Source organism: Hyphomicrobium sp., assembly GCF_035687085.1.
In the GTDB taxonomy this organism is placed as follows: Bacteria; Pseudomonadota; Alphaproteobacteria; order Rhizobiales; family Hyphomicrobiaceae; genus Hyphomicrobium_B.
Map to the genome: position 1 here is coordinate 1 of NZ_DASRYS010000006.1, position 112469 is coordinate 112469.

General features: G+C 61.3%; 111 protein-coding genes (1 of these 111 running past the window's edge). 56 read left to right on the forward strand and 55 right to left on the reverse strand.

Annotated features, from left to right (window positions below; genetic code table 11):
* The 5 genes from VFG26_RS05150 to sucC all read right to left on the reverse strand — a co-directional run.
* On the reverse strand, positions 1-186 hold a 186-nt coding region (locus VFG26_RS05150), incomplete at its 3' end, for an FAD-dependent oxidoreductase (protein ID WP_325022918.1).
* A 267-nt stretch (positions 187-453) separates the two neighbouring features.
* On the reverse strand, positions 454-1782 hold the full coding sequence (gene odhB / locus VFG26_RS05155; RefSeq protein ID WP_325022920.1) for a 2-oxoglutarate dehydrogenase complex dihydrolipoyllysine-residue succinyltransferase: 1329 nt from the start codon (positions 1780-1782) through the stop codon (positions 454-456).
* A 20-nt stretch (positions 1783-1802) separates the two neighbouring features.
* Positions 1803-4766, reverse strand: a complete 2964-nt coding sequence (locus tag VFG26_RS05160) for a 2-oxoglutarate dehydrogenase E1 component (protein ID WP_325022921.1) — start codon at positions 4764-4766, stop codon at positions 1803-1805.
* A gap of 109 nt (positions 4767-4875) precedes the next feature.
* The gene (gene sucD / locus VFG26_RS05165) at positions 4876-5775 is read right to left on the reverse strand and encodes a succinate--CoA ligase subunit alpha (RefSeq protein WP_325022923.1); all 900 of its coding nucleotides are present in this window, start codon (positions 5773-5775) and stop codon (positions 4876-4878) included.
* 115 nt (positions 5776-5890) lie between these two features.
* Positions 5891-7090, reverse strand: a complete 1200-nt coding sequence (sucC, locus tag VFG26_RS05170) for an ADP-forming succinate--CoA ligase subunit beta (protein ID WP_325022925.1) — start codon at positions 7088-7090, stop codon at positions 5891-5893.
* Between the two features lie 185 nt (positions 7091-7275).
* Here sucC and VFG26_RS05175 point away from each other — a divergent pair, with 185 nt between their 5' ends.
* The gene (locus VFG26_RS05175; RefSeq protein ID WP_325022927.1) at positions 7276-7914 is read left to right on the forward strand and encodes a 2OG-Fe(II) oxygenase; all 639 of its coding nucleotides are present in this window, start codon (positions 7276-7278) and stop codon (positions 7912-7914) included.
* Positions 7915-7973: 59 nt separating this feature from the next.
* Here the strand turns inward: VFG26_RS05175 and mdh are convergent, their stop codons facing one another.
* Together mdh and zapE are read right to left on the reverse strand one after the other, a co-directional pair.
* Positions 7974-8945, reverse strand: coding sequence for a malate dehydrogenase (mdh, locus tag VFG26_RS05180; protein WP_325022929.1), 972 nt, complete (start codon positions 8943-8945; stop codon positions 7974-7976).
* Between the two features lie 175 nt (positions 8946-9120).
* On the reverse strand, positions 9121-10224 hold the full coding sequence (gene zapE / locus VFG26_RS05185; RefSeq protein WP_325022931.1) for a cell division protein ZapE: 1104 nt from the start codon (positions 10222-10224) through the stop codon (positions 9121-9123).
* A 262-nt stretch (positions 10225-10486) separates the two neighbouring features.
* Between zapE and VFG26_RS05190 the strand changes: the two genes are divergently transcribed.
* Positions 10487-11083, forward strand: a complete 597-nt coding sequence (locus VFG26_RS05190; RefSeq protein WP_325022933.1) for a GNAT family N-acetyltransferase — start codon at positions 10487-10489, stop codon at positions 11081-11083.
* Positions 11084-11357: 274 nt separating this feature from the next.
* Positions 11358-11501, forward strand: a complete 144-nt coding sequence (locus VFG26_RS05195; protein ID WP_325022935.1) for a hypothetical protein — start codon at positions 11358-11360, stop codon at positions 11499-11501.
* 267 nt (positions 11502-11768) lie between these two features.
* Here the strand turns inward: VFG26_RS05195 and VFG26_RS05200 are convergent, their stop codons facing one another.
* Entirely contained in the window at positions 11769-12335 is a 567-nt protein-coding gene (locus tag VFG26_RS05200; protein ID WP_325022937.1) for a hypothetical protein, read from the reverse strand.
* Positions 12336-12663: 328 nt separating this feature from the next.
* Between VFG26_RS05200 and VFG26_RS05205 the strand changes: the two genes are divergently transcribed.
* Together VFG26_RS05205 and VFG26_RS05210 are read left to right on the forward strand one after the other, a co-directional pair.
* Positions 12664-13689, forward strand: a complete 1026-nt coding sequence (locus tag VFG26_RS05205; protein ID WP_325022939.1) for an aldo/keto reductase — start codon at positions 12664-12666, stop codon at positions 13687-13689.
* Positions 13690-13858: 169 nt separating this feature from the next.
* Positions 13859-15196, forward strand: coding sequence for a sorbosone dehydrogenase family protein (locus VFG26_RS05210; RefSeq protein ID WP_325022941.1), 1338 nt, complete (start codon positions 13859-13861; stop codon positions 15194-15196).
* A gap of 10 nt (positions 15197-15206) precedes the next feature.
* On the opposite strand, the gene VFG26_RS05215 is transcribed toward VFG26_RS05210, so the two are convergent.
* Positions 15207-16145, reverse strand: coding sequence for a hypothetical protein (locus VFG26_RS05215; RefSeq protein WP_325022943.1), 939 nt, complete (start codon positions 16143-16145; stop codon positions 15207-15209).
* A gap of 131 nt (positions 16146-16276) precedes the next feature.
* The gene (locus tag VFG26_RS05220; RefSeq protein WP_325022945.1) at positions 16277-16957 is read right to left on the reverse strand and encodes a YggS family pyridoxal phosphate-dependent enzyme; all 681 of its coding nucleotides are present in this window, start codon (positions 16955-16957) and stop codon (positions 16277-16279) included.
* A 175-nt stretch (positions 16958-17132) separates the two neighbouring features.
* Between VFG26_RS05220 and VFG26_RS05225 the strand changes: the two genes are divergently transcribed.
* The 6 genes from VFG26_RS05225 (at position 17133) to VFG26_RS05250 (ending at position 23672) form a co-directional block, all read left to right on the forward strand.
* A complete protein-coding gene (locus VFG26_RS05225) occupies positions 17133-17537 on the forward strand; it encodes a heme-binding protein (protein WP_325022946.1) in 405 nt (134 codons plus the stop codon).
* A 316-nt stretch (positions 17538-17853) separates the two neighbouring features.
* Positions 17854-20478 carry a leucine--tRNA ligase gene (gene leuS, locus VFG26_RS05230; protein ID WP_325022948.1) on the forward strand — a complete coding sequence of 875 codons (2625 nt, stop codon included), beginning with the start codon at positions 17854-17856 and terminating at the stop codon, positions 20476-20478.
* Positions 20465-21037, forward strand: a complete 573-nt coding sequence (locus VFG26_RS05235; RefSeq protein WP_325022950.1) for a hypothetical protein — start codon at positions 20465-20467, stop codon at positions 21035-21037. The genes leuS and VFG26_RS05235 overlap by 14 nt, the downstream gene beginning before the upstream one ends.
* Before the next feature lie 40 nt (positions 21038-21077).
* A complete protein-coding gene (gene holA, locus VFG26_RS05240) occupies positions 21078-22124 on the forward strand; it encodes a DNA polymerase III subunit delta (RefSeq protein ID WP_325022952.1) in 1047 nt (348 codons plus the stop codon).
* 63 nt (positions 22125-22187) lie between these two features.
* Entirely contained in the window at positions 22188-23186 is a 999-nt protein-coding gene (locus VFG26_RS05245) for an adenosine kinase (RefSeq protein WP_325022954.1), read from the forward strand.
* Between the two features lie 195 nt (positions 23187-23381).
* Positions 23382-23672: a hypothetical protein gene (locus VFG26_RS05250; protein WP_325022956.1), complete on the forward strand. Its 291-nt coding sequence runs from the start codon at positions 23382-23384 to the stop codon at positions 23670-23672.
* A gap of 120 nt (positions 23673-23792) precedes the next feature.
* Here the strand turns inward: VFG26_RS05250 and coaA are convergent, their stop codons facing one another.
* The 7 genes from coaA to mnmE form a co-directional block, all read right to left on the reverse strand.
* Positions 23793-24764, reverse strand: coding sequence for a type I pantothenate kinase (gene coaA / locus VFG26_RS05255; protein WP_325023484.1), 972 nt, complete (start codon positions 24762-24764; stop codon positions 23793-23795).
* A 38-nt stretch (positions 24765-24802) separates the two neighbouring features.
* Positions 24803-25132: a phosphoribosyl-ATP diphosphatase gene (locus tag VFG26_RS05260; RefSeq protein ID WP_325022958.1), complete on the reverse strand. Its 330-nt coding sequence runs from the start codon at positions 25130-25132 to the stop codon at positions 24803-24805.
* Positions 25133-25247: 115 nt separating this feature from the next.
* A complete protein-coding gene (locus VFG26_RS05265) occupies positions 25248-26126 on the reverse strand; it encodes a ParB/RepB/Spo0J family partition protein (RefSeq protein ID WP_325022960.1) in 879 nt (292 codons plus the stop codon).
* 64 nt (positions 26127-26190) lie between these two features.
* Positions 26191-27036, reverse strand: a complete 846-nt coding sequence (locus tag VFG26_RS05270; RefSeq protein ID WP_325022962.1) for a ParA family protein — start codon at positions 27034-27036, stop codon at positions 26191-26193.
* A 4-nt stretch (positions 27037-27040) separates the two neighbouring features.
* A complete protein-coding gene (rsmG, locus tag VFG26_RS05275) occupies positions 27041-27697 on the reverse strand; it encodes a 16S rRNA (guanine(527)-N(7))-methyltransferase RsmG (RefSeq protein WP_325022964.1) in 657 nt (218 codons plus the stop codon).
* Positions 27697-29712, reverse strand: a complete 2016-nt coding sequence (mnmG, locus tag VFG26_RS05280; RefSeq protein ID WP_325022966.1) for a tRNA uridine-5-carboxymethylaminomethyl(34) synthesis enzyme MnmG — start codon at positions 29710-29712, stop codon at positions 27697-27699. Before mnmG ends, rsmG begins: the two co-directional genes overlap by 1 nt.
* Positions 29713-29849: 137 nt before the next feature.
* The gene (mnmE, locus tag VFG26_RS05285; protein ID WP_325022967.1) at positions 29850-31163 is read right to left on the reverse strand and encodes a tRNA uridine-5-carboxymethylaminomethyl(34) synthesis GTPase MnmE; all 1314 of its coding nucleotides are present in this window, start codon (positions 31161-31163) and stop codon (positions 29850-29852) included.
* Between the two features lie 76 nt (positions 31164-31239).
* On the opposite strand from mnmE, the gene VFG26_RS05290 reads away from it, so the two are divergent.
* From VFG26_RS05290 to bla, 3 genes are all read left to right on the forward strand, one after another.
* Positions 31240-33279 carry a thioredoxin domain-containing protein gene (locus VFG26_RS05290; protein WP_325022969.1) on the forward strand — a complete coding sequence of 680 codons (2040 nt, stop codon included), beginning with the start codon at positions 31240-31242 and terminating at the stop codon, positions 33277-33279.
* A 92-nt stretch (positions 33280-33371) separates the two neighbouring features.
* Entirely contained in the window at positions 33372-34343 is a 972-nt protein-coding gene (locus VFG26_RS05295; protein ID WP_325022971.1) for a sterol desaturase family protein, read from the forward strand.
* Between the two features lie 152 nt (positions 34344-34495).
* Positions 34496-35350, forward strand: a complete 855-nt coding sequence (gene bla / locus VFG26_RS05300; protein ID WP_325022973.1) for a class A beta-lactamase — start codon at positions 34496-34498, stop codon at positions 35348-35350.
* 97 nt (positions 35351-35447) lie between these two features.
* Here the strand turns inward: bla and rho are convergent, their stop codons facing one another.
* From rho to hemE, 3 genes are all read right to left on the reverse strand, one after another.
* Positions 35448-36713, reverse strand: coding sequence for a transcription termination factor Rho (rho, locus tag VFG26_RS05305; protein ID WP_325022975.1), 1266 nt, complete (start codon positions 36711-36713; stop codon positions 35448-35450).
* 203 nt (positions 36714-36916) lie between these two features.
* Positions 36917-37456 (reverse strand): protoporphyrinogen oxidase HemJ, encoded by a 540-nt coding sequence (hemJ, locus tag VFG26_RS05310; RefSeq protein ID WP_325022977.1) that lies wholly within the window; start codon positions 37454-37456, stop codon positions 36917-36919.
* 2 nt (positions 37457-37458) lie between these two features.
* On the reverse strand, positions 37459-38514 hold the full coding sequence (hemE, locus tag VFG26_RS05315) for a uroporphyrinogen decarboxylase (RefSeq protein ID WP_325022979.1): 1056 nt from the start codon (positions 38512-38514) through the stop codon (positions 37459-37461).
* Positions 38515-38966: 452 nt separating this feature from the next.
* Between hemE and VFG26_RS05320 the strand changes: the two genes are divergently transcribed.
* Genes VFG26_RS05320 through dnaQ form a run of 5 tightly spaced genes read left to right on the forward strand, consistent with a single transcriptional unit; the run spans position 38967 to position 42612 of the window.
* Complete coding sequence (locus VFG26_RS05320; protein WP_325022981.1) at positions 38967-39818, forward strand: pyruvate, water dikinase regulatory protein; 852 nt, start codon at positions 38967-38969, stop codon at positions 39816-39818.
* Positions 39811-40422 carry a Maf family nucleotide pyrophosphatase gene (locus tag VFG26_RS05325; RefSeq protein WP_325022983.1) on the forward strand — a complete coding sequence of 204 codons (612 nt, stop codon included), beginning with the start codon at positions 39811-39813 and terminating at the stop codon, positions 40420-40422. The genes VFG26_RS05320 and VFG26_RS05325 overlap by 8 nt, the downstream gene beginning before the upstream one ends.
* Entirely contained in the window at positions 40419-41249 is an 831-nt protein-coding gene (locus VFG26_RS05330; RefSeq protein WP_325022985.1) for a shikimate dehydrogenase, read from the forward strand. The genes VFG26_RS05325 and VFG26_RS05330 overlap by 4 nt, the downstream gene beginning before the upstream one ends.
* Positions 41250-41864 (forward strand): dephospho-CoA kinase, encoded by a 615-nt coding sequence (gene coaE, locus VFG26_RS05335; RefSeq protein ID WP_325022987.1) that lies wholly within the window; start codon positions 41250-41252, stop codon positions 41862-41864.
* A 28-nt stretch (positions 41865-41892) separates the two neighbouring features.
* Positions 41893-42612 carry a DNA polymerase III subunit epsilon gene (gene dnaQ / locus VFG26_RS05340; protein ID WP_325022989.1) on the forward strand — a complete coding sequence of 240 codons (720 nt, stop codon included), beginning with the start codon at positions 41893-41895 and terminating at the stop codon, positions 42610-42612.
* 40 nt (positions 42613-42652) lie between these two features.
* Here dnaQ and secB read toward each other — a convergent pair whose 3' ends face one another.
* Both secB and VFG26_RS05350 read right to left on the reverse strand, forming a co-directional pair.
* Positions 42653-43159 (reverse strand): protein-export chaperone SecB, encoded by a 507-nt coding sequence (gene secB, locus VFG26_RS05345; protein WP_325022991.1) that lies wholly within the window; start codon positions 43157-43159, stop codon positions 42653-42655.
* 109 nt (positions 43160-43268) lie between these two features.
* Entirely contained in the window at positions 43269-43799 is a 531-nt protein-coding gene (locus VFG26_RS05350; protein WP_325022993.1) for an FxsA family protein, read from the reverse strand.
* Between the two features lie 279 nt (positions 43800-44078).
* Here VFG26_RS05350 and VFG26_RS05355 point away from each other — a divergent pair, with 279 nt between their 5' ends.
* The 3 genes from VFG26_RS05355 (at position 44079) to VFG26_RS05365 (ending at position 46829) form a co-directional block, all read left to right on the forward strand.
* Positions 44079-44834 carry a Tim44/TimA family putative adaptor protein gene (locus VFG26_RS05355; RefSeq protein WP_325022995.1) on the forward strand — a complete coding sequence of 252 codons (756 nt, stop codon included), beginning with the start codon at positions 44079-44081 and terminating at the stop codon, positions 44832-44834.
* A gap of 214 nt (positions 44835-45048) precedes the next feature.
* Positions 45049-46185: a murein transglycosylase A gene (locus tag VFG26_RS05360; RefSeq protein ID WP_325022997.1), complete on the forward strand. Its 1137-nt coding sequence runs from the start codon at positions 45049-45051 to the stop codon at positions 46183-46185.
* Positions 46182-46829, forward strand: coding sequence for a Smr/MutS family protein (locus VFG26_RS05365; protein WP_325022999.1), 648 nt, complete (start codon positions 46182-46184; stop codon positions 46827-46829). Before VFG26_RS05360 ends, VFG26_RS05365 begins: the two co-directional genes overlap by 4 nt.
* Positions 46830-46840: 11 nt before the next feature.
* Here VFG26_RS05365 and VFG26_RS05370 read toward each other — a convergent pair whose 3' ends face one another.
* Both VFG26_RS05370 and VFG26_RS05375 read right to left on the reverse strand, forming a co-directional pair.
* A complete protein-coding gene (locus VFG26_RS05370) occupies positions 46841-47362 on the reverse strand; it encodes an invasion associated locus B family protein (RefSeq protein ID WP_325023001.1) in 522 nt (173 codons plus the stop codon).
* Complete coding sequence (locus tag VFG26_RS05375) at positions 47362-47868, reverse strand: RNA methyltransferase (protein WP_325023003.1); 507 nt, start codon at positions 47866-47868, stop codon at positions 47362-47364. Before VFG26_RS05375 ends, VFG26_RS05370 begins: the two co-directional genes overlap by 1 nt.
* A 53-nt stretch (positions 47869-47921) precedes the next feature.
* On the opposite strand from VFG26_RS05375, the gene VFG26_RS05380 reads away from it, so the two are divergent.
* Positions 47922-48896 (forward strand): NADPH:quinone oxidoreductase family protein, encoded by a 975-nt coding sequence (locus VFG26_RS05380; RefSeq protein WP_325023005.1) that lies wholly within the window; start codon positions 47922-47924, stop codon positions 48894-48896.
* A gap of 14 nt (positions 48897-48910) precedes the next feature.
* Here the strand turns inward: VFG26_RS05380 and thpR are convergent, their stop codons facing one another.
* On the reverse strand, positions 48911-49483 hold the full coding sequence (gene thpR / locus VFG26_RS05385) for an RNA 2',3'-cyclic phosphodiesterase (protein ID WP_325023007.1): 573 nt from the start codon (positions 49481-49483) through the stop codon (positions 48911-48913).
* A gap of 53 nt (positions 49484-49536) precedes the next feature.
* Positions 49537-50157 (reverse strand): arylesterase, encoded by a 621-nt coding sequence (locus tag VFG26_RS05390; protein ID WP_414653264.1) that lies wholly within the window; start codon positions 50155-50157, stop codon positions 49537-49539.
* 167 nt (positions 50158-50324) lie between these two features.
* On the opposite strand from VFG26_RS05390, the gene VFG26_RS05395 reads away from it, so the two are divergent.
* The 3 genes from VFG26_RS05395 (at position 50325) to VFG26_RS05405 (ending at position 54473) form a co-directional block, all read left to right on the forward strand.
* On the forward strand, positions 50325-51035 hold the full coding sequence (locus VFG26_RS05395) for an ABC transporter ATP-binding protein (RefSeq protein WP_325023011.1): 711 nt from the start codon (positions 50325-50327) through the stop codon (positions 51033-51035).
* Positions 51032-53608: an ABC transporter permease gene (locus VFG26_RS05400; protein WP_325023013.1), complete on the forward strand. Its 2577-nt coding sequence runs from the start codon at positions 51032-51034 to the stop codon at positions 53606-53608. The genes VFG26_RS05395 and VFG26_RS05400 overlap by 4 nt, the downstream gene beginning before the upstream one ends.
* Positions 53609-53711: 103 nt before the next feature.
* Positions 53712-54473 carry a Bax inhibitor-1/YccA family protein gene (locus tag VFG26_RS05405; protein WP_325023015.1) on the forward strand — a complete coding sequence of 254 codons (762 nt, stop codon included), beginning with the start codon at positions 53712-53714 and terminating at the stop codon, positions 54471-54473.
* A gap of 188 nt (positions 54474-54661) precedes the next feature.
* On the opposite strand, the gene VFG26_RS05410 is transcribed toward VFG26_RS05405, so the two are convergent.
* Positions 54662-55039: a DUF2794 domain-containing protein gene (locus VFG26_RS05410; RefSeq protein ID WP_325023017.1), complete on the reverse strand. Its 378-nt coding sequence runs from the start codon at positions 55037-55039 to the stop codon at positions 54662-54664.
* Between the two features lie 461 nt (positions 55040-55500).
* On the opposite strand from VFG26_RS05410, the gene VFG26_RS05415 reads away from it, so the two are divergent.
* Positions 55501-57582, forward strand: a complete 2082-nt coding sequence (locus VFG26_RS05415; RefSeq protein ID WP_325023019.1) for a M3 family metallopeptidase — start codon at positions 55501-55503, stop codon at positions 57580-57582.
* A 19-nt stretch (positions 57583-57601) separates the two neighbouring features.
* Here VFG26_RS05415 and VFG26_RS05420 read toward each other — a convergent pair whose 3' ends face one another.
* Positions 57602-58363, reverse strand: a complete 762-nt coding sequence (locus VFG26_RS05420; protein WP_325023021.1) for a DUF1223 domain-containing protein — start codon at positions 58361-58363, stop codon at positions 57602-57604.
* Positions 58364-58615: 252 nt separating this feature from the next.
* On the opposite strand from VFG26_RS05420, the gene VFG26_RS05425 reads away from it, so the two are divergent.
* Positions 58616-59191 (forward strand): tyrosine-protein phosphatase, encoded by a 576-nt coding sequence (locus VFG26_RS05425; RefSeq protein ID WP_325023023.1) that lies wholly within the window; start codon positions 58616-58618, stop codon positions 59189-59191.
* Between the two features lie 56 nt (positions 59192-59247).
* Here the strand turns inward: VFG26_RS05425 and acnA are convergent, their stop codons facing one another.
* A complete protein-coding gene (gene acnA, locus VFG26_RS05430; RefSeq protein ID WP_325023025.1) occupies positions 59248-61962 on the reverse strand; it encodes an aconitate hydratase AcnA in 2715 nt (904 codons plus the stop codon).
* Positions 61963-62198: 236 nt separating this feature from the next.
* Here acnA and ccmA point away from each other — a divergent pair, with 236 nt between their 5' ends.
* From ccmA to VFG26_RS05455, 5 genes are read left to right on the forward strand one after another with little or no spacing between them, the layout of a single operon-like run.
* On the forward strand, positions 62199-62822 hold the full coding sequence (gene ccmA / locus VFG26_RS05435) for a heme ABC exporter ATP-binding protein CcmA (RefSeq protein ID WP_325023027.1): 624 nt from the start codon (positions 62199-62201) through the stop codon (positions 62820-62822).
* Positions 62819-63484 (forward strand): heme exporter protein CcmB, encoded by a 666-nt coding sequence (gene ccmB, locus VFG26_RS05440; protein WP_325023029.1) that lies wholly within the window; start codon positions 62819-62821, stop codon positions 63482-63484. The genes ccmA and ccmB overlap by 4 nt, the downstream gene beginning before the upstream one ends.
* Positions 63485-63541: 57 nt before the next feature.
* A complete protein-coding gene (locus tag VFG26_RS05445) occupies positions 63542-64309 on the forward strand; it encodes a heme ABC transporter permease (protein ID WP_325023031.1) in 768 nt (255 codons plus the stop codon).
* A gap of 3 nt (positions 64310-64312) precedes the next feature.
* Positions 64313-64486 carry a heme exporter protein CcmD gene (gene ccmD, locus VFG26_RS05450; protein WP_325023033.1) on the forward strand — a complete coding sequence of 58 codons (174 nt, stop codon included), beginning with the start codon at positions 64313-64315 and terminating at the stop codon, positions 64484-64486.
* A 1-nt stretch (position 64487) separates the two neighbouring features.
* Complete coding sequence (locus VFG26_RS05455) at positions 64488-65075, forward strand: DsbE family thiol:disulfide interchange protein (RefSeq protein ID WP_325023035.1); 588 nt, start codon at positions 64488-64490, stop codon at positions 65073-65075.
* A gap of 29 nt (positions 65076-65104) precedes the next feature.
* On the opposite strand, the gene VFG26_RS05460 is transcribed toward VFG26_RS05455, so the two are convergent.
* The 3 genes from VFG26_RS05460 to VFG26_RS05470 form a co-directional block, all read right to left on the reverse strand.
* Positions 65105-65743, reverse strand: coding sequence for a carbonic anhydrase (locus VFG26_RS05460; RefSeq protein WP_325023037.1), 639 nt, complete (start codon positions 65741-65743; stop codon positions 65105-65107).
* On the reverse strand, positions 65740-66930 hold the full coding sequence (nhaA, locus tag VFG26_RS05465) for a Na+/H+ antiporter NhaA (RefSeq protein ID WP_325023039.1): 1191 nt from the start codon (positions 66928-66930) through the stop codon (positions 65740-65742). Before nhaA ends, VFG26_RS05460 begins: the two co-directional genes overlap by 4 nt.
* Positions 66931-67023: 93 nt before the next feature.
* Complete coding sequence (locus VFG26_RS05470) at positions 67024-67848, reverse strand: pyridoxal kinase (protein ID WP_325023041.1); 825 nt, start codon at positions 67846-67848, stop codon at positions 67024-67026.
* Between the two features lie 161 nt (positions 67849-68009).
* On the opposite strand from VFG26_RS05470, the gene VFG26_RS05475 reads away from it, so the two are divergent.
* From VFG26_RS05475 to VFG26_RS05515, 9 genes are all read left to right on the forward strand, one after another.
* A complete protein-coding gene (locus VFG26_RS05475) occupies positions 68010-68909 on the forward strand; it encodes a CoA ester lyase (protein ID WP_325023043.1) in 900 nt (299 codons plus the stop codon).
* 143 nt (positions 68910-69052) lie between these two features.
* The gene (locus VFG26_RS05480; RefSeq protein ID WP_325023045.1) at positions 69053-70117 is read left to right on the forward strand and encodes a MaoC family dehydratase; all 1065 of its coding nucleotides are present in this window, start codon (positions 69053-69055) and stop codon (positions 70115-70117) included.
* Positions 70118-70186: 69 nt separating this feature from the next.
* The gene (locus VFG26_RS05485; protein WP_325023047.1) at positions 70187-70714 is read left to right on the forward strand and encodes a superoxide dismutase family protein; all 528 of its coding nucleotides are present in this window, start codon (positions 70187-70189) and stop codon (positions 70712-70714) included.
* Positions 70715-70920: 206 nt separating this feature from the next.
* The gene (gene sdhC, locus VFG26_RS05490; protein ID WP_325023049.1) at positions 70921-71331 is read left to right on the forward strand and encodes a succinate dehydrogenase, cytochrome b556 subunit; all 411 of its coding nucleotides are present in this window, start codon (positions 70921-70923) and stop codon (positions 71329-71331) included.
* A complete protein-coding gene (gene sdhD / locus VFG26_RS05495) occupies positions 71332-71715 on the forward strand; it encodes a succinate dehydrogenase, hydrophobic membrane anchor protein (RefSeq protein WP_325023051.1) in 384 nt (127 codons plus the stop codon).
* 6 nt (positions 71716-71721) lie between these two features.
* Positions 71722-73569 carry a succinate dehydrogenase flavoprotein subunit gene (gene sdhA, locus VFG26_RS05500; protein ID WP_325023053.1) on the forward strand — a complete coding sequence of 616 codons (1848 nt, stop codon included), beginning with the start codon at positions 71722-71724 and terminating at the stop codon, positions 73567-73569.
* 85 nt (positions 73570-73654) lie between these two features.
* Positions 73655-74254, forward strand: a complete 600-nt coding sequence (locus VFG26_RS05505; protein WP_325023055.1) for a hypothetical protein — start codon at positions 73655-73657, stop codon at positions 74252-74254.
* Between the two features lie 102 nt (positions 74255-74356).
* Positions 74357-75136: a succinate dehydrogenase iron-sulfur subunit gene (locus VFG26_RS05510; protein WP_325023057.1), complete on the forward strand. Its 780-nt coding sequence runs from the start codon at positions 74357-74359 to the stop codon at positions 75134-75136.
* Between the two features lie 47 nt (positions 75137-75183).
* The gene (locus VFG26_RS05515) at positions 75184-75576 is read left to right on the forward strand and encodes a VOC family protein (protein ID WP_325023059.1); all 393 of its coding nucleotides are present in this window, start codon (positions 75184-75186) and stop codon (positions 75574-75576) included.
* A gap of 13 nt (positions 75577-75589) precedes the next feature.
* Here the strand turns inward: VFG26_RS05515 and VFG26_RS05520 are convergent, their stop codons facing one another.
* Positions 75590-76618, reverse strand: a complete 1029-nt coding sequence (locus VFG26_RS05520) for an MBL fold metallo-hydrolase (RefSeq protein ID WP_325023061.1) — start codon at positions 76616-76618, stop codon at positions 75590-75592.
* A gap of 95 nt (positions 76619-76713) precedes the next feature.
* On the opposite strand from VFG26_RS05520, the gene VFG26_RS05525 reads away from it, so the two are divergent.
* From VFG26_RS05525 to VFG26_RS05540, 4 genes are all read left to right on the forward strand, one after another.
* Positions 76714-77493, forward strand: a complete 780-nt coding sequence (locus tag VFG26_RS05525; protein WP_325023063.1) for a helix-turn-helix transcriptional regulator — start codon at positions 76714-76716, stop codon at positions 77491-77493.
* 70 nt (positions 77494-77563) lie between these two features.
* Positions 77564-78775: an aminotransferase class I/II-fold pyridoxal phosphate-dependent enzyme gene (locus tag VFG26_RS05530; protein WP_325023065.1), complete on the forward strand. Its 1212-nt coding sequence runs from the start codon at positions 77564-77566 to the stop codon at positions 78773-78775.
* Between the two features lie 17 nt (positions 78776-78792).
* Positions 78793-81552, forward strand: a complete 2760-nt coding sequence (locus VFG26_RS05535) for an FtsK/SpoIIIE family DNA translocase (RefSeq protein WP_325023068.1) — start codon at positions 78793-78795, stop codon at positions 81550-81552.
* A 201-nt stretch (positions 81553-81753) separates the two neighbouring features.
* The gene (locus VFG26_RS05540; protein ID WP_325023070.1) at positions 81754-82497 is read left to right on the forward strand and encodes a LolA family protein; all 744 of its coding nucleotides are present in this window, start codon (positions 81754-81756) and stop codon (positions 82495-82497) included.
* A gap of 366 nt (positions 82498-82863) precedes the next feature.
* Here the strand turns inward: VFG26_RS05540 and VFG26_RS05545 are convergent, their stop codons facing one another.
* Positions 82864-83388 carry a cyclic nucleotide-binding domain-containing protein gene (locus tag VFG26_RS05545; RefSeq protein ID WP_325023072.1) on the reverse strand — a complete coding sequence of 175 codons (525 nt, stop codon included), beginning with the start codon at positions 83386-83388 and terminating at the stop codon, positions 82864-82866.
* Positions 83389-83596: 208 nt separating this feature from the next.
* Complete coding sequence (locus tag VFG26_RS05550; RefSeq protein ID WP_325023074.1) at positions 83597-84283, reverse strand: response regulator transcription factor; 687 nt, start codon at positions 84281-84283, stop codon at positions 83597-83599.
* A gap of 108 nt (positions 84284-84391) precedes the next feature.
* Between VFG26_RS05550 and VFG26_RS05555 the strand changes: the two genes are divergently transcribed.
* Positions 84392-84937 carry a L,D-transpeptidase family protein gene (locus VFG26_RS05555; protein ID WP_325023076.1) on the forward strand — a complete coding sequence of 182 codons (546 nt, stop codon included), beginning with the start codon at positions 84392-84394 and terminating at the stop codon, positions 84935-84937.
* A gap of 120 nt (positions 84938-85057) precedes the next feature.
* On the opposite strand, the gene VFG26_RS05560 is transcribed toward VFG26_RS05555, so the two are convergent.
* The 3 genes from VFG26_RS05560 to tesB all read right to left on the reverse strand — a co-directional run bounded on the left by VFG26_RS05560 (position 85058) and on the right by tesB (position 88075).
* Positions 85058-86566 carry an ammonium transporter gene (locus VFG26_RS05560; protein WP_325023078.1) on the reverse strand — a complete coding sequence of 503 codons (1509 nt, stop codon included), beginning with the start codon at positions 86564-86566 and terminating at the stop codon, positions 85058-85060.
* A gap of 44 nt (positions 86567-86610) precedes the next feature.
* Positions 86611-86949: a P-II family nitrogen regulator gene (locus tag VFG26_RS05565; RefSeq protein WP_013950212.1), complete on the reverse strand. Its 339-nt coding sequence runs from the start codon at positions 86947-86949 to the stop codon at positions 86611-86613.
* Between the two features lie 229 nt (positions 86950-87178).
* A complete protein-coding gene (gene tesB, locus VFG26_RS05570) occupies positions 87179-88075 on the reverse strand; it encodes an acyl-CoA thioesterase II (protein ID WP_325023082.1) in 897 nt (298 codons plus the stop codon).
* 112 nt (positions 88076-88187) lie between these two features.
* Between tesB and VFG26_RS05575 the strand changes: the two genes are divergently transcribed.
* Positions 88188-89426, forward strand: a complete 1239-nt coding sequence (locus tag VFG26_RS05575; protein ID WP_325023084.1) for an FAD-dependent monooxygenase — start codon at positions 88188-88190, stop codon at positions 89424-89426.
* Here VFG26_RS05575 and rimM read toward each other — a convergent pair.
* From rimM to VFG26_RS05600, 5 genes are all read right to left on the reverse strand, one after another.
* The gene (rimM, locus tag VFG26_RS05580; RefSeq protein ID WP_325023086.1) at positions 89423-90019 is read right to left on the reverse strand and encodes a ribosome maturation factor RimM; all 597 of its coding nucleotides are present in this window, start codon (positions 90017-90019) and stop codon (positions 89423-89425) included. The genes VFG26_RS05575 and rimM overlap by 4 nt on opposite strands.
* Before the next feature lie 87 nt (positions 90020-90106).
* The gene (locus tag VFG26_RS05585; RefSeq protein ID WP_325023088.1) at positions 90107-90487 is read right to left on the reverse strand and encodes a hypothetical protein; all 381 of its coding nucleotides are present in this window, start codon (positions 90485-90487) and stop codon (positions 90107-90109) included.
* 134 nt (positions 90488-90621) lie between these two features.
* Positions 90622-90999: a 30S ribosomal protein S16 gene (gene rpsP, locus VFG26_RS05590; RefSeq protein ID WP_325023090.1), complete on the reverse strand. Its 378-nt coding sequence runs from the start codon at positions 90997-90999 to the stop codon at positions 90622-90624.
* A gap of 51 nt (positions 91000-91050) precedes the next feature.
* Positions 91051-92643, reverse strand: a complete 1593-nt coding sequence (ffh, locus tag VFG26_RS05595; protein ID WP_325023093.1) for a signal recognition particle protein — start codon at positions 92641-92643, stop codon at positions 91051-91053.
* Between the two features lie 362 nt (positions 92644-93005).
* Positions 93006-93563, reverse strand: a complete 558-nt coding sequence (locus VFG26_RS05600; protein WP_325023095.1) for an acyloxyacyl hydrolase — start codon at positions 93561-93563, stop codon at positions 93006-93008.
* A 507-nt stretch (positions 93564-94070) separates the two neighbouring features.
* Here VFG26_RS05600 and dapF point away from each other — a divergent pair.
* From dapF to VFG26_RS05630, 6 genes are all read left to right on the forward strand, one after another.
* On the forward strand, positions 94071-94940 hold the full coding sequence (gene dapF, locus VFG26_RS05605; protein WP_325023097.1) for a diaminopimelate epimerase: 870 nt from the start codon (positions 94071-94073) through the stop codon (positions 94938-94940).
* A gap of 73 nt (positions 94941-95013) precedes the next feature.
* Complete coding sequence (mtaB, locus tag VFG26_RS05610) at positions 95014-96276, forward strand: tRNA (N(6)-L-threonylcarbamoyladenosine(37)-C(2))-methylthiotransferase MtaB (RefSeq protein ID WP_325023099.1); 1263 nt, start codon at positions 95014-95016, stop codon at positions 96274-96276.
* Positions 96273-97427 carry a signal recognition particle-docking protein FtsY gene (gene ftsY, locus VFG26_RS05615; RefSeq protein ID WP_325023101.1) on the forward strand — a complete coding sequence of 385 codons (1155 nt, stop codon included), beginning with the start codon at positions 96273-96275 and terminating at the stop codon, positions 97425-97427. Before mtaB ends, ftsY begins: the two co-directional genes overlap by 4 nt.
* Positions 97428-97485: 58 nt before the next feature.
* Entirely contained in the window at positions 97486-98118 is a 633-nt protein-coding gene (locus VFG26_RS05620; protein WP_325023103.1) for an inner membrane-spanning protein YciB, read from the forward strand.
* Positions 98119-98123: 5 nt separating this feature from the next.
* A complete protein-coding gene (locus VFG26_RS05625) occupies positions 98124-98735 on the forward strand; it encodes a septation protein A (RefSeq protein ID WP_325023105.1) in 612 nt (203 codons plus the stop codon).
* Positions 98736-98945: 210 nt separating this feature from the next.
* Positions 98946-99455 (forward strand): MarR family transcriptional regulator, encoded by a 510-nt coding sequence (locus VFG26_RS05630; protein ID WP_325023107.1) that lies wholly within the window; start codon positions 98946-98948, stop codon positions 99453-99455.
* On the opposite strand, the gene VFG26_RS05635 is transcribed toward VFG26_RS05630, so the two are convergent.
* Positions 99452-100480: an aspartate-semialdehyde dehydrogenase gene (locus VFG26_RS05635; protein WP_325023109.1), complete on the reverse strand. Its 1029-nt coding sequence runs from the start codon at positions 100478-100480 to the stop codon at positions 99452-99454. The genes VFG26_RS05630 and VFG26_RS05635 overlap by 4 nt on opposite strands.
* A 273-nt stretch (positions 100481-100753) precedes the next feature.
* Here VFG26_RS05635 and VFG26_RS05640 point away from each other — a divergent pair, with 273 nt between their 5' ends.
* On the forward strand, positions 100754-101197 hold the full coding sequence (locus tag VFG26_RS05640) for a hypothetical protein (RefSeq protein WP_325023111.1): 444 nt from the start codon (positions 100754-100756) through the stop codon (positions 101195-101197).
* 169 nt (positions 101198-101366) lie between these two features.
* Here the strand turns inward: VFG26_RS05640 and leuB are convergent, their stop codons facing one another.
* On the reverse strand, positions 101367-102482 hold the full coding sequence (gene leuB / locus VFG26_RS05645; protein ID WP_325023114.1) for a 3-isopropylmalate dehydrogenase: 1116 nt from the start codon (positions 102480-102482) through the stop codon (positions 101367-101369).
* Positions 102483-102602: 120 nt separating this feature from the next.
* Here leuB and VFG26_RS05650 point away from each other — a divergent pair, with 120 nt between their 5' ends.
* Positions 102603-103643, forward strand: coding sequence for a M23 family metallopeptidase (locus tag VFG26_RS05650; RefSeq protein WP_325023116.1), 1041 nt, complete (start codon positions 102603-102605; stop codon positions 103641-103643).
* Here VFG26_RS05650 and VFG26_RS05655 read toward each other — a convergent pair.
* The 10 genes from VFG26_RS05655 to VFG26_RS05700 form a co-directional block, all read right to left on the reverse strand.
* Positions 103623-104240 carry a DUF4337 domain-containing protein gene (locus VFG26_RS05655; RefSeq protein ID WP_325023118.1) on the reverse strand — a complete coding sequence of 206 codons (618 nt, stop codon included), beginning with the start codon at positions 104238-104240 and terminating at the stop codon, positions 103623-103625. The two genes, VFG26_RS05650 and VFG26_RS05655, sit on opposite strands and share 21 nt — an antisense overlap.
* 27 nt (positions 104241-104267) lie before the next feature.
* Positions 104268-104930: a 2,3-bisphosphoglycerate-dependent phosphoglycerate mutase gene (locus VFG26_RS05660; RefSeq protein ID WP_325023486.1), complete on the reverse strand. Its 663-nt coding sequence runs from the start codon at positions 104928-104930 to the stop codon at positions 104268-104270.
* Between the two features lie 56 nt (positions 104931-104986).
* Positions 104987-105784, reverse strand: a complete 798-nt coding sequence (gene dapB / locus VFG26_RS05665) for a 4-hydroxy-tetrahydrodipicolinate reductase (protein WP_325023120.1) — start codon at positions 105782-105784, stop codon at positions 104987-104989.
* A gap of 199 nt (positions 105785-105983) precedes the next feature.
* Complete coding sequence (gene ppa, locus VFG26_RS05670; protein ID WP_325023122.1) at positions 105984-106517, reverse strand: inorganic diphosphatase; 534 nt, start codon at positions 106515-106517, stop codon at positions 105984-105986.
* Between the two features lie 161 nt (positions 106518-106678).
* Positions 106679-107185 carry a GNAT family N-acetyltransferase gene (locus tag VFG26_RS05675; RefSeq protein WP_325023488.1) on the reverse strand — a complete coding sequence of 169 codons (507 nt, stop codon included), beginning with the start codon at positions 107183-107185 and terminating at the stop codon, positions 106679-106681.
* Positions 107186-107334: 149 nt separating this feature from the next.
* On the reverse strand, positions 107335-107811 hold the full coding sequence (locus VFG26_RS05680) for a phasin family protein (RefSeq protein ID WP_290994006.1): 477 nt from the start codon (positions 107809-107811) through the stop codon (positions 107335-107337).
* 267 nt (positions 107812-108078) lie between these two features.
* On the reverse strand, positions 108079-109374 hold the full coding sequence (locus VFG26_RS05685) for a PIF1 family ATP-dependent DNA helicase (RefSeq protein WP_325023126.1): 1296 nt from the start codon (positions 109372-109374) through the stop codon (positions 108079-108081).
* Positions 109375-109624: 250 nt separating this feature from the next.
* Entirely contained in the window at positions 109625-109882 is a 258-nt protein-coding gene (locus VFG26_RS05690) for a PepSY domain-containing protein (RefSeq protein ID WP_325023128.1), read from the reverse strand.
* A 97-nt stretch (positions 109883-109979) separates the two neighbouring features.
* A complete protein-coding gene (gene typA, locus VFG26_RS05695; protein ID WP_325023130.1) occupies positions 109980-111818 on the reverse strand; it encodes a translational GTPase TypA in 1839 nt (612 codons plus the stop codon).
* Positions 111819-112083: 265 nt separating this feature from the next.
* Positions 112084-112469, reverse strand: the 3' portion of a protein-coding gene (locus VFG26_RS05700) for a site-2 protease family protein (RefSeq protein WP_325023132.1). It continues 340 nt past the right edge of the window; only the last 386 of its 726 coding nucleotides appear in the window; the start codon falls outside the window, past its right edge; its stop codon occupies positions 112084-112086.

Here is a 112469-nt window from a genome sequence, read left to right on the forward strand (position 1 = left end):
GTCAAACGCATGCGAGGCGTGAAGCAGCGCTTTTGAGGGAATGCAGCCGACGTTCAGACAGGTCCCGCCGAATGTCGATCTCTTTTCGACCACCGCCACCTTCATGCCGAGCTGCGCGGCGCGGATAGCGCAGACGTAGCCTCCAGGGCCTGTGCCGATGACGATCAGATCGTAGGGTCCTGTCATCGATATTGTCCTCGCATGGTGGCGTTCGCAGGCTCGACGGAGGCACTTGTGCGCTGGCCGTTGAGCGCTCGCATTCCCCTCCCCTCAGGGGAGGGGTTGGGGTGGGGGAAAGTCTTGGTGGAAGAGATGCTGTCACATGCAGGCGCCACGACAAAGCCCAATAATTAGTACGGGTGCCTCTCCCCACCCCCGGCCCCTCCCCGCTGGGGAGGGGGAGACGATGGCCTTGCGCGACCAACGATCCACACGCCAAAACTCGGCCATGCCTTAAAGTTCCAGGATGAAGCGCTGCGGATCTTCAAGGCATTCCTTGACGCGGACGAGGAAGGTGACAGCCTCTTTGCCATCGACGATGCGGTGATCGTAGGAGAGCGCCAGATACATCATCGGCCGCACGACGATCTGGCCGGCGCGTACGACGGGGCGTTCCTCGATGCGGTGCATGCCGAGAATGCCGGACTGCGGCGCGTTCAAGATCGGCGTGGACATGAGCGAGCCGTAAACACCGCCGTTCGAGATGGTGAAGGTGCCGCCCTGCATGTCTTCGATCGACAATTTGCCATCGCGCGCGCGGCGGCCAAAATCGTTGATGCGCTGCTCGATCTCGGCAAGGCTCAGGCGATCGGCGTCGCGCACGACCGGAACGACGAGACCCTTATCGGTGCCGACGGCCACGCCGATGTGGTAGTAGTTTTTGTAGATCAGATCGTCGCCATCGATCTCGGCATTGACGGCGGGAACGTCGCGCAGCGCCTGGATGCAGGCTTTGACGAACAGTCCCATGAAGCCGAGCTTCACGCCGTGGCGCTTCTCAAAAATGTCTTTGTATTGCGCGCGCAGCGCCATCACTGCGCTCATGTCGACGTCGTTGAACGTCGTCAGCATTGCCGCGGTGTTCTGCGCGTCCTTCAAGCGGCGGGCGATCGTCTGGCGCAGCCTCGTCATCTTGACGCGTTCTTCGCGCGTCGCATCGTGGCCGGGTGAGGGCAGGCGGGCCTCTTGCGGCGGAACTGCCTTGAGCGACGGCGCTGTCTGAATGGCGACAACATTCGTTGGGGGCGGCGCGCTTGCCGCCTCGTGCACGGGCGGCGCTGCAGCAGGACGCGGCGCAGAAGCGACCGCACTCAGGACATCCTCTTTGAGGATTTGTCCGCGCCGTCCTGAGCCTTGAATTTCGGTGGGCTCGAGACCCGCTTCGGTCATCGCCTTCTGAGCTGCGGGAGGCGGCGGGGGTGCAGCGGTTGCGCCTGCTGGAGCGCTTGGCGCTGCTTGCGGTGCAGGACGCTCAGGAGCGCGCTCAGGGGCGGGCTGCGCAGGCTGCGGCTTCGGTTCGGATTTCGCCGGCTGTGCCTTGCCCCCACCATCTCGCAAGGCTGCGAGTACCGACCCCACAGCGACGGTTGCGCCGGATTCAACGAGGATTTCGCCAAGCACGCCCGCTGAAGGAGCTGGGACTTCGACCGTCACCTTATCGGTTTCGAGTTCGACGAGCGGTTCATCGGCATTGACGGCATCGCCCGCCTTCTTGAACCATTTGCCTACGGTCGCTTCCGTAACGCTTTCTCCGAGCGCGGGAACGCGGATCTCGATCGACATCTGTGCCTCTCAACCTTGCCTCATGTTCCGAGCGCGTCGGCGACGAGCGCGGTCTGCTCCTTGATATGCTGCGAAAGCAGCCCCGTCGCGGTCGACGCGGATGCCGCCCTTCCTGCGTAACGCGGACGGCGATGGATATATCCGAGGTGGTTCAGCACCCACTCGATGTTCGCATCCATGAAGTACCAGGCGCCCATGTTTTTGGGCTCTTCCTGGCACCAGACGATTTCCGCGAACTTGAAGCGGCCGAGTTCCTGGATCAAGGCGCGGGCGGGGAACGGGTAAAGCTGCTCGACACGCAGCAGGTAAATGTCGTCACGGCCTTGCGCATCGCGCGCTTCGAGAAGGTCGTAGTAGACTTTGCCGGTGCAGATAACGACGCGCTTGATCTCGTTGTCGGGTTTGAGCGTGATCGTGGACGAGCCGCGCTCAGCGTCGTCCCAGAGCAGACGATGGAAGCTGGCGTTAGGCCCGAAGTCCTCGAGTTTCGAGACGACGCGCTTGTGGCGCAGCAGCGACTTCGGCGTCATCAGGATCAGCGGCTTGCGGAAGTTGCGATGCAATTGCCGCCGCAGAATATGGAAGTAGTTCGCGGGCGTCGTGCAGTTCGCAACCTGCCAATTGTCTTCAGCCGACAATTGCAGATAGCGCTCGAGACGAGCCGATGAGTGCTCCGGCCCCTGGCCTTCGTAGCCATGCGGCAGCAGGCAGACCAGTCCCGACATGCGCAGCCATTTGCGCTCGCCGGACGAAAGGAACTGATCGAAGATCACCTGCGCGCCGTTGGCGAAGTCGCCGAACTGGGCTTCCCATAGCGTCAGCGCATTGGGCTCGGCGAGCGAGTAGCCGTATTCGAAACCGAGGACGGCTTCTTCCGAGAGCATCGAGTTGACGATCTCGAAACGCGCCTGGTTGGGCGAGAGGTGCTTCAGCGGCGCGAAGCGGCGCTCGTTTTCCTGATCGATGAAAACGGCGTGGCGCTGCGAGAAGGTTCCGCGCTCGCAATCCTGGCCCGAGAGACGGACGCGGAAGCCCTCCATTAGAAGGGACGCGAACGCCATGTGTTCGGCCATTGCCCAGTCGATGCCCTGGCCGGTCTCGATCATTTCGCGGCGGCGCTCGATGAGCTTGCCGACCGTCTTATGGATATGAAAATCGTTCGGCAGCGTGGTGATGCGCTGACCGATGGTCTTCAGCATATCTATGGCAACGCCCGTGTTGCCGCGCCAATCATCGCTGTCGGGTCGCGTGATACCGGACCAGCGCCCGTCGAGCCAGTCGGCCTTGTTGGGCTTGTAACCGTCGGAGAAGCTGAATTCCTTGTCGAGGTTGGCGCGCACGGTCGCCTTCATCTCGTTGAATTCGGCGGGCGTCATCACGCCTTCGTCGATCAGCTCTTTCGAATAAATGTCGACGACGGTCGGATGCGATTTGATGCGCTTGTACATCGCCGGCTGCGTGAACATCGGCTCGTCGGTCTCGTTGTGACCGTGCCGGCGGTAGCAGAACATGTCGATGACGACGGGCTTCTGGAAGCGCTGACGGAACTCGGTCGCGATCTTGGCGACGTGAACGACGGCTTCAGGGCTGTCGCCGTTGACGTGGAAGATCGGCGCTTCGATCATCAGGGCGACGTCGGAGCAATAAGGCGACGACCGCGAGTGATGCGGCGCCGTCGTAAAGCCGATCTGGTTGTTGATAATGAAGTGGATCGAGCCGCCGGTGCGATGGCCGCGCAGTCCGGAAAGACCGAAGCATTCAGCGACCACGCCTTGGCCTGCGAATGCCGCGTCGCCATGGATGAGCAGCGGCATGACCGGCGTGCGATCATTGCTAGCGCAGTTGGCCTGGTCCTGCTTGGCGCGGACCTTACCCAGCACCACCGGATCTACGATTTCGAGATGCGAAGGGTTGGCCGTCAACGAGAGGTGGACGGTGTTGCCGTCGAACATGCGATCGGATGAGGCGCCGAGGTGATACTTCACGTCGCCTGAGCCTTCGACGTCGTCGGGCTTGAAGGAGCCGCCTTTGAATTCCTTGAAAATGGCGCGCAGCGGCTTCGACATGACGTTGGCGAGCACGTTGAGGCGGCCGCGATGAGCCATACCCATCGCGATCTCGCGCACGCCCAACTGGCCGCCGCGCTTGATGATCTGTTCGAGGGCGGGAATGATCGATTCCGCGCCATCGAGGCCGAAGCGCTTGGTGCCGGTGTATTTGAGGTCGCAGAACTTCTCGAAGGTTTCGGTTTCGATCAGCTTGCGGAGGATCGCTTTGCGGCCTTCGACGGTAAAGCTGATGTCCTTTTCGGCGCCTTCGATGCGCTCCTGAATCCAACCTTTTTGCGCGGGATCGGTGATGTGGGTGAACTGCACGCCGATCTTGCGGCAGTACGTGCGGCGCAGGATCGTCAGGATCTGGCGCATCGTTGCCGTCTCTAAACCCATGACGCGATCGATGAAGATCGGACGGTCGAGGTCGGCTTCGGTAAAGCCATAGGTCTCGGGCATCAGCTCGCGATGGACCCGGCGGTCGGCGAGGCCCAAGGGATCGAGGTCGGCGGCGAGATGGCCGATCACGCGATAGGCGCGGATCAACATCAACGCGCGGATGGAATCCTGCGTGGCGCGAAGCGAGGCCGCGGGCGTCAGCTCGAAACCTGAGATGTGCGCACGGCGCTCGATTTTATCGCGAATGCTGCGCTCAGCTTCGCCGTAGTCGCCGGTCAGCGCGCCGATGAGATCGCGGTCGGTCGTGTTTTCTTCGAGAAGGGCTGAGAGCGGCGGGGCCCAAGCGGGGCCGTTTGAATATGCGGGGAGGGAGGATGGTGCTTCTTTGATGCTTTCGAAAAACCGGCGCCACTCGTCGCTGACGGCGCCGGGGTTTCGTTCGTACTCGGCCTGCATATCCTCGATGTAGGGTGCGTTGGCCGCGCTTAAGAAAGAGGTGCGCAGGAACGCTTCGTTCTGGGCATTTCTTGCCATCGAATCCGTCCTTAATTCATACCCCGGGGGCCTCGCCGCGAGGCTCCCGGTTACGCGGACATGACCGGTGATAGTGCCGCCGGCCGCCGGCTATCCCTGCCTCGCGAAGTTACGCCCGCAAGACCTCCACGAGCGTCTGGCCCAGCGCTGCGGGGCTTGGCGCAATGGCGATACCGGCGGCTTTCATGGCGGCGAGTTTGTCCTCCGCCTTGCCTTTGCCGCCGGAAATGATTGCGCCCGCATGGCCCATGCGCCGCCCGGGAGGCGCGGTCACACCTGCGATGAAGCCGGCCATGGGCTTTTTGCGGCCCTTTTTGGCTTCGCGCATCAGGAACTCCGCGGCGTCTTCCTCAGCGGAGCCACCGATTTCGCCAATCATGATGATCGACTGGGTTTCGTCGTCGGAGAGGAACATGTCGAGGACATCGATGAATTCGGTGCCCTTCACGGGATCGCCACCGATGCCGACGGCGGTGGTTTGCCCGAGTCCCACGTCTGTTGTCTGTTTCACCGCCTCATATGTGAGTGTTCCCGAGCGCGATACAATGCCGACGGAGCCCTTCTTGAAGATGCTGCCGGGCATGATGCCGATTTTGCATTGTCCGGGGGTCAGCAGACCGGGGCAGTTCGGGCCAACGAGGCGTGACTTGGAGCCATCGAGAGCGCGCTTCACGCGGACCATGTCCATCACTGGAATGCCTTCAGTGATGCAGACGATGAGCGGGAGTTCCGCGTCGATGGCCTCGAGGATCGCGTCGGCCGCGAACGGCGGCGGAACATAGATCGACGTTGCGGTGGCGCCCGTCTTCGCGACGGCCTCGCCGACGCTGTCGAAAAGCGGCACGTCGGCCAATTCGGGATCAGGGTGCTTGGAGCCGCCCTTACCGGGCGTTACGCCGCCTACGATCTTGGTGCCGTAGGCCTTCGCCTGCTTCGTGTGAAAAGTGCCCTGGCTGCCCGTGACGCCCTGGCAAATGACCTTGGTATGCTGGTCGATAAGAATGGACATTCCAACCCCGTGTGAGGCGTGTCTCAACGCCTAAATGTTGCGCATTTTTTGCAGTGCAGCAAGTAGAACCCGCTGACTGATGATTAAGATTTGATCTATCGAAGGCCCGGCATCATCACGCCGCGCTCTTCAGTTGATCGGTGATCTTCTTGGCTGCGTCGGCGAGGTCATCGGCCGGGATGATCTTCAGGCCGGATTCGGCGAGAATCTTTTTGCCGAGTTCGACGTTCGTGCCTTCGAGGCGTACGACGAGCGGAACCGTGATTTCCATCTCGCGGGCGGCGGCAACGACGCCCTCGGCGATGATATCACAGCGCATGATGCCCCCGAAAATGTTGACCAGGATGCCTTTGACGGACTCGTCTGCCAGGATGATCTTGAACGCCGCCTGAACCTTCTCCTTCGAAGCGCCACCACCGACGTCGAGGAAGTTTGCGGGTTCCGCCCCGTAGAGCTTGATGATGTCCATCGTCGCCATGGCGAGACCGGCGCCGTTGACGAGGCAGCCGATATTGCCGTCGAGCTTGACGAAGGCGAGATCGTGCTTGGAGGCTTCGATTTCGGTCGGATCTTCTTCGCCGAGGTCGCGCAGCACGACGATTTCCGGGTGCCGGTAGAGGGCGTTTGAATCGAAGTCCATCTTGCCGTCTAGGCAGATGAGCTTGCCGTCCTTCGTCACCACGAGCGGATTGATCTCGAGCAGGCTCATGTCCTTCTCGACGACCATGCGATAGAGGTTTTCAACAAGGTTTCCACAGGCTTTCAACTGGTCGCCCTTGAGGCCCAGCGCGAAGCCGACCTTGCGGCCGTGGAACGGCTGATAGCCCGTCGCCGGATCGATCGTCAGCGTGTGGATCTTCTCGGGCGTGTCGTGGGCGACATCCTCGATGTTCATGCCGCCGGCTTGGCTGACGATGAAGGCGACGCGCGACGTTTCGCGGTCGACGAGGGCCGAGAGATAAAGCTCGCGCTCAATGGCGGAGCCGTCTTCTACGTAGAGCCTGTTGACGACGCGGCCTGCGGGGCCCGTCTGAACGGTGACGAGCGTTTTGCCCAGCATTTCCTTGGCGAACGTCTCGACTTCTTCGAGCGACTTGGCGAGACGAACGCCACCTTTGTCTCCGGCCGAGGGTTCTTTGAACTTGCCCTTGCCGCGTCCGCCAGCGTGGATTTGAGCTTTGACAACCCAGACTGGTCCGGGAAGTTTTTTCGCGGCTTCGACTGCCTCTTCGACCGAGAAAGCGGGAAAGCCGTTTGGCGTCGGGACGCCGTACTGGCGGTAGAGTTCTTTAGCCTGGTATTCGTGGATATTCATTTTCCTGCCCCAACTGAACAATTCTTCGTCATATTGCGCATCGCCGCTTTTTGTCCAAATTCGCAGCCGTAAGGTCGCCTCTCACCGGCTTTTGCCGGGGTGCGCCTTGTCCGCCTCTTGAGTCGGTCTCGCGCGCACCGTAAATCGTTGTTCCATATTCGCTTAGTCAATAACGGGGAACGTTTATGACCTTTGCATGCATCAACATCGAGGGATTGAAGGCCGCGCGTACTGGCCGGGACCCCTTCAACTTTCTCGTCGGCGAGAACTTCATCCAATCGCCCGCCGTCGAGCCGTTGAAGAAGGACTTCCCCGATCTCAAAGAGCCGGGCTTCCTCACCGAGACGGATATCGGAGCTGGCATCCACGGCGCCTTCGAGAAGCTGCTCGCGGATCTGAAGAGCCCTGAGGTTTCCAAGATCGTGTCGGAAAAGCTCGACATCGATCTCGTCGGCAAGCCGAAGATGATCACCATTCGCAAGCTTTCGGCTGCGAAGGACGGACGCATCCACACGGACGGCGAAGCCAAGATCGCGACGATGCTCACCTATCTTAATGACAAGTGGGATGGCACAGGCGCCGGCTGCCTTCGCGTCTTGCGCAACGATCACGACTTCGAGGACTACGTCGAGCAGATCAGCCCGCTGACCGGTACGGTCTTCGCCTTCCGGCGTTCGGACTCGTCCTGGCATGGCCACACGCCGTTCGTTGGCGAGCGCCGGGTCGTTCAAATGACGTGGCTCAGAAGCGAAGCCGACGTCGCGCGCAAGGAGAAGCGCGGCGCGCTCTCGCACAATCTCAAGAAAATGTTCAAGTTCGGCTGAGACCGAACTTCTCATATGATCTTCCTGAGAGTGGCGTTCCCGCACGGTGCGCCACTCTTTCAGTTTGCAAGGGTCGGATTGATTTTCTTGCAGGCCTCGATGAGGCCCTGCACGGAGGCGACGGATTTGTCGAACATCGCCTTTTCCGACTCGTCGAGCGACAGCTCCACGACCTTTTCAATTCCGCCGGCGCCGATGATGGCCGGCACGCCGACGTAGGTATCTTTGAGGCCGTATTCGCCCGTCAGATAGGCGGCGCAGGGCAGCATGCGCTTCTTATCTTTCAGGTAGCTTTCGGCCATCGCGATGGCTGAAGCTGCGGGCGCGTAGAAGGCAGAGCCCGTTCCCAGGAGGCCAACGATTTCGCCGCCGCCGCCGCGCGTACGCTTGATCATGGCGTCGAGGCTCTCCTGGCTGAAGAAGCCGAGCTTCACGCAGTCGGGAAGCGGCACGCCGCCGATCGTCGAGTAACGGACCATCGGGACCATGTCATCGCCGTGGCCGCCGAGCGTCAGCGCGCGGACATCCTCGATCGAGACGCCCGCCGCTTCTGCCAGGAAGCAGGAGAAGCGGGAGCTGTCGAGCACGCCGGCCATGCCGACGACCTTGTTGGTGGGAAGGCCGGAGAACTTCTGAAGTGCCCAGACCATGGCATCGAGCGGGTTGGTGATGCAGATCACGAAGGCATCGGGCGCATGCGTTTTGATGGCGGCGCCGACCTGCTCCATGACTTTCAGGTTGATGCCGAGGAGATCATCGCGGCTCATCCCCGGCTTGCGAGGAACGCCTGCGGTGACGATGCAAACGTCGGCTCCGGCAATCGCAGCGTAGCCTTCGGGGCCGGCGCCGGTCAGCTTGGCATTATATCCTTCGACGGCTGCAGTCTGCGCCAGGTCGAGGGCTTTGCCCTTCGCGACACCTTCGATGATGTCGGTCATGACAATGTCGCCGAGTTCCTTCAGGCCCGCAAGCAGGGCGAGCGTGCCACCAATCTGTCCCGATCCGATCAGTGCGATTTTGGTGCGCGCCATGGTGCTCCCCCGAAGGTCACTAATACTATAGTCGCGGATTACGAACCGCGTTGGTGTTGCTGCCTAATCAAATTCCTCAGGGCGTCAAGCACAAGCCACAACTTTCTGCTGAAAGCCCGGCGGGGATGCGATGAATCGACTTCGAAGCGAGGCTTCCAGGGTTCGGGACTACCCATCAGTGGCGGGTGCGGCCGCCCGAATGGCCAGCCAGGTAGGCCTCCGAGCGCATTTCGGTCAGCCTAGATGCTGTTCGCTGAAAAAGGTCCGCTCCATCACCCTTGGCATACAGTGCGGCGGGCTCGGCGGCCGCGGAGGCGATGAGGCAAATGCGGGCATCATAAAGAGCATCAACAAGATTGATGAAGCGGCGGGCCACGTCGCGCCGTTCGGGCGAAAGGATCGGAATGTTATCAATAATGACGGTATGGAAGGCGTGCGCGATGTGCACGTAGTCGGCCGCGCCCAACGGCTGATCGCAAAGATCGGCGAAGTCGAAACGGGCAACGCCCATCGACGCCAACGGCACGCGCAGCTGGCGGCCTTTGACATCAAGCGTCTGCGGTTTGCCCAGGTGGTTTCCTGTCAGCCGCTTCCAATGCGCATCGAGCGCGGACTTCGCCGTTTGATCGACCGGATGAAAGTATAGCTGCGCGCCGGACAGCTTATCGAGACGGAAGTCTTTCTTTGAGCCGAGCTCGATCACTTCGACGTGGCTCTCGAGCACAGATATAAATGGCACGAAAAGCTGGCGATTGAGCCCATTCTTATAGAGATCGGCGGGCTTCGCGTTCGATGTTGCCACGACGACGGTGCCTGCCGCGAAAAGCGCCTCAAACAGCCGGCCAAGGATCATCGCATCGGCGATGTCGGTGACGTGAAGCTCATCGAAGCACAAAAGACGCGCCTCTTTCGCGATGCCTTCGGCTACATGGGGTATCGGATCGCCATCAACCGTCTTGCGCGCGGCGCCGATGCGATCGTGCACGTCCGCCATGAACTCATGAAAATGCGCACGGCGTTTTGGCTCGAAGGCGGTCTCTTCATAGAAGAGATCCATCAGCATTGTCTTGCCGCGTCCGACGGAGCCCCAGATATAAAGACCCTTCGGAGGCTCGGGTGCCTTGCCGAAGACCTTCGCAAGCATGCCGGACTTTGGACGATAGGCTGCAAGTTCGACTTCGAGTTCGTCGAGACGCTGGGCCAATGCGGCCTGGGCAGCATCGGGCTCGATCTCGCCTGCGGCGAGCCGCGCATTATATCCGTCGATGATCGTCGCCATCGGGCCCCCAGTGAATGACCTCTCTCGGTAGTCGGCCGCGACTGCGAGATGCAACAGAGATCGGCGCGGCGAATTGGAGAGGCTTCATGCAGGGCCTCGCTTAAACCCACCAAAGACGCGCATTTTAGCGATCCGCCGGCCTAAAAACGCATTGCTGCTCTGCAGCATTTCCTCTCGCTTTGCAGCAATCAATTCCCATTTTGGAGGCAGTTGCAAATGGTTAGCGCATGCAAGCGTCGAACCAAGACGAAGGAGGCCGAACATGGGCAGAGATGGCCGGGAGCCAAGCGGAGATCAACTCGGTTTCGTTCGCCGATTGCTGACAAGCGAAACGTATTTGCTCGACGAGCATTTGCATCGCCTGGATCCCGAAGCGCGCCATCGCCGTTTCGGTCATGACGTTTCAGATGAGTTCATTACGCGATACGCGTCTCACGCCGGCGATTTCGGCAACGTGACGTTCGGATATTTCGTCGAAGGCGAATTGCGCGCCGTTGCCGAATTGCGTCCCGACGATCTCCTGCATCCGTCGGCCGCTGAGGTTGCGTTCTCTGTTGAGAAGCCCTTCGTCAACCGCGGGATCGCAACGCAGCTGATGGGCCGCGTCATCCGAACCGCGCGCAACCGTGGACTACGCCACCTCATCCTCGTGTGCTTGCGCGACAATGCAAAGATGCAAGCGATTGCTCGTCATTATGGAGCTGACATCAAGATCGAGGATGGCTCTGTCATCGCCGACATCGTTCCCAGCGATGCCGACTACGCGTCCTGGGCGGGCGAACTTTTGGATGAGCGCATGACGTACTTGCACTCTGCACTCGATTTGCGGAAACGTCTCCGAGGACGCGCAGAATTGTAATTGCGAGAGTCAGAGGAACGGAGAATTGGGCAATTCAAATTGATTCAATCGCGGTGCGAGAAGTGGATTGCAGTGCCGCAATCGGCTTCTCCGAGTCGGCTCAAAGACCAATAGGCGTCGAAAAATAAGAAAAATTGAGTCATTCCCGCAACAGTTTGCGTTAATAAACTCCTTTTTGCCCGCGATTTCAAACTTCTCCGTCTACAAAGCTCTCGAATTTGCTCATGTTTGCGTAGTTCGAGCTGATTCGAACCCTAGAGGGAGAACTAAGACTATGGCTAAGGCAGCAGCAAAGAAGGCAACGAAGGCAGCCAAGACGACCGCAGCGAAGCGCAAGAAGCCGGTCGCTAAGAAGGCCGTTGCGAAGAAGACCGTCAAGAAGGCCGCCAAGAAGGCGACGAAGAAGAAGGCCGCCTAATTCCATTTTCGCCGTTCCGAAGTGCTGGACTGGGCACCCAACCTTCGGACGCGCAAATGCACATGGCGATCGGGCGCTCGCGCGGCGCCCCTTTCTTTCCAAATGGCCGGGCGACAGCGATAAGCGTCACCGGCCATATCTTTTTGTAAGTACCGGTACCGGCTTGGAATTCGGTCGCGGTATTTCAAAAGCGGGCCATGCGCCAGCGGCCTGGATCAGGCATTCGCGGGAATGGCAGGCCGATTGCTCGACCTGCCCATAACGACCTCAGCCAGCGCGGAACACGGCCCCGGCGACCGACCTTGGCCGCTCGCGCACAGCGTTTCCGTCGTTGCCGGATTTCACGATCCACTGCCCATTGGCAGCGCGACCCGTGATCATGCCGACGTGATGGGGCCAGACCACCACAGCACCGACGTGCGGCCCGCTCGGACGGCCATAGCGCTTCCAGTTGGCGGCGAGGTTGAATTCGGGACCTCCGCCGAGCTGTGTACGCATCCACCAACCGCACCATGCGCGCGGACGGCCACCGACGCCGCGGCTCGCAGAGGCGTATTTACGGCCGCTGCTGTAGGAGCGGTGCTGAGCGTAATGACGACGGCCGCTGCCGCTCTTGGCATAATGGCGGCGAGCTCGCGAGCCGTAGGCGTAGCCTGACTTCCGGTGTGAGTACTGACGGTGGACAGAGCGACTGCGCGATGCGTAGCGGGCGGAATGCTTATGGGAACGCTCGTAACGATCACCCTTGTGACCGTGATGGGGGCGTGCCTCTGCCGACGTGATCGCGGCCATCCAAGCTAGGCACATCGACACTGCGATTAAACTCAATCGCATACTAACTCTCCTTCACTTGTCTTCACAAACGGGGCGCACGAAGCGTCGTAATTGGGCAAAAACAAGGGAGGATTCGACGCGCGGCATATCGTCTTGAAATGACACAACCGGCAAGCGTGACCGAATTTTCTGCGGTTTATTAAAATGTTACAAGAAATGCAGGTTTTGCTGCAAAGGCGCGCTCGCTACTTTTGGGCGAGTGAATTGTGAACTTTGCGTACGGAACAGCGCGAGATGTGATCAAAATCTCACGCTCGAATATGCCGTTCTCGTAGCATCAGGTGCGGCAATGGTCCGCACGAGTCCCTCAATAAAACGGAGAAACAGGATGGAATATCGCCGACTCGGTGCATCGGGCTTGTCCGTACCGCTTTTGAGTTTCGGAGCCGCGACGTTCGGGGGCGCGGGCGAATTCTTCGGCGCGTGGGGTTCAACTGACGTCAAAGAAGCGCGCCGCATGGTCGATCTCTGCCTCGATGCGGGCGTAACGCTCTTCGATACGGCGGACATTTATTCGAACGGCAATTCCGAGACGGTGCTCGGCGAAGCATTGAAGGGGCGGCGCGACAAGGTTCTCATTTCGACGAAGGCGACTTTCCGTTTCGGCGATGGGCCAAACAATGTCGGATCTTCGCGCTTCCATCTTTTGAAAACGTGCGAGCAAGCGCTGAAGCGTTTGCAGACCGATCACATCGATATTTTTCAGCTGCACGGCTTCGACGCACTGACGCCGCCGGAAGAAGTGCTCTCCACGCTCGACCAACTCGTTCGCGAAGGCAAGATCCGCTACGTCGGCGTGTCGAATTTCTCGGGCTGGCATTTGATGAAGTCGCTCGCGGTCGCGGATCGCTATGGCTATCCGCGCTATGTCGCGAACCAGACCTACTATTCACTCGTTGGCCGCGATTACGAATGGGAACTGATGCCGCTCGGGCTCGATCAAGGCATCGGCGCATTGGTATGGAGCCCGCTCGGTTGGGGTCGCCTGACGGGTAAGATCCGGCGCGGGCAGCCGCTGCCGGAAACAAGCCGGCTTCATAAGACGGCCGAGCAGGGACCACCCGTTCCAAACGAGCACGTATTCAATGTCGTCGATGCTCTCGATGAGATCGCGAGGGAAACGGGCAAGAGCATTCCGCAGATCGCGCTCAACTGGCTCTTCCACCGACCGACCGTATCGAGCGTGATCATCGGCGCGCGCAACGAGCAGCAGCTGAAGGACAATCTCGGATCGATCGGCTGGAATCTGACGCCTGAGCAGATCAAGAAGCTCGACGCTGCGAGCGAGGTCGCCAAGGCTTACCCCTATTGGCATCAATCGGGCTTTGCCGAACGCAATCCACCGCCGGTTTAGATAGGCTGCATGCACGAGCGGCGCTGATGCTGGAGCGCGTGCATAATCACACACTATAATAAGAGCATAATAAGAGCCGCCGCACGCCGGCGGCTTCTTCATTTCGGAACTTTCTCGTTCGCAAAACGTACGACCCGGTCAGGCCACACGCAGCCGATCAGGAGGGCCGATGCTTTTGCGCTCGCTCATATTCATTGCAGGCACGGGTTTGTTGGGCGTTTCGCTCATCTCTGCTTTCGCCGCGGACGCGATGCCTCCGGGCTTCGGTCCCAATCCGGATCTTCCGGCACCGCAATCCAATCTCCTTCCAACGATCAAGGTGGCTCCAGCCGTGGGCTGGCCAAAGGGCGAGAAGCCTTCGACTCCGGCTGATCTTGCTGCGACTGCCTATGCGACAGATCTCCAGCATCCGCGCTGGCTCTACGTTCTGCCGAACGGAGATGTGCTTGTAGCGGAGACGAACGGACCAAAGCGCCCCGAAGACAGCAAAGGCATCAAAGCCTGGTTCCAAAAGCTTTTCCAGAAACGGGCAGGCGCGAAGGCTCCGAGCGCGGATCGCATTACTTTGCTGCGCGGCTTGAAGCCGGACGGATCGGCGGAAGAAAAGTCAGTCTTCCTGGAAAATTTGCATTCGCCGTTCGGCATGGCGCTGGCCGGCAATGACTTGTATGTCGCCGACACCGACAAGCTGTTGAAGTTTCCCTATCAGTCTGGCGACACGACAATCACGGCGGCGCCCGTGAAGGTCGCGGATCTTCCGGGCGGCGCCCTCAATCATCACTGGACGAAGAATGTCATCGCCGGCCCCGATGGCTCGAAGCTTTATGTGACGGTTGGCTCCAATAGCAATGCCGGCGAGAATGGCCTCGACAAGGAAGAGGATCGCGCGCGCATTCTGGAGATCGATCCGAAGTCCGGAACAACCCGGCCGTTTGCGACGGGCCTGCGCAATCCCAACGGCATGGCGTGGGAGCCGACATCAAATACGCTTTGGACCGTCGTCAATGAGCGCGATGAACTGGGCGACGATCTCGTTCCCGATTATCTGACATCGGTTCGCGACGGCGGATTTTATGGTTGGCCCTATAGCTACTTCGGGCAGCACCTCGATCCGCGCATAAAGGACGAAGACCCCGAGAAAGTCGAAAAAGCGATCATGCCGGATTACGCACTCGGTGCGCACACAGCGTCACTTGGGCTTACGTTCTCATCCGACAAATCGCTGCCGTCGCGGTTCGCGCAAGGCGCGTTCGTCGGTCAGCACGGTTCCTGGAACCGCAGCGCGCCCAGCGGCTACAAAGTGATTTTCATCCCGTTTGCGAATGGCAAACCTTCCGGGCCGCCGGAAGATGTGCTGACAGGTTTTCTTGATAGCGATGGCCAGGCTCGCGGCCGTCCGGTCGGCGTTGCCATCGGCAACGATGGCGCGCTGCTCGTTGCCGATGATGTGGGCAACACCATCTGGCGGGTGTCAGCCTCTGGGCGGACGGCTGAGCGCGCGGAATGAAAATTTTGCGTCAGCGAACGCGGCGCGGATTCATATAGAGGTCGGATTCCTGGCGCTGAATGCCGGGCTTCAACCGCCCGGCACGAATATCGCCGGCCAATTTTTTGACGTGGCGGCGGGCTTCGCCGTTGAATGCGATCATGCCGGTGAAAAGCTTCATCACCATCAGCAGGCGCGGATCGGCGTGGTCGCCGCGAATTTTGCACCGCCATCTGCCGCCGATTGTCAGGATGGCGCCATCGATGTGGCCGACACGTTCGCCGCGCTGGTCGATCAAGGTGTAATCGCCGCCGAGATTGATGAAATCACGCCGGAAGCGATAGAATTTCGGCTCGCCGCTATCCATCAAGAAGAACGAGAAATTCTCCGGCATGAGCGGCCACTTGTTCGCCGAGCGTTCAACGTAGACGATGAAATCGTCGGGGCTTGTGTTGACGGAATAGGACATTACCGGCAGGCCACGGGCGCCGAGCGTTTGCTGAACGGACCGCGCGAGCATCATGTCCATGCTCGCCTTCCAGTTCAGCGTTTCGGAGAACAGCTTGAGGACGAGACGCTTGTCCATTCCGGTCGCGTCTTTCCAGAGTTCCTTGCGATAGCCGAGCACGCCCGTGCGCTCGCCGTTCTCGGTGATCTCGGCAAAAACATCCATGTCGGTCGTGAACTGACGCGACTTGCCGCGATTGCGATCTCTCTTCCAGAAGCCGAACTCGATGGAATTGAACGGCGTCAGCCAAACATCGACGTTGAAGGCGTGCCAGGTTTTGCGCGCCGCATTTGTTGCGTCCGCTTTGCCCTTCTCGAGCTTCGTCACTGCGGCCTTGGCCTTGGAGGTTTCTTCCTTGTTCGCCTGCTCCAGCACTTCTGCGCGTGCAACGGCCGCTGCTTCCGCAGCAGCTGCGTTGGCTTCAGCTTCGGCCGGATCTTTCTTCTGAGCAGATGCAGTCATCGGGTGGGCTACCTCGCGCGCGTCAACGCTCACGCCTCAAGGACCTATCCTCAGGCGAATCACTTCTGGGACCCTAGCACCGGGTTCGCGCAGCACTGCGGTGGCGAGCAAAATTGCCGTGGAAAGATCGATCAGCGGCCGCCGAAAATGGCGGAGCCGACGCGCACGTGTGTTGCGCCCAGTGCGATCGCCGCTTCGTAGTCGCTGCTCATGCCCATGCTGAGACCTTGAAGGCCCAGTTCGCGCGCGAGCTTGGCGAGGAAGGCGAAATGCACCGCCGGCTCTTCATCAACCGGAGGGATACACATGAGGCCTTTGATATCGAGCTTCAGATCCTCACGGCAGAACGTGACGAAGGCAGGAGCTTCGCGCGGCATGATGCCGGCCTTTTGGGGCTCCTCGCCGGTGTTGACCTGAACAAAGAGATCGAGCTTGCGGCCTTGCTTCGCCATTTCATCGGCGATGGCGCGCGCGATCTTTTCCCGGTCGATGCTGTGAATGGCATCGAAAAAGCCGACGGCTTCCTTGGCCTTGTTCGATTGCAGCGGACCGATGAGATGCAATTTGACGTCGGGGAATTCTGCGCGCAGCGCGGGCCACTTGCGTTCGGCTTCCTGCACGCGGTTTTCACCGAACACGCGCTGGCCCGCAACGATGACCGGCCGGATGGCATCGGCGTCGAAGGTCTTAGAGACTGCTATGAGTTCAATCTCATCCGCGTCACGGCCTGCGGCTTTCGCAGCCGCAACAATTTCTTCGTTTACGCGTTTTAACCTGTCAACCGCGGTTTCCTGGTATTCGTTCTCTTGCACGCGCGTTCCTCTGTGGCGTTGACCGCTTCCATAGACACTCCCCCCACAAAGGGACAAGCGTCGCAATTTCGCACGGGCTCTCTATATAGAAGCGCCAACGAATTGCCTGGCCTCGCTAACGTCCGCATATTTAGCTCGCCCCATCACTCAATCAGAAACGTCAGGAGCATCCCCCATGCTGAAACTCGCCGACGCACGCCGCATCATCGACGCTGCAGAAAAGAAAGCCAAAGAAATCGGCCAGCCCATGAACATCGCCGTGGTGGACGAAGGCGCAAACTTGATTTCGCACATCCGCATGGACGGTGCCTGGCTCGGATCAATCAACATCGCGATCAACAAGGCGTTCACGTCGCGGGCCTTCAACATCTCGACGAAGGAACTGGCCGAGAACAGCCAGCCGGGAGATCAGTTCTTTGGCATTCACGTTTCGAACCATGACCGCGTCATGATCTTTGCCGGCGGCATTCCGCTGAAGGACTCGAAGGGCGAAGTGATCGGCGCCATTGGCGTTTCCGGCGGCAGCGGCGTCCAGGATCAAACCGTGGCAGAGGCCGGTGCCAGCGCGCACACCTGCTGACACAGACGTCAATACGGATCGCGCGCTCTGCCGGGGCGCGCGATCCACTATTCTCCCCGAGCTTCGGCTCCTTTTGTTTTTAAGCGAAGTCGTTTCGCTGCGGCCCAAAGGCCGGCTTTTGCCTGCCGCGACCCGGGCGCAGCCCTCAGGTTGCTGCCGCAATCTTGACGCGGCTTTCCGTTGTGTGCCCGATGGGAGGCGCCGGGAACCCCCTGGCCCCCGCCGCCGGGCTAATGTTCGGCCGACGACTTGACCGGCTTTACCATTCGGGCTCTTTACGCCTTTCCACGAATTCTTGAACGAGATCCAAGGGCCCATGGCCACTGAACGTTACAACGCGGCCGAGCGTGAAAAATACTGGCAGACCGTCTGGGATAAGGCCGAGATCTTCCGCGCCTCGGAAGATCCCAGCCGCCCCAAGGCCTACGTGCTCGAGATGTTCCCGTACCCGTCGGGCCGCATCCACATGGGTCACGTTCGCAACTACGCGATGGGCGATGTCGTCGCGCGCTTCAAGCGCGCCCGTGGCTTCAACGTGCTGCATCCCATGGGCTGGGACGCGTTCGGCATGCCGGCGGAAAACGCCGCGATGGAGCGCAAAGTCCATCCCGGCACCTGGACTTACGCCAACATCGACACGATGCGCGGGCAGCTCAAGTCGATGGGTCTGTCGCTCGACTGGTCGCGCGAGATCGCGACGTGCTCGCCATCCTACTACAAGCATCAGCAGAAGCTGTTTCTCGATTTCCTGAAAAAGGGGATCGCGTACCGGAAGTCGTCCAAGGTCAATTGGGACCCCGTCGACCAGACAGTGCTTGCCAACGAGCAGGTGATCGAGGGCCGCGGCTGGCGTTCCGGCGCGCTCGTCGAGCAGCGCGAACTCACGCAGTGGTTCTTCAAGATCACCGATTACGCGGAAGAGCTGCTGCAGGATCTCGATACTCTCGTCAATTGGCCGGAGAAGGTGCGCCTGATGCAGGCGAACTGGATCGGCCGCTCGGAAGGCCTGCTCGTCCGCTGGGCGCTGAACAAGACCACAGCGCCGGGCGCCTTCGAAGAACTGGAAGTCTATACGACACGTCCCGACACGCTGTTCGGTGCATCTTTCCTTGCCGTCGCGGCGGACCATCCGCTGGCGAAAGCGGCAGCTGAGAAAGACCCCAAGCTCGCGGAATTCTGCGAGGAATGCCGGCGCATGGGCACGTCCGTTGCCGATATCGAAGCGGCTGAAAAGCGCGGCTACGATACGGGTATTCGCGCCGTGCACCCGTTTGACGACAGCTGGGAGCTGCCGGTTTACGTCGCCAATTTCGTGCTGATGGAGTACGGCACGGGCGCGATCTTCGGCTGCCCCTCCGGCGACCAGCGCGATATGGACTTCGCGCGCCGCTACGATCTTCCCGTGGTGCCCGTCATCCTGCCGCCCGGCGAAAATGCCGAGACGTTTGAGCTGACGAACAAGGCCTATGTGGACGACGGCACGCTGATCAATTCGCGTTTCCTCGACGGGCTTTCGACCTCGGCTGCCTTCGAGGAAGCGGCAAAGCGCCTCGAAAAGCAGACGCTCGGCTCGCGGCCGCAGGGCGCTAGAAAAGTCAATTATCGCTTGCGGGATTGGGGTATTTCGCGGCAGCGCTATTGGGGCTGCCCGATCCCGATCATTCACTGCAAGACGCACGGGCCGGTGCCGGTGCCCGAGAAGGATCTTCCGATCGAGCTGCCGGAAGACGCAACGTTTGACAAGCCCGGCAATCCGCTCGACCGGCATCCGACGTGGAAGCACGTCAACTGCCCGGTCTGCGGTGAGCCCGCCGTTCGCGAAACCGACACGATGGACACGTTCGTCGACTCGTCGTGGTACTTCGTTCGCTTCACGGCGCCCGAGGCCAAGACGCCGGTCGATCAAAACGCGGCTCATTACTGGCTGCCCGTCGATCAATATATCGGCGGCATCGAGCACGCGATTTTGCACCTGCTCTATTCGCGCTTCTTCGTGCGCGCGATGTGCGATACGGGGCACTTGTCATTCGCGACGAACACGCGGGAGCCCTTCGCTGCGCTCTTCACGCAGGGCATGGTCACCCATGAGACCTACAAGTCTCAGGATGGGGTGTGGCTGCTGCCCAGCGACGTGCGCTTCGAGGGCGAAGGCGGCAATCGCCAAGCTATCGAGATCGCGACGGGCAAGCCCGCCGTCATCGGCAGCATCGAGAAGATGTCGAAGTCCAAGAAGAACCTGGTGGACCCGGACGACATCATTTCCCATTACGGCGCCGATTGCGCGCGCTGGTTCATGCTGTCCGACAGCCCGCCCGAACGGGACGTCATCTGGACGGAAGCGGGGGTGGCCGGCGCGGGCCGCTTCATCCAGCGCGTCTGGCGGATTGTCGAGGAAATTGCCGAGGCTCACCCGGGCGAAAAAGGTCCGAAACCCGCTTCCTTCGGGCCCGAGGCCCTGGAGGTTCGCAAGGCCGCGCACCGGGCGCTCGATGCGGTCGGCCGGGCCATCGAAGCGTTGCGCTTCAACGTGGCCGTGGCCAACATCCACGAATTCTCCAATGTTCTTCAATCGGCTCTGCCGAAACGCGGTCCGGACGTCGCCTGGGCGGTTCGGGAGGCCGGTGAACTGCTGATTTTGATGATCGGCCCGATGATGCCGCATTTGGCTGAAGAATGCTGGGCGCGGCTCGGATACAACACGCTGGTCGCTAATGAACCTTGGCCAGCGCCGGAAGCCGACCTGCTCGTTGACGATCAAGTCACCATTGCCGTACAGGTGAATGGTAAGCGACGGGACGAACTCGTGATTTCGCGCAGTGCGAAGCCCGAGGAAGTTGAAGCGGCGGCTTTGCAGCTTGGATCGGTGGTGCGTGCGCTGGACGGACGGACACCGAAAAAAGTGATCGTCGTTCCGCAGAGGATCGTGAATGTCGTTGGTTGAGGGGCGGTTCGGGGGACAGCGCAAGTGCAGCCTGAGGGTTGCGCGTGGCCTCCTTGCGACCTCAGCCTTCCTTGCCCTTTCCGCTCTGGCCGGGTGTGGTGACGGTGGCTTTCGCCCCGTCTACGGTTCGGCCATGTTCGGTGGCAATGACGTCTCCGAGCGGCTGGCAACGGTCGATATCGCTCCCATTCCGGGCCGCGTCGGTCAGCGCATTCGCAACGAGCTGATCTACCAGACGACCGGCGGCGGCGCTCAGAAGAAGCCGGAGTATCGTTTGGACATCGCGATCCGCGAGTCGGTCACGTCGATGCTCGTTGCCGAGAACGCCAACGCCGGTACCCAGATCTTCGGCATCGATGCCACCTACAGCCTCATCCGGCTCTCCGACAAAAAGGTCGTTGCGCACGGCACGAGCTACGGCCGCGCCTCGTTTGACCGCGTTTCCTCCATCTTCGCCAACGTTTCGGCTCGCCAGAACGCCGAGAACCGCGCCGCCGAGACTGTCGGCCGGGAGATCCAGACGCGGCTCCTCGCAGTTTTGTCCACCGGGAACGCCTAGCTCTGATATCTAGGGCCCCGAGCCCTGGAAGAGCACTTCGATGGTCGCGATCAAGCCACAACAAGCCCCAGCCTTCCTGAAGGCGCCGCCTGCCGATCTTGCGGCCGTGCTGTTTCACGGGTCGGATCCGGGCCTCGTGAGCGAACGCGCGGCGGTGATCGCCAAGAAGCTGGCCGAGCGGGAAAACCCGCCCGGTGAGGTCCTGAAGCTCGATGACTCCGAACTCGATGAGGATCCGGGCCGACTCGAGACTGAGTTGCAGACGCGGCCGATGTTTTCCGGCCGGCGGGTCGTGCGCGCCGTTGCGAGCCGGAAGGTTTCAGCGACCCTGCTGAAGCCGCTTCTGACATCGGGTCCGCTCGAGGGCTTGCTGGTCGTCGAAGCCGGCAATCTCAAAGCCGACGACAGCCTTCGCTCACTGTTTGAGTCGCAGGCCCATTGCTACGCCGTTGCCTGCTATCCCGACAGCGCCGCCGACATCGACACGCTCATTTCGGAAGTGCTTTCGTCCTTCTCATTGAAGATCGAGGGTGACGCGCGCGCCTTGCTGCAGAGCCGGCTCGGCGCCGATCGCGCCCTGTCGCGAGCGGAGATCGAGAAGCTTGCGCTGTTCTGCCTCGGCCGTCCGACCATCACGCACGAGGATGTCGAGAACCTCGTCGGCGACGCGGCTGGGCTGGCGCTCGAACGCATTGCGGAAGCCGTAGCGGAAGGGCGCACGAAGGACGCGATCAGCGACTTCGGCCGGGCTTTGGGTTCGGGCGAGAATGCGCAGGTGATCATCCTCATCGTGCAGCGATACTTCCTCAAGCTGCATCGGGTCAGAAGCGACGTCGATGCGGGCATGCGGCTCGACGATGCGCTGAAGTACATGCGCCCGCCGTTGTTCTTCAAACAGAAGGACAGCTTCTCGCGTCAGGTTCGCAGCTGGCCGCGCGGAAAGCTCGACCAGGCGCTGCGGCGCATCGGAGAGGCAGCGAAGGCCGCCCGTCTTTCGTCCAACCTGGAGGATGTCATCGCGGAACGCTTGATTTTAGCGCTCGCATCGATGGCAGCGATGTCGTCGGCTGCGGCCGGGGGCCGCTAGCACCCAGCTTGCGAGCGCGTCTTGCGCCCCTATAGTGCCTCGCAAATTGGCAAGGGGGACGACATGACTGAGACGCGTTACGACGTCATCGGAATCGGAAACGCGATCGTCGATATCATCGGCCGATGTGACGATCCCTATCTCACCGGCCACGGCCTCGCGAAGGGCAGCATGCGCCTCGTCAACGCCGCTGAAGTCGAGAAGATTTATTCGACGATGGGCCCGGCGACCGAGATCTCGGGAGGATCGGCAGCGAATACGATTGCCGGCATCGCCTCGTTCGGCGGTCGCGCGGCATTCATTGGCACTGTCGCCAACGATGATTTCGGAAAGGTCTTTTCGCACGACATTCGCTCGATTGGCGTGGCGTTCAATGCGCCTGCCGTTGCGGATGGGGCGCCGACGTCCCGCTGCCTCATTCTCGTGACGCCTGATGGCGAGCGCACCATGAATACGTTCCTCGGCGTCTCAACGAGCCTCGGTGAAACGCAGCTCGATTTGGAAATGATACGCGCTGCGTCCATTCTTTATCTCGAAGGATATTTGTTCGACGAGCCGCAGGCAAAAGCTGCATTCCGGACGGCATTGAAAGCTGCAAAGGACGCTGGACGCAAAACTGCGCTTACACTTTCGGACGGCTTTTGCGTCGATCGCCATCGCGAAGAATTCCTCGAACTTATTCGCTCGGGCATCGATATTCTTTTCGCCAATGAAGCCGAAATTAAATCTCTCTATCAGACGGATTCATTCGAAACTGCTGCGGAAAACGCGCGGAAAGATGCCAAGCTCGCGGTGCTGACACGCAGTGGCAAAGGCTCCGAGATTCACTGCGGAGATAAGACGATTTCGATACCGGCATATCCCGTAGAAAAGGTCGTCGATACGACGGGGGCGGGCGATCTATATGCAGCTGGATTTCTATTTGGATATGCGCGGGGATTGGATCTCGAAATCGCCGGGAAACTCGCAAGCCTCGCGGCTTCGGAAATCATCAGCCACATAGGCGCCCGGCCTTCGGTTTCGCTAGCCGAATTCGCAAAGCAACACGGGCTCATTACCTGAGCCCGTTCCAACGTTGCAGCGGCTCATTCGAAAAGAATTGGAAATACCCGAACTGACTGAATGGTGTTCTTAGGGAGAATGAATAGGGGGTGAAACGAGTCCAATTCGCATTCCAATTTATTCTCCCTGGAATTGGCGAATGTATTCCCCCAATCTCGAATTCAACGAATCGCTTCGTTTCGAGGTTCGCTCACCATGCACCACACTCCCGTCCGCCGCGGCCGCCCGAAAGGTACCGGCATTGATGATAGCGATCGTATCGCGCGGCTGGACGAGTTGCTGAGGGTACACCCCGAATTGAGACCGACGACCGCAATCCGGTTGATGGGTTTTTCAAACCCATCGGCGATCCGCCGCCTGCGCGACAAGTACAAGGTCTTCACGACCAAGACGCGCATTGAGCTTACGACAGAGCTTCGAGGGGCCGCACCCACTGCGACGCGTCCCTCCGAGCAGACGCCTCAGGCGATGCAGCCCGGCCGCTAAGGCCTTTTCAAAAGAGCAGGCCTATTCGGGCCCATTCGCCTTTCAACTTTCCTGTGATCACTCAAGAGGGCCGCTTTCCCCAGGCGGTCCTTTTTTTGCGCCCTACTCCGACGCAAGCAATTACAGCTTGCGGAGGGAGGCTGCCTCGACCCGATGGCTTTCGCCCTTCTGCAGGATCAGCTGAGCGCGGCGGCGGGTCGGCAGAATGTTTTCTTCCAGGTTCTTGAGGTTGATCTCGCGCCATAGCTTCAGCGCGATGCGGCGCGCCTCGTCCGGAGCAAGCGCTGCGTACTTGTGGAAGTAGGCGCCAGGATCGCGAAACGCCGTGCTTCGCAGACGCATGAAGCGCGTCAGATACCAGTTCTCGATGACGGCCGGATCGGCATCGATATAGATCGAGAAATCGATGAAGTCGGACACGAACGGAATCGTGCCGCCGTCTTTGGGCATCTCGGCCGGCTGCAGAATGTTCAGGCCTTCGATGATGAGGATGTCGGGCTGCTCGACATACACCTCCTGACCGGGAAGAATGTCATATTGGAAGTGCGAGTAGACGGGCGCCGATACGCGCGCGACGCCGGATTTGACGTCTCCCAAGAAGCGCAGAAGGCGCTCAGTATCGAAACTTTCGGGAAAGCCTTTGCGCTCCATCAAGGCCCGGCGTTCGAGTTCCGCATTCGGATAGAGGAAGCCGTCGGTCGTCATCAGGTCTACACGCGGGTGGTCCGGCCACCGCGCCAGTAGCGCGCGCAGCACACGTGCCGTCGTGCTTTTGCCGACAGCGACCGATCCGGCGACGCCGATAATGAAGGGCACTTTGGTGTCTTTGCGCCCAAGAAATTCCGAGCTGACGGAATGCAGCTTCTGTGCGGCTGCGACGTAGAGATTGAGAAGACGCGACAGCGGCAGATAGATCTGCTCGACCTCGTCGACCGACAGCTCTTCGATGATGCCGGAGAGTTGCTCGAGTTCGTGAGACTTCAGCGTCATCGGCGTGTCGGCGCGCAGCCTCGCCCACTCCTCACGCGTGAAGACGCGGTATGGAGAGAAGGGCACGCCCTCTAGCCGGCGCGGTGCATCACCCGCCTGCATGTGCGCCTTGGTTTTTCGCCGGCGCGTGGGGCGTGTTTTCACGATTGCTGAGTCCTTGAGGCTTTTTCTTCGAGGCCCGACGTGCCCATCCGTCCTTCTAGTACCTTCAGCACGTCCTGCAGGGAGACGTTGCGGGACTCGAGCAGCACGAGAAGATGATAGAGCACGTCGGCTGCTTCTGCTTTCAGCGCGGCCTCGTCCTGCCCTATTGCGGCGATGACGGCCTCCACGGCTTCTTCGCCGAACTTCTTGGCGCAGCGTTCGGGCCCGGCGGTCAGTAACTGGGTTGTATAGGACTTGCCGCTCGTGTCGTTGCGCCGCGAGTGGACGAGCGCGGCCAGGCGCTCCAGCGTATTTGCTTCAGACATCTTCGTTTCTCGTGCGATTGGGCTCGAGCGCCCGAGCCTTACGGCGCGCACAGCAGCAAGCCGCCGCGAGAGGGTCAAGCGGCGGCTTCAAAACTGCGATAGAAACCTTAAAAACTCAACCGCCGCCAAGACGTTGGCGGATGTAGTCCAGCTGGTCGAAATTACCGTAGCGGATGGAGAGGGTGCCGGTTTCGCCCGAGCCGCGGCGAACTTCGACCTTCAGCCCCAACAGATCCGTCAGTTCCTTCTCGAACGCCTTAGTGTCGGCATCCTTGTCGCGGGCGCGGCGATTACCGCCTGTCGGGCCCTCTTCGCCGAAGGTCTGCTGGACGAGCGCTTCGACGTCGCGGACGTTCAAGCTGTCATCGATGATCTTCTGGGCCAGCTGCTCGGCATCGGCGCGGCCGATCAGAGCGCGGGCGTGGCCGGCTGTGAGCTGGCCCTGCTGCACCATCGACTGCACACCTGCCGGCAGCTTCAAAAGGCGGAGCGTGTTGGCGACGTGGCTGCGGCTCTTGCCGATGATTTCGGAGAGCTGCTCCTGGCTGTAATCGAAGCGCTCGACGAGCTCGCGATAGCCCGAGGCCTCTTCGATGGCGTTCAGGTCCTGACGCTGGACGTTCTCGATGATCGCCAGTTCGAGGAGTTCGCGATCGCTCAACTCCCGGATGATCACGGGGATGGTGTGCAGCCCGGCCTTCTGGGCCGCGCGCCACCGGCGTTCGCCAGCGACGATTTCATAGCCACCAGCCATGCCGTCGGGACGAACGACGATCGGCTGGACGAGACCTTTGGTACGGATCGACTCCGCCAGCTCAGCGAGTTCGTCGTCGCGGAAGTCCTTGCGCGGGTTGAGCGGGCTCGACTTGACCTCGGCGATCGAGACCATGCGCTGCTCGCCGTCCGCGGGAACGCGATGTCCGAGAGGTGCCGGATCTCCCATCAGAGAGGCAAGGCCACGTCCCAGGCGGCTCTTCGGCACTACGGAATTCATCTTCTTCTTCGTCCCCTGCTAGTCAGTTTATAGCTGCAAAATCTCAGTCAATTTGCGGGCGCGATCAGGCGGCCTTGAAGCGCCGTTCGCGTTCCATGATTTCGGTCGCGAGGCGGATGTAGGCTTGGCTGCCCGCGCAATCGTAATCGTAGAGAAGGATGGGCTTGCCGTGCGAGGGCGCCTCGGCAATGCGCGTGTTGCGCGGGATGACGGTGTCGTAGACCTTGTTGCCGAAGAAGGCGCGGACGTTTTGCGCGACTTCGCGCGAGAGCGACGTGCGCTGGTCATGCATCGTCAGCACGACGCCCTGGATCTCGAGGCTCGGATTGAGCGTCGCGCGGATCTGCTCGATCGACTCCTTCAACTGCGAGATACCTTCGAGCGCGAAGAATTCGCACTGCACCGGAACGATGACCGCATGCGCCGCCGACATCGCGTTCAGCGTCAGCAGATTGAGCGACGGCGGGCAATCGATCAGCACATATGTGAACTGCTGGCTCGGATCGCGCGCGCGCTGATGGCCGATCATGGCGGTGATCGCGTCGCGGAGTTTGAAAGGCTTGTTCTGGTCGTTGGCGAGTTCGGCGTCGATGCCGACGAGATCACTGTTCGCGGGGACGACGAAAAGGTTTGGGACCGCCGTCTTCAGGACGGTGTCGACGATCGCGGCGTTGCCGATCAGAATGTCGAATGTCGTCTTGAAGCGCTGCTCGATATCGATGCCGAGGCCGGTCGAAGCGTTGCCCTGCGAGTCGAGATCGAGAATGAGAACGCGCTCGCCGACGGCCGCGAGCGCCGTGCCAAGATTGATCGCGGTGGTCGTCTTGCCGACGCCGCCTTTCTGATTGGAGACAGCAACGATACGCGGCCCAGCGTACGTGCCGCCCGTGCCTGATACGTAGCCGGCCACGGGTTTAACCCTCCATCCTTGGCTTCAACGCTTTGAGCAACACAACACGGCCCGCCTCTTCCGTAACGCTTGGAATCAGCTCAAAGGCAAATTGCCAGTCTTGAGCTGCGTTCTCGACCTCGGCCGCCACATCGCGGCCTTTCAAGAACATGCCAAGCGTAGAAGACGCAAAATAAGGTGCCGCGATCTCGACCAGCCGGGAGAGTGGAGCAAGAGCGCGCGCAGTCACGCAGTCGGCCTTGCCTACCTTAGCGTGAGTCTCGGCATTTTCGATCCTCATGCACATGATGTCCACAGCAACGCGGGTCTCGCGGGCGACCTCGCGCAGGAATGCGGCCTTCCGGCTGTCGCTCTCGACCAGTATGTGCCGCGTCCCGCCGGTTTCGGAAGCCATGATGGCGAGGACGAGGCCCGGGAAGCCGGCGCCAGAGCCGAGATCGAGCCAGGTCCGGGCGTTCTCCGGCCGGTACTTCCAGAGCTGGGCGCTGTCGGCGAAATGGCGATGCCAGACCTCGTCCAGCGTGCTTGGCGCGACGAGGTTGATGGTTTTCTGCCAGCGTTTCAGGAGGCTGGCGTAGGTTTCCAGCTTGGCGCGGACTTCGTCGGAAATCGCAAAGCGGCGCTGAAACTCTTCCGGGGTGTCGATGCGGGCCGGAGCCATTAGGCGCTCTTACGGTCGCTTTTGCCGCTTTTGGCGGTCTTGATCCGGGCGAGCAGGGTCAGGAGCGCGGCAGGCGTCATCCCTTCGATCCGGCCGGCCTGGGCGATGGTCGCCGGGCGGTGGCGGGCGAGCTTCTGCCGGATTTCGGCCGAGAGGCTCGGGACGGTCGCGTAATCGAAGTCGGCCGGGATGCTGACAGCCTCGTCCCGCTTCAGCTGGGCCACGTCCTCGTCCTGACGGCGGAGGTAGGCGGTATAGCGGGCATCGACTTCCAGCTGTGAGGCGATGCGGGGCTCGATGTTGCCGATCTCGGGCCAGACAGATTTCAGCCGATCCAGCGAGATTTCCGGGAACGCCAACAGGTCAAAGGCGCTGCGCCGACGGCCATCACGATTGACGGTGATGCCGTGGCGGGCGGCCTCCGTTGGGGTCAGGGAGAGCTGGTTGAGGAGATCCATGCCTTCGGCGAGCGCTTTGGCTTTGGCCTCGAATTTCCGGCGGCGCTCGGGGCCAACGCAGCCAAGGGCGATGCCCTCCGGCGTCAGGCGCTGATCGGCGTTGTCGGCGCGGAGCTTCAGGCGGAATTCGGCGCGGGAGGTGAACATACGGTAGGGCTCGGATACGCCGCGGGTAATGAGGTCATCGACCATGACGCCGAGATAGCCGCTGGTGCGCGAAACCGCGTACGTTTCACGTGAATCCTGTTCGTAAACCCCTGCTGTTTCACGTGAATCCGTTCCTAACGCCTTGACACGAGCTGCGCTCGTTTCACGTGAATCCGTTTCATGTGAATCCATTTCACGTGAATCACTCAAGGTTGAATCGCGAGGGCTCCGGCTTGCGGTCAGGGCGGCGTTGATGCCGGCGAGAAGACCCTGGGCGCCAGCCTCTTCGTAGCCGGTCGTGCCGTTGATCTGACCGGCCAGGAAAAGGCCGGGAAGGCGTTTGACTTCGAGACCTGGGGTCAGCTCGCGCGGGTCGACGTAGTCATATTCGATGGCGTAGCCCGGGCGCTTGATGATGACATTGGCCAGGCCCGGCATGGTTTTCAGGAAGGCTTCCTGGACTTCCACGGGCAACGATGTCGAGACGCCGTTGGGGTAGACCGTGTCGTCATCGAGGCCTTCGGGCTCGAGGAAAATCTGGTGGGCAGCCCGGTCGGCGAAGCGCACGACCTTGTCCTCGATCGAAGGGCAGTAGCGCGGGCCGATGCTTTCGATCTGGCCGGAATACATGGGCGAACGGGCAAGGTTGGCCCGGATGATCTCGTGCGTCGCTTCGTTCGTATAGGTGATCCCACAGGCGATCTGCGGGGTCGTGACGGCTTCGGTCAGAAAGGAAAACGGCACCGGATCGTCGTCGGCCTGCTGCATCTCGAGGCCGGACCAATCGATCGATTTGCCGTCGAGGCGCGCGGGGGTGCCCGTTTTCAGGCGGCCGAGCTTCAGGCCCAGGCGATAGAGGCGGTCGGACAGCTTCAGGGCAGGAGCCTCACCGGCGCGGCCGGCCGGGATCTTCTGCTCGCCCATATGGATGAGGCCGTTGAGGAAGGTGCCGGTCGTCAGGATGACGGCGCCTGCCCGGATTGCGCGGCCGTCGGCAGCGATTACGCCCTGAACCCGGCCGTTGTTAACGATCAGATCCTCGACCCCGCCCTCGATGACGTCCAGGTTCGGGGTTGCCCGGATTTCGGCCTGGATGGCCTGGCGGTAAAGCTTGCGGTCGGCCTGGGTGCGAGGGCCGTGGACAGCAGGGCCTTTCGAGCGGTTCAGAAGCCGGAACTGGATGCCTGCGGCGTCCGCAGCCCGGCCCATCAGACCGTCGAATGCGTCGATTTCGCGGACCAGATGGCCCTTGCCAAGGCCGCCAATGGCGGGATTGCACGACATTTCGCCGACGGTGGCGAAGGCATGGGTGACAAGCCCTGTGCGCGCGCCCATGCGCGCTGCCGCGGCCGCTGCCTCGGTTCCGGCGTGTCCGCCGCCCACTACAATGACGTCATACGTGCTGTTCATGGCATTGCTCATGGGCCCACGACCTAGCGCATCCGGGGGTCGCGCAAAAGGCGGTATGTCGCCAGACGTTGCCCACAGGAGTCTCGAAATTGGGGGCTTGCGAATCCGGGAATCATTTCACGTGAAACTTTTTGGACTCACTTGCCGATGCAGAATCTACTGAAAATTTGGTCAAGAACGTCCTCCACGTCGACCCGGCCGGTGATGCGGCCCAGGGCCTGAGCGGCCCGGCGGACGTCCTCGGCCCGCAGCTCGATTGGCTCCGGGGGCCCGTTAAGGAATTCACCAATATCGTTAACCGCGTTTTCCAGGGCTTGCCGGTGCCGGGCACGGGTGAGGGCTGGTTCGTTGCCCGACCCCACAGCTTCGCTGGCGCGCTTGGCGATCTCGGCGATCAGCTGATCCAGACCTGCCCCGGTCTTGGCGGAGATGGAAAGGCCGTCAAACGTGGAATCGGGCGCTAGATCCTGCTTCGACCGGATTTCGAGGCTCAATTCACGTGAAAGGCTAGGGGGCAGAGCCGATTCCGGGCTTTCCGCGAGCCACAGCACCAAGTCCGCCTCGCGGGCGGCAGCGAGGCTGCGCCGGATGCCTTCGCGCTCGATGTCGCTCGATGCTTCGCGAATTCCGGCCGTGTCGGAGACGATGACGGGGAGGCCAGCGAGGTCGAGGTGAACTTCGATGACGTCGCGGGTCGTGCCGGCTTCCGCCGAGACGATCGCGGCATCCCGCCGGGCGAGTGCGTTGAGCAGGCTCGACTTCCCGGCATTGGGTGCGCCGAGAAGAGCGACGCGGAAGCCTTCGCGGAGAATCTCGCCGCGATGCCCGTCATCGAGATGTTTGCTGATTTCCTTTTGCAGGACTTCGCCGCGTTTGCGCGCTTCGTTGAAGGCCGACGCCGAGACATCGCCTTCGTCGGAGAAGTCGATGGCCGCTTCGACTAGTCCGGCGATCTCGATGAGCCGAGAGCGCCAACCATCGTAGAGTTTCGATAGCGAGCCTGAGGTCTGAGCGAGAGCCTGGCGGCGCTGGGCCTCCGTTTCGGCATCGATGAGGTCGGCCAGGCCTTCGATTTTCGCGAGGTCGAGCTTGCCGTTTTCGAAGGCGCGGCGGGCGAATTCGCCGGGTTCCGCGAGGCGGCACCCCGCAATCTCTCCGAGGCTTGAGAGGACGCCGGTGATGACGGCGCGGCTGCCGTGGACCTGGAACTCGACGACATCTTCGCCTGTTTCACTTTTCGGTGCCGCGAACCATACGACGACGGCTCGATCGAGCGCCTCGCCGGTCTTGGGGTGCTTGATTGTTCGGTAGGCAGCGAAACGGGGTTTCGGCGCTGGTCCCGTCATCATCTCGAGAGCTGTCAGAGCAGCAGGGCCCGATACACGAATGACGGCGACGCCGGCGCGTCCCGGAGCGCTCGAAAGCGCGAAGATTGTTGAAGTCTCGTTCATTGCCTTCGCGTACTCGTTGACGAGGCCTGCCGCAACTCGATCCAGAAAACCCTCCTAACGAAATCAAGTGTGCCCATTGAGCGAAAATCGCCTGAAGTTCGAAACCAGCCCCTACCTTCTGCAGCACAAGGACAACCCGGTTCATTGGTGGGCGTGGGGCCCGGAGGCGCTGGCGGAAGCACGGCGAACGGGAAAGCCGATCCTGCTCTCGGTCGGCTATGCGGCATGCCACTGGTGCCACGTGATGGCGCACGAAAGTTTTGAGGATCCCGGCACTGCGGAGGTGATGAACAACCTCTTCATCAACATCAAAGTCGATCGCGAAGAGCGTCCTGATATCGACGCCATCTACATGGGCGCGCTGCATCGGCTTGGCGAACAGGGCGGCTGGCCGCTCACGATGTTTCTCGACAGCGAGGCGAAACCGTTCTGGGGCGGCACCTACTTTCCACGTGAATCACGATACGGCCGTCCGGCGTTCGTGACCGTGCTTCTCCGCATCTCGGAGGCCTATCAAAATCAGCCCGACAACGTGCGCAAGAATACCGAAGCGCTCATCACGTCGCTGAAGGATGATCATGCTGCGGGTGGTGTGAACGCGCCGGCGGTAGACGTTCGCGATCTCGTGCAGCGCATCGCGAATGCGGTCGATCGCGAGCATGGCGGTCTCTCCGGCGCACCGAAGTTTCCGCAATGGAATATCTTCTGGCTCTTGTGGCGCGGTGCCATTGCTTTCGATGAAGGTGGTGCGAAGGACGCTGTCGTCACGACGCTTCGGAATATCGCGCAGGGCGGAATCTACGATCATCTCGGCGGTGGCTTCGCGCGGTATTCAGTCGATGAGCTTTGGCTCGTCCCGCACTTCGAAAAGATGCTCTACGACAATGCGCTGCTGATCGATCTGATGACAGAGGTCTGGCGCGAGACGCAGGATCCTCTTTTCAAGATCCGCATCGCCGAGACGGTAGAATGGCTCGAGCGCGAGATGATCGGGGAGGCCGGTGGTTTCGCTGCATCTCTCGATGCGGACAGCGAAGGCGAAGAAGGCAAGTTCTACGTCTGGAGCGCGGACGAAATTGCGGAGGTTCTCGGCGCGGACGATGCTGCGTTTTTCTCGCGCGTCTATGGCGTGACGCGCGATGGGAACTTCGAAGGCCATACGATCCTCAATCGTCTCGACTCGATGGCGTTGCTTGGAGAGGAAGAGGAAGCGCGTCTCGCACAACTGCGTGCGAAGCTTCTAGAGCGGCGGGCATCACGCGTGCGTCCCGGCTGGGATGACAAGATCCTCGCCGACTGGAATGGATTGATGATCGCCGCGCTCGCTCGCGCCGCGGTCGTGTTCGAAAAGCCGGAATGGCTCGGACTGGCGGAGCGGGCTTTCACGTGTATCACGACGAAGCTTTCCGCCGGTGGCGATCGTCTCTTTCATTCGTATCGCGCAGGTCTCGCGAAGGCGCCGGCCACCGCGTCCGATTACGCGAATATGATCTGGGCGGCGCTTCGGTTGTTCAGCGCAACGCAGTCTACAAAGTATCTGGCGCAAGCGCAGCGCTGGGCGGACGTGCTCGATCAGCATTATTGGGATGGCAAAGGCGGCGGCTATTTCACGGCGGCCGATGATACGACCGATGTCGTCGTGCGCCTCAAAAGCGCGTCGGACGATGCGGTCCCCAGCGCCAACACCATCCAGCTTTCGAACCTCATCGTGTTGGCGGCCGTCACCGGCGAAACGCGCTACGACGATCGGGCTAGGCTACTTGTCGAAGCGTTCGCGGGAGCTGTCGCGCGGAGCCCCACCGGCCATTGCGGATTCCTCGCAGCGGAACTTGACTTGGATCGGTTGGTTCAAGTGTCGGTGATTGGCAGCGACCGGAGCTTCGCGAAAGCGTTGCACCAGCTGTCGGTGCCGGGCGACGTGGAGTTCATCTCCGAAACGGCGCCTGATCTTGGAGCCCAGTCCCCTCTCGCGGGGAAGGCTTCGATCGGCGGCAAACCCACCGCTTACGTCTGCGTCGGCCCTACGTGCAGCGCACCTATGCAGGAACTCGATGAATTTGCTGCGCGATTACGTGCTTCAAGAAGGGCTGCAACGCGTGAGGGTGCAGCTTTTTGATGTCTCTTTACCGCGTTGAAACGTCTCACAGCCCAAACGCTTGGCTGGATCAGCCTCTCGGCGATATACAAGCTCGGTAGAAAGGCCGCCGCATGAAATACCTTCGTGAAGTCGTCCGTTACGGCTACGCTCCATTCATGATGCTCGGGCTCACGTTCGCCGCCTATTGGGTGGTCAGTGAACTCGTTGTGGCTCGCGGAAATTCCTGGGGCTATCTGTGGCTCCTGCCGCTGCTGGCCACAGCCTATGCAACTTCATTCGCAGCCGAAAAGATCGCGCCATTCTTCCCCGAATGGAATGACCACGAAAGCCACGGCGATCTCGGCACCAACACCGCGCACATCGCCGCTTACGAACTCTCGGCGATGAATGGCGTGTTCCTCATCCCGGTCATCTGCTGGCTTTTTCCCTTCCAGGGAATTTGGCCGACGCACTGGCCGATGTGGATCCAGGTGCTGATCGCGTTCCTCGTCGCCGACTTCGCTTTCATGATGATGCATTACCTCAGCCACCGGTACGCGCCGCTGTGGAGGCTGCATGCGGTCCATCATGGTGTCGGCCGGCTCTATGGATACAACGGCGTCATTCGCCATCCGATCCATCAGGTCATCGATATGGTCGTCGGCAATATGCCGCTCGTCATCATCGGCATGCCGGTGCCGGTCGCGGTTGTGCTGGGCTTCCTCATTTCGGTGACGCTCATCGTGCAGCATTCGAATGTCGATGCGCGGCTTGGACCGCTGCAGGGACATCTCTCCATTGGCCGCCTGCATCACATGCATCACGTCAACTGGGGCACCGAAGGCGACTGCAACTTCGGCCTGCTTCTGACGATCTGGGACAAGATGCTGGGTACCTTCAGCGACAAGCCGAAGCGCGAGATCACGTCCAAGGACATGGGCGTCGACGAGTTGCCGAACTTCCCCAAGAGCTTCACCGAGCAGATGATGCTGCCGTTCTATTACGAACCCGGCAAGGGCGAGCCCGAGCGGTATAAGAAGCTCGCCGCCAAGACGAAGACGCCGGCGCAGGAAGCGCGCGATCAGATCATCGCGGCGGAGTAGGCTTCAGCTTCTCTCGACAACACCAAAGGCCGCTCGATTGGGCGGCCTTTTTCATTTCACGTGAATCATCTGCGCGCTCGGAAATCTCGCCATCTTTTGGCGATGGAATTGCTCCACTGCCTGCCTCCAAGATACTGCAGCCGGAGGCATTCTTGGATCGTCGAACTTTCTTCTTTGGCGCCGTCGCACTTACAGCCGGCACTCCGCTACGCGCGAACGGCATGACGTTTGACGCTCTTGAAGCAGCGCATGGCGGGCGGCTCGGGGTGGCGGCTCTCGACACCGCCAACGGCGAGCAAATAGCTTACAGAGAAAATGAGCGTTTTCCTCTGTGCAGCACGTTCAAGCTGCTGGCAGCCGCGGCCGTTCTCAAGCGCGTGGATCTGGGTGAAGACCAACTCGATCGGGTGATTGCTTACAGCCAGTCCGACCTTCTCGAATATGCGCCGGTCACGCGCGCAAACGTCGGCAAGGGCGGCATGCCGGTCGGCGACCTATGCGACGCCGCCATGACGCTCAGCGATAATACGGCCGGCAATCTTTTGCTGGACCAGCTTGGCGGCCCTGCCGGACTTACACGTTACGTCCGCAGCCTCGGCGATACCGTCACGCGACTGGATCGCAATGAGCCAACGCTTAACACGGCTTTGCCGGATGATCCGCGCGATACGACTTCGCCGGCCGCGATGGTCTCGAACCTCAAGCGTTTACTGATCGAGGATGAACTCTCGAAAAACTCGCGCGCTACCCTTCTGGCGTGGATGCGAAACTGCAGAACGGCGGCCAAGCGCATTCCAGCTGGACTACCGCCTGGCTGGAAGAGCGGTGACAAGACCGGAAGCGGGGATCGGGGGACGGCCAACGACGTTGCGATTATCGAACGGCCTGGCGCTGCCCCCATCTTGGTCGCGGCGTACTACACCGGATCGCCGGCATCCGCACCGGAACGAGACAGCGTCCTCGCGGACGTTGGCAGGATCGTCTGCAGCCGATTCAGGAGTGCGTAAAAGCGCGGGGCCGGCCGGGTGTCCAGGTTTCGTCAGAGCAAACAAAAAAGGCCACTCGGGAGAGCGGCCTTTTTCACGTGAATCTTTTTTCTGTGGATTAGGTGTTCATCGACTGGAAGAACTCGCCGTTGGTCTTCGTGGACCGCAGCTTGTCGATGAGGAACTCGATACCGTCCATCGTACCCATCGGGTTGAGGATGCGGCGGAGCACGTAGACCTTCTTGAGCTGATCCTTCGGCACCAGCAGGTCTTCTTTGCGCGTGCCCGAGCGCGAAACGTCGATCGCGGGGAAAACGCGCTTGTCGGAGACCTTGCGGTCCAGAATGATTTCCGAGTTGCCGGTACCCTTGAACTCTTCGAAGATCACTTCGTCCATGCGCGAGCCGGTATCGATGAGGGCCGTCGCGATGATGGTCAGCGAGCCGCCTTCTTCAATGTTACGGGCGGCACCGAAGAAGCGCTTCGGGCGCTGCAGGGCGTTGGAGTCGACGCCGCCGGTCAGGACCTTACCGGAAGACGGCACGACTGTGTTGTAGGCGCGGCCCAAGCGGGTGATCGAGTCGAGCAGGATGACGACATCCCGCTTATGCTCAACGAGACGCTTAGCCTTCTCGATGACCATTTCCGACACCTGCACGTGGCGTGAGGGCGGCTCGTCGAATGTCGAGGAGATGACCTCGCCTTTGACGTTGCGCTGCATGTCGGTGACTTCTTCCGGCCGCTCATCGATCAGAAGAACGATCAGGTAGCATTCCGGATGGTTGGCCGTGATCGAGTGGGCGATGTTCTGCAGCAGCACGGTTTTGCCGGTGCGCGGCGGGGCGACGATCAGGGCGCGCTGGCCTTTGCCGAGCGGCGAGACGATGTCGATCACGCGAGACGACAGGTCCTTGATGGTCGGGTCTTCGATTTCGAGCTTCAGCCACTTCGTCGGGTAGAGCGGCGTGAGGTTGTCGAAGTGGCTCTTGTGCTTGGCCTTCTCGGGGTCTTCGAAGTTGATGTTCGAGACCTTCAGAAGGGCGAAATAGCGTTCGCCGTCCTTGGGCGAGCGGATCTGGCCTTCGACGGTGTCGCCGGTGCGGAGGGCAAAGCGGCGGATCTGCGAGGGCGAGACGTAGATGTCATCGGGGCCGGGCAGGTAGTTGGCGTCCGGCGACCTCAAAAAGCCGAAGCCGTCCTGGAGGACTTCGACGACGCCGGTTGCAGTAATTTCGGTTTCCTGGGTCGCGAGCTGCTTGAGCGTCGCGAACATCAATTCCTGCTTACGCAGGGTCGAGGCGTTCTCGACACCAGCCTCTTCGGCAAAGGTGACGAGCTCGGCGGGGGATTTCCGCTTCAAATCCTCGAGCTTCATTTGCTTCATTGAAAAAGAACTCCACGGAGCGCCGCATCTGAGCGGAAACGGGGTGGTGAGGTGGGATGAATGAGCCTGGCATGACGGCGTCGAGGCGGGCGCCTCTTCATGAACCGGCGTGCGTTGACGCATCAAAACGTCGAAACGTGCCGTCTGCCAAAATCCTATGAGGACTGTTTATTCATAGCAGATCGACGCAGGTCTGGAAAGTCTCAAAATGGCTTTACAATCACCAGGATGACAATGCCGATCATGAGAAGCGCCGGCACCTCATTGATAATGCGCCAATGCCGCGCCGGTTTCGTGTTGCGATCTTCACGAAAAGCCCGGGCCGCTGCTGATAGATAGCCATGCAACCCGGAAAGCAAAAGAACCAGCGCGATTTTTGCGTGCAACCACGGGGCGGCCCAGAAACGGCCTTCGGTCGCAAGCCATAGGCCGAGCACCCAGGTGATGATCATGGCGGGCGTCGCGATGATCGTCAGAAGCCGCCGCTCCATCACTTTGAACGTTTCTGCCTGAGCGGAGCCGGCCGGCGCCTCGGCGTGGTAGACGAAAAGCCGCGGCAGATAGAGCATGGCCGCCATCCACGCGATGATCGCGATGACGTGGAAGGATTTCATCCAGAGATAGGCGCTGGCGGGGAAGAGAAGGACGAGCGCCGCGGCCAGTGCGACGGTCACGCCCAGCGCAATTGCAGCGCGGCGGCCCGGCGAGCCGGCTGTCTCAGGAACGGAGGGCGCGTCCGACATTTTCAGGCTCCCGTTTTGCGGATCCGATCGACGAGCCGGGCCACGTTGTCCGGCGGGGTCTGAGGCACGATGCCATGCCCGAGGTTGAAGACGAAGGGCAAGCCGGCCATGGCCTGGCGGATCGCGTCGGTCCGGGCGTCGAGTGCCTCGCCGCCGGCGACGACGAGCAGGGGATCGAGATTACCCTGCACGACCTTGCCGGTTTTCGCGATCGTTTGCATGACGCTCAACGGGCAGGATGTATCACAACTCACGCCGTCGACATTGGTGCCATCAATGTACTTCTGGAGGAGGGCTGCGGCTCCGCGCGGGAAACCGATGATCGGGACTTTCGGGTGGCGGCGGCGGATTTCGGTGACGATGCGGGCCGTCGGGGCAATCACCCAGCGCTCGAATTCGTCTTCGGCGAGGCTACCCGCCCAGCTGTCGAAAATCTGCAGCGCGTTGGCGCCCGCGTCCACCTGGTTCGAAAGATACACAATCGAGGCTTCGACCAGGAGATCGATGAGCTGTGAAAAGCCCTGCCGGTCTCGATAGGCCCAGCTGCGCGCTGCGGCTTGGTCGGTCGATCCGCGGCCTTCGGCCATGTACGTCGCAACGGTCCAAGGTGCCCCACAAAATCCAATCAACGCCGTCTCGCGCGGCAGCTCTCGGCTCAGCAGCGCGACGGTCTCGCAAACTTTTGCGAACTTGTAGTGGGTGTTCGATAGTTCGAGTCGGCGCAGATCATCAACCGACTTTATCGGGTCGAGCCGCGGGCCTTCGCCTTCGGCAAAGCGAACGCTTTGGCCAAGGGCATCCGGCACGACGAGGATATCGGAAAACAGGATCGCAGCATCGAAGCCGTAGCGGCGGATCGGCTGCAGCGTCACTTCGGCAGCGAGCTTGGGCGAGTAGCACAGGTCGAGGAAGCTGCCGGCCTCGGCGCGGACCTTGCGGTATTCGGGGAGGTAACGCCCGGCTTGGCGCATGAGCCAGACGGGAGGTGGTGCGACCGACTTGCCTGAAAACGGCGTCAGGAAGTGCTTCGTGGGTCCTTGGGTTTTCAGGTCAGGCAACGTCGTTCTTCCCTTCACTTCAAATCAGATAAGATTTCTTGAAGCTTATTTTTTTGACTCTTAGGGCGGCGAGGATTGGGGATCCTGGAATGGTCCACAGTCCGTCCACAAGGTTTCAAGCGGCCCGCCCGTGTAGCACGAGCGTTAGTGTCTGTGGGGCGCGGCGCGCAATAGACGTCCAGGGCTCCGATTAATCAATGGCTTGCAAACGACCTGCAACGGCAACCCGGAGGAAGAGCTTGTTGACAACCGCCGGAGAGGGGCTGGAGGGGGACAGATGTCCCATAGGATGGTCGGCGGTCGAACAACATCTTTCCCTTTTGCCTCAATGTGGGTATCGCGGTGGGTGAGCCGGCAGTTGTTCTCTCAACCCAGGAATGGCCCACCGGGTCCGTGGATAACGTTGGTGTTTTGAACAGGCGGCCGCCGGGCGATCGCCAGAGATCGATGTCATGACGCTGCCTAGCCTGTTCCATATGCACCTTGTTTCGGACGCGACAGGGGAGACGCTGGCTGCGATCGCGAAAGCGGCCATCGTGCAGTATCAAAATATTCGCGCGATCGAGCATGTGCATCCGCTCGTGCGAACGCAGCGGCAGTTGAAGCGGGTTCTCGCCGACATCGAGGCTGAGCCCGGCATCGTTCTCTATACCGTCGTCAATCCGGTGCTCGCGGCCGAGCTCGAGGAGCATTGCCAGCGGCTCAAAATTCCTTGCCTCGCGGTGCTGCGACCGATCATGCAGGTTTTCGAGAGTTATCTCGGCGCGCCGCAGACGCCGACGGTCGCCGGGCAGCACGTGCTCGATGCCGATTACTTCCGCCGCATCGATGCGATGAACTTCACGATGGCGCATGATGACGGGCGTTTGCCGGACAATCTGAGCGATGCCGATATTGTCCTGCTCGGCATCTCGCGCACCTCGAAGACGCCGACCTCGCTCTATCTTGCGCAGCGCGGCTACAAGACGGCCAATCTGCCGCTCGTGCCGCAGGTGGCTTTGCCGGAGCAGCTCTTCCGCCAGCACTCGGCATTTGTCGTATGTTTGATTGCAAATGTCGATCGAATCGCCGACGTGCGGCGCAACCGCGCGATCCTGATGGCCGACCGCGATCTCGAAACGTATGTCGATCGTGATACGATCTCGGCTGAAATCGCCTACACGCGGAAGATCGCGGCGCAGTATGGTTGGCCGATTATCGACGTGACGCGGCGCTCCATCGAAGAATCGGCAACGATGATCTTGAAGCTGCTGCATGATCGCAAGGCGGGGTCGAAGCCGGAAACGGACTCTGCCAATGCCTGATGCCAGCCGATTGATCCTCGCTTCCGGGAGTGCCGCGCGCCGCGCGTTGCTCGAAGCGGCAGGTCTCGAATTCGAGATCATTCCCGCGGATATCGACGAAGCCGCCGTCCGCGATGCCATCTTAGAGAAAACCTCAGGTGCGGAAGCGTCCGATGTTGCGAGCGTGCTGGCATCGGAAAAGGCGCGGGTCGTTTCGGTCGCGCATCCCGATGCGCTCGTCATCGGCGCCGATCAGGTCCTAGCGCTGGGCGGCAAAATTTTTGCGAAAGCGGGAAGCCTGGCGGAGGCTCGCGAGCATCTCGTGATGCTGCGGGGGCGGACGCACGACCTGGTCTCAGCCGTTGCGCTGGCGCAAGGTGGCAACGTGCATTGGCAAACGACGGCCACCGCCGGCATGACGATGCGCGATTATTCCGATGAATTCATCGGCGCTTATCTCGAACGGGTGGGAGAGCGCATTCTGGGAAGCGTCGGCTGCTATGAACTGGAGGGTCTCGGCGTGCAGCTCTTCGAGCGGATCGACGGCGATTATTTTACGATCCTTGGCATTCCATTGCTGCCGCTCCTGGCGCGTCTTCGCGATGAAGAGATGATCACAGCATGAAACGTGCCTGCGTTATCGGCTGGCCGATTGCGCATTCGCGCTCGCCGCTCATCCATCAATACTGGCTGAAAAAGTACGGCATCGAGGGGACGTACACCAAAGAAGCGGTGCAGCCCGAGGAGCTGAAATCGTTTCTCGGATCGCTCAAGGCGCGCGGGTTTGCAGGCTGCAACGTGACCGTGCCCCATAAGGAAGCGGCATTCTCGATTGCCGAAATCAGAAGTCCGTCTGCGATTGCGGTCGGTGCTGCGAATACGCTTTGGTTCGAGGGCGATTCCCTGGCGTGCGCGAATACCGACTCCTACGGCTTCATGGCCAATCTCGATCAGTCGGCGCCGCAATGGCGGAAGACGCCCGGTCCCATCATGATCTTGGGAGCGGGCGGTTCGGCACGCGCCGTCATTCATGGTTTTCTAGAAGCCGGCCGGGGCGACATTCGCCTCTACAACCGGACAATTGAGCGGGCAGAGGAGACTGCGCGTCACTTCGGCGCGCGCGTTACCGCTTGGCCGTGGGACACTCGTAATGATCATACTGCGGAGGTTTCGGTCATCGTCAACACGACGACGCTCGGAATGAACGGCACGGGGGATGTGGGCATCGATTTCTCGGCAGCCCGCAAAGAGGTGGTGGTAACAGATCTCGTTTATGTGCCGCTCGAGACTTCGTTGCTGGCTGCGGCGCGCCGGCATGGGCTCGCCGGGGTGGACGGGCTCGGCATGCTGCTGCACCAAGCGGTGCCGGGATTTGAGAAGTGGTTTGGAGTCCGGCCGGAAGTGACGCCCGAACTCTACAGTCTTATTGCAGAGAATATTCGAGGGGCCTGAATGCTTGTTGTTGGTTTGACGGGGTCGATCGGCATGGGCAAGTCGACCGCCGCGGCGCGCTTTCGTGAGCGCGGAATTCCCGTTTTTGATGCGGACGCGGAGGTTCATCGCCTTTATGCGGGGCCGCTCAACGACGAGATCGAGCGGGCTTTTCCCGGATCGGTCACGGGGCAAACGGTCGACCGCAGCAAGCTTGCCGAACAACTTCTCGCCAATCCATCGCGCTTCAAGGATCTGGAAGCCATCGTGCATCCCCGCGTGGAAGAGGCCGAGCGCCGCTTTCTGCAAGACGAGAAGGCCCACGACGCTGCCATGGCGGTTCTCGAAATTCCACTCCTTCTCGAGCGTGACCGCGACGAGTATGTTGATGCGATCGTCGTCGTCACGGCCTCGCCTGAGGTTCAGCGGGCGCGGGTTCTGTCACGGCCAGGGATGACGGAAGCGAAGTTCGAAGCGGTGGTCTCCCGGCAGCTTCCCGAAGCGGAAAAGCAATCGCGCGCGGACTTCGTTGTGGACACGAACGGTTCGATCGAAAACTGCAACAGCCAAATCGATCGCATTATCTCTAAGCTCCTGCCCCTCAGCGCCACGGCTTACGACGAATTCTGGCGGTAAACCGGCGGCACCAGGGGGAAAGAGCTCAATGCGCGAAATCGTACTCGATACCGAAACGACGGGTCTTGATCCCAAGAAGGGTCACCGCCTGATCGAAGTCGGCGGCATCGAAATGATCAACCGCATTCCGACGGGCAAAGAGTTTCACAAATTCATCAACCCGCAGCGCGACGTTCCTCGCGAGGCGCAAGAGATCCATGGGATTTCGACAGAGTTCCTGTTCGACAAGCCGCTGTTCCGCGACGTCTTCAAGGAATTCCTGGATTTCATCGGCGATGATGTTCTGGTTATTCACAATGCCCAGTTCGACATCATGTTCTTGAACTATGAGCTGGGGCTCGTGGGCGAGAAGCCGCTGAGCTTCGATCGTGTGGTCGATACGCTCGCCATTGCGCGGCGGCGGCATCCAGCCGGTCCCAACACGCTGGACGCACTCTGCAAACGCTACTCGATCGACAATTCCCAGCGCACGAAGCACGGCGCGCTCGTCGACAGTTTGCTGCTGGCGGAAGTCTATGTCGAGCTGCTCGGAGAACGGCAGGCCACGTTCGGTCTGCAGTCATCGAGTGCCAGTGCATCAGCTGCTCAGCGTAGCGGCGCTGGCCGCACCGCAGCGATGGTCCGGCCGGAGCCGTTGGCGCCGCGCATCGGGCAAGCGGATATCGAAGCGCATCGCTCGTTCATCGAAAAGATGAAGATGCCCGGACTGTGGTTGCGCTTCTGGGATGAAACGCCAGCGAACTCGTGATCGCTGGCGCTAAGCTTCAATCGACAATCGGATCGGGAGTTTAGGCGAGGGCTTTGCCCGATGCCTGCGCCTGCTGCTGCTGGCGGCGAACATAGAGCTGTCCGAAATCGATGGGATCGAGGAGCAGCGGCGGGAATCCACCTTCGCGTGTGACGTCGGCGACGAGGCGGCGCAGGAACGGGAAGATCATCGCCGGGCCGGAAATGAGCAGGAACGGCTCGAGCGCGCCTTCCGGCATTTTTTCGATCTTCAAGAGACCAGCATAGACAGTTTCGAGCACGTAGATCGTGCCGATGTTGTTCGTCGCGGTCGCCTTGAGTTCGATTGCGGACTCGTAGAGATCATTTTCGAGCTTGCGCGCACCGACGTTGACCTCGACCTTCAGGCTCGGCTGGTCGCCAATGCCTGCCACCAGTTTGTGGACGTTCGGATTTTCGAACGAGAGGTCCTTGATGTACTGGTTGACGATCTTGGCCTGAATGGGATTTTGGCCCAGCTGCTCTGCCGCTGCGCCGGCGCCATTTCCATTCGTTCCCTGATCGGCCATCGTGCCCTCTTGAAGCTATGTATGTTCGCGAAATTGAAGGGCGGTCGCTAGCACGGCGCTCAGGGCCGCGCAATGGAGAGAGACTGCACTCTTTCGTGCACGTTCTTCCTCAGGAGCGCGATCGTCTCGGCTGCACCGCTTTGGATTGATGCAAGGGCCGTTCGCTGACCCGCTCATATTCGCCTTCGATGACAATACCATCATCCCCGGCCGGAGTTTCCGCCGTTCCGGCGCGGAAGGTCTCGCGGCTGACCTCGGCCTGATAGTGGAAGAGCGTGACGAGCTTCAGGAGCCCGGTCTGTATGACGAGGCGCCGGAGTTGAGGAACGAGCAGGAGCAGGCCGAGCAGGTCCGAGATCACGCCGGGAAAAATCAGGAGCAGGCCGGCGAGAACCTGCAAAAATCCATCGAAGAGCGGTGGGAAGCCTTCACGTTCGGTGTTTAATCGCGACAGGGCGCGCTCGAATACCGAGATGCCGACCTGGCGGATGACGTACGTTCCAAGGGCGGCGGTGCCGATAACGATAACTGCGAGCCACCAAATGCCGATCACCTGTCCGAGACGGATCAGCAGCCCGATTTCGAGCAACGGCAGGGCCGCAAATGCTAATATGACCGCGATTTTCAAAGGTTGAGACATAACGGCTCGCAAAACTGTTGCGGCACCTTAGCGCGGATGGGCCCTCGCGGCCAACGCCATCGGGAAGCAGCCCCCTTTGGATCAACGATATTCACATGACGCCCTAAAACCACGCATTTGGCCCGGTCGCGACGGCGGCAGACGGCGATGCCGTTAGGTGCTATGAAGATTTCGTCTTCAAATAGCCCATCCGCGACCTTAGATAGGGTGCTACGGTGGCGCCAATCATGCAAAAGCCTTTCTGGCAATCCCGTCTACCCGGAGGCTGTGACCTTAAGAATGAACGGTCAATTCGATCTTATTACCCTGATTGCGATCATCGTAGCTGTTGCGGCGATCATAAAACTGCGTAGCGTTCTTGGACATCGTACCGACGACGACGAGCAGCGCGTGGAACGCCTGAAGACGCGGGAGCGGGAAGCCGCGCAGCGCACAGCCACCGAGACAGCCTCGGCCGACGTCATTACGCTGCCGCGCCGTGACCGGGAGCCGATGGCACCTGCGCCCGCACCCGAGACTGCGGCGGCCAATGCAGAAGCGCGCATTCGCGCCTATCCGGTGTCGGATCCGGCCATCACGCAAGGTTTTCTCGATATCGCCAAGACGGATCCGACGTTCGATCCGGACTCCTTCCTGGCCGGTGCCGGCCGCGCTTACGAGATGATCGTGTCGGCCTTTGCGGAGGGCAATCGCAAGGCTTTGAAAGATCTCTTGAGCAAAGACGTCTATGAGGGCTTCACCGCTGCTATCGCCGAACGCGAAGCGCGCGGCGAAACCGTCGAACAGCAGTTCGTGGGCATTCGCCGGGCCGAGATCCTGGAAGCCGATCTCAAGAACGGCGTCGCTTCGGTGACGGTACGCTTTGCGAGCGAGCTGATCTCGGCGACGCGCGACCGCGCCGGCGAGGTGATCGCAGGCGACGCGCAGAAGATCACGGATGTCACCGACATTTGGACCTTCAGCCGCGATATTTCGACGGCCAAGGCGCGTAGCAACCTGAACTGGCGATTGGTTGCAACTCAGGCGCCGAATTAACAAGACGTTAACAGAGACGATGTGACCGTGTGGGCGGGTATGCCGCTTCACACGGATGTTCGTCATGTGTGCGTCAGGCGTACTGTGGGCTTTTGAGCCCAAATCCTCCAGCTCAGTTCGGTTGTCAGCTCTGGCCTTCTGTCTCGCGGGGATGCAGACTGTTGCCATTCCCGCGTTCGCCACAGATTCCTCCGAGAGCAAAGCTTCGCCTGCAATGCCGAGCTCGGTATCCTTCGAACCCGTATCCTTCGACGAGCTTCCCGGATGGCGTGATGACGATCATCTGGCCGCGTGGAAGGCGTTTCTCGTTTCGTGCGGACCAACGCTGAAGGCTGGGCCCAAGGCAGCGAAACCCGGCAGTGCGGGTCAGCCGCAGAAGCTTCTCGACATTTGCGCACGCGCCTTGGCAATCGACCAATCCGGCGACGCGCAAACACGCGATGGTGCGCGCGCGTTTTTCGAAACGTACTTCCGGCCGAACCGTATCGCCGGCAGCGACAACGGGGGTCTGCTCACGGGATACTTCGAACCTGAAATCAAGGGATCGAGAACGCCGGACGAAACCTACAAGGTGCCGATCTACCGGCGGCCGCCCGACCTCGTGAATATCGTTTCGGAGAGCGAGCGCGGCGCCCGGTCGTCAAAGCTCACGCACCGGCGGAAAACGGAAAAGGGGCTCGTGCCCTACCTCACGCGCAAGCAGATCGAGGAAGGCGGCCTTTCGAGCCTTGGCCTGGAGATCCTCTATCTCAAAGATCAGGTCGATGCCTTCTTCATGCAGGTCCAGGGGTCGGGCCGCATAGAGCTTCCGAACGGCGAGAAAGTCCGGATTACGTACGACGGGAAAAACGGTTATCCCTATACGTCGATCGGACGACTCCTGATCGAGGCGGGGCACGTGGCGGCGGACGAGATGTCGTTGAAGACTTTGAAGAAATGGCTAAAGGCCGACGAAGCCCGGGCAAAGCCCGTGATGCGGAAGAACCGGTCGTATGTCTTCTTCAAAGAGCTGACGGGCGAACAAGCCAGCGCGCCGGTCGGCGTCTACAGCATTCCACTACAGCCTCTGAGAAGCCTTGCCATCGACACTTCATACTATGCTATCGGCACGCCGATCTATGTGGATGCGCCCCAGATCAAGCACGCGACGCCCACGGGGGCTTTTCGCCGGCTGATGATTGCGCATGACGTCGGCTCAGCGATCAAGGGGTCGGAGCGCGGCGACATTTTCTTCGGGACGGGCGACAAGGCCGGACGGCTCGCCGGCGTCACGAAGGAGCCCGGGCACTTCTACGCACTTCTGCCGCTTGCCGGCACGCAAGCGCCCGCGACTGCGAGCGGCGGCCCGTGAAAAAGCAGCCCGGCCACGGTGGGGGCAAGGGCCGGCGCCCGAGCGAAGACCACGATCTCGACCATGAAATCTGGCGGCACACGGCGGCGACGATCGAGCCGTTGAAACGCGCCAAGCCGCGCTTTCATCCCGCGAGCGATGCGGTCAAGGCTGGCGTTCCACGGCCAAGGCCTACAGCGGAAGCAGAAAAGCCCGCCGCCAAAGGACGCCCAGCGCATGTGCCGGAGAAGGCGCATCCGCAGGCCCGGCCGCGGCCCGCTTCGAAAACGCCGGATCTTCAGCTCTTCGACCGCAACAGCATGCGCAAGCTGCGCGGCGGCCGCGCAGAGATTGAGGCGCGAGTCGATCTTCACGGTATGCGTCAGGACGAGGCTCACGCGGCGCTGCGCAGCTTCCTGTTCAGCTGTCACAGGCGCGGCTTGCGGTTCGTTCTTGTTATTACGGGCAAGGGAAAGACGATAAGCAGATCGCCTTCAGATGAGGGCTATGGCGAGCGCGAGCGAGGTATTCTGAAGCGCAACGTTCCGCGCTGGCTTGATGAGCCCGAACTGCGCGCCGTCGTCGTCAGCTTTACGGTCGCCGCCATTCAGCACGGCGGCGAAGGCGCGATTTACGTTCATCTGCGGTCGAAGAACCGGCTCTGAGCCCCGGCCGCTTAGAAGCAAGTTTCCTGGAGTTTTTGCAGCGCTTGGCCGATGCCGTTCAGCGAGTAGGTATCGACGACGTTGACGCCGCGGTCGGAAGCGATCGCGACGCTCATCGTGGCCCCCTTCCGCATTGCTTCGACGAGCTTCAATTCCTGCGTGGAATCGCTGACGTAGGCGCGCTCGCTGGCGCCGAAGAGCTTGAAGCCAGACGGGCTCACCGTGGCTGTGCCTTGGGCATTCTTCTTGACGCGAAAGCCCATGAGGAAGCTGATTTCGGCGCGAATGCCATTCTGGGGCCAGGCTGAGATATAGGCGCGCGGCGCTTCGCGCGGTACGTTCTGTGGCTCGCTCGTTTTGGGTTCGCTCGTCACGAAACAGAAGCGATGCGGGTCCTCGGCGTCCGCCATCAGCGACCAGTCGCCATGCGTGCTGACGACGGTAACAGGATCAGCAGAGGCCGCCGGGCTCAATCCGGCGATAACAAGAACGGCAGTCGCAGAAAAAACGCGGCGAACGTTTGCCTTCCCCATCAAGGTCCCCCTTCGCGGATCGGACGATCGGCGAATCGCGCCAAGCTTTTCATGCGATCATACATGACGATCGCGCCGGCCATGGCGACGTTGACGCAAAACGAAGTGGGAATCTTGATGACGTAATCGCAGCGCTCGATCAGCGGCTCCGACAGCGAGCCAAGCTCGGGTCCGAGCACATAGGCCGCCCGCAGCGGGTGGCGAAAGCTCGGCAGGTCGATCGCATCGTCGAGAAGTTCGATGCCCACAAGCTTGCAGCCGCCGGGAAGTGCCATATCGTCGAGCGTAGACCAATTGTAGTGCGGCAGATGCAGCTGACTTTTGGACGTGTCGGCGTGGGCCTCCGTCGCCTTATAGGTCGCGCCTACGGTAAAGGTGAAGCTCGCGCCGAAAGCGTGGGCAGAGCGCATCAGATTGCCGAGGTTGAGCGACTTCGACATCCGCTCGGCGCCGATAGCGAAATAGCCCTTCGGGTGCGGCGGCCAGGTGGTCGCTTTTCTTGACATTGGGTTCTGCTCGTGTGTGTCAGAGGGGTCATCCAGCGAGTGGGACGTCACACATGAAGGCAGCTCTTTGCAAGAGCCTTGAGGGCGCAAAAGGTCTCGTCGTCGAGACGATAGCGGAGCCCCTCGCGGGTCCCGGCCAGGCGATCGTCCGGGTGGCAGCCGTCGGGCTCAATTTCGCCGATACGCTGATCACGCGCGGCAAATACCAATTCAAGCCGGAACTGCCGTTCTCGCCCGGCGCGGAAATTGCGGGCACAGTGGAAAGCATCGGCGAGGGTGTTTCCGGCGTCGAGCCGGGGCAGGCCGTCATGGCGTACGTCAACTGGGGCGGCGCGGCTGAAAAGATCGCGGTCGACGCCGAAAAGCTCATCCCCATTCCGGCCGACGTGCCGATGGAGGTCGCGGCGGGGCTGACGGTGACTTATGGCACCGCCATGCATGGGCTTGCCGATCGCGGCAGCCTGAAGGCCGGGGAAACGCTCGTCGTGACGGGCGCCGCGGGCGGCGCTGGGCAGGCGGCCGTCGAGATCGGGAAGCTGATGGGCGCCCGCGTGATCGCGGTCGTATCTTCGGAGGAAAAGGGTGCCGTCGCCAAGGCGGCCGGCGCCGATGAGCTGATCCTGTTTCCCGGTTGCGATCTGAAAGCCGAAGTTAGGGCGCGAACCAACGGCGACGGCGCCGACGTTGTTTATGACTGCATCGGCGGTGAAGCAGCGGAGCCGCTCGTTCGCGCGCTCAACTGGGAGGGGCGGTTTCTGGTCGTTGGGTTTGCGGCGGGCGAAATTCCGAAGATCTCGATCAATCTGCTTTTGCTGAGGGGCGCTGAGATGGCCGGCGTGTTCTGGGGCGAAGCCGTACGGCGTGATCCGGCCGGGCACCGGCGCAACATGCTGCAGGTTCTCGCGTGGGTTCGCGAAGGACGGCTGCAGCCGCGCACGCATGACGTCTATCCGCTCGAGCGCATCGTCGACGCGCTGGGTGTTTTGGAGCGGCGTGAGGCGACGGGAAAAGTCGTTCTGACGATTTGAACGCTTAGGCGTTGCTACCAGCTCGCCTCGTTATCGTCGGCGAGGAATCCTAGCCCTCGCATCGGAAAGCTGTCTTCGATGCCATAGGGACCGCCGCCGACGCCGGGACGGGAAGACATCAGCACTGTGCGCGTGACGTAGAAAGGCTCGGAACGATAGCCGCTGTAGCGCGTGAGAAACGTCGCGACCTCGGTGGCACTCGAATGCTTCAGCCGTGCGAGCGTCACGTGCGGCTTGAATGCGCGCGTATCGGGTCCAAGGCCGGCATTGCGCGCGGCCTTTTCGTGCGCGCGCGCCAAGTCTTCCAGCTGCTGTGACGGCGCGACGGCGGCGTAGATCGCGCGGGGATCATCGCCGCCGAAAGCGCCGAGCCCTGACAGCCGTAGCTCAAATCCATCGGGTTCAATCAGTGACAGGTTTGCAATGAATTCGCGCGCTTGCGCGTTGTCAATGTCGCCGCCGAACCGCAAAGTGATGTGATAGCTCTCCGGCAGCATCCATCGCACACCCGGCAGCGGCACGCGGAGGGTGTATAGCTCTTCGCGAATATCGTCGGGCAGTTCGATGGCGGTGAACAATCGGGGCATCGCGATGTCCTTGCTCAACCGAGGCCTTAGCCTAGCGAGATCATGGGTGCCGGTCAGTTACCGGACTGTTGCTTGTGCTCAACGCTTTGAACGAGCGTTTCGACGTGGGGCAGGATGCGTTTTACAACCTCAGCGACTCCGGCCGAAGTCGGATGCAGTCCATCGGACTGCGTGTAGCTTCGATCCAGCGCCACGCCTTCAAGAAAAAATGGATAGAGCGGAACGCCATATTTGGCGGCTAGGTCGGGGAAAATCGCATCGAAATCGCGGGCATAATCAGGTCCCCAGTTGTTGGGCGCCCGCGCGCCCGCCAGAAGAACGGGAATGCCTTTCTCCTTCAGAGACGCCAGCATCTTGTCGAGGTTTGCGCGGGGGACTTTCGGGTCGACGCCGCGAAGCGCATCGTTGGCTCCGAGCTCCAGGATCACGGCATCGGGCTTGGGCTCGAGCGTCCAATCGAGGCGCGCAAGGCCGCCGGAGGTCGTATCGCCGGAAACACCCGCATTGATGATGTTGACCTTGTGCCCCTTCGCTTGAAGCGCCATCTGAAGCTGCGCGGGGAACGATTCATCGGCTTTGAGACCGTAGCCGGCCGTCAGACTATCCCCGAAAGCGAGAATTGTTGCCGGCCGTGTTTCGGCGGCGGCCGACCCAATCGTGTGCGGAGGAGCCATGTAGACGAAAGCCATTGTGAGGCAGAGTACCGCTTTCGCAAACCAATCGCGCGCGCGGGACAATTCAACGTTCATTTTTCGGCCCCACACGTTTTGCATTTGATTAAGCGACGTAGAGACTGCGCACTATCGGTACAACCCCCCAGACAACGCAAGGCACCATAACCTTGAGCGATCCCATCATCAAACTCGACAATGTGCATCTGTCACTGACGAGCCGCGCAGGCTCTGTTCATATTTTGCGCGGCGTGTCGCTCGCAATTCCGCGCGGGCAGACGGCGGCGATCGTGGGGCCATCCGGATCGGGCAAAACTTCACTGCTCATGACGATGGCAGGTCTGGAACGCGCGACAAGCGGCGAGATCGTGGTCTCGGGGCGGAGAATTGGACCGCTGTCGGAGGACGAGCTTGCGGCGCTCCGCGGCGCCGAGATGGGCATCGTATTCCAGTCGTTCCATCTCGTGCCGACGATGACGGCGCTCGAGAACGTCGCGTTGCCGATGGAGCTTGCGGGCGACGATCGCGCGTTCGAGACGGCGCGCGGCCTTCTGGACGAAGTTGGACTTGCGGCCCGCGTCGATCATTTTCCGGCGGAGCTTTCGGGTGGCGAGCAGCAGCGTGTTGCGCTGGCGCGCGCACTCTGCCGTTCGCCGGAGATCATTTTTGCGGATGAGCCGACGGGCAATCTCGATGGACGCACGGGGCGGCAGATCATCGACCTTTTGTTCGGGCTGCGTCAGCGGCGCAAGGCGACGCTCGTGATCGTCACGCACGACGACAAGCTCGCGGCGATGGCCGATCGCGTCATTCGCATGGCGGACGGGTCGATCGTTTCGGATGAGAGTACGGCCGCGGTCCTCCAGGCGGTATCGTCATGACGGTATCGGCGTTGGATGCTGCCCTCCCGCAGCGCCGTGCGGGACCTTGGACGATCGTTCGTCTGGGCCTGCGCGAGCTTCGCAACGGTTTCGATGGGTTCCGGATCTTCATCGCGTGCCTGGCGCTGGGCGTCATGGTGATTGCGGCCGTCGGGGCGCTGGCCGATGCGCTGCGCGCGGGCCTCGTGACGCAAGGAGAAGTGATCCTCGGCGGCGACGTGATGTTTGCGCGCGCGCACGTTCGCGCCACACCGGCCGAGCGCGAGGTTTTCGAACGCCTCGGGCAAGTGAGCGAAACGGCGACGTTGCGGACGATGGCGCGCCGCGTTGATGGGTCTGATCAGGCGCTCGCCGAACTCAAGGGCGCAGACAGCGCCTATCCGCTCGCGGGCGAGGTGACGTTGAAGAGCAGCGGCTCCTTCGCGCAGGCGATTGCGGGCGACGGCGCCGTGGCCGACGCGATGCTTCTCGAACGGCTCGGCCTCAAGGTCGGCGACAAGATGCGCATCGGCGAAACAGAGGTGACGGTCGGCGGCATTCTCGACTCGGAGCCCGATGCGGTGGCGGACCGGATGACGTATGGGCCGCGCATTTTCGTTTCGCTTGCGACACTAGAGAAGACCGGACTCGACAAGCCCGGCACGCTGATCCGCTGGCGTTATGTGGTCGATCTTCCCGATACGGCGGCATCCAGCAAGCAGGCGCTTGCCGATTTGCGGGCGCAGGTCGCACGCGAGTTGCCGGACGGCGGCTTTTCGAGCGGCGACCGTTTCGATCCGTCGCCGCAGATCACGAGAGTTTTGGAGAGGCTGCGGCAGTTTCTGATCCTGATCGGGCTCGCCTCGCTTCTCGTCGGTGGCGTTGGCATCGCGAACGCGGTTTCGACCTTCATCGACAAGCGCATGAAGGTGATCGCGACGCTCAGGAGCGTGGGCGCGTCCGGTTCGCAGATCATGGGCATCTTTCTCGTTCAGCTCGCCGTCATGACGGCTATCGGCATTGCGATCGGCTTGGCGCTGGGCGTCGCCGCTCCGTCGCTCATCGATGCGCTTTACGGCGATCTCTTGCCAGTTCGCGTCGACATCGAGGTGTCGCCGCAGAGCTTGGGGATCGCTGCGCTCTATGGTGCGCTCATTTCCTTGCTGTTTGCGCTGTGGCCGCTGGGCCGGGCGGAGAACGTGAAGGCCAGCGTGCTCTTTCGCGACTCCGTCAATTCGCCGGGCGGCAGGCCGCGGCCGATGCTGATTGGGATCATGGCAGCGCTTGCCGCGCTTCTGGTGGGCGTGGCGGTGGCGACTTCCGAGCCGCGCTCGATTGCGCTCTGGGTCATCGCCGGTCTCGTCGTGATGCTCGCCGTTTTTGGATGGCTGGGCGGCTACCTCTCGCGTCTGGCCGGGCGGCTGCCGCGGCCCAAGCGGCCCGGCTTGGCGCTTGCCTTGCGCAACATCGCTTCGCCCGATGGGCTGACACGATCGGTTCTTTTGTCGCTCGGTACGGGATTGTCGCTGCTCGTGGCTGTCGGGCTCGCCAATTCGTCGCTCGTCGCCGACCTGCAGGAGCGGCTGCCGGAGGAGGCGCCCGATTACTTCCTGCTCGATATTCCGCCGGCCGATTTCGATGGTCTGAAAGATCGCATGTTGCAGCACGTGCCCGGGGCGAGCCTGGTCGAAGCGCCTATGCTCCGGGGCCGCATCGTCGCGCTCAAAGGCAAGCCGGTCGAAGAGATGACGTTCACGCCCGACACGCAGTGGGTGATGAACAGCGATCGCGGGCTCACGTATTCGGAAACCGTGCCTGAGGGTTCGACCGTCTCGGCCGGGACGTGGTGGGCGAAAGACTACAACGGGCCGCCGCTCGTCTCGTTCGAGGGTGAAATCGCCAAGAAGCTCGGGCTCGGCTTGGGCGACAGCCTCACCGTCAATGTGCTCGGCCGCAACATCGAGGCGAAGGTTGCGAGCCTGCGTGACGTGAAGTGGGAGAGCATCGCCCTGAACTTCATCATGGTGTTCTCGCCCAATACGCTGAAGGCTGCTCCGCACAATCTTCTGGCAACGGTGCGCTTGCCGCCGGGCCGGGCGTCAGGAGCCGAGTCGGAGATGGTGCGGGATCTCGGCCGCGTTTATCCGAGCGTCAGCGCGATCCGGGTCCGCGATGCGATCGACCAGTTCAGCAAAATTTTCGCGAAGGTCATGGTGGCCGTGCAGGTGGCGGGCAGCGTCACGCTGACGGCTGGGGCGCTGGTTTTGGCTGGTGCGCTGGTAACGGCCCAGCGCCGCCGCATTCTCGAAGCCGTGATCCTGAAGACGATCGGCGCGCGGAGGCGGCAAATCCTCGAGGTCCATGCCTGGGAATATGCGCTACTGGCCTTGATTGCCGCCCTGGTGGCCATCGTTTTGGGCAGCGCGGTGGCCTGGGTGGCCGTCACCCGGGTCATGGAGCTCGAATATGTCTTCTCGTTGAGGTCCGTCGGGTTTAGTTTGGGTGTCGCCGCTGCGATGATTGCCGTGTTCGGAGGCTGCGGCACCTGGGCCATTCTTCGGGCCCGGCCCGCGCCTTATCTCCGATCTGAATAAAAGAGTAATTCTTTTATTTCTAGGGTCTTGAAAGGCCTTAGCGGGAATCACACTTATACAGCAAGACCGGGTTCGCCCGGACAAACACGAGGATACGAGGACAATGGCTGAAGTTTTTACGCGCCCAAATAGCCCGTACGGCGGCGCACGGACATCTGGCGCTATCGACCAGGGGTTGCGCTCGTTCATGCTCGGCACCTACAACTATATGGCGCTCGGCGTTGCCGGCACCGCGGTTGTGGTCATGCTTCTTATGGCAAACCCGCAGGTAATGGCGGCTATCGCGCTGGGCCCGATGAAGTGGGTCTTGTTCGCGGCTGTGCTCGGCCTCGGCTGGTTTGCTCCGCGCCTTTTCTATAGCAACAGCGATGCGCTCGCGCACGGCGCCTTCTGGCTCTATTGCGCGCTCTGGGGCGCGTTGATCGCTCCCATGGTGTCGCTGTACGTCGGCATGGGCTTGGCTGGCATCGTCGGTCAGGCGTTCTTCATCGCCGCTGCGACCTTCGCGGCCACGAGCCTCATCGGCTACACGACCAAGAAGGACATGACCGGCTGGAGCGGCTTCCTGTCGATGGCATCGATCGGTCTGATCGTCGTCATGCTGGGCAGCTTCTTCTTCATCAACGATGCCGGCACCAGCAAGATGGTCAGCATGGGCATCTCGGCTGTCGTCGTGCTGCTCTTCTCGGTCATCACCGCGTTCGAGACGCAGGCGATCAAGTCGATGTACATCGAGCAGGCTGCCTACGGCAACGAAGCCCAGCTGAAGCGTTCGTCGATCTTCGGCGCCTTCATGCTCTACGGCTCGTTCATCACGCTGTTCATCCACATCCTGAACCTCTTGGGATTGGCGAACCGCGAGTAAGCGCCAGGACGACATTCGAAATTAGAAAGGCCCCGAGTTTTCGGGGCCTTTTTTGTTGGATTTTTCAGTCTTCCGACTCCCGTTTCGGGAGCCGGCCGAAAGCGGTGCTTTTTGTTTGGCGCTTCCGACTCTCGTTCCGAGAGCCGGCCGGAAGCGCCAGTGGCGCCCGGAAATGCTGCCGCCTAAGCTCAGACGACGCCGGGGCGGTCTTCAAGCACGCTCAGGACGCGCTTCAGATCCTGGCCGCGCTTCATGATGAGCCCGCCCGCCGCGATGACGCTGTAGGCACCCTGCTTGCGGGCAAGCCGCACGTCCTTCTCGATGCGATAAAGCGGATACTCAGTGGATTTCCGGTAGACCGAGAAGACGGCCTTGTCGCGCAGCAGGTCGATGGCGTAGTCGCGCCAAGCGCCGGACGCGACCTTGCGGCCATAGAGGTCCAAAATCGCCGTCAGCTCGTATCGGTCGAAAGTGGTGCGCCGGCTTGGTTCCGAGGCGTGGTCGGAAGCTCCGGGCTTGCCCGCCGGACGCGGGCGAAAAACTATCGGGTCGCTGGTTTCGCTCAAATGGTCTTGTCCATTGTTGGCCCTTAAAGATCGCGCCAACGACCGCGGATTGCAAGAGAGCATGGTTCATATTGTTATGAACGGATGTTGTCGGACGTACACGGAAAGACCCAGAGACCGACAAATTCAGGACTCGGGCGGGGCCACAAACAGCCGTAATAAATAGCAATAAAGATAACCGTTGCCGGAGCGTCGAGCTTCAAAGGACCGGCTCTGGACTCATAGCCCCCCAGCCCCCCGGGGCCATAGTTTCGAGGCGAGATTCTCAGGCAACTCCTCTTCTACAGCTTGGTCCCCCCGTCCAAGCTTCTCTCTTCCCCGATTGTCAGAAGACTAGCGAAGAACCAGCCGGAAACGCTGGTTCTTCGTCTTTGTGCATTGCAACTGTTTCATTAGTGGTCGCCGGGTTTTGTGCGTATATAATGTTACAAAACCCGGGGCAGCTTAGAGACCGATCGAGGATGAAAGCAGCAAAGCGTAAGGTGGCTTCGAAGCCCAAATCCAAGCCCACTATCAACCCGCTCATGGGCAAATGGAACGGCCCGTTCGGGATGCCGCCGTTCGGGAAGATCGAAGCGCGCCACTTCAAGCCGGCGCTCGAGGCGGCCTTTCGCGAGCATAAAGCCGAGATCGAGCGGATCGCTAAGAACCCCGCCAAGCCCACGTTCGCAAACACCATCGTGGCATTAGAGAAGAGCGGGGCTCAGCTGTCGCGTGTCGCGTCCGTTTTCTGGAATCTCGAAGGTTCGGATTCGACGCCCGAGTTTCAAGAGATCGCGCGTGAGATGGCGCCGCGGTTCGCTGCGCACGAAACGCAGATCCTGCTCGACAAGCGTCTCTTCAAACGCATCGACGATCTCTATGAGCGGCGGAACGCGCTGAAGCTCAACGAGGAAGATCTGCGCGTTCTCGAGCGGCATCATCTCGAATTCGTTCGCGCGGGCGCGCGGCTGTCGGCGGCGGACAAATCGCGCGTGAAGGAAATCAATGCGCGGCTCGCAACGCTCGTCACACAATTCATGCAGAACGTGCTGAAAGACGAGCAGTCGTGGCGGCTCATCCTCGAAGGTGAGAACGATATTGCCGGGCTTCCCGATACGCTGAAGGAAAGCGCCGAACGCGCCGCTGCGGATGCGGGTTTCCCGGGCAAGGCGATGATCACGCTCGCGCGGTCGAGCGTCGAAGGCTTTCTCACCTACTCGAGCCGGCGCGATTTGCGCGAGCAGGCGTTCCATGCCTGGACGCGGCGCGGCGCCCATGAGGGCGACACCGATAACCGGCAGATCGTCGCCGAAGCCGTAGCGCTTCGCGGTGAGTACGCACGGCTGATGGGATTCAAATCGTTCGCCGAATTCAGTCTGCAGGACACGATGGCGAAAACGCCAGAAGCAGTGGACGAGCTTCTGCGCGCCGTCTGGGACAAGGCTGTCGAACGGGCCAGGGAAGAGCGCGATGCGCTCGCGGCCGAGGCGCAGAATTCCGGCGACAATGCCCCGATCATGCCGTGGGACTGGCGGTATTACTCGGAGAAGGTGCGCAAGGCGAAGTACGACTTCGACGAGGCGAAGCTTCAGCCGTATCTCGAACTCGATCACATGATCGCGGCGGCCTTCGACACCGCGACGCGTCTCTTCGGTTTGAAGTTCGAGGAGCGGGAGGACCTGCCGCGCTACCATCCTGAAGTTCGTGTCTGGGAGGTCCTGGATAAGAAGGGCGCGCATGTCGGCATTTTCATGGGCGATTATTTCGCGCGGCCAACGAAGCGTTCCGGCGCGTGGATGTCGGCGTTCCGTTCTCAGCATAAGCTTGGCAAAGGGCAGAGCCCGATCATCGTCAACGTGTTGAACTTCACGAAAGGCGCTGAGGGTGAGCCGGCGCTGCTGTCTTTCGACGATGCGCGCACGCTCTTTCACGAGTTCGGGCATGGCCTGCACGGGCTGTTGTCGAACGTGACCTATCCGTCGATTTCGGGAACGTCGGTATCGCGCGATTTCGTGGAACTGCCGTCGCAGCTTTACGAGCACTGGCTGTCGACGCCGGAAGTTCTGGAGAAGCATGCCCTGCATCACAAGACCGGCAAGCCGATGCCGAAGGTCTTGCGGCAGCGGTTGGCCGCGGCGCGCAATTTCAACCAGGGCTTCGCGACGGTGGAATATACGTCGTCCGCCCTCGTCGACATGGCCCTTTATTCCGCGGAACCCTCCGTGGTCGGCGATGTCGAAGGGTTCGAGCGCGTGACGCTCAGCGAAATCGACATGCCGAACGAAATCGTGATGCGCCACCGCCTGCCGCACTTCATGCACATCATGTCCGGCTATGCAGCGGGCTATTACAGCTATCTGTGGTCGGAAGTGATGGATGCCGATGCGTTCGCGGCCTTCGAGGAAACCGGAAACGTGTTTCATCCGGCGACGGCGAAGAAGCTTCACGAGTTCATCTATTCGGCCGGCAACCGCCGCGATCCGCATGCGGCCTACGTGGCGTTTCGAGGACGGCCGCCGAAGATCGATGGTCTCTTGAAGAAGCGCGGACTCGCGGCCTGAGGCTGCGGCGGCAGGCCCTTTACCAGAGGCCTGCCATCGTCGCGCCAATGATGGGGCCGCTGCGGCCTTCCTGCAGAAGCACGACGATCTTTTGTACGTCTGCTTGCATCATCGCGGCGCGCGGCAGCTGCACGCGGAGCGGCATGCCCTTCCAGATGCCGATCGGCGTCAGCTCGCGGACGATGTTGGTGTAGGTGAGCGTCTTACCGGCGTTCTCACCTTCCTTGATCGGAACGGACCCGGTCATCTGGACAACGCCGAGCCAGACCGTTGCCTCACGCGGGGTGCGGCCCGGCGGATCGCCCGCCAATGCGAAGTTCAGCGTATTGCGTTCCTGCCAGAAGCTGATGGGGACCTGAGCGGGTCCGCCGCCCTTCCGCGTATCCTCGATGGCGGCTTCAATCGCAGCCTTGGACCCGCCGTTGACGGGGGTCACGCCGTTGACGATGGCCTGCGGCGTGAAAATCGCGCCGTCGCCGCGGTTGCGTGCGTAATTGCGCTGACGTTCGGAATTGCGCGGCGAGCCGAAGGTGTCTTTCCAGCCGAGATAGTTCCAGTAATCGACGGGCAGAGAGAGTGCGATGATCGATGGATCGTCCGCAAACGTCTTGAGAAGTGCGTCGGCGGGCGGGCACGAGGCACACCCCTGACTGGTGAAGAGTTCGATCACGCCTTTGATGGGTTTGTCGGCGGACGGATCGATGCGGACCTCCTGCGCCCACGCGGGCAGGGCGCCGATGGCGGCCACAAATACAGCAAGCAGAAATTCGCGATAACGCATTCGATTTACCCGATGCCGCCTCGATCAGCAGTCCAATCTGTTTCAACTTATTGTAGCTCTTGGATAAAGTGAAACGCAGGTAAGTAATCTCACGAACCTGTGACACTGGGGGAGAACTGCGGGGAACGGTTCGATGCGCGGGCGCCCGCCTGGTGCGTTGCACATCGCGCGGGTACAGCTTCCCCAATTCGACAAGAGGCTTTAAAAGCCACCCACCTCACTTCCTCGGCTACGCGCAACGCCCGGTCACATATGCCAAAAAGATCCCTCTCCTTCGCTCGCGGTATTCTGGTGGTGCTGGGGGTCTTTGTTGCGACGGCAGCCGCGTACGCCGGTGTGCAGTTCGGGCGAGGCAATTTCCACGAGGTCGTTGCGGGAGAACTCTACCGGTCCGGCCAGCCGCGTGGGGGCGACATCGATCGCTATGTGCACGACTACGGCATCAAGTCCGTACTCAATCTGCGCGGCGCAAATCCCGATAAGCGCTGGTACCGGGACGAGATGGCCGCGATCTCGCGCAACGGATTGGCGCATGCCGATCTTGCGCTGAAGGCCGACCGCGCGCTGGACGACGAGACCGTGTCTCAGCTGTTCGCGTTATTCGCGTCGTTGCCAAAGCCGCTTCTTATTCATTGCGATGGCGGCGCGGATCGAACCGGGCTTGCCTCCGCGCTCTATCTCGCGTGGGTCAAGCATGCGGACGAATGGTCGGCGGAACTCCAGCTGTCAATTCTTTACGGCCATATCGGACTGCCCCTGACACATGGATGGGCAATGTCCACGACCTTCGAGCGGCTGGAGCCACGGCTCGGCTATCCCAATTCCTGAGATAGGAAAGCTCCTGCAGCCCCACTTCGATGGGGACCGCAGGAGCCGGTATTGCATCAAGCTGCGAGGTTGCGCAGCACGTAGTGCAGGATGCCGCCGTTTCTGAAGTACTCGAGCTCGTCGAGCGTATCGATGCGGCAGAGCACGGGTACGGGCACCGAGGTGCCGTTCGCGCGCGTGATGGTCAGCGTTACGACTTCGCGCGGCTTCAGGGTCGCGAGGCCCGGGATGGTGACTCGTTCATCCCCGGTGAGGCCGAGCGACTGCCATGAAGCGCCTTCGGTGAAGACGAACGGGGCGATGCCCATGCCGACAAGGTTCGAGCGGTGGATACGCTCGAACGATTGAGCGATGACGGCGCGGACGCCCAAGAGGTTCGTGCCCTTGGCCGCCCAATCGCGCGATGAGCCGTTGCCGTATTCGATGCCAGCGAAAACAACCAGCGGCACGCCTTCGGCTTCATACTTCATGGCGGCGTCGTAAATCGGCATTTCTTCGCCCGAGGGATAGTGGATCGTCAGGCCGCCTTCCTTCACGTTGCCGTTCGCATCCTTCACCATGTGGTTCTTGATGCGGATGTTGGCGAACGTGCCGCGCATCATCACCTCGTGGTTGCCGCGCCGGGTGCCGTACTGGTTGAAGTCGGCCGGTTGCACGCCGTTGTCGAGGAGATATTTGCCGGCCGGGCTCGCCGCTTTGATCGAACCGGCGGGCGAGATGTGGTCGGTCGTGATCTTGTCGCCGAAGAGGCCCAGGATGCGCGCGTTGACGATGTCGCTCACGGGCTTGGCTTCACGCGAGATGGACGTGAAGTAGGGGGGGTTCTGGACGTAGGTCGAAGCGCCGTTCCAGCCGTAGGTCAAGCCGCCGCTCGTTGCGATGCCCTGCCAGTTGCTGTCGCCCTTGAAGACGTCGGCGTAGCGCGATTTGAACATTTCGCGCGTGACGTTCTCGGCGATGAACTTCTGGATTTCCTGCGTCGTCGGCCAGATGTCCTTCAGGAAGACGGGCTTGCCGGTGCTGTCGGTCCCAAGCGGTTCGGTGGTGAGGTCCTTCTGCACCGAGCCTGCAAGCGCGTAGGCGACGACGAGCGGCGGCGAGGCGAGGTAGTTCGCCTGCACGTCTGGGCTCACGCGGCCTTCGAAGTTGCGGTTGCCCGAGAGCACAGCGGCGGCGACGATGCCGTTCGAGTTGATCGCTTTCGAAAGCGGCGCTGCAAGCGGGCCGGAGTTTCCGATGCAGGTGGTGCAGCCGAAGCCGACGAGGTTGAAGCCGATCTCATCGAGATAGGGCTGCAGGCCCGACTTCTCAAGGTAGGCGGCGACGACCTGCGATCCCGGCGCGAGCGATGTTTTCACCCACGGCTTGCTCTTCAGGCCGAGCTTGGCGGCGTTGCGGGCGAGAAGGCCTGCTGCGATCAAGACGCTGGGGTTCGACGTGTTCGTGCAACTCGTGATCGCGGCGATGACGACGTCGCCGTGGCCGATGTCGTAGTTTTCGCCTTCGACGGGAACGCGCTTTGCGAGTTCGCCAGGCTTCTTGTATTCGCCGGCAAGCGCCGTTTCGAAGCCGCTCTTGATGTCGTTGAGCGCGATGCGGCCTTCAGGCCGTTTCGGACCCGCCATCGAGGGGACGACGTCGCCCAGTTCGAGTTCGAGCGTATCGGTGAAGACCGGATCGGCAGAGCCCGTCTCGCGATAGAGGCCCTGGGCTTTGCAGTAGGCCTCGACAAGCGCGATGCGGTGGCTGTCGCGGCCCGACATCGTAAGGTAGTTCAGCGTTTCCTTATCGACGGGGAAGAACCCGCAGGTTGCGCCGTATTCGGGCGCCATGTTGGCGATCGTCGCGCGGTCGGCGAGCGTCATCGAATCGAGGCCGGGCCCAAAGAATTCGACGAATTTGTTGACGACACCCTTCTTGCGCAGCATCTGCGTGACCGTCAGCACGAGGTCGGTCGCGGTGACGCCTTCCTTGAGCTTGCCCGTCAGGCGGAAGCCGATGACTTCCGGGATCAGCATCGACTGCGGCTGGCCGAGCATTGCGGCTTCGGCTTCGATGCCGCCCACACCCCAGCCGAGAACGGCCAAGCCGTTGACCATCGTCGTGTGGCTGTCGGTGCCCACGAGCGTATCGGGGTAGGCGACGGTTTGGCCGTCGGAGGTCTCGGCGGTCCACACCGTCTGCGAAAGATATTCCAGGTTGACTTGGTGGCAGATGCCGGTGCCGGGCGGCACGACGCGGAAATTCTGGAACGCGCCCTGGCCCCATTTCAGGAAGTTATAGCGCTCGCCGTTGCGCGCGTATTCGAGCGCGACGTTGTCGGCCAGCGCTTTGGGCGTGCCGAACTCATCGACGATGACGGAGTGGTCGATGACGAGATCGACGGGAACGAGCGGATTGATCTTGGTCGGATCGCCGCCGAGCTTCGTCATGCCATCGCGCATGGCGGCGAGGTCGACAACGGCAGGGACGCCAGTGAAGTCCTGCATCAGGACGCGGGCGGGGCGGAAGCCGATTTCCTGCTCGGTCTTGCCTTTATTGTCGAGCCAGGCGGCCATGGCGGCTATGTCGGCCTTGCGGACCGAGCGGCCATCTTCGTGGCGCAGAAGGTTCTCAAGCAGAACCTTCATGGAATAGGGAAGGCGAGAGATGCCTTTCAGGCCGTTCGCTTCCGCATCGGGCAGCGAATAGTAAACGTAGTCCTTGCCATCGACCGTGAGGGTCTTGCGGCATTTGAAACTGTCGTCTGAAGCGGGTGTAAGGGCGCTCAAGGTCAGGCCTCCGAGGGATTAGGACGAAGGGCTGCGCCGCCGGAGTGCCGGCGGGTCGAGGATGTCCCGCGGCACGAGCTCGTCGGTCCGCGCGACCCCTCGCTTTTGCGCTAGCGAAGGATATAACGTGCCTTCTATATAATCGCTCGAAAAAGAAAGCACTAAGCGCGAGACGGGCAAATTAGCGCGCAAAGCCCCCTGTCTTGCTCAATCCCCCGTCACGGAATCTCATCGCTGTGCAGCTTATTGCCGAAGACTTGGTCATAGATCGGGGATCGCGCCGGGTCATCGACGGGCTGTCGTTTGCCGTCAAAGCCGGGGAAGCGCTCCTTTTGACCGGCGCCAACGGGGTCGGCAAGACAACCTTGCTTCGCACGCTCGCTGGCTACATCCGGCCGTTTCGCGGCCACATCCGGCTGGACGGCGGCGATGCTGAGCTGACGGTGGGCGAGCAGGCGCACGTCGTGGGGCACACGAACGCCATCAAATCGAGCCTGTCGGTCGCGGAGAATGCCGCTTTTTGGAATGCGTATCTCGATGCGGGCGAGAGCGCTGCGCCGCGGACCGAAGCGGCGCTCCGGCATTTTGGGCTCGAGGATCTCAGCGATTTTCCCGCCGCGTACCTGTCGGCCGGGCAGAAACGCCGGCTTGGGCTCGCCCGGCTTCTCGTGGCTCGGCGGCCGTTGTGGCTGCTCGACGAGCCCACATCGTCACTCGACACGGCCTCGTCGGAACGGCTCGTCGCGGCGGTCAACGAGCACACGCAGAGCGGAGGCCTTGCGGTGATCGCCACGCATCTGCCATTAGCCCTCGAACGCGTGCGCACGCTCAATCTCGCAGCGCAAAGGGTGGCGGCTTGAAGAGCTTCTTGGCTCTCCTTCAACGAGACGTGAGGCTTGCGATCCGCGAAGGCGGCGCGATCGGCACGGCGCTCGGGTTCTTTCTCGTTGTCGTATCCCTGATGCCGCTCGGTCTCGGGCCCGATCTCAATCTGCTGGCGCGGATCGCGGCTGGCATATTGTGGATCGCATTGCTGCTCGCGGCGCTGTTGTCGCTCAACCGGATTTTCGAGGCGGACTACGAAGATGGGACGCTCGATGTGCTCGCGACAGGACCTCTTCCGCTCGAATTGGTTACTGTCGCCAAGTCGCTGGCGCATTGGATCACAACCGGCATTCCGCTCGCCATCATGGCGCCGGTGCTCGGCATTCTCTTAAACCTAGATCTGGCGGCCTATCCCGTTCTGGTTGCAACGACGCTGCTCGGTACGCCCGCGGTCAGCTTTCTCGGCGCGATCGGGGCGGCGTTGACGATGAAGACGCGGCGCGGCGGCCTGCTTTTGGCGGTCATCGTGCTGCCGCTCTACGTGCCGACCTTGATCTTCGGCATTTCCGCGGTGGCCGCCGGCGCTGGGCCATCCGGGTTCGGGGCGTCATTCCTCATCCTGGCGGCGATCTCGCTCACAACAATCGTCCTGGGGCCGCTTGCTGCGGCTGCCGCACTGAAGGTTCAGCTTCAGTAAGTAAATGTAATCTGCGCCTTCATTGCGCGTTTCTTCCGAAAGCCTTAGATGCCGCATATGCAGACACTGACGCAACGCCTCGCCAATCCGACCCGCTTCATGGAGCTATCCGCGCGCCTCTTGCCGTGGATCTCGGCGGCGTCCGCCATCCTGCTGGCCTACGGGCTCTATCTGGCGTTCATTGACTCGCCTGCCGACTACCAGCAGGGCGAGACCGTGCGGATCATGTACATCCACGTGCCATGCGCTTGGCTTTCGATGATGGTCTATGGCGTGATCGCGGTATCGAGCTTCGGGCTGCTGGTGTTCCGCCATCCGCTTGCCGATGTGTCGGCAAAGGCCGCGGCACCGCTCGGGGCCGCCTTTACGTTTCTGGCGCTGCTGACGGGCTCGCTCTGGGGGAAGCCGATGTGGGGCACCTACTGGGTGTGGGACGCGCGGCTGACGTCGGTGCTGATCCTGTTCTTCCTCTATCTCGGGCTCATCGCGCTGCGTTCGGCGCTCGAAGACGAGGGCGCGGCGGCGAAGCTGACGGCGATCCTGGCGCTCGTCGGCGTCACGATTTTGCCGATCATCAAATTCTCGGTCGATTGGTGGAATACGCTGCACCAGCCTTCGACGGATTTCACCTCGACCGTTGATCCCAGCATGCGGCTGCCGCTGCTCGTGATGGCTGCCGCTTTCACGCTTCTCTTCTTCGCGATGCATTTGAAAGCGATGCGAAACGAAATTCTCAGGCGGCGGGTGAAGGCGCTTAGAACTCAGGCTGTGGCCGGTCGCGACCGGCTCGCGGCGCACGCCACGACTCAAGGGGCAGCGGAGTAAGTCATGATTGATCTTGGACCGCACGCCGCGTTCATCTGGGTTTCCTACGCCGCGGTTGCGGTGACGGTCGCCGGGCTCATCGTCTGGCTCATCGCAGATGGCCGGAAGCAGCACTCCGATCTCGACGCGCTGGAACGCCAGGGCGTGAGGCGCCGCGGGTCGGTGGGAGTACGCTAACGTGGCCGATGCAAAGCCCAAGTCGCCGCTTCTGCGCGCACTGCCGGTCGTAATATTCGCTGTCGTCGCCGGGTTTTTTGCAATGGCGCTGCGATCGGGCGATCCCTCGCGCTTGCCATCAACGCTCGTCGGCAAGCCTGCGCCGCAGACCACATTTCCGGCGCTGGCCGGTCTTGAAGTGGGCGGGCAGCCGCAGCCGGGCTTCAGCTCCGCCGATCTCGCGAAGGGCAAAGTTTCCGTCGTCAACTATTGGGCGTCGTGGTGCCAGCCGTGCGTCGATGAGCATCCGTTCCTGATGCAGCTCAAGGAGCAGGCAGGCGTCGATCTCTATGGCGTGAATTACAAGGATAAGACGGATGCGGCGCGGCGCTTCATGGGCCGGTTCGGCAATCCGTATTCAGCAGTCGGAACGGATTCGAGTGGGCGCGCCGCGATCGACTGGGGCGTCTACGGCACGCCTGAGACGTTCGTCGTCAACGGGCGCGGCGAAGTCATCTACAAGCACGTCGGGCCGATTTCGGCTGAGTCCTTGAAGACGAAGCTTCTGCCGGTCATCGAAAAGGCGAAGGCCGACGCCGCCGCATCATAAGACGCGCCGGCGTGCTGCCTTACGTGAACTCACAGCGGGTAGAATATTCCGCGCGAGTGATTGAGCACGGTCAATATTCCGGTTTTGATGTCGAAGTGCGCGCCGTGGAGCGAAAGCCGGCCGCGCTCTTCCTGCTCGGCCACGAAGGGGAAGGTCCGCAGGTTGGTGATCGACTGCTTGATCCCTTCCTTCTCCAGTGCCTCCTGCTTGACGGCCTGCGGACTGTTTTGATGCGAGGCGAGCACTGAAATCCGTGCCTGATCCAGCATCGACATCCAGCGCGAAATGAACTGCGCGTCCGTCTGGATGGCCGCGCTCTGATCGAGTGCGGTTTTGACGCCGCCGCATCCGGAGTGACCCATGATGATGAGGTGCTTGATGCGCAGGTTCAGCACCGCAAATTCGACGGCGGCGCTGACGCCGTGAAACTGTCCGCCCGTCTCGTAGGGCGGCACGAGGTTGGCCACGTTACGCACGATGAACAGTTCGCCCGGCATCGCGGTAAAAATCGTCTCCGGATCGACGCGGCTGTCGGAGCAGGAAATCACCATCGTCTCGGGGCTCTGCCCGTACGTGGCCAGCTCTTCATAGTGGTCGGCGTGGAGAACGAAGTGGCGATTTCTGAAGCGGCGATAGCGGTCGGTGAGGGTTTCGGGGAAACTGCTCATTTATGCTCTTTAGCTCCTAATCCGCCGGTCGGCGCGCTTCTAACGAGAATGGTGTAGCCGACAATCGCCGACATGAGTGAGCCCGCCAGCACGCCGAAGCGGACTTCGGCGCTCGACGTCGGATCGGGGAATGCCAGGATGCCGATGAACAGGCTCATGGTAAAACCGATGCCAGCCAAGACGGCGGTGCCAAACAGCTGAGTCTGCGAAGCTCCGTGGGGCATTTGTCCGAGACCCGATGCGACGGCAAATCTGACGGCGCCGTATATTCCGAGTGGCTTGCCGATGAAAAGACCCAAGGCGATGCCGATCGGGATTTGCGACAGCATGTCATTTGTCGAAAGGTCAGTCAGCGTCAGTCCGGCGTTGGCGAAGGCGAAGATCGGTACGATGAGGAAGCTGACCCAGGGGCTCAGCGCATGCTCCAATCCGACAAGGGGTCCATTGGTTCCCTTTTTGGCGCCCGAGAGCGGAATGGCGAGAGCGGTTGCCACGCCTGCCAACGTTGCGTGAACGCCGGATTTCAAAACGCAGAGCCAGATGAAAGCGCCGACGAGCAGATAGGGCCAGGCTCGCATGACGCCGGATCTGTTGAGGGCAATGAGGCCAAGTACGCCAAGGGCGGCCAGGCCCAGCGCCTGAACTGACAGATCGGCTGTGTAGAAGAGGGCGATGATTATGATCGCGCCCAGATCGTCGATGATGGCGAGCGCGAGAAGAAAAACCTTCAACGCCGTGGGCACGCGGTTGCCTAGCAAAGCCATGATACCAACGGCAAAGGCGATGTCCGTTGCGGCGGGAATGGCCCAGCCGCGCAGCGCGACCGGATTATCCCAGTTGATGGAAGCGTAGATCACGCTCGGCACCAACATGCCGCCCAAGGCGGCGATGACCGGAAGCATTGCTGCCCGGCGGTTCGAGAGCGCGCCGCGGATCGCCTCGCGTTTGATTTCCAGACCGACGACGAAAAAGAAGACAACCATCAGGCCGTCGTTGACCCAATGGATGACATTCTTCGTCAGCGAGAACGGCGCAACGCCGATCTGCACATGCATCGCAAGCAGGTGCTCATACATCTCCTTCAAGGGCGAGTTCGCGGCGATCAGCGCGAGCACCGCGGCGCCAAGGAGAATCAAGCCCGCAGCCACTTCGCGGTTCATGCCGGTGGCGCTTGTCTCTGGTTTCATTCCTGTAGGTTTCCTCGGGCAGGGAGTTTCGGGCAGATATGCAATCCGGTGACGATCGCAGCAAGGATTAGCAGAGGTTACGCGCGGATTGGCCTATGGGCGCACCACGATTTCGAGAGGAACAATGCCGCTTTTCCAGTCCACGAGGTTTGGCAGCAAACGATCGTAACCGCGGCTGACTTCGAGCACCTGCCGCACGCCGGCGATGGCGTAGGCGAGGGCCTCGTCAGGTGTTCTCCCGAGCATGAGTTTGGCTGTCAGGCAACCGGCGAAGACATCGCCCGTGCCATGGGGGACATCGTTCCACTTCTCGACCGACCCCGTCAGGACGCGTTCGCTATCGACGAGCACGGTCGCGAGCCGCGATGGTCCGTCAGGTATAGACGTGCCGGCGACGAGGGGGCGTCCGAGGCTGCGGATCGCGTCTACGGCATCGGCGGGAGATTTGACCTCGCGGCCCGAGAGCCAGGCGAGTTCGAAGCGGTTTGGCGTCAGCACGTCGGCTAAGGGCAGCAGGAGATCGCGGGTCGCGACTGCGGCTTCCTCGTCGATGTAGTGGCCTTTGGGATCGTCGCCGAAGATCGGGTCGCAGACGTAGGTGATCGACGGGTTAATCTCGCGCAGGCGCTGCACTGCGGCGGCGACGACTTCTACGTGCTGGGCGGACGGCAAATAGCCCGAAAAGACGGCGCCGAATGATCCCAGCCAGCCGTTGTTATCGAGGGCGGCAATCATGCTTTTCAGAATGGCCGGGTCGAGCGGCAACCCGGCGATGTGGGGACGGATCGGATGATTGGAGAGCACAATGGTCGGCACGCCCACGACTTCGATGCCGGCCTGCTCAAGGGGCGGGGACGCCGCGGCCAATCCGACGGGATCGCGGGCAACGTAGGACGAAATCATCAGAATTTGGTGCATGGGGCTGCTTTAGCAGGAGTGGCCCGAAACGCCTACGAGGGCCGCAACCCATACCGCGCCCGCAGCCCGCAGGCGATTAATTCGCACCTTTCGCGGCGGGCGATATTGCCAAGGCAGATGGTGCGATGCACAATCATGCGACCCATCTCGGAGTCTATGCCATGGTCATGAGGCCGAGACGCAGTGTCCTTTATCTTCCGGGCGATAACGAGCGAGCGCTGGAAAAGGCGCGGACGCTGCCGGCCGACGCCATCATCATCGATCTGGAAGACTCGGTTGCGCCCGCCAACAAGGAGAAGGCGCGCAACCAAGCAACAGCGGCCGTGCACGAAGCCGGATTTGGCTCGCGCGAGGTCGTGCTGCGCGTCAATCCGATCGAGACGCCCTGGGGCATGGCCGATCTTCATGCGGCCATCGCGGCGGGACCGGACGCTATCCTCATTCCGAAGGTTTCAACGCCCGGCGACATTACGGGGACAGCGAAGGTCGTAAAGGCGGCGGAGGCCGATCCCCGCATCCGGCTTTGGGCGATGATCGAGACGCCGATGGGCATCATCAATGCGCGGGAAATCGCGGCGTGCGGGCCGGATCCCGACAACCGGCTTTCCTGCTTCGTGCTTGGCACCAATGACCTCTTGAAGGAGAGCCGGGCGCTCGCCAGCAGCAACCGGTTCGCGGTCGTGCCGTGGCTCGCCATGACGCTGGTGGCGGCCCGGGCTTACGGGCTCGACGTCATCGATGGCGTCTACAACGATTTCAAGGACGAGGCGGGGTTCAGGGCCGAGTGCGAGCACGGGCGGACGCTTGGGATGGATGGCAAGACGCTCATTCACCCGTCCCAGGTCGTGCCGTGCAACGAAATCTTCTCGCCGAAGGACGATGAGATCGCCTGGGCAGCCAAGATCATCAAGGCCTTCGAGGAGCCGGAGAACGCGCGCAAGGGCGTCATCACCGTCGAAGGGCGCATGGTTGAGCGGCTGCATCTTGTGATGGCGAAGCGGGTCGCGGCGATTGCGGAGGCGATCAGAACGCGCTCCAAAGTCGAAGAACCCTGGTTTTGAGGTTAGTTCCCTCGTTCTTCTGCGGCCCTAGGGCGCGTTTCTGAAATGCCGAAAAAAGTTGCGGTCGAGGAAGGAGATCCCGAAAAAGGCTGAAACAGCCGAAGCTCAATTCTTGGGCTTCCCGAAAATTCAGGGCGGGGACGATGGCCGGAACAAAGACCAACGCAGGCAATTTCTTCGAAGATTTCAAGTTCGGCCAAATCATTCAGCACGCGACGCCGCGCACCGTCACCGACGGCGACGTCGCGCTCTACACGGCGCTTTACGGCTCGCGTTTCGCCGTTCAATCGGCTGACACCTTCGCAACGGCGATCGGCTATCCGAAGGCGCCGCTCGACGACATGCTGACGTTTCACGTCGTGTTCGGGAAGACGACGCCCGACATCTCGCTCAACGCCATCGCCAATCTCGGCTACGCCGATTGCCGGTTCCTCAAGCCCGTTTATCCCGGCGACACACTGTCTTCGACGTCGGAAGTGATCGGCCTTAAAGAAAATTCAAACGGCGAGACGGGTACTGTTTACGTGCGCTCCACCGGGCGCAACCAGCACAACGAAAAGGTGCTGGAATATTGCCGCTGGGTGATGGTTCGCAAGCGTTCGAAAGGATCGCCGGCCCCGGAGGCCATCGTTCCGAAGCTTCCCGAGCGCGTCGATCCCGCCGATCTCGCCTGCGCCGTTCCCACGCTCGATATCAGCAAATATGATCTGGCGCTCGCGGGCTCGCCCTACCGCTGGGACGATTATGAAGTCGGCGAGAAGATCGACCACGTCGACGGCATGACGCTCGAAGAAGCCGAGCATCAGACGGCGACCCGGCTCTATCAGAACACCGCGAAGGTGCACTTCAATCAGCATACAGAGTCCAAAGGCCGTTTCGGCAAGCGGATCGTCTACGGCGGCGTCGTGATTTCGCTCGTCCGCGCGCTTTCCTATAACGGCCTCGGCAACGCATTTCATCTCGCTGCGATCAACGGCGGACGCCATGTGGCTCCGACTTTTGCGGGCGACACGATCTACGCTTGGTCCGAGATCCTCGAGAAAGCCGAGATCCCGGGCCGCAAGGACGTCGGCGCCCTCCGCGTGCGCCTCGTCGGGGTCAAAAATCAGGATTGCTCGGCCCTCCCCCTCAAAACGGCGGACGCCGAATACGCCGAGGGGGTTGTCCTCGACCTCGATACGTGGCTTGTCCTGCCTCGCCGGGCCTAAGGGAGCCGGCTACCGTGTAGGGATTTTCCGGAGGGCGATGCCCTCCGGCGGGGTGTAGGGAGCAGTCGCATGAAAACGAGACTGACGGCAGCCGCCGCGGCGGCCATCCTTCTCTTTGCGGCATCTCACCGGGCGGATGCCATGGGAGAGACCGCCGTCGCCGAGATCAAGCTTGCCGATGGCCAAAGCGCCGGCACCATCACGCTGACGGAAATTGCTGCGGGCGTGCTTCTCAAAGTCGAACTCAAAGGTTTGACGCCTGGCGCGCACGGCTTGCACTTACACGAGACGGGCACGTGCGAAGGCGACTTTTCGTCGGCGGGCGCTATTTATAATCCGCTCGGCGCCAGACATGGCTTCCTCAATGAGGAAGGTCCGATGGCGGGCGATCTGCCCAACGTCATCGCGGGTGCGGACGGCACGGCGGCGGCTGAAATACTCAGCCCATATCTGCATCTCAACAAAGAGACCGAAGACACGCTTTTCGATACCGACGGTTCATCGCTGGTATTGTTCGAAAAAGCCGACGACTACCAGACTGACCCCGAAGGCGATGCGGGTTCGCGGATCGGCTGCGGGGTTCTGAAATCACAGTAGGCAGCGCAATCTCCGTGCGCGCCTGTGTGCACCCGTCCGCCTCAGCGGAGCACGACATCGGGAGCATGCGGCGTAAAGGAGTGAACGCTTGAGGCGGGCGGACTTCAATTTGCTGGCCTCACCCTAGTCTCTGTGGCATTTGGCGATTTGCCGGGTTCGAAATGAGCCGGTACACGTTGGCTTCACACGCACCAGAAGGACGTCCGATGGCAGCCACGTCTGGCCGCGGCGTGCGACCCGAGCGGCCGCTCTCGCCACACCTTCAAATCTATACTCCGCTCATCAACATGGTGATGTCGATCCTACATCGCATCACCGGGGCGACGCTGTACGTTGGATCGCTGCTTCTTGCATTGTGGCTCGTCGCAGCTGCGTCGGGACCGGAGCAGTACGACTATGTGTCGAGCTGGTTTGCCACTTGGCCCGGCAAGATCGTGCTTTTGGGATACACGTGGGTCCTGATGCACCACATGATGGGTGGTATACGGCATTTGATCTGGGACAGTGGCCACGGCTACGAACTGCGGATGATCGATCTCCTCTCGTGGGGATCGCTCGCCGCGTCACTCACGCTGACCGCCATCATCTGGGCCTTCGTCGCTCTCGGGGGCATGTAAATGAAATCGATGCGAACACCGCTCAAGAAGGTTCGCTATCTCGGCTCCGCCAAAGAGGGTGCCGATCACTTTTGGAAGCAGCGCGTCACGGCGGTTGCCAATATATTCCTGGCCTCCTTTCTGGTCTGGCTCATCGCATCGCATATCGGTGCCGACTACGAGACGGTGCACCGGAAGCTCGCCGATCCGCTGATCTCACTGCCCTTGCTGGCACTGATCCTGTCGGCGACGATCCACATGCGGCTTGGCATGCAGATCATCATCGAAGACTACGTGCACAATGAGGGGCTGAAGCTTGGCGCTCTTGTGCTGAACACGTTCTTTGCGATTGCCGTAGGGCTCGCCAGCGTGTTCGCCGTTTTGAAACTGAGTTTTGGAGCCTAAAGCCCGATGACGGTAGCGAATGGCAAAGCCAATGGTGCGATTGCCGCGCCTTCTCAACTCGGGAAGGCATATCCCGTCCAGGACCATGTCTATGACGTCGTGGTCGTCGGCGCGGGTGGTGCCGGTTTGCGCGCCACGCTCGGCTGTGCGGAGGCGGGGCTCAAGACCGCGTGCGTGACAAAGGTCTTTCCGACGCGTTCGCACACGGTCGCGGCGCAGGGCGGCGTTGCCGCTGCGCTGGGCAACATGGGCCGGGATGACTGGCGCTGGCACATGTACGATACCGTCAAGGGATCGGATTGGCTGGGCGATCAGGACGCGATTGAATATCTCTGCCGCAACGCTCCGGCTGCTGTTTATGAGCTCGAACATTACGGCGTTCCGTTCTCCCGCACCGAGGACGGCAAGATATACCAGCGGCCGTTCGGCGGCATGACGACCGATTTCGGCGAGGGCCCACCGGCGCAACGCACGTGCGCGGCCGCCGATCGCACCGGTCATGCGATGCTGCACACGCTTTATGGGCAGTCGCTGCGGTACTCGGCCGAGTTCTTCGTCGAATATTTCGCGCTCGATCTGATCATGGATCAGGACGGGGTCTGCCGGGGCATCATCGCGCTCAACCTCGATGACGGCACGCTGCATCGCTTCCGTGCGAAGAAGACTATTTTGGCGACGGGCGGTTACGGGCGCACGTATTTCTCGTGCACGTCGGCGCACACGTGCACCGGCGACGGCAACGCCATGGTGCTGCGCGCGGGTCTGCCGCTGCAGGACATGGAGTTCGTGCAGTTCCACCCGACGGGCATTTACGGCGCGGGCGTGCTGATCACGGAAGGCGCGCGCGGCGAGGGCGGGTATCTCACGAATTCGAAGGGCGAGCGCTTCATGGAGCGCTATGCACCGAGTGCGAAGGATCTCGCTTCGCGCGATGTCGTCTCGCGTTCAATGACGATCGAGATTCGCGAAGGCCGCGGCGTTGGTCCCGAAGGCGATCACATCTACCTGCACCTCGACCATCTCGATCCGAAGATTCTTGCCGAACGTTTGCCGGGCATCACGGAGAACGCCAAGGTGTTCGCGGGCGTCGATCTCAGGCGGCAGCCGATCCCGGTGCTGCCCACGGTCCACTACAACATGGGTGGCATACCGACGAACTATCACGGCGAGGTTCTGACGAAGAAGGACGGTGATCCCGATCACGTCGTGCCGGGCCTGATGGCGATCGGCGAAGCGGCGTGCGTTTCCGTGCATGGTGCCAACCGGCTGGGTTCGAATTCGCTCATCGATCTCGTCGTCTTCGGTCGGGCCGCAGGCCTGCGTTGCGCCGAGACCATCGAAAAGGGCGGGTTGCAGCAGGATCTGCCGAAGGATGCGAACGAACCGGCGCTGGCGCGTCTTGATCGCTTCCGGCACGCGAAGGGTTCGACGCCGACGGCGGCGCTCAGGCTGCGCATGCAGAAGATCATGCAGGCGAACTGCGCGGTCTTCCGCGATGGACCGGTGCTGAAGGAAGGCGTCGAGAAGATCCATGCGGTGTGGCGCGAGGCCGAGGACATCTCGGTCACCGATCGTTCGCTCATCTGGAATTCGGATCTCGTCGAGACGCTCGAGTTCGACAACCTCATCGCGCAGGCTGCGGTGACGGTCGTGGGGGCCGAGAACCGCAAAGAGAGCCGCGGTGCGCATGCGCGCGAAGATTATCCCAAGCGCGATGACGTCAATTGGATGAAGCACACGCTCGCCTGGGCCGATTATGCGAGTAAGAGTGTCACCCTTGATGACAGGCCGGTGCACACCCGGACAATGACCAACGAGGTCAAGTACATCGAGCCCAAGGCTCGGGTTTACTAGAGGCGTTTGGAATGGCGCGAGCAGAAATAGCGCCGTTCACCAAAGTCGCCTATGGTGCGCGCGCTGATCGAGAGGCGCGCCAGTCTTGAGTAAAGATCCGAAAGCCGACATCGACGCTGGCGATACGCGGATGTCGCCTGATCCGTTCACGGCGGTTTTGCCGGCCTTGGCGGCACTGGGCGCCGTCGCGTCGATTGCCTCGATCAACTGGTCGGGCGAGGGCAAGCTCGCGTCGCGGACGCGGACCAAGCGAAAAACGGGCGCGGCGCTTCGGGATCTCGAGACGTGCTGCATCGGGCTCGGCGAGATCTTCCGGCGCTTCCAGCGGCACCCGCGCGTCTTTGCGGGCGAAGGCGGGCAGGCCTCGGCACCGCTCAAATTCGGCGTGCACGGGCAGCGTATCAGGGCCGACGCACAGCGCCTTTATTTACAATTGATGGACGATATTGCGTCCATGCTCGTTCTTGCCGCTCAGAATGCGTTCGATGTGATGACGGCTATCGAGGACGGCGATATCGACGCACCCGAGGAGGTGTTTTTCGCCTTCGGCGAGCAGCAGGACCGGCTCAACGAGATCATCCAGTCGCGGGTGCCGCTGCGGGTCGCGGTCGATACGGGAGCTGAGATCGCCGAGCGGCTGATCGACCTCGTCCGGGAGCTGAAAAAATACCAGAAGCTCGCTTGAGCGATAGCGCCGCGTGCGGGTCCCCGCATGTTGACAGCGGGGGCGCGTTCAAGCTTCTGTCAACAGACATTTCAATTTCCGCAGACGGGACCCCGAAGTCTGATGGTTCAGCTCACGCTTCCGAAAAATTCGAAGATCTCCGAGGGCAAGACCTGGAATAGGCCGGACCATGACGGCGACTGGAAGGAGTTCCGGATCTATCGCTGGAACCCGGAGGACGGCCGCAACCCGCGCATCGATACATTCCATATCGATCAAAAGCAGTGCGGGCCGATGGTGCTCGACGCGCTCATTAAGATCAAGAACGAGATCGACCCGACGTTGGTGTTTCGCCGCTCGTGCCGCGAGGGCATCTGCGGCTCTTGCTCGATGAACATCGACGGCACGAACACGCTCGCGTGCTTGAAGAGCATCGAGGACGTGAAGGGCGCGGTGAAGATCTATCCGCTGCCGCACATGAAGGTCGTGAAGGACCTCGTTCCCGATCTCACGAACTTCTTCGCGCAGCATGCCTCCATCGAGCCGTGGCTGAAGACCGATACGCCGACGCCGCCGAAAGAGTGGCGGCAGTCGCGGGATGATCGCGAAAAGCTCGACGGGCTTTACGAGTGCATTCTGTGCGCGTGCTGCTCGGCGTCGTGCCCGAGCTACTGGTGGAACTCGGACCGCTATCTCGGTCCGGCGATCCTGCTGCAGGCTTATCGCTGGGTCATCGACAGCCGCGATGAGGCGACCGGCGAACGGCTCGACAACCTCGAAGATCCGTTCCGCCTTTACCGCTGCCATACGATTATGAACTGCGCCAAGGCCTGCCCGAAGGGGCTCTCGCCGGCCAAGGCCATTGGGGAATTGAAGAAGCTGATGGTGGAGCGGCGCGTCTAGATCATTCCGCGCGCTGACGAGATCGGGCAGACGATAGGAGGACGTGCGTGCTGGACATTCTCGATCACATCGGTTTCCCGATTACCGACTACAAGCGGTCGCTCAACTTCTACACCAAGGCGCTCGCGCCGCTCGGCATCGTCCTCCTCAAGGAAATGAAGTTCTCGGAAGAGGACGATGACGGCTATGCGGGGTTCGGCCGTGAGCGTCCGCAGTTCTGGATCGGCACCGGCACGCCGCTGACGGGCCGGCTGCACGTCGCTTTCTCCGCCCAGAATCGCGCGGAGGTTCAGGCCTTCTACGATGCGGCGCTGGCTGCCGGGGGCAAGGATAATGGGCCGCCCGGCCTCAGGCCGCATTATCATGCCAACTACTACGGCGGTTTCATCATCGACCCCGATGGACACAACATCGAGGCCGTGACGCATCTGCCGGAATAATCGTCCGCACGCCTCACAGGTGGAGCTGGTAGGTGTGCGCGAGCCAGCGATAGCTGCCTGGCGAGATCGTCTCCACGTAGCCTAATGATGGAAACGGCATGTGATAGCCGATGACCGGCAGGCGATCCGTTGCCGCCATGTCGAAAATGCGCCGGCGCGTTTTGGCACCCTGCTCTTGGTCGACATCGAAAACGCAATGCCAATCGGGACGCGCGAGGGAGGCCACCTGATGATGCGCGCAGTCTCCCCAAAACAATAGCGATTTGCCGCCGCTTTCGATCATGAAGGCGAGGTGTCCCGGCGTGTGACCGTAGGCTTCGATGGCGCGAATGCCACTCACGACATCGTCGCCAGGTTTTATAAAACTAAGCTTGCCAGCGACCGGGTTCGTACTGGCCCTGTAGATTCCCGCAAACTTCTCCATGTCGCCGGAGAATTTGCCTTCAGGTGACCAGAAGTCGTGCTCGATTGCTGCGATGACGTAGCGTGCATTTGGAAAGAGCGGTTGGCCATTTTCGATGATGCCGCCGACGTGGTCGAGATGACCGTGGCTCAGCAAAACGATATCGATATCCTCGGGCTTGAAGCCAGCCGGGCCGAGTTGTGCCGCAAGCCAGCCGCCGTCCGGACGGGGGACAAAGCCTGTCGAGCCGTTGCCGGTGTCGATCAATACGATCTCCTTGCCGGTGTTGATCACCGTTGGCGAAAAGCCCGGCTGATATTTCTGCTCGGGGAGGAGATTGTCGTACATCAGCTTGCGCACGCTCGCCTCATCCGCGTTCGTTCCGATGAGCGGGTAAGGACCGTCGATCATGGCTTCCGAATCCGAGATCGTGGTGATCTCGAAATCGCCAAGCTTGAAACGATAGAATTTGGGCTGAGCGCCGCCGAGAGGCCCAGCGGCGGCTTCGGCTTTCGGCGTCCAAACTGATGTCAGGGCCGGCATGGCGGCCAAGCCCAGACCGGCGCTGAGAAGTTTGCGGCGGTCAACGTTCAGCGCAGGGAGGTCCGCTGCGGTTTCATTTGCGATTATCCTTGGCATTTTCGCGTCCTAGGCAGATGTTCAAGCCGGGGTGAGGCTAGGGCTTGAGAGGGGACGCGCGCTTGTACGAACCTGCTACGCGTGGGAACGAGATCATGAAGCCCTTGTGGCACGTGGGTGAGGGGCGGATGCTTTTTGCCGGATGCCTGGGGCGAAACGCGCTTCACAGCCACAGCGCGCCCGTTCTACTTACCGGGCTCTATGACGATTTTCATTTGAAGCTTGGACGTGGGACCTGGTTCTCCTGCCGTGCCGCGATAATCCAGGCGGGCGATGTCTATGAATTCGACGCGGGTGGGCGGCCGTTGGCTGTCGTTTATGTGGAGCCCACGGAAACATCGGCGGAAGGTCTGGCGGCGCTCATTCATGACTCCCATGAAGAGCAAGGCGCTTTGATCGGCGCACGGTGCGATCTCGATCTTCTGCGTACGCTTTATGAGGATAGCGCCAGCCTTGCGTGGGCGGACGAGGCACTGGCGGACCTCATCGGATTTTCGAAAGCCAAGGTTGGGGCGCGCCGAGAGATCGATGTGCGGGTGCTGCGTGCGATCGCTGCAATCGCGGATCCTGAGAGGGCCGAAAGCGAATTGACAGGCGCGCCCAGCGTGGCGGCGGCCGCGGATGCTGCGCGGCTTTCGACATCGCGTTTCCAGCACCTCTTCAAGCAGGAGACCGGCGTCTCCTATCGCCGGTACGCGGCGTGGACGCGCATGCGGGTGGCGGTGGCGGAGGTCGTGAAGGGGGAGAACTTCACAAATGCCGCGCATGCGGCAGGCTATTACGATCAGCCGCACTTCGCGCATGAGTTTCGCCGGATCTTCGGGGCGCCGGCGTCGAAGAGCCTGGCCGGGGTCCGCTCATTGGTTTGCTCGTGAGAGCTGCCGCGCTTCCCTCTTGGCCCCTGGCGTGCGATAGCGGCTCTCACTCAGCATCAATTGTCCGCAGATGACCCACCCGCTTTCTTTCCTCACCTCCGGCGCGATCTCATCGCCCTTTACGCAGCTTCGCAAGCTTCTTGCCGGTATTCCGGCAGGGCACGCCAATCCGATCGAGCTGACGATCGGGGAGCCGCGCGAGGCGATGCCGGATTTCATCGCAGCGAAGCTCGCGGAGGCCACCGCCCTTTACGGGAAATATCCGCCCATTCGCGGGGCAGGTGATGCGCGGCTTGCGATCTCGGAGTGGTTGTCGAAGCGGTATCAGCTGCCCTCGGCTGTCGATCCCGAGCGTGAAATTCTGATGCTAAGCGGCTCGCGCGAGGGATTGTTCTTCGCCTGCCTTCCGGCCGTGGGGCGCAAGGAGATCACGGGGCGTCCCGCGATCTTGATGTGCAATCCGTATTATTCGGCCTATGTCGCGGGTGCTTTGGCGGTTGGCGCGGAGCCCATCTATCTCAACGCGACGAAGGCGACGGGCTTTCTTCCGGATCTCGACGAACTCGCGCGTGATGAAAGTCTGCTCGCGCGCACGGCGGCGCTGTTCATCAACTCGCCCGCCAACCCGCAGGGGGCGGTCGCAGATCGCGCATACATCCTGAAGGCGCTGGCACTCGCCCGCGCTTACGACTTCATGCTGTTCCTCGACGAGTGCTACTCGGAGATTTACACCGAGGCTGCACCGGTGGGCGGTCTCGAAGTCGCTATCGAGACGCCGGAGCGGTTTCGCAATCTCGTCGTCTTCAACTCGCTATCGAAGCGGTCGAACCTGCCTGGCCTGCGCTCCGGCTTTTGTGCTGGCGATGAGGCTTTCCTCGAAGCGTACGGCGAAGTGCGCAACATGTGCGCGCCGACGGTGCCTTTGCCGGTACAACATGCATCCGCCGCCATTTGGCGCGACGAGGCTCACGTGGAAATTTCACGGAATGCCTATCGCGACAAATTTCTGATTGCCGACAAGGTGTTAGGTGACCGCTACGGCTACAGACGGCCGGCGGGCGGCTTCTGCCTGTGGCTTAATTTGAGCCAATTTGGTGGAGGCGCTCAAGCGGCGGTAACCTTATGGCAACGTGCAGGCGTCAAGGTTATTCCCGGCAGCTTTCTGGCTCAGACGGGACGGGACGGCACTAACCCTGGCGCGGACTATGTTCGCGTCGCCATGGTGCAGGACTCCAAAACGATCCAGGAAGCGCTCGAACGCACGATTTCCGTGCTGCGTTAAAGAGTTCGTTCGCCGAGATGTCGCTGGATACGCGTGGATTGGATCCTCAGCGGCTGCTTCCGCAGTCCCTGGAGGACCGGCTGTTAGGCTGGGTTGGCCGTTTTGGCGGAGCAATTTTGCTCGGCTCGGCGGGGCTCATCTGGGTCAGTCTTGTTTCGTGGTCGGTGCTCGATCCGAGCCTGACGCACACGACGACGGCGGCCGCGCGCAATTTCGCGGGTCCCGTCGGCGCGATCATTTCCGATCTGCTCTTTCAAATGCTGGGCTTTGGCGCGGTGCTCGCTCTTATTGCGCCGGTCGTCTGGGGCATCGAAATGCTGCGCTCCGAGCGCGTCTTCGATGGCCGCGTGAGGCTCATATTCTACCCACTTTCGCTCCTTGCCCTCGCTGGCGCGCTTTCAGCGCTGCCGGTGTTGAGCGCTTGGCCACTGCGTCATGGCTATGGCGGGCTGCTGGGGGACAGCATCTATCGTCTGTTTCTCAATATCTTCTCGTCGCTCAACGAAGAACGGGCGCCGCTCGCCGCGGGCTGCGTACTTCTCGCAGCTGCCGTCCAGACATCCGGCAAGGCGATCGGATTTGAGGCCGAGGCGATTTTCAAATCCGTTCTGCGGTCCTTGAGTTCGGGCTTCCGGTACGCGACGAGCAAGGAGCGCTGGGAGGAGGCCGCCAGCCTCGGCCCGAGCCTTGCCGCTGGTGCGGGCCGCGTGCGTCGTGGCTGGTTTGGCCGGTCTTCCGCAGCTGAGGCCGATCCGGCGGATTCGTATTCTTCACTCGATGCCTTCGCCGGCGAAACAACGCCGACGCTCGATCTCAATCCCGAGCGAACGGCGCGGCCCCGCCGGGATGATGCCACCCATGCGCCGGGGCCGCTCTCTGCCCGGCCGCACGAGGATCCGCACACCCTTCCGCATGGCGCTCAAGGCGAACTCGATCTGCCGCTCTCCGCCGGCGCGGGCGAGAGCCTTTCCCGGCACAGCTCTGAAGATGATCTTCTCGGGCCCGCCTTCGACTTCGACGATAACATCGACCATTCGAGCCGAGAGATCGCGCAGCGCTTTGCGCCCGCATCGGCGCAGGCACGCGATCCGGACTTGGGTGAGTTTGACAGGCGAGGCGCCGCGCGGCCTCAGGCCGTCATGCCGCCGCCTATTCCCCAGGCGCGCGCTGCGCCCGCACCCGCGCCTGTCGAGCGCGCCGCGCCGGCAGAGAAGCCAGCCGTCACCAGCGGTATTCTTGCAGGCATCGCGCGTGCACGCATTCAGCCGCAATGGAAGCGCCCGTCTCTCAACATGCTGAAGCGGCCGAGCCCACAAAAGCCGCGTCCGGAACTGTCGCAGACGGTCATGCGCGGTAACGCGCGGCTGCTGGAGGATGTGCTCGCGGACTTCGGCATCAAGGGCGAAATCAAAGATATTCGTCCGGGTCCCGTTGTGACGCTCTATGAACTCGAGCCCTCGCGCGGCACGAAATCTTCGCGCGTCATCGGGCTGGCGGAAGATATCGCGCGCTCCATGAGCGTGGCGAGCGTTCGCGCCGCCGTTGTGCCGGGCCGCAATGCCATCGGCCTCGAATTGCCGAATACCCGGCGCGAGACGGTGCTTTTGCGCGAGATTCTCGAGGCCGATGCCTTCAAGTCGGACAGCGCGGCGCTGCCGCTCGGTCTCGGCAAGTCAATCAGCGGCGATCCCGTCGTGGCCGATCTCGCCCGGATGCCGCATCTGCTCGTTGCCGGTACGACCGGGTCGGGCAAGTCCGTCGGCATCAATTCGATGGTGCTTTCGCTTCTCTATCGTCATTCTCCCGACGACTGCCGCGTGCTGATGATCGATCCGAAGATGCTCGAGCTCTCGGTCTACAACGGCATTCCGCATCTGCTGACGCCCGTCATCACCGATCCGCACAAGGCCGTCGCCGCTCTCAACTGGGCCGTGCGCGAGATGGAAGAGCGCTACAAGCGCATGGCGGCGCTTTCGGTGCGCAACATCGATGTGTTCAACAACCGCGTTCGCAACGCCAAGAAGCGCGGCGAGATGCTGTCGCGCACGGTTCAAACAGGCTTCGACAAATCGGGCCAGGCGCGGTTCGAAACCCAGAAGATGGATCTCGAGCCGCTGCCACGCATCGTCATCATCGTCGACGAGTTCGCCGACTTGATGATCGTTGCGGGACGCGAAGTGGAAGCCTCCGTGCAGCGCTTAGCGCAGATGGCGCGCGCCGCCGGTATCCATCTCATCATGGCGACGCAGCGTCCCTCGGTCGATATCATCACCGGAACGATCAAGGCGAACTTCCCGACGCGCATCTCCTTCAAAGTGACCTCGAAGATCGACAGCCGCACCATTCTCAACGAGCAGGGCGCCGAACAGCTGCTCGGTCAGGGCGACATGCTCTATTCGACCGGAGCTGGGCAATTCGTTCGCGTCCATGGCGCATTCGTTTCCGACGAAGAGGTCGTGGCGTTTGCCGAGGCGCTCCGGCAGGAGGCATCGCCGAAATACGTCGAGGGCATTACCGATACGCCGGCCCAGTCGGAAGTTCAGAGCGGCGTCAGGGAAGCAAGCGACGACGATCTCTACGATCGCGCCGTCGCCATTGTCCTCCGCGACGGCAAAGCTTCGACAAGCTACGTTCAGCGGCGCCTGTCGATCGGTTATAACCGTGCAGCGGATTTGATCGAGCGCATGGAGCGCGAGGGGCTGATTTCCGCGGCCAATTCGGTTGGCAAGCGTGAAATCCTGGTGCCACGCGGAGGTGGTGCCGACGCTGCGGCGTGAATCATTTAAGTTGCAGGCAAGAGGTATAATCAGAGCACAATTAAGCTGCGGCTTGCCTGCGACAGGGCATTGGACTTACGCAACAATCGGAACGGCGTTTTCGCCTAGTTCTGGACGCAATCTTTGCCGAAACCGTAATCTGCGTGCGGAGCCTCGCTGATGGGGCTTTCGGGGCTGTGGGGGGCCACGATGGGACGAAGCATGAAAGACATTTTGCGCGTAGGCGCCATGGCGATGGGCTTTGCTCTCGCCTCTATTGGGGCTGCCGCGGCTCAGGATCCGGACGGCCCCACGAACACACTCGTCGATCCGCCGGCAAATGCGAACAAGACTGCCGTGAAGGGCTGGACCGGCGAAGTCGCCCCGGCGGACAGTTCGCGAGGTATCACACTCGACGCGCATCAAACCGAACTCGTCCACAAGGTCAGCGCGTATTTTCAATCGCTGCAGAACCTGAAGGGCTCGTTCGTTCAGATCGATGCCGCCAACAAGCGGATGAAGGGCAAGTTCTTCGTCAAGCGGCCGGGACGCTTCCGCTTCGATTACAATCTGCCCTCCAAGCAAGTCATCGTTTCAGATGGGCAGAACCTTGCCATTCAAGATCTCGACTTGAACAACGAGGATCGCGTGTCGCTCGATCAGACGCCTTTCCGGCTCTTGTTGCGTGACCAAGTCGACTTGATGCGTGACGCGCACATCATCGAAGTGCAGCAGTCCGACGACCTCATCGTGCTTACGATCGAGGACAAGGACCCCAATTCTCCGGGCAAGATAAAGCTGTTTTTGGCGACCAAGCCGACGCTCGAGTTGAAGGAATGGGTGACCACCGACGCGCAAGGGCAGGACACGCGAATCGAATTATCGCAGCTTGTCAAAACCGACGAACTCGATGGAAATTTATTTAAAATTCAAGCGCTTGGCCCGAAAAAGGCCATGCCGTACTGAGTTTTCTTAAGCAAATCAGGCTGTTGCGTTCGAGTCGCAATGCAATAGCTAAGCTGTGGATAAAGTCGGGCATCTCTTCACAATGTCGTGATGTGCCCGCACAGCCTCTATTGAAATCTCGCCGCATGCGCTTAATTCCAGTCATGCAGGTGGCGTCACCCTGTATTCGGTAGTGCCCCCCGTCTAGCCGAAGACGCCGCCTCTGGTACCGGCTTCCCTCCCGGTACCGAGCGCGATAAGCGCATAGCGCCCAGTTCCTCCCCCCGGGACTGGGCGCACTCTTTTTCAAAGCCCGGTTTCACTTTCGAAGTGCAGGTTCAACTCTCGTCTGAACCGGCACGGCTACCTCATCTCGAAACCAGCGTGTCAGGCGGGGTGCGCTTCGACCGGCACATTCACGCGCGTCTGCGGTGGCAGTGGGGCAATGGCCGCCTGCTCCATCAACGAATCAACAGCTTTTACGTCGTGAGCCAAATCTTTCAGCCGTGTGATGATGCACGCGGAGAAATGCTGCGCGAGCGCGTTATCGGCCTGCATCAGTTCATGCATCTTAGCCTGCGTGAGGCGGAGTGCCTTGACTTGGCTTTGCGCAATCACGGTCGTCGTGTGAACGATTTCGATGAACATCGCCAACTCGGCGATCATCACGCCTTCAGGTAGAGGCTCGCCACCTTGTCTTTGCGAAGCTTCATGCGTCTCGTTAATGCGGACGCTGTTGCCGGAAACGATGACGATTGCAGCATCGCTCGGTTCATCCTCTGCCACGATGACGTCGCCGGGGCGATAGATGATGCGTTCCGCACGCCAAACAATCTCGGTCAATTGCAGCGGCGTCAGGCCTTTGAAGAGCGGCAGCGCCAAAAGCGGCTTGACGAGGGCGTCGATAGCCATCGTGCTCGAAACTCCATTCCGACAGGACAAAGCGAGACGCGTACATGGCGGCAAGGATTTGCCGTTCGCGAACGCAGTTTAATACATAAGTCCCGGCAACCTGAAACAGCCGCGGCTGCAATCAGTGCAGGTGGCTGTGGATGCATCCAATCGGCAACGGATGTCTCCGGTGCGTTCGGCGTTCTCATGGAAAGAGCAGGGAGATGTACTAGGGCGCGAGCTTGTAGCCGCCACTCTCGGTGATCAGCAGCTCGGCATTGGAGGGGTCTTTCTCGATCTTCTGACGCAACCGGTAAATGTGCGTTTCCAACGTGTGCGTCGTCACGCCGGCGTTATAGCCCCAGACCTCGTGCAGCAAGACATCGCGTGAGACGACCTTGTCGCCGGAGCGATAGAGGTACTTGAGGATCGATGTTTCTTTTTCCGTGAGGCGGATCTTGCTTCCGGTCTGATCGATCAGAAGCTTCGAGGCGGGCTTGAAGGTGTAGCCGCCGATCGCGAAGACGGCATCTTCGCTTTGCTCGTGCTGGCGCAGCTGTGCGCGAATGCGCGCGAGAAGGACTGCGAATTTGAAGGGTTTCAGCACGTAATCGTTGGCGCCGGCATCAAGCCCCAATATCTGGTCGGCGTCGGAGGTATTGCCGGTCAACATCACGATGGGCGTCTTGAAGCCCGATTTGCGGAGCAGCTTCACGGCTTCGCGACCGTCCATGTCGGGCAAGCCGACATCGAAAACCACGAGATCGAAACGGCCAGTCTTCGCCGCCTCTATGCCTTTGCTCGCGGTGGCTGCTTCTGAGACCTCAAATTCATCGTGTAGGACGAGCTGATCTTTCAACGACGTGCGCAGATCTTCATCGTCGTCGACGAGGAGGACCTTTCGGGCCGTGCTCATGGACGGGGCTCCAGGTTCTTGGCTGCTTTTAATGGAACACTAGCATCGCGTGCGGCGGCAACATAGGCTCTCGAAGCAAACAGGCAAGAGGAATGGGTAGTTCCTTGAATGAAGGCGTTGAAAGCCCAAGGATTGAAGCCGGCGAAGCTGATTGTTAGGGCATTGTCGCAGGGTGCGCGACAAGGCCGATTGGAATTCGGCAACTTCAGCGCGCCGTGTGCGTTGGGCCGCTCCGGGATCACAGCGTTGAAGCGCGAGGGTGATGGGGCGACGCCGAGGGGCCGGTTTGCCGTGCGCTATGTGTATTACCGGCCGGGAACGCGGCGGCCGCGGACGGCGCTGCCGCTTCATACCATCCGCCGGGACGATGGCTGGTGCGACAGCCCTGCTGACCGCAACTACAACCGTCCGGTCAAGCTTCCCTATCCGGCCAGCGCCGAGCGTATGTGGCGCTCGGACGGGCTTTACGATCTCGTCGTGGTGCTTGGCTATAACGATGCGCCGCGCGTTCGAAATCGGGGCAGCGCCGTCTTCATGCATGTCGCGCGGGGAAATCTTGAGCCAACCGAAGGCTGCGTGGCGTTGAGGCCGAAGGACCTCCGGCGGCTCCTATCAATGCTGCCGCGCGACTGCGAAATCGTCGTCTCGATCTGACGAATAAAAAAGGGCCCGACTGCTGGAAAGCGCCGGGCCCAAGTTGAGCACGTCTAGGTGGAGACGCGTGCTCGGGAGGAGAGATCCCATGGCCGCGGGCGGCCATGGGGAATTCTTTGCCTAGTAGTGGTAGGCGCTCTCGCCATGATCGACGAGATCGAGGCCTTCGCGCTCTTTCTCTTCGGATGGGCGCAGACCGATGATGATATCGACCAGCTTGAAGAGGATGGCTGAGCCGAGGCCGCTCCAGAGGAGCGTGAGGCCGACCATCTTGGCTTGTGCGATAACTTGAGTTGCCATGTCGTAGGTGCCGGCCACCATCTCTCCGGGCTTGGAGATGTAGTCGGCGATGCCGGCTCCGCCCCATTCCGGATTGACGAGAAGGCCAGTGCCGATGGCGCCGACGATGCCGCCAATGCAGTGGACGCCGAAGACATCCAAGCTGTCGTCGTAACCCAGCGCGCTTTTCACGACGGAGCAGAAGAAGAAGCAGATCGGGCTGACGACGAGGCCAAGGACGATCGCGCCCATGACGCCGGCGAAACCGCACGCCGGGGTGATCGCCACGAGACCGGCGACGACGCCCGATGCCATGCCGAGCGCCGATGGTTTGCCCTTGGCGATCCACTCGACGATCATCCACGACAAGCCGGCAGCGCACGTTGCAATGAACGTGTTGATGAAGGGCACGCCGGCGAACTGGTTGATTTCCAGGTTTGAGCCGACGTTGAAGCCAAACCAGCCAACCCACAGCAAAGCGGCACCGACCATCGTCAGCACGAGCGAATGCGGTGGCATGGCTTCTTTGCCGTAGCCGATGCGACGGCCCAGGATCAGACAGCCGGCCAATGCGGCAATGCCCGAGTTGATGTGGACGACGGTGCCGCCCGCGAAGTCGAGCGCGCCCCATTGGAAGCCGATACCCGCGTCTGCCAGCACGGCATCGAGATGCGCCTGAGCCTGGACTTTGGCATCGCCGGTGGCGCTGGCGACGGCTTTGGCAGCTTCGGCGAATACATCCGGGCCGCCCCAGTACCAGACCATGTGCGCAAGCGGGAAGTAGATGAAGGTGACCCAGAGAGCCATGAAGACGAGCATCGCTGAAAATTTCAGACGCTCGGCGACGGCACCCAGGATGAGGCACGGCGTGATACACGCGAACGTCATCTGGAAGATGATGTAGGTGTATTCGGGAATGTAGACGCCGTTGGAGAATGTTGCGGCGAGCGAGTTGGAATCGACGCCTTTCAGGAATGCTTTCGAGAAGCCGCCGACGAAATCGTTGAGGCCGCCGCCATTGGTGAAGGCCATCGAGTAGCCGTAGAGCACCCAAAGGAGCGCTACGAGGCAGAGCGTCGCGAAAACCTGCATCATCATCGACAGCATGTTCTTGGTGCGGACGAGGCCGCCGTAGAACAGTGCGAGGCCCGGTACCGTCATCAGAAGTACGAGAACTGCTGCGACGTACATAAAGGCCGAGTCACCCTTATTGGGCACCGGTGGTGCGGCGGCGGCCGCAGGGGCAGCAGTCGATGCTGCATCCTGGGCCAACGCCGGGTCGACAAGTAGCGCGACGACGCCAAGGGCCCCCAAGACCCCTGCCGTCCGCGCCATGGCACGGAACTCCATGTTGTGTGCTCCCTGACTGACGTTCTAAAGAGAAAATTCTCTGCTTAGAGCGCGTCGTCGTCCGATTCACCGGTCCGGATACGGACGGTGTGCTCGATCGGCGAAACGAAGATTTTGCCGTCTCCGATCTGGCCGGTTTTTGCAGCGCGCTGGATCGCAGCGAGTGCTTTGTCGACCTGGGCACCGGGGACAACGACTTCGATCTTGATCTTGGGAAGAAAGCTCACGGCATACTCGGCGCCGCGGTAGATTTCGGTATGGCCCTTCTGACGGCCGTAGCCTTTGACTTCAGTGACGGTCATGCCCTGCAGGCCAAGGTCGGTCAGTGCTGAACGAACCTCCTCGAGCTTGAATGGCTTGATTACCGCAGTAATGAGCTTCATAGGGCCCCCTTTTTCTTTGTACCGGCCGAAACCGGGTGCTCGACAAGATAGCCTTCGTCCCCACGCCGGGACGGCGACTTCGCATAGTAGGAGTCAAGACGCGTGCCAGTTGGAGCGCGTTTACTCAAGGCTTTGAATAGCCTGTAGAAACTTCAGATACGCATAAATTCCGTGCGTACTCAGCACACAAAGCAAGCTCAAAAAACGTGCATTTTTGCCGTTCTGAATGCTATTTGGGCAAAAATGCGGTCTCTCTAGGGCGCATCAGACCTTCCTGCACGGTAGATGCCACCAGGCGGCCTCCGCGGTCGAAAATGGCTCCCCGGCAATAGGCACGCGCGCCGGAGGCGCTGGGACTGTCCTGGACGTAGAGCAGCCAATCGTCAGCGCGGAAGGGCCGGTGAAACCACATGGCGTGGTCCAGGCTCGCGAGCTGCACATCGCTATCGAAGAGAAGCTTGCCGTGGGCGACGAGTGCGGTGTCCAGCAGCGTGAAGTCCGACGCGTAGGCGAGGACCGCCTGATGGATGTAGGCGTTGTCTGCCAGCGGGCCATTGGATTTCAGCCAAATCGATTGCTGCGGCGGCCTAGGCTCGCGGCTCGTATACCGTGTCGGATCGACGATGCGCGTGTCGATCGGCCTGTCGCGCTTCAGATAGGCGCGGATGCTTTCGGGCAATTCCACGGGGCCGGCGGATAGCAGTTCTTGCGTGGTCGGCAGGGCCTCGGGCGGCGGTACATCGGGCATCTTCGACTGGTGCTCAAACCCCGTCTCCGGCTTGTGGAACGAGGCGCTCATCGAGAAGATGGCGCGGCCGTGCTGGATGGCGCGAACGCGCCGGGTCGTGAAGCTGCCGCCGTCGCGAATCCGCTCGACGTCGTAGACGATTTCGCGCTCGGGATCGCCTGCGAGCAGGAAGTAGCCGTGCAGCGAATGAATGGGACGATTTTCGTCAACTGTCGATGCTGCTGCAACCACGGCTTGGCCCAGCACGAGGCCGCCGTAGACACGTTGCCAGCCTTCGCTCGCCTTCGGCCCGCGGAACAGATTGTCTTCGAGCGGTTCGAGGGTCAGCGTCTGGATGAGCTTATCCAGGGCTGGGTGGGGCGGCGGCAAAGCGGTCATGGTGGACTTTCGTAGCGGAGTTATAGTGTGGTGAACCATGAAAACGGTACGAGATGTCTAGGCTGTCACGGACGGCACGAAAAGCAAGTTGCGGTAGAGCAGACAGCAATCGGTGGTCAGTAAATTGAAATTCGATGTGGCGATAGCTGGGGCAAGTTTCGCAGGCTTGGCCGTTGCGCGCGGTCTTTCGCAGGCCCTGGGGTCTGACCTGAAGCTTGCTGTCATCGATCGCAACGAACCCTCTGCAATCGCGGCCGCTCCCGACAGCCGGGCTTTTGCCATTTGGGCCGGCACGAAGAAGATCCTGGAAGGGCTCGGCGTTTGGGACGCGATCAGTGGTGACGCGCAAGCGCTGACGTCGATCGAGATATCCGATTCCAATATCGACGATGCTTTCCGTCCGGCGAAGGTGACGTACGACGCCCATACGAAGGACGGCGCTCCGGCGGCCTACATCGTCCCCGCTGCATCTCTTGCAAGGGCGCTCTACGGGTCCGTTGCTCACGATCCGGCAATTACGTGGTACGCTCCGGCCGACCTAGAGGGGCTGCTGCTGGGTGATTATGCGAGCGAGCTGACGCTCAAGGATGGGCGCGTGATCAGTGCCGCGCTCACGATTGCCGCCGACGGCAAGAATTCCAAGCTTCGGGACGATGCCGGCATCAAGACGGTTGGCTGGGCATATCCGCAGACCGGCATCGTGGCGCGCGTCAAATTCGGGGAGCCGCATCACGGCGTCGCGATCCAGCATTTTCTGCCCGGCGGGCCTTTCGCCATTCTGCCGCTTCCGAACAATCGCGCGTGCATCACGTGGAGCGCCGACAAGGACGAGGCGGCGCGCGTAACGGCGCTGAGTGACGATGATTTCCTAGCGGAACTCGACCGGCGCATTGGCGGCCGGTTCGGCACGATCACGCTGGCGGGACCGCGTCAGTCGTGGCCGCTCGACTTGCGCCTCGCTCGCCGTCTGATTGCGCCGAGGTTCGCGCTCGTTGGCGATGCTGCGCATGGCGTCCATCCCGTTGCGGGGCAGGGCGTCAATCTCGCGCTGCGCGATGCAGCGGCGTTGATCGAGGTTCTGGCGGATGCGGGGCGCCTTGGCATCGATCTTGGCAACGGCACGCACCTAGAGCGCTACCAGCGCTGGCGCCGCTTCGATTCGCTGATGTCGGCGTCGCTTTATGACGGCATCAATCGCGCCTTCGCGGTTGATAGCATCGTGCTGAGAGCCGGCCGTGGCGCTGCGCTCGGCGTGCTCGACAAGCTGCCGTCGCTGAAAGATTACATCATCGCGGAAGCTGCCGGGGTTACCGGCGACTTGCCGAAGCTCGCGCGCGGAGAGGCGGTTTAAGACCGCTCGTCCTCTTCGGCTTCTTCTTCAGCTTCGCCCGTTTCGTCATTTTCGCTGCCGGTCACGTCCGGGCGCACGATCACGACCCGGCGCGCTGGGAGATCGACGGCCGGCACGTATCGATCCTCGAACGGAATGAACTCGGTTGCCGATCCGTCGGCCGGTTTCAATTCGAGAAGGTCGCCCGCACCGAAGTTCTGCACGGAGACGATTTTGCCGATGGGGCCGCCGTCTTCGGAGACGGCGTCGAGGCCGATGAGGTCGGCGTAGTAGAATTCCGCGGCGTCCGTCTCCGGCAGCTTATCGCGGCTCACGTAAAGCTTGATGCCGCGCAACAGCTCGGCAGCGTTGCGATCATCAACTCCTGCGATACGCGCGACAATGCCCTTCGACGTGACGCGCACGACGCGAAGCGAGAAGGTTCGTTTGCCGGTCTCGTCGCTCAGGGGGCCGTAGGATGCGATTGATTCCGGCTGCTCGGTATACGCGCGCACCATGACTTCGCCACGGACGCCGTGAGCGCTGGAGATTTCGCCGATCAGAATTCTTTGCGTGTCTTTGTTGTTCGACAATGGAGGTGCACCGCGGCTCATGTGAAAGCTGATTTTGACGACAGCCTATAAGTCGTCTTGCGCAAATATGCGATGGCTGCTTGCCATCGTTCCTCCCGTCCTTCCGCATCACGTGCGCGGCAGGGGACCGAGATAGGTAATCTGAATATCGACCTCTTTGCTGCCGACGAGCACGGTTGCGCTCTGCGACAAGGCCTGGGGGTCGATCTCACCGGTAATTGGAACGGTGAAGCTTGGCTCCGGTGGCGCCGGGATGTGCGGCGATCTCTGCCGCAGCGGAATTTTATAGGTTCCGCGCAGCGACGTCCGGCGCGGCGCTGGGCCTTTGCTCCCGTGCAGTTCGCCGAGATAGACCCGGCCTTGCGGGTCTGCGCCGAAGAGCCGGCCGTTGCGGCATATCAAAATGAATCGCTCGGATGCGGACGCTCGCTCAGGCGCGCGCGTTCTTATGACTTCAAATAGGCCATCGACGGCCGTTTGGACCTTCATTGCGTTCTTCTCCCACTCACCCGCTGGTTGCATTCCAAAATTCGGGCCAGTCAGAGCTGCAACAAAAAACCCCCCGAGCTTGCGCTCGAGAGGTCTTTTGAAACGCGAGAATGTCTCGTCGCGAAAGCCGTAGCTTACGCTGCGCTTTCGCCTTGGGCTGCGGCTTCAGCTGCCTGAGCGGCCTTCTCGGCAGCTGCTGCGGCGCGCTCCTGAGCCTTCTTCTTCGGCTTTGCCTTCTCAGGGTTGTTCGACGGCTCGCGCTTGGCGAGGCCGGTCTTGTCGAGGAGGCGGAGGACGCGATCGGTCGGCTGGGCGCCGACGCTCAGCCAGTGCTTGACGCGGTCTTCGATGAGCTTGATGCGGTTCGGGTCGTCCTTCTTCAGCATCGGATCGAAGGTGCCGATCTGCTCGATGTAGCGGCCATCGCGGGGTGCCGAGTGGTGGGCGACAACGACGTAGTAGTAAGGACGCTTCTTGGCGCCACCGCGCGACAAGCGAATTTTGACCGACATACTTCTGTTCTCCTGTTCAAATCGAATGTGTTCGTGAGTTGGTTTGAAGCGTTATCTTTTCTTACCGGGGAACCCCGGGAACTTCGGCATTCCGCCACCGAGGCCCGGAAGGCCTTTCGGTAGTCCGCCGCCCAAGCCTGGAAGGCCGCCGCGGCCGAGACCCGGGGGGAGGGCCGGCATGCCACCGCCTCCACCGGTCAGACCTTTGGTGACCTGTTCCTTCAGCTCTGCGGGAAGCTGTTCGAGCGCCTTGGGATCGAGCTTCGCGAGGTCGGCCTGCATAGCCTGCAGATCGGCTTCGGAAGGGCCCGCTCCCGTGCGTCCGAGGAATTTGTTCAGCATGCCGCCGTTGCGGCCCATGGTCTTCATCATGTCCGCCATCTGGCGGTGCATTTTCAGAAGCTTGTTGATGTCCTCGACCTTGGTGCCGGAACCCGAGGCGATGCGGCGCTTGCGCTTGGCATCAAGCAGCTTCGGGTTGCGCCGCTCTTTCGGCGTCATCGAGGAAATGATCGCGCGCTGATGAACGAGGCTCTTGTCGAGGCCGGCTTCGTTGATCTGGCCTTTGATCTTGGCGACGCCCGGCAACATTCCGAGCACGCCGCCCATGCCGCCGAGCTTCTGCATCTGCTGCAGCTGGTCGGAGAGGTCTTGGAGGTCGAACGACCCCTTCTTCATCTTCTCGGCGATCTTCGTCGCCTTCTCGACGTCGATCGTCTGCGCTGCCTTTTCGACGAGCGAGACGACGTCGCCCATGCCGAGGATGCGCGAAGCGATGCGGCCGGGATGGAAATCTTCGAGCGCGTCCCACTTCTCGCCGACGCCGATCAGCTTGATGGGCTTGCCGGTGACGGCGCGCATCGAGAGGGCGGCGCCGCCGCGGCCATCGCCGTCGGCGCGGGTCAGAACGATGCCCGTGACGCCGATGTGGTCGTCGAAGGCTTTGGCGGTGTTGACGGCGTCCTGGCCGGTCAGCGCGTCGGCTACGAGGAGGACTTCGTGCGGATGGATCGCGGCTTTGACGTCGCGGACTTCATCCATCAACTCTTCATCGACGGTGACGCGTCCGGCGGTGTCGTAGATGACGACGTCATAGCCGCCGAGCTTGGCTGCTTCTTCAGCGCGGCGGGCGATCTGCAGCGGCGTCTGGCCGGCGATGATCGGCAGCGTGGCTACACCCGTCTGCTCGCCCAAAACGCGCAGCTGTTCCTGCGCCGCAGGCCGCCGCGTATCGAGCGAGGCCATCAGCACTTTCTTGCGATCGCGGTTCGTCAGGCGGTAGGCGATCTTGGCGGTCGTCGTCGTCTTACCCGAGCCCTGCAGGCCGACCATGAGAATGCCGACGGGGGGCGCTGCGTGCAGGTCGACCGGCTGCGCATCCGAGCCCAGCATCGCGACAAGCTCGTCATTGACGATCTTGACGACCATCTGGCCGGGCGTGACCGAGCGCAGGACTTCGGCGCCGACAGCCTTGGCTTTGACCTTCTCGGTGAAGTCCTTGACGACATCGAGCGCGACGTCGGCTTCGAGGAGAGCGCGGCGAACTTCGCGCATCGCTTCGGTGACGTCGGCCTCCGTTAGCGCGCCGCGTCGCGTCAGCTTATCAAGGACGCCCGAGAGCCGTTCTGTCAGCGATTGAAACATTCAGCCTCGAAAATCGTGCTTACAACTCGTTTTAAGTCCCCCGCGCAGGCGGGGATCCGCCCAAGCCAGAAGCCTGGATGGATCCCGGCCTTCGCCAGGATGACGTTAGATGTGGGAACGTCCACGCCGTGCGCAAAGCGTGCGCAAAGCACAAACGCACCCGGGAGCGCCACGCGCCGCCGGATGTTAACCCCCCTGCCTCCCGGGCCCATTTTGAGATGGGTAGTCCATGTGCAGGGCGGCGGCTCTGGTTTCAGGGCCGTCGGAATGGGGGTGGTATGGGGGAAAGGGCCCTAAAAGTCAACTTTGTTGGCGCCTGCGACTCCGCTACGCGGAGCCGGCCGCACGCGCAGGAGGCCGGTTCAGAACCGGTAGCCATAACGGAGGCCGATGCGGTCCATGCCTTCATTGTACTTCTGCGTGTAGGCGTTCGACATGTGCTCGAAATAGACCGAGACGTCGGAATGCTCGTCGAGGTGGTAGCCAACTTCCATCGGGATGTGGAACAGAACGCGCGAGCCCAGCCATTTCTTATCGGGGTCAGACCCGGGTCCGCCCGTTTCCCCATCGTGAATGGCCGCGCCCAGGCCCAGGCCGAAGAACAGCCCTGACGGGCAATCTCCCTGCCAGCGCGCGTCGATATAGCCGTTGCTGGTATCGCCGCGGGTGTTGATCGAGCCGCCTATGACGGGGCGAACGGCGCCCCAGGGAAGCGCCCAGGCGGCGGCGAACTGCGCTTCTATATTGATGTCTGCGGCATTGCGCTCGACCTGGAAGCCGCTCCAGAGGTCCGGCACGTCATGGGCCAAAACGCCGATTTTCAGGGCGTAGAGGAGATCGCCGGCTGCCGCACCGGTGCTGGCAGCGGCGGCAAAAATGCAGGCAAACGCTGCGACCTGTGCGAAATTCTTGATCCGCAAAGCGCTCACCCCCGGGGCTTGGAGCGCTCCTTGTGCGCGGTTTCGCGATTTCCGGCAAGGCGAGGCGCGCAGAATCGCGGCGGCGCTTGCGCTCTTGTCACACTGGCCAGCTGGCCGAGTTGCTAGGCGTGCCTACGCCGCTTCAACTCTTTGCTCCAGGCGCGCACCAGCCTGAATACCCGGCGCTCGTAGGCGCGTTCGTCGGGCGTGAGGCAAATACAACCGTAGCAATAGCACGGGCGGGCGCGGGCGAAGGCAGTTTTGAAGAAGAGAGGCTTTGAGTACGGCGTCATTTGCAATCTCACGGGCGACGCGGGCGTTTTTTGAAACAAAACGAAGCTTTTGCTGCGCCCAACGGCTCAGGGCGGCTGCTTGTTCCGCAGCGGCAGGCGTTGCGGCCTCGATGACCGATCATACAAGTTCGGCATCTGCGGCGCTACGGCCGCTGCCCGCGGGATCCGTGCGTTGCGATTGTCATTTTTGGCGCTTCTCGCCATATAGGCTTGCATGAATACGGCATCGACCATTCCCTTCCTCAAGATGAACGGGCTCGGCAACGAGATCGTCGTCGTCGATCTGCGCAACAGCCCGCGGGTGTTCACGCCTGAAGAGGCCGCAGCGGTCGCTGCCGACCGCATGTCGCGGTTCGACCAGATGATGGTTCTGCACGCGCCCAAAACGGCGGGCACGGAAGCCTTCGTGCGGATCTACAATGCCGATGGGTCGGAGGCGGGTGCCTGCGGCAACGGCATGCGCTGCGTCGGCTGGTATCTGGCGCAAGGCGGGGCGGGAAGCCAATTCCAGGCAGAAACGCGCGCCGGCGTGCTCGACACGGTCGTCAAAAGCCAGGCGTCGATCACGGTCGATATGGGCGAGCCGAAATTCGACTGGCAGGACATCCCGCTCTCTGAAGAGTTTCGCGATACCCGGGCCATCGAACTGCAAGTCGGGCCGATCGACGAGCCGGTGCTGCATTCGCCGTCGGTGGTGAATGTCGGCAATCCGCATGCGATCTTCTGGGTCGAGGATCTCGATCTCTATGACCTCGGCCGCTTCGGGCCGTTGCTCGAGAACCATCCGGTGTTTCCGGAGCGGGCGAACATCTCGCTGGCGCAGGTGACTTCGGACTCATCCATTCTGCTGAGGACCTGGGAGCGTGGCGCAGGTTTGACGCTCGCCTGCGGTTCTGCCGCATGCGCTGCGGCTGTTTCCGCTGCGCGAAAGAAGCTGACAGGCCGCAGTGTCAAAGTGACTTTGCCTGGCGGTGATCTGCATATCGAGTGGGCGAACAATAACCACATTCTGATGACGGGCCCCGTTGAATTCGAGTACGAGGGCGCAATCGATTTTTCGAAATTGGCGAAGGTGTCGGTTTAGTCCGGCGTCTCAATCGGACCGCTCACCTGCACCGCGGGCGGGCGCCTCTCAAAGGAACGACAACAGAGCGCCTATGTCCGAACCCGAAGTGATAACGCTCGGCTGCCGGCTGAATGTTTACGAATCCGAGGTTATGCGACGTCACGCGCGCGAGGCGGGGCTTGATAACGCGGTCATCGTCAATACCTGTGCCGTGACCGGCGAAGCCGTGCGGCAGGCGGCGCAGACGATCCGCAAGCTGCGGCGTTCGAGACCCGAGGCGCGCATCATCGTGACCGGATGCGCGGCGCAGATCGAGCCGGAGCGCTTTGCCGACATGGCGGAAGTCGATCACGTCGTCGGCAATTCCGAGAAGATGAAGGCTGCGACCTTCTCCGGGCTTTCGACGGCTTCAAGCGAGCGGGTGCTGGTCAATGACATCATGAGCGTGCGCGAGTCGGCGCTGCACATGATCGACGGTTTCCATTCGCATACGCGCGCTTATTTGCAGATTCAGAATGGATGCGACCATCGCTGCACGTTTTGCATCATTCCGTATGGACGCGGTCCGTCGCGTTCGGTGCCAGCGGGCGAGGTCGTCAATCAGGTGCGTTCGCTCGTCGAGCGCGGGTATTTCGAAGTCGTGCTGACGGGTGTCGACATTACGTCGTACGGGCGCGATCTGCCGGGAGAGGCAACGCTCGGCAAGCTTGTGCGCCAGGTGCTGCGGCATGTGCCCGAGCTCGCGCGGCTCAGGCTTTCATCGATTGATCAAGTCGAAGCCGATGCGGATCTGATGATTGCGCTTGGCGAAGAGGAGCGATTGATGCCGCATCTGCATCTGTCGCTGCAGGCTGGCGACGATCTGACATTGAAGCGGATGAAGCGGCGGCACTTGCGGGCCGATGCGATTGCATTCTGCGAGAGCGCGCGGAAGCTCAGACCCGACATCGTGTTCGGCGCCGATCTCATCGCCGGATTTCCAACCGAGACGGACGACATGTTCGAGAATTCCATGAACATCGTCGATGAATGCGGACTGATCTATCTGCACGTCTTTCCATTTTCTGCGCGCCGGGGAACGCCCGCTGCGCGCATGCCGCAAGTTCACGGCGCAATCGTCAAGGAGCGCGCCTCCCGGCTGCGCGATAAGGGAAGCGCGGTGCTCAGTTCGTATTTAGAGAGTCAACGGGGGCAGGTGGTCGAAGTGCTAATCGAACGCGATGGCAACGGCCGCACGCCACAATATGCAGAGGTTTTGATGCAAGGTGAGCGCGCGCTGAGCGCTGGTACGATCGTCCGAACACACATCACACGCGCTGAAACGCAGCGGCTCGTGGGCGAGGCCATCTCGTGAGCGAACCCAAGGAAAAAGGCAGAGGGCTTTTCGGCCGCTTCTTCAGAGGCGGGTCTGAGCCTGCCAAAGAGCCTGAAGCAAAGCCTGTCGAAGATGCGGCCCAGAAGGCAGCGCCTGAAGTTTCGACGCCAGAGCCTCCGGCTGCAGTGCCAGAGCCTCCGGCTCCGGAGCCTGCGCCTCCCGCAGCTGTTGCTCCGATCGCGCCAGTGCCTGAGCCGGTGAAGCCCGAACCCGTCAAGCAAAGCTGGCTGCAAAGGCTGAAATCGGGGCTCGGCAAGACCTCGTCGAAGCTGACGTCCGGCATCACGGATCTGTTCGCCAAGCGCAAGCTCGATGCGAACACGATCGATGATCTCGAAGACTTGCTCATTCAATCGGATCTCGGGCTCGAGACGACGACCCGCATCACGAATGCGATCGGCAAGGGACGTTTCGAGAAGGGCATTTCGGCGGACGAGGTCCGCGCCATCCTCGCGGCCGAAGTCGAGCGCGTGCTGATGCCTGTCGCAAAGCCGCTTGTCATCAATTCGTCGCACAAACCGCACGTCGTCATGATGGTCGGCGTCAACGGCACCGGCAAGACGACCACGATCGGCAAGCTCGCCAACAAATACAAAGCTGAAGGTAAGTCGGTTGTTCTCGCCGCAGGCGATACGTTCCGTGCGGCTGCCATCGATCAGCTGAAAGTCTGGGGCGAGCGCGCGGGCGTGCCCGTTGTCGCGCGCGCTGTCGGCGGTGATTCAGCCGGTCTCGCCTATGATGCGTTGAAACAGGCGCAAGAGACTGGCGCCGATGTGCTTCTGCTTGATACGGCCGGACGCCTGCAAAACAAGCAGGCGCTGATGGAAGAACTCGAAAAAGTCACACGCGTTCTGAAGAAACTAGATCCGGCAGCACCGCAGGACGTAGTTCTTGTGCTTGATGCTACGACGGGTCAGAACGCATTGAGCCAAGTCGAAGTGTTTCGGGACCGCGCCGGTGTGACAGGGTTGATCATGACCAAACTCGACGGGACCGCTCGCGGCGGCATTCTTGTCGCCATTGCAGCCAAGTTCGGGCTGCCCGTGCATGCCATCGGGGTGGGTGAAGGGGCGGACGATCTGCAAGCCTTTTCAGCCGCGGACTTCGCACGTGCCATTGCCGGCATCTGACTTTCGGGGAACGGAACGCCATATGACGCAAGACTTGAATATCGGGAATCCTCCATTGATGAAGGCACGGAAGCGCTTTTTTCCATTCAACGCCGAGCAGACAATCAACATTCTCAGCGAATTCGGACCGCTGGTCACGATGTTCGTCGTCAACGCGTTCTTCGGCATCAACGCGGGTACGTGGGCGCTGATCGCCACGACCTTTCTGGCCATCGGCGTGATGCTTTACATGTTCCACCGGCCGCCGATCTTTCCGCTCATCGCGTCAAGCGTAACAATTGTTTTCGCTGCGCTCACGATCATCACGAACGATCCGATGTGGGTTCAGATCAAAGTGACGATCTTTAACGCCCTGTTCGGCGTGTTCCTGATTTCCGGGCTTTGGCTCAACCAGAACTTCTTCAAGTACGTGTTCGAGAAGACGTTTCATTATACTGATGAAGGCTGGCACAAGTTCACGTGGAGCTTTGCGCTCTTCTTCTTCTTGACCGCCGCGGCGAATGAATATGTCCGTCAGGCCTTCCAAGAAAATCATATGTACCACATTCTCGGGCACGAGATGGACGGTGTGAACGTCTGGATCTTGTTCAAGGTCGCTGTGGTGCTACCCGTGTCGGGCGTTTACGCCTGGATCCTGACGAGGGTCATGCAGAAGTATCGTCTGCCTGACCCCTCTCACGCTGAAGGCTGAAAGACATGGCGGACCAGAATAAGATGCCGAGCACGGCCGAAGAACCCCAGTTCGATCGCAAGCAGCTGATCAAGCTCGCCGTCGAGCTCGGCCCTCTGATCGTGTTCTTCATTATCAACAGCCGGTTCGGAATCTTTGCGGGCACCGGTGCGTTCATGGTGGCGACGGTTGTCTCGCTGGCCGCATCGCGGGCGTTTCTCGGCCGCATCGCGACAATGCCGCTCGTCACGGGGGTCTTCGTGCTCGTGTTCGGCGGTCTGACGCTGTGGCTTCAGGACGACCACTTCATCAAGATCAAACCGACGATCGTGAATGGGCTGTTCGCTGCCATTCTGATCGCGGGCCTCCTTTCGGGACGCCTGTTTCTCAAGATCGTTTTCGGCGACGTCATGCGACTGTCGGAAGAGGGATGGCGAATTCTCACTCTCCGCTGGGCTTTATTTTTCGTATTCCTGGCCATTCTCAACGAAGTCATGTGGAGGTTTTTCTCCACGGACACTTGGGTGGCATTCAAGGTATTCGGCATTATGCCGATCACATTTGTCTTCGCCCTAGCTCAAATCGGTCTTCTGAAGAAATACGAGACCACGGCGCCTGATGGGCCGAACGCATCGTAATTCGCAGCGTAAGCCTAAATCCCCTACCGTTATCAGCAAGATTTTGAACACCGTTTGTCTTTTTGCTGGACGGAGCACCCGGCGTGGTGTTTCTTTTCAGGAATTAGAAGCGGTGAGCATTTATCATTTCGTCTTGGCGGCGTTCTGGGCTCTCTGTCCCGGACGCCGATCGAAACCGAAAGGAGATGACGGAATGCACTGGGGCATGGAATGGCACGTCAGACTCCGACCAACCGCCTTGAGCGGTCGCCTTTGCATCTTCTACACAGGGCCGGACAGTGTGCGGCCGATCTCTTCCAAACCGAACTTGGCGGCGATGATCTAACGCCTCGCCAATTTGCCATCCTCCTTACAGTCGCTCAGAACGAGGGCGTGAACCAGACACAGCTCGTCGAGCTTACCGGCATCGACCGGTCGACGCTGGCGGACGTCGTCCGCCGGATGTTGAAGAAGGGCCTGCTGCAACGCCGCCGCACGCGAGAGGACGCGCGCGCTTACGCCGTCAAGGTGACGGACGAGGGCGCAAAGATCTTGAAGGCGCGAGAGCCTCTGGCTCGGAGGGTCGATGATCGCATTCTGGCGAGCTTGCCTGCCCAGCACAGAGATCGCTTTCTTCAGGACCTCGGCACGATCATCCAGGCGCTCGATCCGCTCGGCGAAAAAGAGAGCGCCGGCAAATCTGCGGGCGCTCCCTCTGCAAGTCTTCGGCGCGGTGATTAAGCAGCCTTCGTGACGAGGCGCTGATTGATCAGCGTCTCTGCGATCTGGACGGCGTTGAGGGCCGCGCCCTTCAGCAGATTGTCGGAGACGATCCACATCGCCAGACCGTTTTCGACGGTCGCATCTTCGCGGATGCGCGAAACGAACGTCGAGAACTCACCTGCCGCTTCAACCGGGGTGATATAGCCGCCAGGCTCGCGCTTATCGATGACGACGATACCGGGCGAGGCGCGCAGAATTTCGCGGGCTTCCTCGGGGCTGATCGGCCTATCGAACTCGATGTTGACGGATTCGGAGTGGCCGACGAAGACCGGCACGCGCACGCATGTCGCCGACAGCTTGATCTTGGGATCCAAGATCTTCTTCGTCTCGGCCAGCATCTTCCATTCCTCTTTCGTGTAGCCGTCTTCCATGAAGACGTCGATGTGAGGAATGCAGTTGAACGCGATCTGCTTCGGGAACTTCTTGGGATCCACTTCCTGGCCGGGCACGTACTTGCCCTTCGTCTGCTGCCAGAGTTCGTCCATGGCTTCCTTGCCCGCGCCGGAAACCGACTGATAGGTCGAGACGACGACGCGCTTGATGGTTGCCGCGTCGTGCAGCGGCTTCAAGGCGACGACGAGCTGCGCGGTCGAGCAGTTCGGGTTGGCGATGATGTTCTTCTTGGCGAAGCCGCGAACGGCGTCGGCGTTCACTTCCGGCACGACGAGCGGCACGTCCTGGTCGTAGCGCCAGTAGGACGAGTTATCGATGACGATCGTGCCCTGAGCGCCGATGCGGGGCGACCATTCCTTCGACACGGTCGAGCCTGCGGACATCAGGCAGAAGTCGACGCCGGTGAAGTCGAACGTTTCCAGGTCCTGGCATTTGATGACGCGATCGCCGAAGGAAACTTCCGTGCCCAGCGAACGGCGTGAAGCCAAGGCATGAAGCTCGCTGACGGGGAATTTGCGTTCCGCGAGCACATTCAACATCTCGCGGCCTACGTTGCCCGTGGCGCCGACGATGGCGACCTTATAGCCCATGGCGTTATGTCCTTGAAAATCTTGGTTTTGGCGCGAGCGCTTGCCCGCGCGGCGCGTCTGTTGTCAGGGGCTTCACATACGCGGGTAGCCCATGATTTTCAAGGATTGTCGAGTTGCGGAGCGAACGTGCCGCTCGCGGTGTACGCGTTCTTAATGGAACGCCGCATAGAGAGAGATGTTGAGTGCGGATCCTCCGCCGCCGCGAAGCAAACATCTTATGAGGTTAGTAGCGGCCACAACTCGCGTATCGCGAAATAAGAAAAGGGGGACGCCGTGAATCCGTTGAAGTTGACGATGCTTGCCATTGGAGGGCTGGCGCTCTGCGCGCCGGCACTCGTGCCGCAGGTGTCGGCGATTAGTGCGTGGCTCAACGATGAAGAGCTGCAGCGCTTCAAGGGTGCAACGCTCGATGGCCGCTATGTGAGCGGCAAGGTTTTTACCGAGCATTACGGCGAAGACGGGCGGCTGAAATACGTCGAGCGCGACATGACGCTGACCGGCCATTGGTCGATCACGCAAGGCACGCTGTGCACCATCTACGATTACGACGCGACGGGCGGCTGCTACCGCGTCGCCCGAGTCGATACGAACTGCTATGAATTCTACTTCGTGTCGCGCACCGAGCAGGCGGCGCCGGGGGAGGGCAAGCCGCGCTGGACCGCGCGCGGGGCCATTCAAGGCCAGCCGAGCGCCTGCAAGGACGAACCAGCCGTTTAGGTTATTTGGACGTTTGCGGCTGGGTCCCGGGTCTCGCAAGTTGGCTCGCCCGGGATGACAAACTTTCGCGAGTTTCGCTCCTTGTCATCCCGGCCGAAGCGCAGCGAAGAGCCGGGACCCAGGGCCGGCTCTCGACTGCGAGATAAACGTTTCCCGAGGCGTGCCTGACTCAGCCCGCGAGCGCCGTCAGTTCAGCTTCGATAGCCTTGCCCATCTCGCTCGTGCCGACCTTGGTCATGCCGGGCTGCATGATGTCGCCGGTGCGCAGGCCCTTATCCAGAACGTTGGCGATCGCCTTTTCGACGAGATCGGCTTCGGTGCCGAGATCGAAGGAATAGCGCAGCGCCATTGCGAACGAGGCGATCGTCGCGATCGGGTTTGCCAGGCCCTTGCCGGCGATGTCGGGCGCGGAGCCGTGGACGGGCTCGTAGAGTGCCTTGCGGCGGCCGGTCTTGGCGTCGGGTGCGCCGAGTGATGCGGAAGGCAGCATGCCGAGCGAACCCGTCATCATCGCAGCTTCGTCGGAGAGAATGTCGCCGAACAGGTTGTCGGTCACGATGACGTCGAACTGCTTGGGATTGCGGATCAGCTGCATCGCGCAGTTGTCGGCGAGGATGTGCTCGAGCCTGACGTCGGCGGCGTAGGACTTGTGGACTTCGGTCGTGACCTTCTTCCAGAGCAGCCCCGACCGCATGACGTTGTGCTTCTCGGCCGAGTGGACGAGGTTCCGGCGCTTCCGCGCGAGGTCGAAGGCGACCTTCGTAATGCGTTCGATCTCGCGCGTCGTGTAGACCTGCGTATCGACGGCACGCTGCTCGCCATTCTCGAGCGTCACGATTTCCTTGGGCTCACCGAAGTAGACGCCGCCCGTCAGCTCGCGCACGATCATAATGTCGAGGCCTTCGACGAGTTCGCGCTTCAGGCTCGAGGCGTCGGCGAGTGCGGGGTAGCAGATCGCCGGGCGAAGGTTGGCGAAGAGATCGAGGTCCTTGCGGAGGCGCAGGAGGCCGGCTTCCGGACGGTGCTGATAGGGAACATTTGCCCACTTCGGTCCGCCGACGGCGCCGAAAATCACAGCGTCAGCTTTTTCGGCCTTGGCCATGGCTTCATCGGTGATGGCCACGCCGTGGGCGTCGTAAGCTGCGCCGCCGACGAGATCGCGCTCGACCTCGAAGCGGACGGTTTTGCTCTTGTCGTTGAAGAACGTGATGAGGCGCTCAACCTCTGCGATCGTTTCGACGCCGATGCCGTCGCCGGGGAGCAAAAGAAGGGTGTGCGTCGTCATCCGTTAACAATCCTTGGTCAACTCAAGAGGGGAAATCAGTCGGGGGGAGTGCTAGCGTTTGGACAGGCGCGCGGCAAGCTCTTGGCCGCAAAAAACCGCACCTTGGCGCAAGGGGGGTCCATGCAGGTTCAACGGTCCCGGTTCGTTTCGCTGGCCCTAGGGCCGCTGCTGCCGCTCCTGCTTCCTTCGGGGGCCTTCGCGGATGACAGGCCTGTCCTGTCGCTGCCGCTCGTCTGCCAGCCCCACAGGACGTGCTTCATTCAGAACTACGTCGACATCGATCCGGGGCGCGAGGCCCGGGACTACATGTGCGGCCGGGCGACTTACGACAAGCACAGCGGCGTCGATTTCCGCCTGCTGTCAGCCGCTGCCACGAACCCGCCCGTTAACGTTCTCGCATCCGCCGACGGTACCGTGAAGGCGATCCGCGATGGCGTGCAAGATGTCTTCTTCAAGAAAGCCAAGCCGCAGGATGTTGCCGGGCGCGAATGCGGGAACGGCGTCATTCTCGATCATGGCGGCGGCTGGGAAACCCAGTACTGTCACATGCGGCAGGGTAGCGTGCGCGTCGCCAAGGGGCAGACCGTGAAACGCGGCGATCCGCTGGGCGACGCCGGGTTCTCGGGCCTCGCCGACTTCGCGCACGTCCACATCAGCGTTCGTCATGACGGGCGGACGATTGATCCTTTCCTGCCCGATGCGGTGGAGGGGAAATGCGATACCAACGCACGGGGACCCGGCCTTTGGGAGCCGCAGGCCGCGGCGGCATTTCCCTATAAGAACGGAGAGACGATCGGTGTTGGGTTTGCCGGCGTGCCGCCAACGGTCGAGTCGCTCGAAGCCGATCACAGCAATGTCGTTGCGCTCACGCCTTCATCCCCGGCGCTCATCCTCTACGGCCGCTTCATCAATCTGCAGAAGGGCGATCAGGTGCGCTTCGTCGCGTCTGGTCCGCGCGGCGATATCCTCGATCAGCAAGCGCCTCCGCTCGAACGCGATAAGGCGACGTTCGTCGCGTTCGCGGGGAAGCGGCGCCTTGGCGATTCCTGGCCGGTCGGCCGCTACAATGGCCGCGTCGAGCTTATTCGTGACAAAGGCGTAATCGCAACCAACCTCGTCGAATTTGATCTCAACGAGGCGTCACGACAGGAAGCCCGGTAGCGGGAAGGCCAGCGTGAAGCCGCCGGCCGTCAGTACCGCTCCGAGCGCGCCGACGAGAAAGCTTCCGAAGAGGAGGACGTTGCCGCCTGAGATGAGGGCTACGGAGGCAAGCACAATCGCGATCTGCAAGAGTGCCTGGCCGTAATCGAAATAGGGGCTGCGCTTCAAGGCCTCGTCGCGCATGGCTTCCAGCGCCTTGCCCTTCTGGAAGAGTTCGTCGAGGCCTTCGCCGCGCTCGGGATCGGTGGTGAGGAGTTGATCCTGCTTTTTGTAATCGGCGAGCTTCGCTTCGATTGAATTGCGAACGTCGCCGAGCATCGCGGGCGTCGCCTGCAGCATCACCTCGAAGTCGTCGACGTGGAGCCTGAGCGCCTGACGGCGGGCGTTCTTGGCCTGGAAGAACGACCAGATGTTCGAGGCGGCGATGTTGTGTTGGGTTGCGTCCTGCTGGGCGTTGCTGCCGCCCAGACTGCTGAGGGCAAGAACAACAGCGAGAATGCCGACGTAGACGCCGATGAGCTTTTCGCGCGTGTGGGTGCTCTTGGCACCCGTGGTGCCGGCGGCCTTGTCGCCGACGAGATCGTCCAACGCCGCCATCCGAACCCCCCGGCCGATGCGCTCCGTCTAGATGATACGATCTTCTGGCGGCGCTGCAAGGGAGCGTGCGGGGAGGAGGTCCTTGCGGTCGATCGCCTTACCATCGGCGCCGAGCCTGTAGAGAATAGGCGCGCCGGTGGCGAGCTCGCGCTCGAGGATTTCGTCTTTTGACAGATTTTCCAGGATCATCACCAGGGCGCGCAGTGAATTTCCGTGCGCGGCGATAATGACGTTCTTGCTGGCGGTGATCTGAGGCCAGATGGCCTTGTCGTAATAGGGACGAACGCGCTCGAGCGTATCCTTCAGGCTTTCCCCGTCTGGCGGAGGAACGTCGTAGGAGCGGCGCCAGAGCCGTACCTGGGATTCGCCCCACTTCTTGCGCGCCTCGTCCTTGTTGAGACCCGACAACGCGCCGTAGTCGCGTTCATTCAATGCGGCATCGCGAATGATTGGGACGTCCGTCTGGTGAAGCTCCGACAGGATGATGTCGAGGGTGCGTTGCGCACGCTTCAGGGCACTCGTGAAAGCGATGTCGAACTTGACGCGATGTTCGCGGATCATCCGGCCGGCGACGCGCGCTTCGATAACGCCCTTCTCCGTTAGGTCTGGATTGCGCCAGCCCGTGAAGAGATTGAGCCTGTTCCACTCGCTCTCGCCATGGCGGACAAGCACGAGAATATTGTCTGTCAGAGCGTCCGTCATTTCCTCATCCCGGCGTCTCCAAGCAGCGTTCGGCTATGGATCTGTTAGATGCCCAATACGTCGGTCATAGCGTAGAGACCGGGCGAGCGGCCCTTTGCCCACAGAGCCGCCTTGACGGCACCACGAGCGAAAATTCCGCGATCGGCGGCGCGGTGGGTCAGTTCGATGCGTTCGCCGTCGCCAGCGAAGATCACCGTGTGATCGCCGACGACACTGCCGCCGCGCACCGTTGCAAAACCGATGTCGCCTACCCGGCGCGGGCCGGTATGCCCATCGCGCACGCGAACAGAATGTTCGGCAAGGGCAATGTTACGCCCTTGAGCGGCAGCTTCTCCAAGCATCAATGCGGTTCCCGACGGCGCGTCGACCTTCATCCGGTGGTGCATCTCAACGATTTCGATGTCGTAGTCGTTCCCGAGAGCGGCGGCCACTTGGCGGGTAATGGCTTGAAGAAGATTGAGGCCGAGGCTCATGTTTCCAGCCTTGACGATCGGCGTCAACTTCGCGGCTTCTGCAATCGCGGCGTTGCCTTCGGCATCAAAGCCGGTCGTGCCGATGATGGCGGCCGTGGCCGAGGTCGAGGCGAGGCGGGCGAATTCGATGCTGGCTTTGGGTATCGTGAAATCGACAATGGCGTCGGCAGCGGCGATCACGGCAGCCGCGTCGCTCGACACCGCGACACCGAGAGGCTCGATGCCCGCGAGTTCGCCGGCATCTTTTCCGAGCAGCGAGGAGCCCGGCGTTTCGAGGGCGCCGCTAACGCTGCAGCCGGGTTCGGCGGCGATCGCGCGGATCAGTTCGCGGCCCATCCGGCCGGCCGCGCCCATAACGGCGATCTTCATGACGTCTCCGGTAGCTTCCTGTGGTCACGTTAGCGGCGGCTCATGCAACATGCGTTGAATTGCATCGAGCCGGCGCGTCAGCGTGGTTGCCGTCCAGTGAGGCCGGTATAGCAATGCGGTTGCTCAACCGTAAAGGGCACGCCCGGCGAATTCGCCAGACCGATGCCGTTCGCGGCGAGCAACTGCTGCGAAACGAGCGTCAGACGTGGGCTTTGGCGCGTTCGAGGGCCTGAACGATGAGGCTCTTGGCTTCTTCGACCGGACCCCAGTGATCGATCTTCACCCACTTGCCGGGCTCGAGGTCCTTATAGTGGGAGAAGAAGTGCTCGATCTGCTCGAGCGAGATCTTGGGCAGATCGGTATAGGTCGTCACCTGCTCGTAGCGCTTGGTCAGCTTGCTCGAGGGGACTGCAATGATCTTCTCGTCGCCGCCGCCATCATCTTCCATGACGAGAACGCCAACGGGGCGGCAGTTTATGACGGCGCCCGGCACGATTGCACGCGTGTTGCAGACGAGAACGTCGATCGGATCGCCGTCGCTGCCGAGCGTATGGGGAATGAAGCCGTAGTTACCCGGATAGCGCATCGGCGTGTAGAGGAAGCGGTCAACGATGAGCGCGCCTGAGGCCTTGTCCATCTCGTACTTGATCGGTTCGCCGCCGACCGGCACTTCGATTACGACATTGATATCATCCGGCGGATTGTTGCCGGGTTTGATGGCGTCAAGACGCATGCATGGACCTCAATTAATTCATTCGGGTTGGCGGCCACCCTTACCGGGAAGAGCAGTCGCACAGGACCGCTTAGGTCACAGTTTATAAGCGTCCTATGCGGCAAAAGGAGCGTGCGGCCATCCAACCGAACTCACACGCAGAATATCCCTGCGAGGTGTCCTTACCACTCGAAAGCGATGCGGGTGCTCGTCACATTCCCGAAACGCACGCAGGAGCGTCGCGTAGGACGGCCTCCGCAGCGGAGATAGAACGCGCGGGCTCTATCGTTGGCTTCCAGCGCCCAGACGATCAACCGCTCAAGATCGAGGCCATCGAGCGTGGCGCGGCATGCTTCGAACATGTGTTCACCGATGCCGAGGCCTTGGTAAACGGGCGCGAGATAAAGTTCGTAGATCTCGCCGAGATCGCGGCCACCGCCGCGCGCACGGCCGCACGAGGCATAGCCGGCGATCGTTTCGCCATGCAAGGCGACGAGAAGATTACGATCCGTTGCGATAGCGCGACGCCACCAAAGCGCGTCCCGTCGCATGATTTCGCGTTCGAGATGGAGCGACGGCAGAATGCCGGTGTAGGCGTGCCGCCAGGACTCTCGAAACACGCGGGTGATCTCGCCGGCGTCGGCCGGGCGGGCGTTGCGGACAGAAACCTCGAGGTTCTGGTTCAGCATACGCACAGTCTAGCGCCAAGCTGCACGAAACGCATCAACGCTTCGCGTGACATTGAAAATAAAAAAGGCGCGGAACGTTCCGCGCCTGTTTATTAGAGGAAGTGCCCCACTCGACGCGCCAAAAATACTGGCCGTCGCACCGCTCTTTGTTAGCCTACGCTCTTGAACTGTTCGAAGGACTTCGTCGTCGCGGCGCCAACCGTTTCGAGAGCCTGCTTCGTGACCTTGTTGGAAAGCTCGAAGAGTTCCTTGGACTGCGAACCCGCAACCGCGAACTGCTGCTGCCAATAGTTGGCCTGCAGACGAGCGATTTCCGGGAACGTGCGTGCACGTGCCATTGCCTGCGCAGCTTCGAAAGCGGCTTCGGTGTTAGCGAGCGTGTTGGCAACGATCTTCTCGCCGATCGACTTCGCGCCAGCCTGCGTCGTCAGAAGGACTTCCTCGGCGACCTTGGCGTTGTCTTTCGCGAGCGAGGTGAACTTGTGATAGGCGTCGCGCGACTTGGCGATCGCGTCTTCTGCAAAAGCAGAGATATTCTCGGGAACCTTGGCGTCTTTGCCCGCGGTGAACATCTCCTGGGCCTGCTTCGTGAAGTCTTGGACTTGGCGGGTGAAGGCGTCGGTCATGGGGTGACTCCTAATTTTTCAATAAATGTAAGCGGGACTTCCTAAAGAGCAGTCTGGCGCCGCCGGCGAAACCATTGCTCGTTATATAAGCAAAGCTATTGTGCGATGCAACAAGTTTTTGCTGTGCACGTCGTGAAATAGGAAGTTTGGTCGCGTAAATCGCGTCCATATGTCTTAATATTTGATTATAGCCTGACCCGAGTGGGCAGTCACCCCCTATCCTCTCCTTCGCAGATGCGAAGAGGGCGTCCGCCTCATTCAAATCGGTCAAAGTTTTGAAAAAACATCACGATAGCCCACTGCGCTCGGATCGAACATAATGTCGCGGCGGGTGAGTGGGCGAGCCAATGCGAGGCCTTCCAGCGTGCGACAGCGGGAGAGCGCGACGTAAGTTTGGCCGTGCGCGAAGGTCCCACCACCGAGATCGATATAGACCTTATCGAGCGTTAGCCCCTGGGCCTTGTGGATGGTCAGCGCCCAAGCGAGCCGCAGGGGAAACTGTTTGAAGGTGCCGGCGATGGTCTCGACGATCTTGTCGGCGGATTGATCGAATGCGTAGCGCCGGTGTTCCCAGGCCACCTGCTCGACCTCGTATTCCTTGCCTCCGACTTCAACGAAGACCTGTTTCTCGGTCAGACGCGAGACGCGGGCGACGGTGCCGTTGACCCAACGCCGGTCGGGATCGTTCCTCAGCATCATCACTTTGGCGCCGGGCTTCAACTGCAGCGCCACGTCTGCGGGCTGCACGTTCGTTGCGAAGTCGCCAGTGATATTGGCGTTGAACGTCACCGGCTCGCCTTTGAGGGCGTCGAGATAGGCCGTGTTGATGCGCTTGGCGGCAGCATTCGTCGGCGTCAAAATCACGTACGGCTCGCCTTCCGCCAGCGTGCGGATCGGATTGACGCGTTTGTTGATGAAGGCGAGATCGTCGTCCGACACGTTGCCGTCGCGCACGGCGTTGAGCACGTGGATCAACGCGTCGTCGGTCTGACGGAAGATCTGCTCGAGCTCCAAAAGCGCGGTGCCGTTGCCTTCGCGCAGGGCCTCGATTGAGAAGAAGAATGGGCTCCCATGCTTCTCTACGAGGTGGTCAAAAACCTCGCGCTCCTGGATGACAGGCGGTAATTGGTGGAGATCGGCGAACAGCAGGATGCGGGCCCCGCCGAAGGGCTCGCGCGCGCGGCCGCGGTTGACGCGAAGCGAGCGGTCGATGGCCCACATCATGTCGGATCGCACCATCGAGGCTTCGTCGATGACGACGAAATCGAGTTCGCGCATGACGCGGCCGTTGCGGCTGCGCCGGATATCGTCGTCCTGGATGAGCCGCGGCGGGAAGCCGAAGAAGGAATGGATCGTCTGGCCGCCGATGTTGATTGCGGCGAGGCCTGTCGGCGCGAGCACGACCATGCGGTCCTCGTAGGCGTCGCGCAGCGCTCTGAGCAACGTGGATTTGCCCGTTCCGGCCCGGCCGGTGACGAAGAGGTTGCCGCTCTCTTCCTTCATGAAGGCGGCGGCGCGCTCGAACGCGGGTGTGGGCGTCACGCCCTTGGGCCAGTCGATCACTGGGTGCAGCGGCTCGCGATGGCCGTCTCGAAGAATATGGCGATGGAAGAAGGCATTGTCAGGTGGATCGGCCTATCCCTTGGGTGCCGAATTGGCTTCAAGCGGTCATATCAAAGTCCGCCCCGGAAGTCACATCGCGACTGTATTTCTCCGTACCCGGCGCGAGCATACATCCGGAGCCACGCGAGACAAGAAAACGGGCGGAACTCTAAAAGAGTCCGCCCGGATTATAATCAGAGGTGTTCGGAGATCAGTCAGCGCTCATGTTGAGCAGCTTGAAGTCCTTGTCGAACTTCAGATCGTAAGCCCTGCCGTCCTTGCACTTGGCATCGTCGAGTTCGTAGACGCCCGTGCCTTCCGTTTCCTTTTCCCATTTGCCGCCCTCGCAACCCCAGGCAGCCGCCGCAGCGGTTGCTTGTTTGGTTTCGTCGGCGCTGAGGGGGGTGTCAGCAAATGCTGGAACGGACAATGCGCAGGCGGCGCAAACCGCCAAAACGAGTTGCTTCATGAAAGGCTCCTTCGGTTTCAAGCTTGAGAGCCTATCATCCCGACGCCTGATTTAAAGGTTTTTAATCAGGCGCTTTTTTAGGGAATTTTTCCCGAACTCAGGCGGCGCCGCTCGCGCGCTCTGCTTCACTCTTGCGGCTCTGACGCTTGCGCTCGTTGGGATCGAGCCAGCGCTTGCGCAGTCGGATCGACTTCGGCGTCACCTCGACCAGTTCTTCGTCGGTGATGTAGCTCATCGCCTTTTCGAGCGTCAGGCGCATCGGCGGCGTCAGCAGCACGGCGTCGTCCTTGCCCGAGGCGCGGACGTTCGTCAGCTTCTTGCCCTTGACGACGTTGACTTCGAGATCGTTCTCACGCGAGTGCTCGCCCACGATCATACCCTCGTACACGCGGTCCTGCGGGTTGATCATGAAGGGCCCGCGATCCTGCAGATTGAAGATCGCGTAGGCGACGGCTTCGCCGGGGCTGTTGGAAATGAGCACGCCGGTGCGGCGTCCGGCGATTTCGCCCCGGTACGGCTTATAGGCGTGGAAGAGCTTGTTCATGATGCCGGTGCCGCGCGTGTCGGAGAGCAGCTCCGACTGATAGCCGAGCAGGCCACGCGTCGGTACGTGGAACACCATGCGCGTGCGTCCACCGCCGGACGGCTTCATCTCCAGGAGATCGCCTTTGCGCTCGGCAAGCTTCTGCACCACGACGCCCGTATAGTTGTCGTCGACGTCGACAATGACTTCCTCGATCGGCTCGAGGCGCTGGTTGGTCTCGGGATCGGTCTCAAAGACGACCTTCGGGCGCGAGACCGTGAGCTCGAAGCCTTCGCGGCGCATGTTCTCGATCAGGATCGCAAGCTGAAGTTCGCCGCGGCCCGAGACGATGAAACTGTCGTTGTCTTCGCTCTGCTCGATGCGGATGGCGATATTGCGCTCGGCTTCTTTCAGCAGGCGGTCGCGGATGACGCGGCTTTGAACCTTGTCACCTTCCTGGCCGGCAAACGGGCCATCGTTGATGCGGAACGTCATCGACAGCGTCGGCGGATCGACGGGCTGCGCGGGCAGCGGTTCGTTGACGGCCGGATCGCAGAGCGTGTCGGCAACGTTGGCGAGGCTCATGCCGGCGAGCGCGATGATGTCGCCTGCGCCTGCCGATTCAACCGGCGTGCGCTCAAGGCCGTGGAACGCCAGAACCTTCTGGACGCGGAAGTTTTCGAGAGCCTTGCCTTCGCGATCAAGCGCTTTCAGCTGCTGGTTCGGCTTGACGATGCCAGAGGTGACGCGGCCCGTGAGAATCCGGCCGAGGAATGGGTCGGCGTCGAGCGTCGTCGCCAGCATACGGAACGGGCCGTCATCGACAGCGGGCGGCGGCACGTGCTCGAGGATGAGGTCGAACATCGGCGCCAGGTTTTCCTGGGGTCCGGCCGGGTCGCGCGCCATCCAGCCCGAGCGGCCGGAGCCGTAAAGCACGGGGAAATCGAGCTGCTCGTCGGTGGCGTCGAGGTTGGCGAAGAGATCGAACACCTCGTTCAGCACGTCCTGGTGGCGTTCGTCCGGGCGGTCGATCTTGTTGATCGCGACGATCGGCCGGAGGCCGCGCTTCAGGGCTTTGGAAACGACGAACTTCGTCTGCGGCAGCGGGCCTTCGGAAGCGTCGACGAGCACGATGACGCCATCGACCATGTTGAGGATGCGTTCGACCTCGCCGCCGAAATCGGCGTGGCCTGGCGTGTCCACGATGTTGATGTGGGTGCCCTTCCACTCGACGCTGGTGCATTTCGCCAGAATGGTGATGCCACGCTCGCGTTCGATGTCGTTGGAATCCATCGCGCGTTCGGCGACCTTCTGGTTTTCCCGGAAGGAGCCGGACTGCTTCAAAAGCTCGTCGACGAGTGTCGTCTTGCCATGGTCAACGTGCGCGATGATCGCGATATTGCGAAGGGCCATTTTAAACCTGAAGTTATGGAGAAGCGCCGCGGGCTGTGCCACTGCAGCGCAATATTCGCTCGCACCTAGCACGGGGACGCACCGGTGGGCTAGGCGGCTTCGAGAAATCTGGGGTGCGGCGTATCAGTATTAAAGGCGACATGATCGCCATTTGGCATGAAATTTGTTCGGTGGTGCCGCATCTGGTGCCGCATCTCAAGGCTCAGCGCCGCGCTGAGGGGCATATCCAACCCGTCGCAGCCAACCCGGGGCCAGCGTCTGAATATCAGCTGCTGACCATTTCGTCGGGCCTAGGGCCTTTCAGGATCGACCAGTTGATGATCGCGATCTGGGCGCCGATCAAAAGCAGCACTAGATCGATACGGAAGCCGATGAATGCGCTCCACGACCCGACGATGACGCCGAGCAGTGCGACCGTTTGCGTGGCGACTTTGTCGGAGAGAAACGCGCCCAGGATGTCGCGATAGATCCGGCCCCCATCGAGCGGAAAGGCCGGGAGCAGGTTGAAGATCAACATCGCGAGGTTGATCGTGCCGAGCGTCAGCACGGCGTGCAGTTTCCAGCGGCTGTCGAGCCAGGCTGCGGGGTCGATTTCGCCAAAGCGGCCGGTGAGGCCGATGTCCGGCTGGCCGAGCGCGTTCCAGCACAAAA

What these genes read in the sequence shown, in the direction of transcription:
- coaA (WP_325023484.1), bottom strand. Translation starts at nt 24,764, where the DNA reads ATGCAGGCGGGTGATGCACCGCGCCGGCTAGAGGGCGTGCCCTTCTCT.
- rsmG (WP_325022964.1), bottom strand. Translation starts at nt 27,697, where the DNA reads ATGGCTCCGGCCCGCATCGACACCCCGGAAGAGTTTCAGCGCCGCTTT.
- leuB (WP_325023114.1), bottom strand. Translation starts at nt 102,482, where the DNA reads ATGACGACGCACACCCTTCTTTTGCTCCCCGGCGACGGCATCGGCGTC.
- VFG26_RS05360 (WP_325022997.1), top strand. Translation starts at nt 45,049, where the DNA reads ATGCCGAGCTCGGTATCCTTCGAACCCGTATCCTTCGACGAGCTTCCC.
- sdhD (WP_325023051.1), top strand. Translation starts at nt 71,332, where the DNA reads ATGAAATCGATGCGAACACCGCTCAAGAAGGTTCGCTATCTCGGCTCC.
- VFG26_RS05160 (WP_325022921.1), bottom strand. Translation starts at nt 4,766, where the DNA reads ATGGCAAGAAATGCCCAGAACGAAGCGTTCCTGCGCACCTCTTTCTTA.
- dapF (WP_325023097.1), top strand. Translation starts at nt 94,071, where the DNA reads ATGAATACGGCATCGACCATTCCCTTCCTCAAGATGAACGGGCTCGGC.
- VFG26_RS05375 (WP_325023003.1), bottom strand. Translation starts at nt 47,868, where the DNA reads ATGTCAAGAAAAGCGACCACCTGGCCGCCGCACCCGAAGGGCTATTTC.
- VFG26_RS05540 (WP_325023070.1), top strand. Translation starts at nt 81,754, where the DNA reads ATGAAAGACATTTTGCGCGTAGGCGCCATGGCGATGGGCTTTGCTCTC.
- VFG26_RS05675 (WP_325023488.1), bottom strand. Translation starts at nt 107,185, where the DNA reads ATGCTGAACCAGAACCTCGAGGTTTCTGTCCGCAACGCCCGCCCGGCC.
- VFG26_RS05445 (WP_325023031.1), top strand. Translation starts at nt 63,542, where the DNA reads ATGCAGACACTGACGCAACGCCTCGCCAATCCGACCCGCTTCATGGAG.
- VFG26_RS05650 (WP_325023116.1), top strand. Translation starts at nt 102,603, where the DNA reads ATGCAGGTTCAACGGTCCCGGTTCGTTTCGCTGGCCCTAGGGCCGCTG.
- VFG26_RS05415 (WP_325023019.1), top strand. Translation starts at nt 55,501, where the DNA reads ATGAAAGCAGCAAAGCGTAAGGTGGCTTCGAAGCCCAAATCCAAGCCC.
- coaE (WP_325022987.1), top strand. Translation starts at nt 41,250, where the DNA reads ATGCTTGTTGTTGGTTTGACGGGGTCGATCGGCATGGGCAAGTCGACC.
- VFG26_RS05425 (WP_325023023.1), top strand. Translation starts at nt 58,616, where the DNA reads ATGCCAAAAAGATCCCTCTCCTTCGCTCGCGGTATTCTGGTGGTGCTG.
- VFG26_RS05380 (WP_325023005.1), top strand. Translation starts at nt 47,922, where the DNA reads ATGAAGGCAGCTCTTTGCAAGAGCCTTGAGGGCGCAAAAGGTCTCGTC.
- VFG26_RS05235 (WP_325022950.1), top strand. Translation starts at nt 20,465, where the DNA reads ATGTCGTTGGTTGAGGGGCGGTTCGGGGGACAGCGCAAGTGCAGCCTG.
- VFG26_RS05200 (WP_325022937.1), bottom strand. Translation starts at nt 12,335, where the DNA reads ATGCGATTGAGTTTAATCGCAGTGTCGATGTGCCTAGCTTGGATGGCC.
- VFG26_RS05585 (WP_325023088.1), bottom strand. Translation starts at nt 90,487, where the DNA reads ATGAAGGTCCAAACGGCCGTCGATGGCCTATTTGAAGTCATAAGAACG.
- VFG26_RS05190 (WP_325022933.1), top strand. Translation starts at nt 10,487, where the DNA reads ATGGGCAGAGATGGCCGGGAGCCAAGCGGAGATCAACTCGGTTTCGTT.
- typA (WP_325023130.1), bottom strand. Translation starts at nt 111,818, where the DNA reads ATGGCCCTTCGCAATATCGCGATCATCGCGCACGTTGACCATGGCAAG.
- holA (WP_325022952.1), top strand. Translation starts at nt 21,078, where the DNA reads ATGGTCGCGATCAAGCCACAACAAGCCCCAGCCTTCCTGAAGGCGCCG.
- VFG26_RS05485 (WP_325023047.1), top strand. Translation starts at nt 70,187, where the DNA reads ATGAAAACGAGACTGACGGCAGCCGCCGCGGCGGCCATCCTTCTCTTT.
- mtaB (WP_325023099.1), top strand. Translation starts at nt 95,014, where the DNA reads ATGTCCGAACCCGAAGTGATAACGCTCGGCTGCCGGCTGAATGTTTAC.
- thpR (WP_325023007.1), bottom strand. Translation starts at nt 49,483, where the DNA reads ATGCCCCGATTGTTCACCGCCATCGAACTGCCCGACGATATTCGCGAA.
- VFG26_RS05350 (WP_325022993.1), bottom strand. Translation starts at nt 43,799, where the DNA reads ATGTCTCAACCTTTGAAAATCGCGGTCATATTAGCATTTGCGGCCCTG.
- VFG26_RS05215 (WP_325022943.1), bottom strand. Translation starts at nt 16,145, where the DNA reads ATGACTGCATCTGCTCAGAAGAAAGATCCGGCCGAAGCTGAAGCCAAC.
- VFG26_RS05690 (WP_325023128.1), bottom strand. Translation starts at nt 109,882, where the DNA reads ATGAAGCAACTCGTTTTGGCGGTTTGCGCCGCCTGCGCATTGTCCGTT.
- VFG26_RS05555 (WP_325023076.1), top strand. Translation starts at nt 84,392, where the DNA reads ATGAAGGCGTTGAAAGCCCAAGGATTGAAGCCGGCGAAGCTGATTGTT.
- mnmE (WP_325022967.1), bottom strand. Translation starts at nt 31,163, where the DNA reads ATGAACGAGACTTCAACAATCTTCGCGCTTTCGAGCGCTCCGGGACGC.
- dapB (WP_325023120.1), bottom strand. Translation starts at nt 105,784, where the DNA reads ATGAAGATCGCCGTTATGGGCGCGGCCGGCCGGATGGGCCGCGAACTG.
- odhB (WP_325022920.1), bottom strand. Translation starts at nt 1,782, where the DNA reads ATGTCGATCGAGATCCGCGTTCCCGCGCTCGGAGAAAGCGTTACGGAA.
- leuS (WP_325022948.1), top strand. Translation starts at nt 17,854, where the DNA reads ATGGCCACTGAACGTTACAACGCGGCCGAGCGTGAAAAATACTGGCAG.
- VFG26_RS05520 (WP_325023061.1), bottom strand. Translation starts at nt 76,618, where the DNA reads ATGCCAAGGATAATCGCAAATGAAACCGCAGCGGACCTCCCTGCGCTG.
- VFG26_RS05420 (WP_325023021.1), bottom strand. Translation starts at nt 58,363, where the DNA reads ATGCGTTATCGCGAATTTCTGCTTGCTGTATTTGTGGCCGCCATCGGC.
- VFG26_RS05250 (WP_325022956.1), top strand. Translation starts at nt 23,382, where the DNA reads ATGCACCACACTCCCGTCCGCCGCGGCCGCCCGAAAGGTACCGGCATT.
- tesB (WP_325023082.1), bottom strand. Translation starts at nt 88,075, where the DNA reads ATGACCGCTTTGCCGCCGCCCCACCCAGCCCTGGATAAGCTCATCCAG.
- VFG26_RS05625 (WP_325023105.1), top strand. Translation starts at nt 98,124, where the DNA reads ATGGCGGACCAGAATAAGATGCCGAGCACGGCCGAAGAACCCCAGTTC.
- VFG26_RS05475 (WP_325023043.1), top strand. Translation starts at nt 68,010, where the DNA reads ATGGTCATGAGGCCGAGACGCAGTGTCCTTTATCTTCCGGGCGATAAC.
- VFG26_RS05205 (WP_325022939.1), top strand. Translation starts at nt 12,664, where the DNA reads ATGGAATATCGCCGACTCGGTGCATCGGGCTTGTCCGTACCGCTTTTG.
- rpsP (WP_325023090.1), bottom strand. Translation starts at nt 90,999, where the DNA reads ATGTCGGTCAAAATTCGCTTGTCGCGCGGTGGCGCCAAGAAGCGTCCT.
- VFG26_RS05195 (WP_325022935.1), top strand. Translation starts at nt 11,358, where the DNA reads ATGGCTAAGGCAGCAGCAAAGAAGGCAACGAAGGCAGCCAAGACGACC.
- VFG26_RS05510 (WP_325023057.1), top strand. Translation starts at nt 74,357, where the DNA reads ATGGTTCAGCTCACGCTTCCGAAAAATTCGAAGATCTCCGAGGGCAAG.
- mdh (WP_325022929.1), bottom strand. Translation starts at nt 8,945, where the DNA reads ATGGCGCGCACCAAAATCGCACTGATCGGATCGGGACAGATTGGTGGC.
- VFG26_RS05370 (WP_325023001.1), bottom strand. Translation starts at nt 47,362, where the DNA reads ATGGGGAAGGCAAACGTTCGCCGCGTTTTTTCTGCGACTGCCGTTCTT.
- VFG26_RS05525 (WP_325023063.1), top strand. Translation starts at nt 76,714, where the DNA reads ATGAAGCCCTTGTGGCACGTGGGTGAGGGGCGGATGCTTTTTGCCGGA.
- VFG26_RS05225 (WP_325022946.1), top strand. Translation starts at nt 17,133, where the DNA reads ATGCTGAAACTCGCCGACGCACGCCGCATCATCGACGCTGCAGAAAAG.
- nhaA (WP_325023039.1), bottom strand. Translation starts at nt 66,930, where the DNA reads ATGAAACCAGAGACAAGCGCCACCGGCATGAACCGCGAAGTGGCTGCG.
- ccmD (WP_325023033.1), top strand. Translation starts at nt 64,313, where the DNA reads ATGATTGATCTTGGACCGCACGCCGCGTTCATCTGGGTTTCCTACGCC.
- hemJ (WP_325022977.1), bottom strand. Translation starts at nt 37,456, where the DNA reads ATGTCGGACGCGCCCTCCGTTCCTGAGACAGCCGGCTCGCCGGGCCGC.
- VFG26_RS05260 (WP_325022958.1), bottom strand. Translation starts at nt 25,132, where the DNA reads ATGTCTGAAGCAAATACGCTGGAGCGCCTGGCCGCGCTCGTCCACTCG.
- VFG26_RS05325 (WP_325022983.1), top strand. Translation starts at nt 39,811, where the DNA reads ATGCCTGATGCCAGCCGATTGATCCTCGCTTCCGGGAGTGCCGCGCGC.
- VFG26_RS05330 (WP_325022985.1), top strand. Translation starts at nt 40,419, where the DNA reads ATGAAACGTGCCTGCGTTATCGGCTGGCCGATTGCGCATTCGCGCTCG.
- VFG26_RS05545 (WP_325023072.1), bottom strand. Translation starts at nt 83,388, where the DNA reads ATGGCTATCGACGCCCTCGTCAAGCCGCTTTTGGCGCTGCCGCTCTTC.
- VFG26_RS05680 (WP_290994006.1), bottom strand. Translation starts at nt 107,811, where the DNA reads ATGACCGACGCCTTCACCCGCCAAGTCCAAGACTTCACGAAGCAGGCC.
- sucD (WP_325022923.1), bottom strand. Translation starts at nt 5,775, where the DNA reads ATGTCCATTCTTATCGACCAGCATACCAAGGTCATTTGCCAGGGCGTC.
- VFG26_RS05535 (WP_325023068.1), top strand. Translation starts at nt 78,793, where the DNA reads ATGTCGCTGGATACGCGTGGATTGGATCCTCAGCGGCTGCTTCCGCAG.
- ppa (WP_325023122.1), bottom strand. Translation starts at nt 106,517, where the DNA reads ATGCGTCTTGACGCCATCAAACCCGGCAACAATCCGCCGGATGATATC.
- VFG26_RS05565 (WP_013950212.1), bottom strand. Translation starts at nt 86,949, where the DNA reads ATGAAGCTCATTACTGCGGTAATCAAGCCATTCAAGCTCGAGGAGGTT.
- VFG26_RS05550 (WP_325023074.1), bottom strand. Translation starts at nt 84,283, where the DNA reads ATGAGCACGGCCCGAAAGGTCCTCCTCGTCGACGACGATGAAGATCTG.
- VFG26_RS05560 (WP_325023078.1), bottom strand. Translation starts at nt 86,566, where the DNA reads ATGGAGTTCCGTGCCATGGCGCGGACGGCAGGGGTCTTGGGGGCCCTT.
- VFG26_RS05175 (WP_325022927.1), top strand. Translation starts at nt 7,276, where the DNA reads ATGACCTTTGCATGCATCAACATCGAGGGATTGAAGGCCGCGCGTACT.
- VFG26_RS05460 (WP_325023037.1), bottom strand. Translation starts at nt 65,743, where the DNA reads ATGAGCAGTTTCCCCGAAACCCTCACCGACCGCTATCGCCGCTTCAGA.
- VFG26_RS05245 (WP_325022954.1), top strand. Translation starts at nt 22,188, where the DNA reads ATGACTGAGACGCGTTACGACGTCATCGGAATCGGAAACGCGATCGTC.
- VFG26_RS05390 (WP_414653264.1), bottom strand. Translation starts at nt 50,157, where the DNA reads ATGGCTCCTCCGCACACGATTGGGTCGGCCGCCGCCGAAACACGGCCG.
- sdhA (WP_325023053.1), top strand. Translation starts at nt 71,722, where the DNA reads ATGACGGTAGCGAATGGCAAAGCCAATGGTGCGATTGCCGCGCCTTCT.
- mnmG (WP_325022966.1), bottom strand. Translation starts at nt 29,712, where the DNA reads ATGAACAGCACGTATGACGTCATTGTAGTGGGCGGCGGACACGCCGGA.
- VFG26_RS05400 (WP_325023013.1), top strand. Translation starts at nt 51,032, where the DNA reads ATGACGGTATCGGCGTTGGATGCTGCCCTCCCGCAGCGCCGTGCGGGA.
- VFG26_RS05630 (WP_325023107.1), top strand. Translation starts at nt 98,946, where the DNA reads ATGGCACGTCAGACTCCGACCAACCGCCTTGAGCGGTCGCCTTTGCAT.
- VFG26_RS05265 (WP_325022960.1), bottom strand. Translation starts at nt 26,126, where the DNA reads ATGAATTCCGTAGTGCCGAAGAGCCGCCTGGGACGTGGCCTTGCCTCT.
- VFG26_RS05480 (WP_325023045.1), top strand. Translation starts at nt 69,053, where the DNA reads ATGGCCGGAACAAAGACCAACGCAGGCAATTTCTTCGAAGATTTCAAG.
- sucC (WP_325022925.1), bottom strand. Translation starts at nt 7,090, where the DNA reads ATGAATATCCACGAATACCAGGCTAAAGAACTCTACCGCCAGTACGGC.
- rho (WP_325022975.1), bottom strand. Translation starts at nt 36,713, where the DNA reads ATGAAGCAAATGAAGCTCGAGGATTTGAAGCGGAAATCCCCCGCCGAG.
- VFG26_RS05620 (WP_325023103.1), top strand. Translation starts at nt 97,486, where the DNA reads ATGAAGGCACGGAAGCGCTTTTTTCCATTCAACGCCGAGCAGACAATC.
- dnaQ (WP_325022989.1), top strand. Translation starts at nt 41,893, where the DNA reads ATGCGCGAAATCGTACTCGATACCGAAACGACGGGTCTTGATCCCAAG.
- VFG26_RS05210 (WP_325022941.1), top strand. Translation starts at nt 13,859, where the DNA reads ATGCTTTTGCGCTCGCTCATATTCATTGCAGGCACGGGTTTGTTGGGC.
- rimM (WP_325023086.1), bottom strand. Translation starts at nt 90,019, where the DNA reads ATGAGCCGCGGTGCACCTCCATTGTCGAACAACAAAGACACGCAAAGA.
- VFG26_RS05295 (WP_325022971.1), top strand. Translation starts at nt 33,372, where the DNA reads ATGAAATACCTTCGTGAAGTCGTCCGTTACGGCTACGCTCCATTCATG.
- zapE (WP_325022931.1), bottom strand. Translation starts at nt 10,224, where the DNA reads ATGGCGACGATCATCGACGGATATAATGCGCGGCTCGCCGCAGGCGAG.
- VFG26_RS05655 (WP_325023118.1), bottom strand. Translation starts at nt 104,240, where the DNA reads ATGGCGGCGTTGGACGATCTCGTCGGCGACAAGGCCGCCGGCACCACG.
- VFG26_RS05405 (WP_325023015.1), top strand. Translation starts at nt 53,712, where the DNA reads ATGGCTGAAGTTTTTACGCGCCCAAATAGCCCGTACGGCGGCGCACGG.
- VFG26_RS05470 (WP_325023041.1), bottom strand. Translation starts at nt 67,848, where the DNA reads ATGCACCAAATTCTGATGATTTCGTCCTACGTTGCCCGCGATCCCGTC.
- VFG26_RS05320 (WP_325022981.1), top strand. Translation starts at nt 38,967, where the DNA reads ATGACGCTGCCTAGCCTGTTCCATATGCACCTTGTTTCGGACGCGACA.
- VFG26_RS05530 (WP_325023065.1), top strand. Translation starts at nt 77,564, where the DNA reads ATGACCCACCCGCTTTCTTTCCTCACCTCCGGCGCGATCTCATCGCCC.
- ffh (WP_325023093.1), bottom strand. Translation starts at nt 92,643, where the DNA reads ATGTTTCAATCGCTGACAGAACGGCTCTCGGGCGTCCTTGATAAGCTG.
- VFG26_RS05635 (WP_325023109.1), bottom strand. Translation starts at nt 100,480, where the DNA reads ATGGGCTATAAGGTCGCCATCGTCGGCGCCACGGGCAACGTAGGCCGC.
- VFG26_RS05355 (WP_325022995.1), top strand. Translation starts at nt 44,079, where the DNA reads ATGAACGGTCAATTCGATCTTATTACCCTGATTGCGATCATCGTAGCT.
- sdhC (WP_325023049.1), top strand. Translation starts at nt 70,921, where the DNA reads ATGGCAGCCACGTCTGGCCGCGGCGTGCGACCCGAGCGGCCGCTCTCG.
- secB (WP_325022991.1), bottom strand. Translation starts at nt 43,159, where the DNA reads ATGGCCGATCAGGGAACGAATGGAAATGGCGCCGGCGCAGCGGCAGAG.